This window comes from Microbacterium sp. GW823-FHT02G05 (assembly GCF_058797175.1).
On the sequence record NZ_JBXAJK010000001.1, the window covers coordinates 1 to 114,329 of the forward strand.

105 protein-coding genes and 1 tRNA gene (1 of these 106 running past the window's edge) are annotated in these 114,329 nt (G+C 67.4%); 32 read left to right on the forward strand and 74 right to left on the reverse strand.

Annotation, left to right across the window (positions count from 1 at the left end; translation table 11 throughout):
• Positions 1-158: 158 nt before the first annotated feature.
• The gene (locus tag AC1REM_RS00005; protein WP_492512721.1) at positions 159-1,991 is read right to left on the reverse strand and encodes a glycerophosphoryl diester phosphodiesterase membrane domain-containing protein; all 1,833 of its coding nucleotides are present in this window, start codon (positions 1,989-1,991) and stop codon (positions 159-161) included.
• Positions 1,992-2,068: 77 nt separating this feature from the next.
• On the opposite strand from AC1REM_RS00005, the gene AC1REM_RS00010 reads away from it, so the two are divergent.
• Entirely contained in the window at positions 2,069-3,463 is a 1,395-nt protein-coding gene (locus tag AC1REM_RS00010; protein WP_492512722.1) for a CoA transferase, read from the forward strand.
• On the opposite strand, the gene AC1REM_RS00015 is transcribed toward AC1REM_RS00010, so the two are convergent.
• The 13 genes from AC1REM_RS00015 to AC1REM_RS00075 form a co-directional block, all read right to left on the reverse strand.
• Positions 3,369-4,190 carry a DUF4184 family protein gene (locus AC1REM_RS00015; protein WP_492512723.1) on the reverse strand — a complete coding sequence of 274 codons (822 nt, stop codon included), beginning with the start codon at positions 4,188-4,190 and terminating at the stop codon, positions 3,369-3,371. The genes AC1REM_RS00010 and AC1REM_RS00015 overlap by 95 nt on opposite strands.
• Before the next feature lie 39 nt (positions 4,191-4,229).
• Positions 4,230-5,534: a tyrosine--tRNA ligase gene (gene tyrS / locus AC1REM_RS00020; protein ID WP_492512724.1), complete on the reverse strand. Its 1,305-nt coding sequence runs from the start codon at positions 5,532-5,534 to the stop codon at positions 4,230-4,232.
• Positions 5,535-5,547: 13 nt separating this feature from the next.
• On the reverse strand, positions 5,548-6,357 hold the full coding sequence (locus AC1REM_RS00025) for a hypothetical protein (protein ID WP_492512725.1): 810 nt from the start codon (positions 6,355-6,357) through the stop codon (positions 5,548-5,550).
• Positions 6,354-7,001: a SatD family protein gene (locus AC1REM_RS00030; RefSeq protein WP_492512726.1), complete on the reverse strand. Its 648-nt coding sequence runs from the start codon at positions 6,999-7,001 to the stop codon at positions 6,354-6,356. Before AC1REM_RS00030 ends, AC1REM_RS00025 begins: the two co-directional genes overlap by 4 nt.
• Before the next feature lie 60 nt (positions 7,002-7,061).
• Positions 7,062-7,964: a bile acid:sodium symporter family protein gene (locus tag AC1REM_RS00035; RefSeq protein WP_492512727.1), complete on the reverse strand. Its 903-nt coding sequence runs from the start codon at positions 7,962-7,964 to the stop codon at positions 7,062-7,064.
• A 68-nt stretch (positions 7,965-8,032) separates the two neighbouring features.
• Positions 8,033-8,809, reverse strand: a complete 777-nt coding sequence (locus tag AC1REM_RS00040; protein WP_492512728.1) for a hypothetical protein — start codon at positions 8,807-8,809, stop codon at positions 8,033-8,035.
• Positions 8,806-10,689, reverse strand: a complete 1,884-nt coding sequence (locus AC1REM_RS00045) for a glycoside hydrolase family 13 protein (RefSeq protein WP_492512729.1) — start codon at positions 10,687-10,689, stop codon at positions 8,806-8,808. The genes AC1REM_RS00040 and AC1REM_RS00045 overlap by 4 nt, the downstream gene beginning before the upstream one ends.
• Positions 10,690-10,812: 123 nt before the next feature.
• Complete coding sequence (locus AC1REM_RS00050) at positions 10,813-12,270, reverse strand: alpha-amylase (protein ID WP_492512730.1); 1,458 nt, start codon at positions 12,268-12,270, stop codon at positions 10,813-10,815.
• Positions 12,271-12,273: 3 nt separating this feature from the next.
• The gene (locus AC1REM_RS00055) at positions 12,274-13,212 is read right to left on the reverse strand and encodes a sugar ABC transporter permease (protein ID WP_492512731.1); all 939 of its coding nucleotides are present in this window, start codon (positions 13,210-13,212) and stop codon (positions 12,274-12,276) included.
• A 1-nt stretch (position 13,213) separates the two neighbouring features.
• On the reverse strand, positions 13,214-14,827 hold the full coding sequence (locus tag AC1REM_RS00060; RefSeq protein ID WP_492512732.1) for an ABC transporter permease subunit: 1,614 nt from the start codon (positions 14,825-14,827) through the stop codon (positions 13,214-13,216).
• A gap of 86 nt (positions 14,828-14,913) precedes the next feature.
• Positions 14,914-16,152 carry a sugar ABC transporter substrate-binding protein gene (locus tag AC1REM_RS00065; protein ID WP_492512733.1) on the reverse strand — a complete coding sequence of 413 codons (1,239 nt, stop codon included), beginning with the start codon at positions 16,150-16,152 and terminating at the stop codon, positions 14,914-14,916.
• 207 nt (positions 16,153-16,359) lie between these two features.
• A tRNA-Tyr gene (locus AC1REM_RS00070) sits at positions 16,360-16,443 on the reverse strand.
• 109 nt (positions 16,444-16,552) lie between these two features.
• Positions 16,553-17,476 carry a carbohydrate kinase family protein gene (locus tag AC1REM_RS00075; RefSeq protein WP_492512734.1) on the reverse strand — a complete coding sequence of 308 codons (924 nt, stop codon included), beginning with the start codon at positions 17,474-17,476 and terminating at the stop codon, positions 16,553-16,555.
• Between the two features lie 302 nt (positions 17,477-17,778).
• Here AC1REM_RS00075 and AC1REM_RS00080 point away from each other — a divergent pair, with 302 nt between their 5' ends.
• Positions 17,779-18,186, forward strand: coding sequence for a hypothetical protein (locus AC1REM_RS00080; RefSeq protein WP_492512735.1), 408 nt, complete (start codon positions 17,779-17,781; stop codon positions 18,184-18,186).
• 99 nt (positions 18,187-18,285) lie between these two features.
• Here AC1REM_RS00080 and rpoC read toward each other — a convergent pair whose 3' ends face one another.
• The 7 genes from rpoC to AC1REM_RS00115 form a co-directional block, all read right to left on the reverse strand.
• Complete coding sequence (gene rpoC / locus AC1REM_RS00085) at positions 18,286-22,161, reverse strand: DNA-directed RNA polymerase subunit beta' (protein WP_492512736.1); 3,876 nt, start codon at positions 22,159-22,161, stop codon at positions 18,286-18,288.
• Positions 22,162-22,227: 66 nt separating this feature from the next.
• Complete coding sequence (gene rpoB / locus AC1REM_RS00090) at positions 22,228-25,722, reverse strand: DNA-directed RNA polymerase subunit beta (protein WP_492512737.1); 3,495 nt, start codon at positions 25,720-25,722, stop codon at positions 22,228-22,230.
• Positions 25,723-25,990: 268 nt separating this feature from the next.
• Complete coding sequence (locus AC1REM_RS00095) at positions 25,991-26,557, reverse strand: hypothetical protein (protein ID WP_492512738.1); 567 nt, start codon at positions 26,555-26,557, stop codon at positions 25,991-25,993.
• 65 nt (positions 26,558-26,622) lie between these two features.
• A complete protein-coding gene (locus AC1REM_RS00100; protein WP_492512739.1) occupies positions 26,623-28,290 on the reverse strand; it encodes a dipeptide ABC transporter ATP-binding protein in 1,668 nt (555 codons plus the stop codon).
• A 23-nt stretch (positions 28,291-28,313) separates the two neighbouring features.
• Complete coding sequence (locus AC1REM_RS00105; protein ID WP_204938018.1) at positions 28,314-29,264, reverse strand: ABC transporter permease; 951 nt, start codon at positions 29,262-29,264, stop codon at positions 28,314-28,316.
• 46 nt (positions 29,265-29,310) lie between these two features.
• On the reverse strand, positions 29,311-30,315 hold the full coding sequence (locus AC1REM_RS00110; protein ID WP_492512740.1) for an ABC transporter permease: 1,005 nt from the start codon (positions 30,313-30,315) through the stop codon (positions 29,311-29,313).
• Between the two features lie 76 nt (positions 30,316-30,391).
• Complete coding sequence (locus tag AC1REM_RS00115; protein ID WP_492512741.1) at positions 30,392-32,068, reverse strand: ABC transporter substrate-binding protein; 1,677 nt, start codon at positions 32,066-32,068, stop codon at positions 30,392-30,394.
• 144 nt (positions 32,069-32,212) lie between these two features.
• Between AC1REM_RS00115 and AC1REM_RS00120 the strand changes: the two genes are divergently transcribed.
• Entirely contained in the window at positions 32,213-33,130 is a 918-nt protein-coding gene (locus AC1REM_RS00120; RefSeq protein ID WP_492512742.1) for a sugar kinase, read from the forward strand.
• Positions 33,131-33,144: 14 nt separating this feature from the next.
• On the opposite strand, the gene AC1REM_RS00125 is transcribed toward AC1REM_RS00120, so the two are convergent.
• Genes AC1REM_RS00125 through AC1REM_RS00145 form a run of 5 tightly spaced genes read right to left on the reverse strand, consistent with a single transcriptional unit; the run spans position 33,145 to position 38,654 of the window.
• Positions 33,145-34,008 carry a MurR/RpiR family transcriptional regulator gene (locus AC1REM_RS00125; RefSeq protein WP_492512743.1) on the reverse strand — a complete coding sequence of 288 codons (864 nt, stop codon included), beginning with the start codon at positions 34,006-34,008 and terminating at the stop codon, positions 33,145-33,147.
• Positions 34,009-34,035: 27 nt separating this feature from the next.
• Positions 34,036-35,526, reverse strand: coding sequence for a glycoside hydrolase family 3 protein (locus tag AC1REM_RS00130; protein WP_492512744.1), 1,491 nt, complete (start codon positions 35,524-35,526; stop codon positions 34,036-34,038).
• On the reverse strand, positions 35,523-36,356 hold the full coding sequence (locus tag AC1REM_RS00135) for a carbohydrate ABC transporter permease (protein ID WP_492512745.1): 834 nt from the start codon (positions 36,354-36,356) through the stop codon (positions 35,523-35,525). Before AC1REM_RS00135 ends, AC1REM_RS00130 begins: the two co-directional genes overlap by 4 nt.
• Positions 36,353-37,333, reverse strand: a complete 981-nt coding sequence (locus tag AC1REM_RS00140) for a carbohydrate ABC transporter permease (RefSeq protein WP_492512746.1) — start codon at positions 37,331-37,333, stop codon at positions 36,353-36,355. The genes AC1REM_RS00135 and AC1REM_RS00140 overlap by 4 nt, the downstream gene beginning before the upstream one ends.
• Before the next feature lie 19 nt (positions 37,334-37,352).
• Entirely contained in the window at positions 37,353-38,654 is a 1,302-nt protein-coding gene (locus AC1REM_RS00145; RefSeq protein ID WP_492512747.1) for a sugar ABC transporter substrate-binding protein, read from the reverse strand.
• Between the two features lie 128 nt (positions 38,655-38,782).
• On the opposite strand from AC1REM_RS00145, the gene AC1REM_RS00150 reads away from it, so the two are divergent.
• Complete coding sequence (locus tag AC1REM_RS00150; RefSeq protein WP_492512748.1) at positions 38,783-39,649, forward strand: spermidine synthase; 867 nt, start codon at positions 38,783-38,785, stop codon at positions 39,647-39,649.
• A 94-nt stretch (positions 39,650-39,743) separates the two neighbouring features.
• Here AC1REM_RS00150 and AC1REM_RS00155 read toward each other — a convergent pair whose 3' ends face one another.
• Complete coding sequence (locus AC1REM_RS00155) at positions 39,744-41,549, reverse strand: glycosyl hydrolase family 18 protein (protein WP_492512749.1); 1,806 nt, start codon at positions 41,547-41,549, stop codon at positions 39,744-39,746.
• A gap of 248 nt (positions 41,550-41,797) precedes the next feature.
• Between AC1REM_RS00155 and AC1REM_RS00160 the strand changes: the two genes are divergently transcribed.
• The 3 genes from AC1REM_RS00160 to AC1REM_RS00170 are packed head-to-tail and all read left to right on the forward strand — an operon-like array spanning position 41,798 to position 43,389.
• Positions 41,798-42,325, forward strand: a complete 528-nt coding sequence (locus AC1REM_RS00160; protein ID WP_492512750.1) for a hypothetical protein — start codon at positions 41,798-41,800, stop codon at positions 42,323-42,325.
• A gap of 46 nt (positions 42,326-42,371) precedes the next feature.
• Positions 42,372-42,860: a SprT-like domain-containing protein gene (locus AC1REM_RS00165; protein WP_492512751.1), complete on the forward strand. Its 489-nt coding sequence runs from the start codon at positions 42,372-42,374 to the stop codon at positions 42,858-42,860.
• A gap of 46 nt (positions 42,861-42,906) precedes the next feature.
• Positions 42,907-43,389 carry a hypothetical protein gene (locus tag AC1REM_RS00170; RefSeq protein WP_492512752.1) on the forward strand — a complete coding sequence of 161 codons (483 nt, stop codon included), beginning with the start codon at positions 42,907-42,909 and terminating at the stop codon, positions 43,387-43,389.
• Between the two features lie 6 nt (positions 43,390-43,395).
• Here the strand turns inward: AC1REM_RS00170 and AC1REM_RS00175 are convergent, their stop codons facing one another.
• The 6 genes from AC1REM_RS00175 to AC1REM_RS00200 all read right to left on the reverse strand — a co-directional run bounded on the left by AC1REM_RS00175 (position 43,396) and on the right by AC1REM_RS00200 (position 49,577).
• A complete protein-coding gene (locus tag AC1REM_RS00175; RefSeq protein ID WP_492512753.1) occupies positions 43,396-44,847 on the reverse strand; it encodes an ABC transporter permease in 1,452 nt (483 codons plus the stop codon).
• Complete coding sequence (locus AC1REM_RS00180) at positions 44,844-45,605, reverse strand: ABC transporter ATP-binding protein (protein ID WP_492512754.1); 762 nt, start codon at positions 45,603-45,605, stop codon at positions 44,844-44,846. The genes AC1REM_RS00175 and AC1REM_RS00180 overlap by 4 nt, the downstream gene beginning before the upstream one ends.
• Before the next feature lie 124 nt (positions 45,606-45,729).
• Positions 45,730-46,368 carry a response regulator gene (locus tag AC1REM_RS00185; RefSeq protein ID WP_492512755.1) on the reverse strand — a complete coding sequence of 213 codons (639 nt, stop codon included), beginning with the start codon at positions 46,366-46,368 and terminating at the stop codon, positions 45,730-45,732.
• A complete protein-coding gene (locus AC1REM_RS00190; RefSeq protein WP_492512756.1) occupies positions 46,365-47,552 on the reverse strand; it encodes a sensor histidine kinase in 1,188 nt (395 codons plus the stop codon). The genes AC1REM_RS00185 and AC1REM_RS00190 overlap by 4 nt, the downstream gene beginning before the upstream one ends.
• 79 nt (positions 47,553-47,631) lie before the next feature.
• Entirely contained in the window at positions 47,632-48,660 is a 1,029-nt protein-coding gene (locus AC1REM_RS00195; protein ID WP_492512757.1) for an AMP-binding protein, read from the reverse strand.
• Positions 48,661-48,665: 5 nt separating this feature from the next.
• Complete coding sequence (locus AC1REM_RS00200) at positions 48,666-49,577, reverse strand: 1,4-dihydroxy-2-naphthoyl-CoA synthase (RefSeq protein ID WP_492512758.1); 912 nt, start codon at positions 49,575-49,577, stop codon at positions 48,666-48,668.
• A gap of 68 nt (positions 49,578-49,645) precedes the next feature.
• On the opposite strand from AC1REM_RS00200, the gene AC1REM_RS00205 reads away from it, so the two are divergent.
• A complete protein-coding gene (locus tag AC1REM_RS00205) occupies positions 49,646-50,341 on the forward strand; it encodes a peptidylprolyl isomerase (RefSeq protein ID WP_492512759.1) in 696 nt (231 codons plus the stop codon).
• On the opposite strand, the gene AC1REM_RS00210 is transcribed toward AC1REM_RS00205, so the two are convergent.
• Positions 50,328-51,281, reverse strand: coding sequence for a permease prefix domain 1-containing protein (locus AC1REM_RS00210; protein ID WP_492512760.1), 954 nt, complete (start codon positions 51,279-51,281; stop codon positions 50,328-50,330). The two genes, AC1REM_RS00205 and AC1REM_RS00210, sit on opposite strands and share 14 nt — an antisense overlap.
• A gap of 2 nt (positions 51,282-51,283) precedes the next feature.
• Complete coding sequence (locus AC1REM_RS00215) at positions 51,284-51,628, reverse strand: PadR family transcriptional regulator (RefSeq protein WP_492512761.1); 345 nt, start codon at positions 51,626-51,628, stop codon at positions 51,284-51,286.
• Between the two features lie 130 nt (positions 51,629-51,758).
• On the opposite strand from AC1REM_RS00215, the gene AC1REM_RS00220 reads away from it, so the two are divergent.
• Positions 51,759-52,742 carry an o-succinylbenzoate synthase gene (locus AC1REM_RS00220; RefSeq protein ID WP_492512762.1) on the forward strand — a complete coding sequence of 328 codons (984 nt, stop codon included), beginning with the start codon at positions 51,759-51,761 and terminating at the stop codon, positions 52,740-52,742.
• Here the strand turns inward: AC1REM_RS00220 and AC1REM_RS00225 are convergent.
• Complete coding sequence (locus AC1REM_RS00225) at positions 52,712-53,365, reverse strand: TetR/AcrR family transcriptional regulator (RefSeq protein ID WP_492512763.1); 654 nt, start codon at positions 53,363-53,365, stop codon at positions 52,712-52,714. The two genes, AC1REM_RS00220 and AC1REM_RS00225, sit on opposite strands and share 31 nt — an antisense overlap.
• Before the next feature lie 140 nt (positions 53,366-53,505).
• Between AC1REM_RS00225 and AC1REM_RS00230 the strand changes: the two genes are divergently transcribed.
• The 3 genes from AC1REM_RS00230 to AC1REM_RS00240 all read left to right on the forward strand — a co-directional run bounded on the left by AC1REM_RS00230 (position 53,506) and on the right by AC1REM_RS00240 (position 58,876).
• Positions 53,506-56,316 (forward strand): MMPL family transporter, encoded by a 2,811-nt coding sequence (locus tag AC1REM_RS00230; RefSeq protein ID WP_492512764.1) that lies wholly within the window; start codon positions 53,506-53,508, stop codon positions 56,314-56,316.
• Complete coding sequence (locus AC1REM_RS00235) at positions 56,313-58,283, forward strand: YhgE/Pip domain-containing protein (RefSeq protein WP_492512765.1); 1,971 nt, start codon at positions 56,313-56,315, stop codon at positions 58,281-58,283. Before AC1REM_RS00230 ends, AC1REM_RS00235 begins: the two co-directional genes overlap by 4 nt.
• A gap of 185 nt (positions 58,284-58,468) precedes the next feature.
• On the forward strand, positions 58,469-58,876 hold the full coding sequence (locus AC1REM_RS00240; RefSeq protein ID WP_492512766.1) for a RidA family protein: 408 nt from the start codon (positions 58,469-58,471) through the stop codon (positions 58,874-58,876).
• A gap of 61 nt (positions 58,877-58,937) precedes the next feature.
• Here AC1REM_RS00240 and AC1REM_RS00245 read toward each other — a convergent pair whose 3' ends face one another.
• From AC1REM_RS00245 to AC1REM_RS00255, 3 genes are read right to left on the reverse strand one after another with little or no spacing between them, the layout of a single operon-like run.
• Positions 58,938-59,336: an SHOCT domain-containing protein gene (locus AC1REM_RS00245; RefSeq protein WP_378786865.1), complete on the reverse strand. Its 399-nt coding sequence runs from the start codon at positions 59,334-59,336 to the stop codon at positions 58,938-58,940.
• 58 nt (positions 59,337-59,394) lie between these two features.
• Positions 59,395-60,906, reverse strand: a complete 1,512-nt coding sequence (locus AC1REM_RS00250) for a leucyl aminopeptidase (RefSeq protein ID WP_492512767.1) — start codon at positions 60,904-60,906, stop codon at positions 59,395-59,397.
• Positions 60,906-62,618 carry an MFS transporter gene (locus tag AC1REM_RS00255; protein WP_492512768.1) on the reverse strand — a complete coding sequence of 571 codons (1,713 nt, stop codon included), beginning with the start codon at positions 62,616-62,618 and terminating at the stop codon, positions 60,906-60,908. Before AC1REM_RS00255 ends, AC1REM_RS00250 begins: the two co-directional genes overlap by 1 nt.
• A 168-nt stretch (positions 62,619-62,786) precedes the next feature.
• Here AC1REM_RS00255 and AC1REM_RS00260 point away from each other — a divergent pair, with 168 nt between their 5' ends.
• Positions 62,787-64,337 (forward strand): SLC13 family permease, encoded by a 1,551-nt coding sequence (locus AC1REM_RS00260; RefSeq protein ID WP_492512769.1) that lies wholly within the window; start codon positions 62,787-62,789, stop codon positions 64,335-64,337.
• 16 nt (positions 64,338-64,353) lie between these two features.
• Here the strand turns inward: AC1REM_RS00260 and ccsB are convergent, their stop codons facing one another.
• From ccsB to AC1REM_RS00295, 7 genes are all read right to left on the reverse strand, one after another.
• On the reverse strand, positions 64,354-65,340 hold the full coding sequence (gene ccsB, locus AC1REM_RS00265) for a c-type cytochrome biogenesis protein CcsB (RefSeq protein ID WP_492512770.1): 987 nt from the start codon (positions 65,338-65,340) through the stop codon (positions 64,354-64,356).
• A gap of 4 nt (positions 65,341-65,344) precedes the next feature.
• The gene (resB, locus tag AC1REM_RS00270; protein WP_492512771.1) at positions 65,345-67,132 is read right to left on the reverse strand and encodes a cytochrome c biogenesis protein ResB; all 1,788 of its coding nucleotides are present in this window, start codon (positions 67,130-67,132) and stop codon (positions 65,345-65,347) included.
• Positions 67,113-67,868: a cytochrome c biogenesis CcdA family protein gene (locus AC1REM_RS00275; protein ID WP_492512772.1), complete on the reverse strand. Its 756-nt coding sequence runs from the start codon at positions 67,866-67,868 to the stop codon at positions 67,113-67,115. Before AC1REM_RS00275 ends, resB begins: the two co-directional genes overlap by 20 nt.
• Positions 67,865-68,503: a TlpA family protein disulfide reductase gene (locus tag AC1REM_RS00280; RefSeq protein WP_492512773.1), complete on the reverse strand. Its 639-nt coding sequence runs from the start codon at positions 68,501-68,503 to the stop codon at positions 67,865-67,867. Before AC1REM_RS00280 ends, AC1REM_RS00275 begins: the two co-directional genes overlap by 4 nt.
• 64 nt (positions 68,504-68,567) lie before the next feature.
• Positions 68,568-69,197 (reverse strand): histidine phosphatase family protein, encoded by a 630-nt coding sequence (locus AC1REM_RS00285; RefSeq protein ID WP_492512774.1) that lies wholly within the window; start codon positions 69,195-69,197, stop codon positions 68,568-68,570.
• 49 nt (positions 69,198-69,246) lie between these two features.
• The gene (locus AC1REM_RS00290; protein WP_204938063.1) at positions 69,247-69,612 is read right to left on the reverse strand and encodes a DUF5684 domain-containing protein; all 366 of its coding nucleotides are present in this window, start codon (positions 69,610-69,612) and stop codon (positions 69,247-69,249) included.
• Positions 69,613-69,664: 52 nt separating this feature from the next.
• Positions 69,665-70,084 (reverse strand): MerR family transcriptional regulator, encoded by a 420-nt coding sequence (locus tag AC1REM_RS00295; RefSeq protein ID WP_492512775.1) that lies wholly within the window; start codon positions 70,082-70,084, stop codon positions 69,665-69,667.
• A 70-nt stretch (positions 70,085-70,154) separates the two neighbouring features.
• Between AC1REM_RS00295 and AC1REM_RS00300 the strand changes: the two genes are divergently transcribed.
• Positions 70,155-71,063 (forward strand): NAD(P)/FAD-dependent oxidoreductase, encoded by a 909-nt coding sequence (locus tag AC1REM_RS00300; RefSeq protein ID WP_492512776.1) that lies wholly within the window; start codon positions 70,155-70,157, stop codon positions 71,061-71,063.
• 42 nt (positions 71,064-71,105) lie between these two features.
• Positions 71,106-72,887 (forward strand): aspartate--tRNA ligase, encoded by a 1,782-nt coding sequence (gene aspS, locus AC1REM_RS00305; RefSeq protein ID WP_492512777.1) that lies wholly within the window; start codon positions 71,106-71,108, stop codon positions 72,885-72,887.
• Between the two features lie 54 nt (positions 72,888-72,941).
• Here aspS and AC1REM_RS00310 read toward each other — a convergent pair whose 3' ends face one another.
• Positions 72,942-73,769 (reverse strand): sulfite exporter TauE/SafE family protein, encoded by an 828-nt coding sequence (locus AC1REM_RS00310; protein ID WP_492512778.1) that lies wholly within the window; start codon positions 73,767-73,769, stop codon positions 72,942-72,944.
• A gap of 26 nt (positions 73,770-73,795) precedes the next feature.
• Between AC1REM_RS00310 and AC1REM_RS00315 the strand changes: the two genes are divergently transcribed.
• Together AC1REM_RS00315 and AC1REM_RS00320 are read left to right on the forward strand one after the other, a co-directional pair.
• A complete protein-coding gene (locus AC1REM_RS00315; protein ID WP_492512779.1) occupies positions 73,796-74,323 on the forward strand; it encodes a GNAT family N-acetyltransferase in 528 nt (175 codons plus the stop codon).
• A gap of 37 nt (positions 74,324-74,360) precedes the next feature.
• Positions 74,361-74,543, forward strand: coding sequence for a YegP family protein (locus tag AC1REM_RS00320; RefSeq protein WP_204938069.1), 183 nt, complete (start codon positions 74,361-74,363; stop codon positions 74,541-74,543).
• Positions 74,544-74,598: 55 nt separating this feature from the next.
• On the opposite strand, the gene AC1REM_RS00325 is transcribed toward AC1REM_RS00320, so the two are convergent.
• From AC1REM_RS00325 to AC1REM_RS00350, 6 genes are all read right to left on the reverse strand, one after another.
• Positions 74,599-77,100, reverse strand: a complete 2,502-nt coding sequence (locus tag AC1REM_RS00325) for a phosphatidylglycerol lysyltransferase domain-containing protein (protein ID WP_492512780.1) — start codon at positions 77,098-77,100, stop codon at positions 74,599-74,601.
• A gap of 14 nt (positions 77,101-77,114) precedes the next feature.
• The gene (locus tag AC1REM_RS00330) at positions 77,115-78,419 is read right to left on the reverse strand and encodes an alpha/beta hydrolase (protein ID WP_492512781.1); all 1,305 of its coding nucleotides are present in this window, start codon (positions 78,417-78,419) and stop codon (positions 77,115-77,117) included.
• 87 nt (positions 78,420-78,506) lie between these two features.
• Positions 78,507-79,262 carry an amino acid ABC transporter ATP-binding protein gene (locus AC1REM_RS00335; protein ID WP_492512782.1) on the reverse strand — a complete coding sequence of 252 codons (756 nt, stop codon included), beginning with the start codon at positions 79,260-79,262 and terminating at the stop codon, positions 78,507-78,509.
• Positions 79,259-80,056: an amino acid ABC transporter permease gene (locus tag AC1REM_RS00340; RefSeq protein ID WP_492512783.1), complete on the reverse strand. Its 798-nt coding sequence runs from the start codon at positions 80,054-80,056 to the stop codon at positions 79,259-79,261. The genes AC1REM_RS00335 and AC1REM_RS00340 overlap by 4 nt, the downstream gene beginning before the upstream one ends.
• Positions 80,057-80,090: 34 nt before the next feature.
• On the reverse strand, positions 80,091-80,909 hold the full coding sequence (locus AC1REM_RS00345) for a basic amino acid ABC transporter substrate-binding protein (protein WP_492512784.1): 819 nt from the start codon (positions 80,907-80,909) through the stop codon (positions 80,091-80,093).
• 131 nt (positions 80,910-81,040) lie between these two features.
• Positions 81,041-82,372, reverse strand: a complete 1,332-nt coding sequence (locus tag AC1REM_RS00350) for an MFS transporter (RefSeq protein WP_492512785.1) — start codon at positions 82,370-82,372, stop codon at positions 81,041-81,043.
• Positions 82,373-82,435: 63 nt separating this feature from the next.
• Between AC1REM_RS00350 and AC1REM_RS00355 the strand changes: the two genes are divergently transcribed.
• Positions 82,436-82,942 carry a MarR family winged helix-turn-helix transcriptional regulator gene (locus AC1REM_RS00355; protein ID WP_492512786.1) on the forward strand — a complete coding sequence of 169 codons (507 nt, stop codon included), beginning with the start codon at positions 82,436-82,438 and terminating at the stop codon, positions 82,940-82,942.
• A gap of 12 nt (positions 82,943-82,954) precedes the next feature.
• On the opposite strand, the gene AC1REM_RS00360 is transcribed toward AC1REM_RS00355, so the two are convergent.
• The 6 genes from AC1REM_RS00360 to AC1REM_RS00385 all read right to left on the reverse strand — a co-directional run bounded on the left by AC1REM_RS00360 (position 82,955) and on the right by AC1REM_RS00385 (position 85,344).
• Positions 82,955-83,257 (reverse strand): Dabb family protein, encoded by a 303-nt coding sequence (locus AC1REM_RS00360; RefSeq protein ID WP_492512787.1) that lies wholly within the window; start codon positions 83,255-83,257, stop codon positions 82,955-82,957.
• Positions 83,254-83,517, reverse strand: a complete 264-nt coding sequence (locus AC1REM_RS00365) for a glutaredoxin family protein (protein WP_378787160.1) — start codon at positions 83,515-83,517, stop codon at positions 83,254-83,256. The genes AC1REM_RS00360 and AC1REM_RS00365 overlap by 4 nt, the downstream gene beginning before the upstream one ends.
• Positions 83,514-83,816 (reverse strand): rhodanese-like domain-containing protein, encoded by a 303-nt coding sequence (locus AC1REM_RS00370; RefSeq protein ID WP_492512788.1) that lies wholly within the window; start codon positions 83,814-83,816, stop codon positions 83,514-83,516. The genes AC1REM_RS00365 and AC1REM_RS00370 overlap by 4 nt, the downstream gene beginning before the upstream one ends.
• 86 nt (positions 83,817-83,902) lie before the next feature.
• Positions 83,903-84,001 (reverse strand): 30S ribosomal protein bS22, encoded by a 99-nt coding sequence (locus tag AC1REM_RS00375; protein WP_003792170.1) that lies wholly within the window; start codon positions 83,999-84,001, stop codon positions 83,903-83,905.
• Positions 84,002-84,104: 103 nt separating this feature from the next.
• On the reverse strand, positions 84,105-84,296 hold the full coding sequence (locus tag AC1REM_RS00380) for a helix-turn-helix domain-containing protein (protein ID WP_204938080.1): 192 nt from the start codon (positions 84,294-84,296) through the stop codon (positions 84,105-84,107).
• Between the two features lie 103 nt (positions 84,297-84,399).
• On the reverse strand, positions 84,400-85,344 hold the full coding sequence (locus AC1REM_RS00385; protein ID WP_492512789.1) for a TetR/AcrR family transcriptional regulator: 945 nt from the start codon (positions 85,342-85,344) through the stop codon (positions 84,400-84,402).
• A gap of 83 nt (positions 85,345-85,427) precedes the next feature.
• Between AC1REM_RS00385 and AC1REM_RS00390 the strand changes: the two genes are divergently transcribed.
• Entirely contained in the window at positions 85,428-86,336 is a 909-nt protein-coding gene (locus AC1REM_RS00390; protein WP_492512790.1) for an ATP-binding cassette domain-containing protein, read from the forward strand.
• A complete protein-coding gene (locus AC1REM_RS00395) occupies positions 86,333-87,151 on the forward strand; it encodes an ABC transporter permease (RefSeq protein WP_492512791.1) in 819 nt (272 codons plus the stop codon). The genes AC1REM_RS00390 and AC1REM_RS00395 overlap by 4 nt, the downstream gene beginning before the upstream one ends.
• Positions 87,152-87,169: 18 nt before the next feature.
• On the opposite strand, the gene AC1REM_RS00400 is transcribed toward AC1REM_RS00395, so the two are convergent.
• Entirely contained in the window at positions 87,170-87,586 is a 417-nt protein-coding gene (locus tag AC1REM_RS00400; protein ID WP_204938084.1) for an ArsR/SmtB family transcription factor, read from the reverse strand.
• 78 nt (positions 87,587-87,664) lie between these two features.
• Here AC1REM_RS00400 and AC1REM_RS00405 point away from each other — a divergent pair, with 78 nt between their 5' ends.
• Both AC1REM_RS00405 and AC1REM_RS00410 read left to right on the forward strand, forming a co-directional pair.
• Positions 87,665-89,095 (forward strand): TrkH family potassium uptake protein, encoded by a 1,431-nt coding sequence (locus AC1REM_RS00405; protein WP_492512792.1) that lies wholly within the window; start codon positions 87,665-87,667, stop codon positions 89,093-89,095.
• Positions 89,088-89,759: a potassium channel family protein gene (locus AC1REM_RS00410; protein WP_204938086.1), complete on the forward strand. Its 672-nt coding sequence runs from the start codon at positions 89,088-89,090 to the stop codon at positions 89,757-89,759. Before AC1REM_RS00405 ends, AC1REM_RS00410 begins: the two co-directional genes overlap by 8 nt.
• A gap of 21 nt (positions 89,760-89,780) precedes the next feature.
• Here AC1REM_RS00410 and proC read toward each other — a convergent pair whose 3' ends face one another.
• A complete protein-coding gene (gene proC / locus AC1REM_RS00415) occupies positions 89,781-90,620 on the reverse strand; it encodes a pyrroline-5-carboxylate reductase (protein WP_492512793.1) in 840 nt (279 codons plus the stop codon).
• A gap of 109 nt (positions 90,621-90,729) precedes the next feature.
• Between proC and AC1REM_RS00420 the strand changes: the two genes are divergently transcribed.
• Together AC1REM_RS00420 and AC1REM_RS00425 are read left to right on the forward strand one after the other, a co-directional pair.
• Complete coding sequence (locus AC1REM_RS00420) at positions 90,730-91,701, forward strand: cation diffusion facilitator family transporter (RefSeq protein ID WP_492512794.1); 972 nt, start codon at positions 90,730-90,732, stop codon at positions 91,699-91,701.
• Between the two features lie 15 nt (positions 91,702-91,716).
• Positions 91,717-92,601, forward strand: a complete 885-nt coding sequence (locus tag AC1REM_RS00425; RefSeq protein ID WP_492512795.1) for an alpha/beta hydrolase — start codon at positions 91,717-91,719, stop codon at positions 92,599-92,601.
• Positions 92,602-92,609: 8 nt separating this feature from the next.
• Here the strand turns inward: AC1REM_RS00425 and AC1REM_RS00430 are convergent, their stop codons facing one another.
• The gene (locus AC1REM_RS00430; RefSeq protein ID WP_492512796.1) at positions 92,610-93,065 is read right to left on the reverse strand and encodes a nucleoside deaminase; all 456 of its coding nucleotides are present in this window, start codon (positions 93,063-93,065) and stop codon (positions 92,610-92,612) included.
• Positions 93,066-93,161: 96 nt separating this feature from the next.
• On the opposite strand from AC1REM_RS00430, the gene upp reads away from it, so the two are divergent.
• Positions 93,162-93,794, forward strand: coding sequence for a uracil phosphoribosyltransferase (gene upp / locus AC1REM_RS00435; protein WP_492512797.1), 633 nt, complete (start codon positions 93,162-93,164; stop codon positions 93,792-93,794).
• A gap of 28 nt (positions 93,795-93,822) precedes the next feature.
• Here upp and AC1REM_RS00440 read toward each other — a convergent pair whose 3' ends face one another.
• From AC1REM_RS00440 to nadE, 3 genes are all read right to left on the reverse strand, one after another.
• Complete coding sequence (locus AC1REM_RS00440; protein ID WP_492512798.1) at positions 93,823-94,602, reverse strand: hypothetical protein; 780 nt, start codon at positions 94,600-94,602, stop codon at positions 93,823-93,825.
• Entirely contained in the window at positions 94,599-98,093 is a 3,495-nt protein-coding gene (locus AC1REM_RS00445) for a TM0106 family RecB-like putative nuclease (RefSeq protein ID WP_492512799.1), read from the reverse strand. The genes AC1REM_RS00440 and AC1REM_RS00445 overlap by 4 nt, the downstream gene beginning before the upstream one ends.
• A 107-nt stretch (positions 98,094-98,200) precedes the next feature.
• Positions 98,201-99,031: an NAD(+) synthase gene (gene nadE / locus AC1REM_RS00450; protein WP_492512800.1), complete on the reverse strand. Its 831-nt coding sequence runs from the start codon at positions 99,029-99,031 to the stop codon at positions 98,201-98,203.
• Positions 99,032-99,120: 89 nt separating this feature from the next.
• On the opposite strand from nadE, the gene AC1REM_RS00455 reads away from it, so the two are divergent.
• A complete protein-coding gene (locus AC1REM_RS00455) occupies positions 99,121-99,678 on the forward strand; it encodes a phosphorylase family protein (RefSeq protein ID WP_492512801.1) in 558 nt (185 codons plus the stop codon).
• Positions 99,679-99,689: 11 nt separating this feature from the next.
• Here AC1REM_RS00455 and AC1REM_RS00460 read toward each other — a convergent pair whose 3' ends face one another.
• The 3 genes from AC1REM_RS00460 to AC1REM_RS00470 form a co-directional block, all read right to left on the reverse strand.
• Positions 99,690-102,695 (reverse strand): AAA family ATPase, encoded by a 3,006-nt coding sequence (locus tag AC1REM_RS00460; RefSeq protein ID WP_492512802.1) that lies wholly within the window; start codon positions 102,693-102,695, stop codon positions 99,690-99,692.
• On the reverse strand, positions 102,695-103,849 hold the full coding sequence (locus tag AC1REM_RS00465) for an exonuclease SbcCD subunit D (RefSeq protein ID WP_492512803.1): 1,155 nt from the start codon (positions 103,847-103,849) through the stop codon (positions 102,695-102,697). The genes AC1REM_RS00460 and AC1REM_RS00465 overlap by 1 nt, the downstream gene beginning before the upstream one ends.
• A gap of 82 nt (positions 103,850-103,931) precedes the next feature.
• On the reverse strand, positions 103,932-104,486 hold the full coding sequence (locus AC1REM_RS00470; RefSeq protein ID WP_492512804.1) for a flavin reductase family protein: 555 nt from the start codon (positions 104,484-104,486) through the stop codon (positions 103,932-103,934).
• Positions 104,487-104,603: 117 nt separating this feature from the next.
• On the opposite strand from AC1REM_RS00470, the gene AC1REM_RS00475 reads away from it, so the two are divergent.
• Positions 104,604-105,293 carry an ArsR/SmtB family transcription factor gene (locus AC1REM_RS00475; protein ID WP_492512805.1) on the forward strand — a complete coding sequence of 230 codons (690 nt, stop codon included), beginning with the start codon at positions 104,604-104,606 and terminating at the stop codon, positions 105,291-105,293.
• A 9-nt stretch (positions 105,294-105,302) separates the two neighbouring features.
• Here AC1REM_RS00475 and AC1REM_RS00480 read toward each other — a convergent pair whose 3' ends face one another.
• Both AC1REM_RS00480 and AC1REM_RS00485 read right to left on the reverse strand, forming a co-directional pair.
• The gene (locus AC1REM_RS00480) at positions 105,303-106,034 is read right to left on the reverse strand and encodes an IclR family transcriptional regulator (RefSeq protein ID WP_492512806.1); all 732 of its coding nucleotides are present in this window, start codon (positions 106,032-106,034) and stop codon (positions 105,303-105,305) included.
• 192 nt (positions 106,035-106,226) lie between these two features.
• On the reverse strand, positions 106,227-106,541 hold the full coding sequence (locus AC1REM_RS00485; protein WP_492512807.1) for a GNAT family N-acetyltransferase: 315 nt from the start codon (positions 106,539-106,541) through the stop codon (positions 106,227-106,229).
• 328 nt (positions 106,542-106,869) lie between these two features.
• Here AC1REM_RS00485 and AC1REM_RS00490 point away from each other — a divergent pair, with 328 nt between their 5' ends.
• Genes AC1REM_RS00490 through AC1REM_RS00500 form a run of 3 tightly spaced genes read left to right on the forward strand, consistent with a single transcriptional unit; the run spans position 106,870 to position 108,788 of the window.
• Complete coding sequence (locus tag AC1REM_RS00490; RefSeq protein ID WP_204938100.1) at positions 106,870-107,550, forward strand: winged helix-turn-helix domain-containing protein; 681 nt, start codon at positions 106,870-106,872, stop codon at positions 107,548-107,550.
• 44 nt (positions 107,551-107,594) lie between these two features.
• Complete coding sequence (locus AC1REM_RS00495; RefSeq protein ID WP_492512808.1) at positions 107,595-108,542, forward strand: DNA-3-methyladenine glycosylase family protein; 948 nt, start codon at positions 107,595-107,597, stop codon at positions 108,540-108,542.
• Positions 108,543-108,581: 39 nt separating this feature from the next.
• The gene (locus AC1REM_RS00500; RefSeq protein ID WP_492512809.1) at positions 108,582-108,788 is read left to right on the forward strand and encodes a hypothetical protein; all 207 of its coding nucleotides are present in this window, start codon (positions 108,582-108,584) and stop codon (positions 108,786-108,788) included.
• Positions 108,789-108,826: 38 nt separating this feature from the next.
• On the opposite strand, the gene AC1REM_RS00505 is transcribed toward AC1REM_RS00500, so the two are convergent.
• The 4 genes from AC1REM_RS00505 to AC1REM_RS00520 form a co-directional block, all read right to left on the reverse strand.
• A complete protein-coding gene (locus tag AC1REM_RS00505) occupies positions 108,827-109,585 on the reverse strand; it encodes an iron ABC transporter ATP-binding protein (protein ID WP_492512810.1) in 759 nt (252 codons plus the stop codon).
• Complete coding sequence (locus AC1REM_RS00510; protein ID WP_492512811.1) at positions 109,582-110,634, reverse strand: iron chelate uptake ABC transporter family permease subunit; 1,053 nt, start codon at positions 110,632-110,634, stop codon at positions 109,582-109,584. Before AC1REM_RS00510 ends, AC1REM_RS00505 begins: the two co-directional genes overlap by 4 nt.
• The gene (locus AC1REM_RS00515) at positions 110,624-111,664 is read right to left on the reverse strand and encodes an iron chelate uptake ABC transporter family permease subunit (RefSeq protein ID WP_492512812.1); all 1,041 of its coding nucleotides are present in this window, start codon (positions 111,662-111,664) and stop codon (positions 110,624-110,626) included. Before AC1REM_RS00515 ends, AC1REM_RS00510 begins: the two co-directional genes overlap by 11 nt.
• Before the next feature lie 82 nt (positions 111,665-111,746).
• Positions 111,747-112,733 (reverse strand): ABC transporter substrate-binding protein, encoded by a 987-nt coding sequence (locus AC1REM_RS00520; protein ID WP_492512813.1) that lies wholly within the window; start codon positions 112,731-112,733, stop codon positions 111,747-111,749.
• A 96-nt stretch (positions 112,734-112,829) separates the two neighbouring features.
• Here AC1REM_RS00520 and AC1REM_RS00525 point away from each other — a divergent pair, with 96 nt between their 5' ends.
• Both AC1REM_RS00525 and AC1REM_RS00530 read left to right on the forward strand, forming a co-directional pair.
• The gene (locus tag AC1REM_RS00525) at positions 112,830-113,597 is read left to right on the forward strand and encodes a siderophore-interacting protein (RefSeq protein WP_492512814.1); all 768 of its coding nucleotides are present in this window, start codon (positions 112,830-112,832) and stop codon (positions 113,595-113,597) included.
• A 3-nt stretch (positions 113,598-113,600) separates the two neighbouring features.
• On the forward strand, positions 113,601-114,329 hold the 5' portion of the coding sequence (locus AC1REM_RS00530) for an acyl-CoA thioester hydrolase/BAAT C-terminal domain-containing protein (RefSeq protein ID WP_492512815.1). It continues 105 nt past the right edge of the window; 729 of the gene's 834 nt are visible here — the first part of the coding sequence; it begins with the start codon at positions 113,601-113,603; its stop codon lies beyond the right edge, outside the window.

Sequence of the window (114,329 nt, forward strand, 5' to 3'; positions counted from 1 at the left end):
GGCTTCGAAGTGTGGTGGGCTGTCCGCCAGCATGAGGGGGGTGAGGCCTTCCGGCCCTTCCGCTTCCCTGTGGGGCGAACAAGTAATAACTTACGCGCAACCCCACCAACCCACAAATCAACCCACCCCGCCGGGCGTGTCGCCACGGTCTTCCCTCGTCAGGGATTCACGAGCAGACGATCCACCGCATCCTGCAGCCGGGCGGCGACACCGATGTCGTCACGGATACCGTCCCTCTCCGTCAGCGCCACGTCGGGGTGATCCGTGATGATTCCGTCGACGTTGTCTCGCATGTACTCCCGCATGGCGGCAGCATCCTGCACCGTCCAGACGAACACACCCTGGCCTCGGTCCCAAAGCATGTCCCGCTTCTCCCTGTCGTACGCGCTCTGCTCGAGAACGAGGAAGTCGGCCGGCGACTCCGGGACTCCGGTGAACGAGAGAGCCAGGATGTATCCGATGGTGAGATCGGGGCGCAGCGTCGAGAACTCCTCGACCACATGGGAGACGAGCGAGTGGTAGATGTGCGTATCCGCATCGTCCACCTCGTCGATGAAGGCGATGAGCTCCGCGACATAGTCCGGCGTCTCCTTCCCGTGCGTCTTGATCTCGATGAGCAGCTGCTGGTCGAGCTCCTTCGCGCGACGGAGGTAGGCCTCCAGCGAGGGGATCGTGTCGACGTGCCCGGCAGCGTCGCGCACCTCGATCCGGGTGATCTCATCGAGCGTCAGATCGGATACGGCGACATCCTGACCCGCGAGACGCGACAACTTCGTGTCGTGCATGACGACCCAGCCGCCGTCCTTCGTCTGCAGCACGTCCATCTCGACGAGATCAGCGCCTGCACGGTTGGCCGCCTCCAGGGCACTCAGAGTGTTCTCGACACCTCCATCGCTGAAGCCGCGGTGACCGAGCACCTCCGTGCTGCCGTCTGCAACCTCCGAGAGCGGACCGATCGCGGCCACCGTCAACGCCACGACTGCGGCAAGGGCGCCCGCTGCGACGATGCGCGCGGCGGTGCGGGACGTCCGCACCGCCGAGGCATCCGATACGTCCGTTGCCTCGACGATCTCCGGGGCATCCGCCGTCAGCGCGCCACCGGCGCCCGCCGCGTGCACGAGTGCCTGCATCTGGACCATGACCGACACGCCCACGAGGAAGAAGACCAGCACCTGCAGCAGTGCCAGCCCGATGGCGGCGACCACGACTGAGCCTTCCGGCGCGACAGCATCGCTGAGCACCGTCGGCAGGACGGCGATGATCCCCAGCACGGTCAGCGCCAGGGTGAGCGGGACGGCAACGCCGAGCAGGAGACCCACAACGCGGATGCTGCGCCAGCGTGTGAGGCGCCAACTCGCCGCGAGAGCCGCGGGCGCGCTCCCCTCCCCCAAGAAGAGAAGCGGCAACGCGAACACGAACCGCAGGTTGAGCCACCAGACAATGAGGAGAAAGCCGACGTAGATCGCGGTCGTGCTCGGCGACTTCAGGAGCTCATCCGACACGAACGCGGGGATCGAGACCCAGCGGGTCAGGACGGAGCCGAAGCCGACGTGCCCCAGCGGCAGCAACAGGATCAGGTACGGGATGAGCACCAGCGTCGACGGGCGCCGCGCCAGCGCGATCAGGCGTTGACGCAGCTGCGCTGCGATCGTTCGCACGCCCGGTTCACCGCCGCTCTCTCGGTGTCGTGCGACGACCGCGAAGACCGCGAGCTGGGTGAGCGCCGCGGCGACAGTCAGCAGCAGCGAGACGACCACGATCGTCACGCCGAGCGGACTGCCGAACAGTGCGCCCGCTGTCGTGTCCGTCACCGCGATGAGTCCCGATGAGCGCGCGGCGAGTGTGAACATCCCGACGAGCAGGGGCGCCGCGATCAGGGCGACGGCACCCTGCACCACAGCGACGAGGACCAGCGTCGGCCGCAGGTGCGAGAGCGTCCGGCGATATCCGCTCGACAGGGACCCGAGAATCGGCAACGGCGCACGCGACATGAGGAGAGTCAACCATGCATACCCGTATTCCGACGCGCCCGGATGCGCCGCGCGTCCTCCGGCATAGGGTGTGACGCATGACCGGTTCTGTGCGTGATTCGACGCTGCGACGCTTCTGCGATGCGCTCGGGGACTCAGCGCGCAACCTCGACGTCACGGATGCCGATCCTGGCGCGGTGCCACTCTCTGCACGACTTGCGCTCGGAGACCTGGCGTGGGCAAGCGTGACCGCCGCCGCGATCACCGCCGCACGGCTGACGACGGATGTCGTTCACGTGCAGACCGATCCGGCGCGCGTGGCGGTCGCGTTCCAGAGCGACCGGCACCTGCGTATCAACGGCGTGACTCCCGACGTGTGGTCGCCCTTCTCGGGATTCTGGCGCACGGCCGACGGGTGGGTGCGCACGCACGGCAACTACCCGCACCATGCGGCCGCCCTGCGGCGCGGACTGGGTCTGACCGCAGATGCTGCGCCGGAAGACATCGCACGCAGGCTACGCGCCCTCACCTCCGTCGACGCGACGACCGCGGTCACTGCGGCAGATGGTCTCTGCGTCTCGGTCGCGCGCGAGAACCCCGAGACGGATGCCACCCTCGGCGCGCACCCCCCGATCACCGTCGCACGGGTGAGTGATGCGTCACCGGCCGTGCGCCGCCTCGACGATCCCGGCGCGCCGCTGCGCGGCATCCGCGTTCTCGACCTCACGCGTGTGATCGCCGGCCCCGTTGCCACCCGCACTCTCGCACTGCTCGGTGCAGAGGTGCTCCGCATCGATCCGCCGCGCATCCCGGAGCCGGAATGGCAGCACCTCGACACCGGTCATGGCAAGCGCAGTGCGCTGCTCGACATCACTGCCGACACGCTCCGCTGGCGTGAGCTGCTGCGCTCGGCGGATGTCGTCGTCCTCGGCTATCGCGCGGAAGGCCTCGCCCGTCTTGGTCTCACCCCCGAAGCACTGCACGCGCAGCATCCGCATCTGGTGATCGCCCGTCTCACCGCCTGGGGTTCTGACGTCCCCGAGCGGCGCGGCTTCGACAGCCTCGTCCAGGCGGCAAGCGGGATCTCGTGGGTCGAATCCCTCGACGGGGAGCGTCCGGGCGCACTGCCTGCGCAGGGCCTGGACCACAGTGCCGGCTACCTCCTGGCGGCCGGCATCTGCGCGGCGTTGCGTCGGCAGAGTGTCGAGGGCGGTGGGTGGCTCGTCGAGACCTCGCTGCGACGCATGGCCGCCGAACTGCTGCGGATGCCCCGGCAGACGGAGATGACACACGCCACAGCCAGCGACGTGACCGCCCACCTGCAGACGTTCACCGTCGACGGCGACGCCGTCACGACCGCAGCTCCGGCCGTCACCTACCTCGGCGGGCCGACCGGCTTCAGCGCGCCACGTCGGTGGGGCTCAGATACTGCGGAATGGACCGCATCGACCGACGAGCCAGCAGCGGCGCAACGAGGCACACCGCAAGAGTGAACACTCCCCATACCGCGCACGCGGGAGGCAGCACGCGGTAGGCGAGGTGCCGCACCGTGAACGATGCCGTCAGCGGGCCGAACGCGGCCAGACCCCAGATCCAGGCAGCCAGCAGGAACACCGGGAGCGACAGCCACCAGGTGATCTGCAGGGCACGCGGGGCGCACGGGGCTGCGCCGGCGACGGCGGGGCGGCGGACGAACCACACAAGGGCCGCGATCACCAGCACCACGAGGCCGAACGCCGTCGAGCCGTACTGCAACCACTTGTAGCCGTCCAACGGACCCCACGGATGCGACAGTGCCGGCCACAGCGCTGTGCCGACGCGACCTTCATGCGTGAACGCATCCCAGACGATGTGCGATGCAACTCCGATCAGGAGCGACACGACGAGCCAGATCACCCCGACGAGAGACGGAAACGTCTCGCGCACGGCAGCACGCGCTCCCGCATCCCATTCGCGCGGGAGCCGACGCGCGAGCCAACGCGGTGCCAGCGGACGCACCGCCGGACGGAGCAGGCACCGCCAGACCAGCAGAAGCACGAGCGCGATCGTGGCCGTCAACGCGATCGCTCGCAGATCGTGCGTCACCATGTAGTCCGGCACCAGCACACGGACGAAAAGCGGGAGGTCCGGAGTCATCGCACCGATCGCGATCGCCGCAGGAATCAGCGGCGTGCGAAGGAACGGCAACGCCACGATCGCATGACTGGGAGTGAAGGGCACTTCGCCTCCCGCGATCGTGGCGCTGTCGTCGGCCGAGAATCAGGCCTGGATGAAAATGCCGGCGAGGGTCTTCTTGCCGCGACGCAGCACCGAGACCCCACCGGGGAGAGAGCCGGTCACTGTCGCGGACTCATCGTCGACCTTCGCGCCGTCGAGCGAGACGCCGCCCTGGGCGATCGCGCGACGCGCCTCCGAGAGGCTCGACACGAGTCCTGTCTCGACGAGGGCTTCGACCACGGGAGTGCCCGATGCTGCCGTCGTGTGCGGAAGCTCTTCCAGAGCGGTACGCAGCGTCTCGGCATCCAGCGTCGTGAGATCGCCCTGACCGAACAGCGCCTCAGAGGCTGCGATCACGGCCCGGGTGGCCTCGACACCGTGCACCAGTGCGCACACCTCGAAAGCGAGACGCTTCTGCGCGGCACGACGGAACGGCTCTGCCTCGACGAGCGCCGCGTACTCATCGATCTCGGCACGCGTGAGGAACGTGAAGACCTTGAGACGCTCGACGACGTCAGCATCCGCCTGGCCGAGCCAGAACTGGTAGAACGCGTACGGGCTCGTGAGCTCGGCGTCGATCCAGATCGCGTTGCCCTCGCTCTTGCCGAACTTCGTGCCGTCGCTGTTCGTGATCAGCGGCGTGCCGATCGCGTGCACCGACGTGCCCTCGACGCGGTGTATCAGGTCGGTGCCACTCGTGAGGTTGCCCCACTGGTCGCTGCCGCCGGTCTGCAGCACGCAGTCGTACTGACGGTACAGTTCGAGGAAGTCGAGACCCTGAAGAATCTGGTAGCTGAATTCGGTGTAGCTGATGCCGGCGTCCGAGTTCAGACGGGCCGCGACCGCGTCTTTCTTCAGCATGGTGCCGACCCTGTAGTGCTTGCCGATCTCACGCAGGAAGTCGATCGCGCTGAGCGGGGCCGTCCAGTCGAGGTTGTTGACCATGCGCGCGGCATTGTCGCCCTCGAAGCTCAGGTACTTCTCGATCTGACCGCGCAGGCGGTCGACCCACTCGGCCACCGTCTCGCGGGTGTTGAGCGTGCGCTCCGCCGTGGGGCGGGGGTCGCCGATGAGGCCGGTCGATCCGCCGACGAGGCCGAGCGGCTTGTGACCGGCGAGCTGAAGACGGCGAAGAGTCAGCAGCTGCACCAGGTGGCCGAGGTGCAGGCTGGGCGCGGTCGGGTCGAATCCGCAGTAATACGTGACGGGCGGTCCTGCAAGAAGTGCGCGCAGTGCATCCTGATCCGTGGACACGTGGACGAGTCCGCGCCAGACAATCTCGTCCCACACGTTCTCGAACGTGGGGTCGATGGCCGGGGCGGCGGTCGTCAGAGTTGAATTCGACACGCCCACCAGGCTATCAGCGCAGCATTCCCGTCGATGCCGCCCACCACAGCAGGAACGCACCCCCGAGAGCTGTCACCCAGCTGACGAGACTCCCGACGAGGAAGTACTCCGCACCCGCGCCGGATTTGCGATCGCGGGAGATCTCGGGGAAGCGCACGATGCCCTTCGCCGCCAGCATCGCCGCCAGCAGCGGGTATGCCGCGACGAGGGTGAGCATGAGCACGAGGATGCGTTCGAGCGGTCCGATCAGGCGTCCGCCGCGGAAGCCGGAGGCGGGCGCCGTGGGTACCGGGGCCGGGGAGTCCGGTGCGTCGTCGCCTGTCATCGCGTCCTCAGAGAGGGCCTGGACGGTCGGGGGCTCTGTCGACGAGAGCTCCGCGGGAAGTTGCGCGTTCTCGCTGGCGAGGGCTGCCCGCACGATGACGTTGCCGGTCTCCAGGAGCACGACGACGATTCCGGCGGCCAGGAGCGCGAGCCCGAAAGGCACGGGGCCGGTCGGCGCGATGAGGACCCACGAGTCGCCGATCACTCCGAGCGCAGGGCTGCGCGGCGACCACACCACCGCCGCGATGGCGATGGCAGCCAGGATGCCCGCCGGCCAGAGCCCCAGACGCGGGCGACGGCGGAGCGGCATCGCGAAGACCCACCCGACAGCCACCACGATGCCCGCAAGAGCAGGGAGTGCAGATTCGGATGCAGCCCCGAGCAGAAGCAGCACGACGGCAGCCACGCCGAAGGCGATCGGCTGCACCGAACGCCGGACGTGGGTGCGCAGCAGGTCGGCAATGCCGACGGCCAGCAGGATGTTCGCGGCGAGAATCATGCGGCCGCTCGCTCTCTGAGGATCTCGAAGCCCGCGACGACCGCAACGGCCCCCGCATTCTGCAGCGCCTGCGACACCGCCGACTGCGAGATGCCCTCAGCCGCCGCGAGCGCGTTCTGCGTCTGGCCCAGGCAACGCCCATACGTGAGACGGCGCTCTCGCGCGGTCATTCCGGTAACCAGCTGGTCGCGCAGCAGGACGTACGCGTTGGCGGTGTCGATCGCGTCGCTCATCCGCCCATCATGGCCGTCACCGCCGACAATCCAGGTGCGGGTGCTCGGCATGGCGCGCTGTTGCCGGGCGTCCACGAGGTCGATCGCGTCGCGCGCGGCCCACCATCCGGGGCCGTCCTGCAGCGCCGCATCCGCACCGGTGACGGCTCTCACCTCGCCGACACCGACGCCGAAACGCAGGCCGAGCTCGTCGGGCAGGACGAGCTGAATCAACAGGAGAGCGGCGAGCGCCGCATCGAGCGTCGGATAGACCGCCTGGAACTCATCGCCGACGGTGGCGCGCAGGGGCTCGGCGGCGAGCGGCATCGCCTCTTCGACCTCGGCGAAGAGGCGCGCGAACTCGCGTTGCGCGGCCGACCGGTCAGGAAGGGCGCGGGAGCCGATGATGTCGGCGATCACTGCAACAGGCATGGCATAAGCATAGAGCTTATTTTTCCTGAATATAAGTGGATAGCTGATTTTCAAGAAGTATCAGGATGCGGTGGCGGATGCGCTTCGCTCCGGCGCAGCATCCACCCCCTCCTCGCCCTTCCCCCGAATGAGGAAGCCGAAGCCGAACGCGATGAAGAACATCAGCACGCCGTACACCGCCGCAGGCAGACTCAGCTCGACCGAGCCGAGCACCGTCTGCGCGATCACGATGGCCAGCGTCGCATTGTGAATCCCGATCTCGAATGACGACGCGATGGCCTGGCGGCGACCGACGCGCAGCAGCCGCGGCACCAGATAGCCCACCAGGAGACTGATCACGCAGAACGCGACGGTGATGAGCGCGAGACGCGTGAAGTTCTCCACCAGCAGCGACCAGTTCGAGGCCACCGCCCCGGCGATCACCACGATCAGAATGATCACGGAGGCGATCCGCACGGGCTTGTCCATGCCATCCGCGAACCGAGGCCAGAACCGACGCACGATCATGCCCAACGCCACAGGAAGCAGCACGATCGCGAAGACCTCCAGAGCCTTCGACCACTGCAGACCCAGCTGGTCGTCGAACGGCCGGAAGTACGCGATGGCGAGATTCGTGATGATGGGAAGAGTGATGACCGCGATCACCGAGTTCACCGCCGTGAGCGAGATGTTCAGCGCGATGTCCCCCCGGAAGAGGTGGCTGTAGAGGTTCGCGGTGGTGCCGCCCGGAGATGCGGCGAGCATCATCATTCCCACGGCGAGGACGGGCGGAAGCTGGAACAACAGCACAAGACCGAAGCAGATCGCCGGCAGCAGAAGCAGCTGGCACAGAAGCGCCACGATCACCGCTTTCGGCTGCTTGGCGACACGGGCGAAATCGCCCACGGTCAGGCTCAGCCCGAGGCCGAACATGATGATGCCGAGTGCGACGGGCAATCCGATGGTGGTCAACGCTGATCCCATGGCACTCAGTGTGGCCGAGACTGCGACCGCGTATCAAGAGCCGGGCCCGAACGGACCCGGCTCTTGACTCACCAGCCCAGTCGCAGCGCGACGACGTCCGCGGCGCGGGAAGGGAACTGCGCCCACCCGGGCTCAAGCACCTCGCGCGTGAAGAGATACAGCTCCCGGGCGGCTTCCTCCGGCGGACGCGAGAGCGCATCCGCGATCCGCGCACCCCAGACCGGGAAGTCCTGCTCGAAGCGCCGGAACGGATCGCACGGATCGCCGAAGCTCGCACCCAGCTCACCGGCACGCCCGCGCAGCGCGCGAAGCAGATGCTGCACGACCCACTGTCGGATGAACGCACCGCCCGCCAGCACCTCCCCGCGACGGACTCGGCCCACCCCGATCAGGAGCTTGACCAGCACGAGCCGCACATCATTCACCGGATCGAGCGCACCTGTCTGTTCAACCTGCTTCCGCCCACGAGTCACGAGGGCGGCGAGCGCACCATCCGCGTCGTCCTCGACGATCGTCGCATCCGTCACGAGCGCGCCCGAGAGCTCGTCCGCTTCGGCGAGTGCGAACTCACAGACGTGCGCATCGTCATACAGGGCGACGAATCCGACCTCTCCCTCGCGCGCCGTGAGGACGATCCGGTCCTGATCGGGCAGCCACCCCAGATCAGGGCGCACCGCAGGACCGCGACCCGGAGCGATGATGGCGAAGAAGTCGTGATCCGACCATTCATCCCGGCGGGCCGCGGCGTCCTCGGATGCGGAGCCGAGAAGCACAAGCCCACTCAGGTCGGGGTGTGCGCGGACTCCCGTGGTGATCCCTGCGCTGATTTCCTCGAACCGATTCATGGCTGCGCGACTCCCTGCAGCACCCAGGCTGCGAACACGGGTCCCATCGCGGAGAGGCGCGTCATGCCGTCGTCGTCGGTCACGAGCTGCGCATCCCCCACGAGCGCGACGGCACCCGCCGCTCCGGCAACCGCGCCACGCGCGAGGACGACGTCCACGTCGCGTAGCGATGCGACCACGAGGATGCTCTCCTCCTCGGACTCCCTGATGAAGACGATCGCGTCATCATCGACATGCACCCAGCGCATGCCACCCGTGCCGAGAACCGTATGCGCACGGCGCAGCCCGATGAGCGAGCGGTACAGCGCCAGCCGCGCGGCCACCGCCGGCTCTGCCTCCGTACCCCAGGGCATGGGCGTCCGGCTGGCCTCACCGTCCGTGCCGATGAGACCGAACTCGTCGCCGGCGAACACGACGGGAACACCGGGCAGCGTCATCGACAGCCCCACAGCGAGCGGGATCGCCCCCGGTGCGGCATTCGTGGCGAAGCGCGCGGTGTCATGCGTGTCGAGCGGCTGCATATTGCCCAGGCGCACACGCCACGGGATGCTCGCGGTGAAGCGGGTCACCGCGGCCACGAACTCCGATGCCGTGTAGCGCGGGATGCCGCCGATGGGCTGGCCGAAGAACCACGGCTCGGTGAGCTCCTCACCCTCGGCGTTCAGATACGGAGCACCCGTGGGCGCGCTGAGCCAGGCCCACAGCGGGCGAGTGAAGGAGGGGTACGTCATCGCCCCGTGCCATCCGTCGCCCTGCAGGTCGCTCGCCGCGTCGTTGGTCGACTCCCCCAGCAGGACCGTCTCGGGGTTCACCTCGTGCATGGTCCGCTGCAGCAGCTGCCGCACGTCCGCGTTGAGGTCGATGTCGCCGAGGCGCCCCGTCATATTCGCGACGTCGATGCGCCAGCCATCCGTGCTGTACGGCGGCTGCAGCCACTTCGCGACCACAGAGTCCGCGCCGTCGATGAAGCGACGCCGCAGCTCGTGCGACGCCCAGTTGAACTTCGGCAGCGTCGGGGTTCCGAGCCACGAGATGTACTCGGTGTTCGCGTCATCCGTGAAGTAGTAGAACTCCTCCTCCGGCGCACCCGGGTGACCGAGCGCCGCCTGGAACCACTCGTGGCGATCACCGGAGTGGTTGCTGGTGAGGTCGCCGATGATGCGGATGCCTCGGGCGCGCGCCGCCTCGATCAGGCGCAAGTATGCCTCATCACCGCCCAACAGCGGATCGACCGACAGGAAGCTCGAGGCGTCGTAGCGATGGTTGGACGCCGCCGGGAAGATGGGCGTCAGATACAGCAGGTTGACGCCCAGCTTGACGAGGTGGTCGAGGTGCGCCGTGATGCCGTCGAGGTCACCTCCGTAGAACTGCTGCGAGCGGCCGGGCAGCACCGGGTCCACCGGAGTGTCCCAGCTCGCGGCGATGGCCCAGTCCGGTGTGGGGTGGGCATCCGCCTGCGGCGAGCGCGCGAAACGGTCCGGGAACACCTGATACATCACCGCGTCGTGCTTCCAGGCCGGAGGAGGAGGCGAGGTGACCAGCGCGAAGTCCTCGGCATCGAGCGTCTCAAGTGTGTGCAGTCCGGACTGATTGAGCCAGTGCACTGTGCCGTCCTCGTGGACGAAGAGCCAGCGGTATCCATGCCGGGGATTGGCGGCGACGATCTCCGCCTCCCACCATTCCCAGCCATCGACGACGCCCTGACGAACGGCATCCGACCAGGCCGGTTCGTGGTCGGGGTTGGATCGCGTGCGCACGGCAGCGAGCGGCCCGTAGCCACTCGGGATGCGCACGCGCACGCGCACGGTGTCCCCGAGTGCGGGAGCGGAGTTCGACACGTACAGCGGTGAGCCGTCGTGGTGCGGGGTGAGGTGCGTCATGGTGGCACCGGATCCTTTCGTAGAGCGCACGAGTGCGCGGGATGCGACGCGGATGCACGGCAGGACGCCATGACAGAGCCTTCAGATTGTTGTTCAGTTATGAGTCTGGTCGGCGTGGCGTCGCTACGACACCCGTGATCCGAGATGGATCGCGGCGGCCTGCTGCGGAGCAAGGTCAAAGGCGGCAAGGCCATCCCGCACGCGGACGCGCGCGCCCTCCGGACAGGACGACCCCGGTCCGTTCGCCACGACGTCGCAGTACTCGCCGTCAGGCATGGAGGTGGGAACAGAGACGGAGGCATCCGCATCGTTCGGGTTGGCGGCGACGGCCCCGCGCCCTTCGCGCTCGAAACCGTAGGCGTCGTTCTCACTGACACCCGGCATCCGCGCTGCGCCGCCGACGACGGACCGCCAGTCGAGCATCCCGACGATCTCCGCCCAGCGCTGCACGCAGGTGCGGTCGCCGTCGGCATAGTCCGCGTCGGGAGCCGGATGCGGCGCGCAGGCGCCACCGTCGACGCTGCCATCGGCGTTCGTCGGCGCACCCGCATCGCGGTCGCTGAAGGCGTAGCCCGAGTACACCACGGGCGTGCCGTAGTCGTCGGCGAGCATGAGGACGTTGGCGAGGAGATAGTCCGCGCCGTCGCGGTAGGTCAGCGGTGCGTTGCCGCGCTCGGTGTCGTGGTTGTCGATGAACACGACTGCCGACGACGTCGGGACGTGCAACGGCCGCTCGCCCGAGAGATCCGGGTCGTACAGCATCCCCGACTCCAGCTGTGGACCGAGCTCTCGTGCGTACGAGAACTCGAACACCTCACCGAACGCCGTGTACTCCTCCGGCTGGATCGGCTCACGCGCACCGCGGATGACCTCGCTCATCACCCTGGTGCCCTCGGGCAGGGCGGCGACGATCGCCGCCACGTCTTCCGCGGCCATGTGCTTGGCCGCGTCGATGCGGAACCCTGCGACGCCGAGCGAGAGCAGATCATCCAGGTAGGCGCCGATCGTCTTTCGCACGGCGGGTGATCCGGTGTCCAGGTCGGCGAGGTTCACGAGTTCGCAGTTCTGCACCTGCTCGCGCGAGCCGTAGTCCTCGATGTCGTCCTGAGCGGTGAGGCCGCAATGGTGAAACTCCCCCGGCCCGTACAGGCCCGGATATCCCTGATGCGAGTAAGCCGATCCTGCCCAGCCCGTGCCGGGAGCATCCTGACCGCTCATGTGGTTGATGACGCCATCCGCGATGACATCGACACCGACCGCCGCGCACCGCGAGACCATGTCGGCGAACTCCGCCCGCGTCCCCAAGCGGGACTCGATCTGGTAGCTGACCGGCTGGTATGAGACCCACCACTGCTCCCCCACGACGTGCTCCTGCGGCGGAGAGGTGAGCACCCAGGCGAACCCCGCAGGGCCGAGCGTGCTCTCGCACTCCTCTGCGATGGAGGTCCAGGGCAGCTGGAAGAGCTGGACGCCGACGTCTGGGGCCGCACGCTCGACAGCAGCCGGCACCGAGCATCCGGACATCGCCACAGCGGATGCCACGAGGGCACCCCACACGACGACCGAACGCGCACCGCGCATCGCCTACTTGACGCTTCCCGCGGTCAGCCCGCCCACGATGAACCGCTGCAGCGCCAGGAACAACCCCATCGGGATGAGCGCGGCGAGCACCGCACCGGCCGCGAAGACCGACCAGTTGCGCGACGTCTCCTGCGAGATGAACTGGTAGAGGCCGACCGCGAGGGTCTGCTTCTCCGGATCGACGAGGATGACGCTCGCGATCACGAACTCGCTCATCGTGCCGAGGAACGACAGCAGACCGACCACGGCGAGGATCGGAGCGACCAGACGCAGGATGATCGTGAAGAAGATGCGCGCATGGCCCGCACCATCGATCTTCGCTGCCTCGTCGATCGACGCGGGAACAGTGTTGAAGAACCCGTACATCAGGTAGGTGTTCACACCCAGGGCACCGCCGAGATAGACCATGATCAGGCCGATCTGACTGTTCAAGCCGATCGCCGGGAAGATGTCGGCGATCGCGCTCATCAGAAGGAAGATCGCGACCATCGCCAGCAGCTGCGGGAACATCTGCACCAGCAGCAGCGTCATGAGCCCGAACCGGCGCCCTGTGAACCGCATGCGTGAGAAAGCGTAAGCCGCGAGGGCTCCCAGAAGCACGGTGCCTGCTGCGGAACTCAGGCCGATCACGAGCGTGTTGGCGAACCAGGCCGCGTACGGCTGCTGCGGACGGTTGAACAGCTCGACATAACTGCCCAGGTCGACGGTGGAGAACAGCGAGTTCGCTGTGACCAGCGTGCCACCGGGGTTGAGGGACGCCGAGAGCACGTACAGCAGCGGGAACGCCGCGAAGATCAGCATCGCGATGCCGATGATGTGGCGCCAGCCGGTTTCGCGGAACCACTTCGGGAAGGGCCGGCGCGGCAGCGGGATTGTTCCGTCGCTGCCTGTGCGGGCGACGATCGCGGCTCGGGTCGTGGGGTGAACGTCGGTGTTCGTCATGTCAGTTCAGCTCCTCGAGAGCCTTGGTCTGGCGGAAGGCGATGATCGAGATCGTCGCCACCAGGATGAAGATGATGATCGAGAAGGCACTCGCCAGACCGTAATCACGGTTGGCGCCGATGAAGGCGACCTTGTAGACCATCGAGATGAGGATGTCGGTGGCGCCGACGTTCACTCCTGCGGTGATGTCGCGCGGGCCACCCCCGGTCAGCATGTAGATCAGGTTGAAGTTGTTGAAGTTGAAGGCGAAGGACGAGATCAACAGCGGTGCGACAGAGACGAGCAGCAGCGGCAGCTTGATGAGGCGGAATGCCTGGAAGGTGCGCGCGCCGTCCATGTGCGCGGCCTCGGTCAGCTCGTCGGGGATCGACTGCAGCGCCCCGGTCGTGACGAGGAACATGTAGGGGAATCCGAGCCACAGGTTCACGAAGATGATGCTGAACTTCGCCAGCCACTCGTTCGTCAGCCAGGGGATCTCCGCGCCGCCGAACAGGACCGTATTGACGAAGCCGAACTCCTGATTCAGCATTCCCGCCCACACCAGCGCCGACAGGAACCCGGGGAACGCGTACGGCAGGATCATGATGACCCGGTAGAACTTCTTGCTCTTCATCCGCGGATCGTTGAACACGATGGCGAGGAAGAGACCCAGGATGAACGTCGTCGCCACCGAGAGGATCGCGAAGACGAACGTCCAGATCGTGACCGAGATGAGCGGCTCCCGAATGCTCGGTTCGGTGAAGGCGCGGATGAAGTTGTCGAAGCCGACGGTGATCTGCCATCCCGGCAGGATCTCGGTGCCGTCCGGTGCAGTGAACGCGCCCGTGCCGATGTTGGAGAAGACGACACCGCTCTCCGTGTCGGTCATCGTGTCGGCGACCTCGTCGTAGACATAGCGCGACGTGTAGAGGTAGGCCGTGGCGCCGTCGGCGGTGCTCAGCATCCCGTCGTTGACGTCGTCGCTGATCGGCACGCTGATCTGCGTGATCTCCTCGGAATTGGCGATGAGCCCGGCGAAGTCCAACGTCGTGTAGCCGGGGGCTCCGACCGCCTTGCCACCCTCGAACGTCGCATCGTCGACGCTCTCAAGGGGACGGTCCGTTCCGCCGATGAGTGCGTCACCGTCCGGGTCAGTGACCAGGAACAGGAGTTCGCCCGGCCCCTGCAGCACCGAGACCGGGTACGCGTCGGAATCCGGCACACGCTCCTGGTTCTGCAGCATGATGCCGCTGATCGCATCTTCCTTGGTGCTGTTGTGGCCAGTGCCGTAGTTCGTGAAAGCGATGTAGCCCGAGTACAGCACGACGAAGATCTGGAAGATCAGCAGGAAGATGAGTCCCGGGGTGAGGTACTTCGCGGGCAGGCCACCTTTGCGCAGGTAGATGATGTTGACGACGATCGTGCCGACCGCGATGATCGAGCCCACGACCCAGTTGCCCGCGCGGAAGAGCACGAGGCACGAGTACAGTGCCATCGCGTCGATCAGGCCGAGCGCCACGATCTTGAAGAGCACGACCTTCCAGCCGCCGCTCGCCGCTTCCGCCATGCGCGCGGCACGGGCGGAGAGCTTGTCTCTGCGGATCTCGGCGGAAGTCCGCTGGGGAGTCATCGTCATCGTCTGAGCCCTTTGTTGTGGGGATGCTACCGCTGACAGTTCCGGGGCGACACCCTGTGCGAGCGCCGCCCCGGAGACTGAGCGAATTACTTGATCGCGGCCGCGATGTCGCTGGTCATCTTCTGCCACAGCGTGACCGGGTCACCCTGTGCGTTGATGATCGCGACCTCGGTCACGCCCCAGAACTCCCAGACGGATCCCATCTGCGGGATGTTCGGCATCGGCACGGCGTCCGCGCCGACCGTGCCGAAGCCCTCGACGATCTCATCGGATGCGAGTGCTGCGTCGAACGAGGCGGTCAGTGCCGGTGCACGGCCGCCGACCTCGAAGAGCGCGGTCTGCACGTCTTCGCTGCCGATGTAGTTCGTGAGGAAGTTCGTCGCCGCGACGACGTTCTTGCTCTTCGCGCTGAGGAAGAAGCCCTGCACGCCGACGAACGGCTGCGCCGGCTGGCCACCGGCCGAGGGGATCGGGTCGATCGCGATGTCGAGCCCTGCGTCCTGCGCGGCCGGAACGTTCCACGGGCCGGTGAGGAAGAAGGGCGACTTGCCCGCGACGAAGCTCTCACGAGCGAGGTCACCCGAGATGTTCGTGTTCAGGATGCCCGCGGCGCCCTGTGCGGCCAGCCATCCGGCGAAGGCGTCGCCACCGGCGTTGCCGATCTGCAGGTCAGCGGCGTTGTAGGTGCCATCGGCGTTGGTGCCGAAGACCGGAGCTCCGAAGGACGTCTGGAACGGGTACAGGTGGTACGGGTCGCCCTGCTCGGGGTCGAGCCCGACGAGGAACTTGTACTCGGTTCCTGCCGCCGTGCCCGCAGCGATCATCTCGTCGTAGGTCGCGGGTGCCTCCGGCGCCAGCGCGGTGTTGCGCATGAGCGCGATGTTCTCGATCGAGTACGGCACACCGTAGGTCTTGCCCTCGTACGACATCGCGTCGATGGCGACCTTCTGGAAGTCACCCGCTGCGTCGCCGAGCTCGACCGGGGCGACGACTCCGTTGGTCACGAGAGTGCCGAGCCAGTCGTGCGCGCCGACCGCGATGTCCGGGCCCTTGCCGGTGGGGACCTGCGAGATGAACTGGTCGCGGATCTCACCGAAGTCCTTCTGAACGAGGGTAACCTTCACTCCCGTCTCATCCTGGAATGCCTTCGCGGCGTCCTTGAGCACGGTCGCACGGTCGGCGTCGACCCAGACCGTGAGCGATCCGCCGTCAGCGGGGGCCGTGGAGCCGGCGTCGCCGCCACCGCCGGCGCAGCCGGTGAGGATCAGGGCGCTTGTGGCGATCAGGGCGCTGATGCCGAGAACGCCCTTCTTGTTCACCTTCATTGGTGTACCTCTCTGTCGTGGTCCCGCGGAGTCTGGGATCGGCTCGCGCGTGGTCGTCGCTGTCCCGAGGGGATTGTGCAAGCGCTTACATTTATACCCGCGAGAAGGACGGGACGCAATGACCGATACCATCCCGTGATAGTTCGGCGACAGCGCAGGGCAGGAACGACGAAGGGCCCTGCTTACGCAGGGCCCTTCGTGTACTACTGGTGGCAAGTGAGGGATTCGAACCCCCGAAGCTTACGCGGCTGATTTACAGTCAGCTCCCTTTGGCCGCTCGGGCAACTTGCCAGTGCACGCCCGTCCCACTTTTCCAGCAGACCGGGGGCGCGAAGATCAATACTACCTGTCGAACGCGAGCGCGTGAAATCGCCCGATCAGCGCCCAGATTCGCCAGGATCTAGGTCGCGATGCGATCCATCGGCGAAGCGAGCAGCGACTCCGGCGTGCGCAGCAGCCCACCTTCCCCGCGGCACGTCGCCGCAGCGACCTCCATGATGCGGTCGAGGAGATCCCCCGCCGCCGCCTCCGTCTCGGGGACTCCGCTCACGAGCCCCGCGACGAGCGCGGCCAGTGTGGCATCGCCCGCACCTACCGTGTCGACGATCGCCCCGGGCAGGGTCGCGATGGGTCGGCTGATCTCCCAGCCCGGCGCGCGCAGTGCGGCACCCGCCGCGCCTGCTGTCATCAGGATGACCTCTGCGCCGTTGTCGCGCAGGCGCTCCCCCAACGCCGACAGGTCGCCGTCGGCGAGAATCTCTGCGTCATCCGACCCGATCTTGATCGCACGCGCGCCCGCGGCCACGCGCACGAAACCGTCGGCGAGATCCGCACGATCGCGCATCATCCCGGTTCGGGGATTCGGATCGACGATCAGGGGCCGATCTCCCACTGCGTCCAGAAGTGCCTCGACCTCTGCGGCGTTGTCGAAGGGAAAGCAGCTCACGACGACGGCGTCGGCCTGTGCAAGCGCTTCCTTTTCGGCGTCGGAATAGCGGATGCTTCGACCTTGCGCAGCCTCATTGAACCGGTAGCTCGGCTCACCATCCGTCCCCCGCGTGACGATGGCCCGCGACGAGCCGAGCGGCGCCTCACTGGCCAGCAGATCCACTCCGTGATCGTGCAGATAGGTGCGGATGTGGTCGCCCGCAGCATCCGCTCCGACCATCGCGATGAGGGTTGCGGGAACACCCAGTCGCGTGAGCCCGACCGCCACATTCAACGCAGCACCGCCGACGAGTTCACGCACGCCGCCGGCATCCCGAATCTCATCGATCAGGGCATCCCCGATCACGACCACCCGCGTCGGCACCGGCTCCGGCATCTTTGCTCCTCTGCACGATCGACTGCACGGCGCCGCATCCTGGCCACGCCCGCTCTCGTCCACTAGCGTATGCCCATGAGCGCACCGACCAGCCCCACGTCACGCCGGACACCTCTCCGCCACGGAATAGTGCTGCTGGCCGCGCTCAGCCTCGCCGGCGGTCTTGCCGCGTGCGCGCCTCTCGGAAGCGCTTCGGGCCCTGAAGCCTCCTCCAGCGCCCCGTGGACCCCGCGCCCAGCACGAGCGCCCCCTCGACCGCGAAACCGAGCCCTTCGCCCACGTCAACGACGAAGGCCGTGAAGATGCCCACGGACTGCCGAGAGATCCTCTCCGAGGACGTGCTGGCGCAACTCGGAGAGACCCCGCTCAACCCCGAGAACTTCGGCCCCACCGGTGCGCAGCCCGACGGCTCGCTCATCTGTCTCTGGCGCGACCCCCGAGCAGACACGACCTACATCATGACCACGATCTCGGAGATGAGCCGCGGACCCGCACTCGATCTCCTGAACGGACTCGCCGCGAAGGATGGCTTCACGTGCTTCACACCCGACAACGGCACACGCTGCGAGAAGGAATGGGCCAACGGGACCTACCCCGTCACCGACGGGCGCACGCTGTTCTGGCGTGACGACGTGCTCATCGACACCAAGTACTCCAACCTCGCACCCAGCGGCTACACCTCGAGCATCGTCGCGCACCTTTTCGAGTAGGGGACAGCCGCTCGACAGTGGCAACCGCGAACGCGAAAGGCCCCAGATTCCGAAGAACCTGGGGCCTTTGCGATGTGACCTAGATCACACGCGCCTCACTCAGTTGTAAGTGCCGGGCGTGATGTCGTCGGTCGAGAACGCGTCGAAGTCGACGTAACCGAAGTCACTGTCGGCGTACGCACCGTCGGATGCGAAGATCCGGTTCGGGTAGCGCTCGCTCTTCGCCTCTTCCGTGGCCTCGACCGTGATGTCGCGGTAGCGACGCAGACCGGTGCCGGCGGGGATGAGCTTACCGATGATGACGTTCTCCTTGAGACCGATCAGCGGGTCGCTCTTGCCCTCCATGGCGGCCTGCGTGAGCACGCGGGTCGTCTCCTGGAAGGAGGCGGCCGACAGCCACGACTCGGTCGCCAGCGACGCCTTGGTGATACCCATGAGCTCGGGACGACCCGATGCCGGGCGCTTGCCCGCAGCAACCGTCTCGCGGTTGATGTCCTGGTAGCGACGAGCGTCGATCATCTCACCGGGCAGCAGGGTCGTGTCGGCGTGGTCGACGACGGTGACCTTGCGGAGCATCTGGCGGACGATGACCTCGATGTGCTTGTCGTGGATCGGCACACCCTGTGAGCGGTACACGCCCTGGACGCCGTTCACGAGGTAGCGCTGCACCTCGCGGGCACCCATGACACGCATGACCTCCTTGGGGTCGAGCGTGCCGACCTGCAGGGGCTGGCCGACCGTGACGTGCTGGCCGTCTTCGACGAGCAGCGTGGCACGCTTCAGCACCGGGTAGACGACAGGCTCGTCGCCGTTGTCGGGCGTCAGGATGACCTTCTTGGCCTTGTCGGTCTCGTCGATCGTGATGCGGCCATCGGCCTCGGCGATCGGCGATGCACCCTTGGGGGTACGTGCCTCGAAGAGCTCCTGCACGCGGGGAAGACCCTGCGTGATGTCATCGGCCGATGCCGAACCACCGGTGTGGAACGTACGCATCGTCAGCTGCGTACCGGGCTCACCGATCGACTGTGCCGCGATGATGCCGACGGCCTCACCGATGTCGACCGTCTTGCCCGTGGCGAGCGAACGGCCGTAGCACTGGGCGCAGACACCGACAGCGGACTCACACGTGAGAACCGAGCGCACCTTGATGTTCTCGACACCCAGACCGACGAGCTTGTCGATGAGCACGTCACCCACGTCGTCGCCGGCGCTGGCGAGAACCTCGCCCGCCTCGTTGACGACGTCGGATGCCAGCGTACGAGCGAACACCGAGTTCTCGACGTTCGGGTCGCGCACGAGCTCGCCCTGCGAGTTCGGAGCGGCGATCGGGAGCTCGAGGCCCTTCGCAGTGCCACAGTCCTCCTCGCGGATGATGACGTCCTGCGAGACATCCACCAGACGACGGGTCAGGTAACCCGAGTCAGCGGTACGCAGAGCGGTGTCAGCCAGACCCTTACGGGTACCGTGCGTCGCGATGAAGTACTCGGCGACCGACAGCCCCTCGCGGTACGAGGAGATGATCGGGCGAGGGATGATCTCACCCTTCGGGTTGTTCACCAGGCCTCGCATACCCGCGATGTTACGGATCTGCAGCCAGTTACCACGAGCGCCCGAGGTCACCATGCGGTTGATGGTGTTGTCCTCCGGGAAGTGCGCCTTCATCGCAGCCTGGACCTCGTCGGTTGCCTCGGTCCAGATCTTGATGAGTTCCTGACGACGCTCCGTGTCGGTCGTGAGGCCCTTCTCGTACTGCGACTGGACCTTGGCGGCCTGCTTCTCGTAGCCCGCAACGATCTCCGCCTTGTTCGGCGGGGTCAGGATGTCACTCAGCGCCACCGTGACACCCGAACGGGTGGCCCAGTAGAAGCCGGCGTCCTTGATGCGGTCCAGCGTCGCCGCCGTCTCGACCTTGGGGTACTCCTCGGCGAGCTTGTTGACGATCTGCGACAGCTTGCCCTTGTCAGCCTGCTCGCGAACGAACGGGTAGCCCTTGGGCAGCGTGTCGTTGAACAGCGCCTGGCCGAGCGATGCGTCGACGAGACCGTGACGCTCGTAGCCCTCGGGAGCTTCGCCCTCAAGGAACGTCAGACCCGGGATGCGGATGCGGACCTTGGCCTGCAGGTCGAGGGTTCCCTCGTCCTTGGCCAGCGTCGCCTCAGCGACCGAACCGAACGCGCGACCCTCACCGAGGGCGCCCTCCTTGACCGTGGTCAGGTGGTGCAGACCGATGATCATGTCCTGCGAGGGCAGGGTCACCGGGCGGCCGTCCGACGGCTTCAGGATGTTGTTCGATGCGAGCATCAGCACGCGGGCCTCAGCCTGTGCCTCGACCGACAGCGGCAGGTGCACAGCCATCTGGTCACCATCGAAGTCGGCGTTGAACGCGGCACACACGAGCGGGTGCAGCTGGATCGCCTTACCCTCGACGAGCTGCGGCTCGAACGCCTGGATGCCCAGACGGTGCAGCGTAGGTGCACGGTTGAGCAGCACGGGGCGCTCGCGGATGATCTCTTCGAGAACATCCCACACCTCGGCGCGGGTGCGCTCGACGGCGCGCTTCGCGGCCTTGATGTTCTGCGAGTGACCGAGATCGATCAGGCGCTTGATGACGAATGGCTTGAAGAGCTCCAGAGCCATCTGCTTGGGCAGACCACACTGGTGCAGCTTCAGCTGCGGGCCGACGACGATGACCGAACGGCCCGAGTAGTCGACGCGCTTGCCGAGCAGGTTCTGACGGAAACGACCCTGCTTACCCTTCAGCATGTCGCTGAGGGACTTCAGAGCACGGTTGCCGGTACCGGTGACGGGGCGACCACGGCGGCCGTTGTCGAACAGTGCGTCGACGGCCTCCTGCAGCATCCGCTTCTCGTTGTTGACGATGATCTCGGGGGCACCGAGGTCGATCAGACGACGCAGACGGTTGTTGCGGTTGATCACGCGACGGTAAAGGTCGTTCAGGTCGGAGGTCGCGAAGCGGCCACCGTCGAGCTGAACCATCGGGCGCAGCTCCGGCGGGATCACCGGGACGACATCCAGAACCATCGATGCCGGGCTCATGCCGGTCTCGAGGAACGAGTTCACGACCTTGAGGCGCTTGATCGCGCGGATCTTGCGCTGACCCTTGCCCTCGGAGATCTGCAGGTGCAGGCTCTCCGACTCGGCCTTCAGATCGAACGATGCCAGACGGCGCTGGATCGACTCGGCACCCATGTAGGCCTCGAAGTACTGACCGAAGCGGTCCTGCAGTTCGTGGAAGACGTCATCCTCGGGGCGCAGCGCGCCGACCTCGAGCGTACGGAAGTCTTCCCACACGCGCTCGAGCTTGGCGATCGCCTCGTCGGCACCCTTGCGGATGAGCGACATCTCCTTCTCGGCGGCGTCCTTGACCTTCTTCTTCGCGTCGGCCTTGGCGCCCTCTTCCTCCAGAGCAGCGAGCTCCTCTTCGAGGCGGTTCAGACGGTCGGCGATCTTCGAGTCGCGGCGGTCGCCCAGCGTCTTGAGCTCAAGACGGATGTTGTTCTCCTGGGTCGCGAGGTCGCGGTGACGCGCATCCTCGTCGACCGAGATGACCATGTACGCGGCGAAGTAGATGACCTTCTCGAGGTCCTTCGGCGCCATATCCAGCAGGTAGCCCAGGCGCGACGGGACGCCCTTGAAGTACCAGATGTGGGTGACGGGAGCTGCGAGCTCGATGTGGCCCATGCGCTCACGACGGACGGAGCTCTTGGTGACCTCCACGCCGCATCGCTCGCAGACGATGCCCTTGAAGCGGACGCGCTTGTACTTGCCACATGCGCACTCCCAGTCACGGCTCGGTCCGAAGATCTGCTCTCCGAAGAGACCGTCCTTCTCGGGCTTGAGCGTGCGGTAGTTGATGGTTTCAGGCTTCTTGACCTCGCCGAAGGACCAACGACGGATGTCGTCGGCGGTGGCCAGACCGATGCGAAGCTGATCGAACGTTGTTGCGTCGAGCACTAGTTCTCCTGTGTCTCAAATAAAGCTTGTGATGAGCAGGTCAGGGACCTGTCGATCGGTTCTGGCTTAGATCTCGTCGATCGAGGCGGACTCGAAGCGGCTGGAGATGTTGATACCCAGCTCTTCTGCAGCCCGGAAGGCCTCGTCATCGGTGTCACGGAGGTTGACCGCCGTGCCGTCTGCCGAGAGGACCTCGACGTTCAGGCAGAGCGACTGCATCTCCTTCATGAGCACCTTGAACGACTCGGGGATGCCGGGCTCCTGGATGTTCTCGCCCTTGACGATCGCCTCGTAGACCTTGACGCGGCCGAGGATGTCGTCGGACTTGATCGTGAGGAGCTCCTGCAGCGCGTACGCCGCACCGTAGGCCTCGAGGGCCCACACTTCCATCTCACCGAAGCGCTGGCCACCGAACTGCGCCTTACCACCGAGCGGCTGCTGGGTGATCATCGAGTAGGGGCCCGTCGAGCGTGCGTGGATCTTGTCGTCGACCAGGTGGTGGAGCTTCAGGATGTACATGTAGCCCACCGAGACGGGTGCCGGGTACGGCTCGCCCGAACGACCGTCGAAGAGGGTCGTCTTGCCGGACGAGTCGATCAGGCGCACGCCGTCACGCGTCGGCAGCGTCGAGTCGAGAAGACCGGAGATCTCCGCCTCGGACGCGCCATCGAACACAGGCGTCGCAACCTTCGTGCCGGGAGCGACGTCGAACGCCTCCTGCGGCAGCTGCGCTGCCCACTCCGGAGTGCCCTCGATCTTCCAGCCCTGCTTGGCGATCCACCCGAGGTGGGTCTCCAGCACCTGGCCGAAGTTCATTCGACCCGGGATGCCGAGCGGGTTGAGCAGGATGTCGACCGGCGTGCCGTCCTCGAGGAAGGGCATGTCTTCGATCGGGAGGATCTTCGCGATGACACCCTTGTTGCCGTGACGGCCAGCGAGCTTGTCGCCCTCGGTGATCTTGCGCTTCTGGGCGATGAAGACCACGACGCGGCGGTTGACGCCCGAGCCGAGCTCGTCGTCGCCGTCTTCGGCGTTGAACTCCTTGACCGCGATGACCGTGCCCTGCTCACCGTGAGGAACCTTGAGCGAGGTGTCGCGCACCTCACGGCTCTTCTCGTTGAAGATGGCGCGGAGCAGGCGCTCCTCGGCCGAGAGCTCGGTCTCACCCTTCGGCGTGACCTTGCCGACGAGGATGTCGCCGGGGCGAACCTCAGCACCGATGCGGATGATGCCGCGCTCGTCGAGGTCCTTCAGCAGCTCCGGGCTGACGTTGGGGAGGTCACGGGTGATCTCCTCCTTGCCGAGCTTGGTGTCGCGCGCGTCGACCTCGTACTCCTCGATGTGGATCGACGAAAGGGTGTCGTCCTTCACGAGGTCCTGGCTGAGGATGATCGCGTCCTCGAAGTTGTGGCCTTCCCAGGTCATGAAGGCGACGAGGAGGTTCTTTCCGAGTGCGAGCTCGCCGTTCTCGGTCGCGGGGCCATCGGCGATGACCTCGTTGACCTCGACGCGCTCACCGGCGGTCACGACGACGCGCTGGTTGTAGGAGGTGCCGTGGTTCGAGCGGTCGAACTTGCGCAGGTAGTACTCCTGCGTTCCGCCCTCATCGAGCATGACGACGACGCGGTCTGCGGAGACCTCGCTGACCACACCGGCCTTCTCTGCGGTGATCACGTCACCGGCGTCGATGGCTGCGTAGCCCTCCATACCGGTGCCGACGAGCGGCGACTCGGAACGGAGCAGCGGAACAGCCTGACGCTGCATGTTGGCGCCCATGAGCGCGCGCTGTGCGTCATCGTGCTCGAGGAACGGCACGAGCGAGGTCGCGACCGACACCATCTGGCGCGGCGAGACGTCCATGTAGCCGATCTCGGTGGGCTCGAACAGGTCGACCTCGCCACCCTTCTGACGGGCGAGGACGCGGTCTTCGCGGAAGTTGCCGTCAGCGAGCAGCGGAGCGTTGGCCTGGGCGACGATGAAGTCGTCCTCTTCGCTCGCGGTGAGGTAGTCGATCTGGTCGGTCACGACACCGTCGACGACCTTGCGGTACGGCGTCTCGATGAAACCGAAGGAGTTGATGCGCGCGAAGGTCGCGAGCGAGCCGATCAGACCGATGTTCGGGCCTTCAGGCGTCTCGATCGGGCACATGCGGCCGTAGTGCGACGGGTGAACGTCACGAACCTCGACACCGGCGCGGTCACGCGACAGACCACCCGGGCCGAGCGCCGAGAGGCGACGCTTGTGCGTCAGACCGGCGAGCGGGTTGTTCTGGTCCATGAACTGCGACAGCTGCGAGGTTCCGAAGAACTCCTTGATCGCGGCGACGACGGGGCGCACGTTGATCAGGGTCTGCGGCGTGATCGCCTCGATGTCCTGCGTGGTCATGCGCTCGCGGACGACGCGCTCCATGCGCGAGAGACCCGTGCGGACCTGGTTCTGGATGAGCTCGCCGACGGCGCGAATGCGACGGTTGCCGAAGTTGTCGATGTCGTCGGTCGCGAGACGGATCTCGGCCTTCTTGCCCGCACGGATGCCCGTGAAGGTCTCGACGTTGGCGTGCAGACGCACCAGGTACTTGATCGTGGCGACGATGTCGTCGACCGTGAGCACCGACTCCGTGAGCGCGGCATCGAGACCGAGCTTCTGGTTGATCTTGTAGCGGCCGACCTTGGCGAGGTCGTAGCGCTTCGGGTTGAAGTAGAAGTTGTCGAGGAGCGCACGTGCCGCCTCGGCAGCGACCTGCTCGCCCGGACGGAGCTTGCGGTAGATGTCGCGGAGCGCATCTTCCTTCGTGACGATGGTGTCCTTGGCCAGGGTCTCCTCGATGGAGGGGAAGCCGGCGAACTCGGCGAGGATCTGCTCGCTCGTGAGGCCGAGGGCCTTGAGGAAGACGGTGACGGACTGCTTGCGCTTGCGGTCGATGCGCACGCCGACCTGGTCGCGCTTGTCGATCTCGAACTCGAGCCATGCACCGCGGCTGGGGATGACGCGTGCCGAGACGATGTCCTTGTCACTGGTCTTGTCGGGCGTCTTGTCGAAGTAGACACCCGGCGAGCGCACGAGCTGCGAGACGACGACACGCTCGGTGCCGTTGATGATGAACGTGCCCTTTGCGGTCTGCAGCGGGAAGTCGCCCATGAAGACGGTCTGAGTCTTGATCTCACCCGTGAGGTGGTTCATGAACTCGGCCTCGACGTAGAGCGGGGCAGCGTACGTCTTGCCGCGCTCCTTGCACTCGTCGATCGAGTACTTCTCGGGCTCGAGGTACGGGTTCGTGAACGAGAGCTGCATGGTCTCGCCGAGGTCTTCGATCGGGGAGATCTCTTCAAAGATCTCTTCCAGACCGCTGACCGTCGCGACGTCCTTGCGGCCGGCCTTCTTGGCCTCGGCGACGCGCGCCTTCCAGGCCTCGTTGCCGACGAGCCAGTCGAACGACTCTGTCTGCAGTGCAAGCAGGTCGGGGACCGTCAGCGTGTCGGAGATCTTGGCGAACGAGAGGCGGGATGCGCCGCGTCCGTTCTTGTTGGTGGTGGGAGTGGATGCGTTGCGAGCAGCAGCCAAGGGAATAACCTCCGTGAGCCCCGCGGGGCTTCTCGATTCCTCTGTCGTCAGGTGGTTTTGCGCTCGATCTTTTTCCCGTGTCTGCGGGCACGCGCCGCTGGTGAGCGGGGCGCGCAGACAGTGCCGACCACCATATGAGGGCAGGGAGAATCGAGCGCAACTACCAACTATACGACCAATTTCACGACATGTCCAGCGCGATTCTTGACCTTCTTCCCCGGGTGGGGTATGTGCGCGCGGCGAGCGGGAGGTTCTGCCCCCAGATTCCTCAGCGGAGGGCGGAGCTGCGCGCCCCGAACCAGGCACGGCGCTTCGTCGGGGGCTGGCCCGCAGCGCGGATTGAGGCCACGAGCTTCTGCAGCTCCTCGCGATGACGTGCTTCTCGCTCCTCCTCGTCGCGCGCTGCGTACTGCGAGCGAAGCGAGCCCGCCACGAGCGTCATCGCCATCGCGAGGCCCGCGTTGAGCAGCAGGTACACGCCGATGAGACCGAACGCCTGGACCAGCTCCTGCCGTGCCATGGCACTGACGGTGAAGGCGATCACCGCTCCACTCGCGACCTGCCATTGGAGCACGGCGAGCACTCTGTCGAGCCACTGACGCACGCGTGCCGCAGGCCACGACAGCAGAATGAGGAAGACGACCGCAAGGATCGCCCCACCGCCGTAGACCGGCCGCGCGATCTCCACCCCGATTCCTGGGGAGCCGAAAACCGCGATCACGCCGAACGTCAGAGCGGTGAAGCCCGTCCAGGCGATCGCCACCCCGCGAAACCACCGCGCCGTCAACTCCGCTCGCGCGATCCTGTCTGTCGTCCCTCGCTCTGACGATGCCACTCGTGCCTCTCCCCTCGACGACTGGTCGTGCCGCCTTCCGCGAGCCTATGAGAAGCGCCGTCGGGTTACGAGGCGATGCCGAGCTCGTTTCCCGGGATCGAAGCCAGCAGCCGTCGCGTGTACGGGTCGCGGGGGTTCGTGAAGATCTCCTCGCTCGACGCCGCCTCCACGAGCGCCCCGTCCTTCATGACGCAGACGTAGTCGCTGATCAGCCGCACGACGGCGAGGTCGTGCGAGATGAAGAGGTAGCTGAGCCCGTACTCGCGCTGCAGGTCACCGAGCAGCCGAAGGATCTGGTCCTGCACGAGCACATCGAGTGCGGACACCGGCTCGTCGCAGACGATGAGCTCCGGCGAGAGCGCGAGCGCGCGGGCGATCGCGACACGCTGACGCTGACCTCCTGAGAGCTCTGACGGGTAGCGGCGCAGCATCGACTGCGGCAGCGCCACGTCGTCGAGCAGCTGCCGCACACGCCTGCGGCGGTCGGCCGAGCTGCCTCGCTTGTAGAAGTCGAGCGGCTCTGCGATCAGACGCTCGATCGTGAACATCGGGTTGAGGCTCGCGTACGGGTCCTGGAAGATCGGCTGCACCTTCTGTCGGAACTCCCGCGTCTGCACGCGGTTCATGCGAGCGATGTCGGTGCCCTCATAGGTGATGGTGCCCGACGTCGGCTCGATGAGCTTCAGCAGCATCCGCGCTGTCGTGGTCTTGCCCGATCCCGACTCCCCCACAATCGCCACCGTCTCCCCTCGCGGAATCGCGAGCGAGACGTCCTTGACGGCGACGAAGTCCTCCCCTCGTCCGCGCACCGGGTACACCTTGGTGAGGTTGGCGATCTCGACGATGTGGTCGGGTCGCATGGCAGCGTCTGCGGCGGCCTCTTCCTGTCGCTCCTTCGCGACGAAGGCATCGGGCTGCAGTCGCGCCACCGCGACGGAGGGCGCCGCGGCGACGAGCGCCTGCGTGTAGGGGTGCTGCGGGTTCTCGAGGATCTGACGCGCCGGCCCCTGCTCGACGACCCGTCCGCGGTGCATGACGATCACGCGCTCCGCGCGTTCTGCAGCGAGTCCGAGGTCGTGCGTGATGAGGAGCACGGCCGTGCCGAGCTCGCGCGTCATCTGACCCAGCTGGTCCAGGATCGTCTGCTGCACCGTGACATCCAGTGCGCTCGTCGGCTCATCCGCGATGAGCAGGCGCGGTTTGCAGGCGAGACCGATCGCGATGAGCGCCCGCTGCCGCATACCGCCGGAGAACTCATGCGGGTACTGCTTCGCACGCTGCGCCGGATCGGGCAGCCCCGCGGCCTGCAGCGCCTCGACGACCTTCGTGTCCACGTCGCGCCTGTTGGCGAGTCCGTGGGCCAGAAGCGTCTCGGCGACCTGCGTGCCGATCTTGGCGACGGGGTTCAGGTTCGACATCGGGTCCTGCGGCACGAGGCCGATGGAGCGTCCGCGGATCATCCGCATCTCGCTCTCGCTCGCGTGGGCGATCTCTCGCCCGTCGAGGCGGATGCTGCCTGCCGCCACGCGTCCGCCGGAGGCGAGGAGCCCGATGATGGCCATCGCGGTCGTCGACTTGCCCGAACCGGACTCGCCGACGATAGCGACGGTCTCCCCTGCGGAGATCTCCAGGTCGACACCCTCGACGGCGTGCACGACGCCGTCCATGGTCGTGAAGTCGACGGCGAGGCCCTGCACGGAGAGGAGCGGGGCGGATGCCTCGGTGAATGTCATGCTCTCGTTTTCTCTCGACATGGTCATCGTGCCCTCGTCCGTGGATCCATCGCCTCGCGCAGCGCCTCACCGAACAGGGTGAAGCCGAGCGCGGTGACCGCGATGCAGATACCCGGGAAGAACGCCAGCCAGGGGGCGATCGCGAGCTCGTTCTGGGCGTAGGTCAGCATCCGCCCCCATTCGGCGGTCTCGGGGCGCCCGCCGCCGAGACCGAGGAAGGAGAGCGCCGCCGCGTCGATCACGGCCGTCGCGAGCGTCAGCGTGCCCTGGACGATCACCGGTCCGATCGCATTCGGCAGCACGTGGGTCATCGTGATCGTGCCGCGACCGAGACCCAGCGTCTGCGCCGACAGCACGTAGTCCGCAGAGCGCTGCTGCAGCATCGACGCCCGGAGCAGGCGCGCGAAGATCGGCACCTGCGACGCACCGATGGCGATCATGACGGCGAACGGTGTCTGGCCGAGGATCGCAGCGATCGAGACAGCGAGCAGCAGGTTCGGTACCGAGAGGATGATGTCGACGACGCGCATGATGACGGTGTCGACCCACCCGCCGAAGGTTCCGGCGATGAGACCGAGGAGCATTCCGCCCGCAAGTCCGAGCGCCGTGGAGACCACACCGACCATCAGGGACGCCTGCGCACCCCAGATGAGTTTGGAGAGCACGTCACCGCCGAAGCGGTCCAGGCCCAGCGGGAACTCGGGCAGCTCGCCCGGTCCGGGAATGTGGGTCGGGGTGATGAACTTCGCCCCCGGCAACGCGGTCTCCGGGTAGGGCGCGAGCACCGGCGCGAGCGCCGCGATCAGCAGGAACAGCAGCACGATGGCCGCGCCGATCCACGCCGTCGGGTTGTGGCGCAGGCGGCGGAACACATCACGCCAGAAGCCGCCGGGGCCGTCTTTCAGATCGGCCTGAGCGATGGCGACCGTGTCGATCATGCCTCCGCCCTGGGCCGGGGGAAGTGCGACGCTCATGACGTCTCCTCCTCTCGTGCGGGCTGTCGATGCACTGTGTTTCGCATCACTGCACCCGCACTCTCGGGTCGATCAGGCTGTACGACACATCCACGGCGAGGTTGATGAGTGCGTAGGCGATCGCGATGAAGATGATGAATCCCTGCAATACCGGGAAGTCGCGGGTGAAGATCGCGCGGGCCAGGAAAGAGCCGATGCCCGGGAAGGCGAACACGGTCTCGGTGAGGACCGCCCCCGAGATCAGCAGCCCCGTCTGCAGACCGATCGTCGTGATGACCGGCAGCATGGCATTGCGAAGGATGAATCGATTGCGCAGCGTGGGACGCGCCACACCCTTCGCGCGCCCGGTGCGCACGTAGTCGGCGTTCTGCACCTCCAGCACACTGGCCCGGGTGATGCGCACGATGATCGCGAGCGGAATCGTGCCGAGCGCGAGCGCGGGCAGGATGAGATGAAGGAACGCATCCCAGGCGGCGTCGAACTCACCGGTGATGATGCCGTCCCAGACGTAGAAGCCAGTGGGATGGGTCGCATCTATTCGCGGGTTCTGGCGACCGTCCGACGGCAGCCATCCGAGTTGCACTGCGAAGACGTACTTCAGGATGAACGCCAGGAAGAACACCGGGATCGTGATGCCGACGAGGCTGAACACGACCGAGGCGTGGTCGCTGAACTTGCCGTGACGGCGCGCCGCCCAGTAGCCCAGCGGAACACCGACGCCGACGGCGAAGATGAGGGCCGCCACCGAGAGTTCGATCGTCGCAGGGAAGCGTCGGAAGAACTCCTCCAGCACCGGCCTGTTGGTCTGGATGGACGTTCCGAAGTCGCCCTGCAGGAGGCGTCCGACCCAGATGAAGTACTGCTCGATGAGCGGCTTGCTGAAGCCGTACAGCTCATTGATGCGAGCGACCGCTTCGGGAGTGGCCTTCTCACCGAGAAGGGCGACAGCGGGTCCGCCGGGAAGGGCACGGACCCAGGCGAAGAGCAGGATGCTCAAGCCGAAGAGAGTAGGGATGAGGAACAGCAGTCTCCTGCCGATGGTGCGCAGCACAGGATCTCCGTCGATCAGGTGCGGGTCGCCCCGCGCTCACGTCATGAGCGCGGGGCGACGCCGAACTCGGTCAGAACTACTCGGTCAGGACGATCTCAGAGAAGACCTCGTCATTGACCGGGCTGGCCGGGTAGCTCTTCACGCGCGGCGCGAACGCCAGCGTGGGAGCGGGGTGTGCGAGCGGAACACCGGGGATGAACTTCGCGACATCCTCGTTGATCTCCTGGTACAGCGCGCTCTGCTCCTCGAGATTCGCGATGCCGCGCGCCTCGCTGAGCTTGCGGAACAGGTCGGGGTTGTCGAAGCCCCACTCCGAGCTCTGCTGTCCGAAGAAGACGCCGACGAAGTTGTCGGTGTCGTTGTAGTCGCCGGTCCATCCGAGCAGGTGGATGCCGTGGTCCGACGTGCCGGTCGTGCGGTCGAGGTACTCGCCCCACTCCTCAGAGACCGGGTTCGTCTTCACGCCGGCCGCCGCAAGCTGCGTCGAGAGAACCGTGAAGATCTGCTCGGGGTCCGGCATGTACGGCCGCGAGACGTTGACCGGGTAGTTGAACGTGAGTGTCAGCGGGTTGGCCTCCGTGTAGCCCGCCTCGGCGAGCAGCGACTTGGCCTTCTCGACATCGAAGTCGTACGTCGTGACGTTCTCGTTGTAGCCGTTGACGACCGGCGGCATGAACTCGATCGCCTTCTGAGTGCCCTCCGGGAGCACCTGGCTGATCAGCGCATCCTTGTCGACGGCGTAGGAGAGCGCTTCACGCACCTTCGGGTCCTGCAACTCCGGCACCGCCTGGTTGAAGGCGAGGTACAGGATCGTGAACGGCGGGCGCGAGACCATCGTGAAGCCCTTGTCTTCAAGAGCCTTGGTGTCGGCGGGTCCGACGAGGTCGTAGCCGTCGATGGCTCCGGATTCGAGCGCCTGACGACGCGCGGTCGGGTCGTCGATCGTGCGGAAGATGATCTCGTCGATCTGGCCCGTGTCGCCCCAGTAGTCGCCGAATGCGTTCAGGGTGACCTGCTCCCCCGGCGCCCACTCGCTGAACTGGAAGGGACCGGTTCCGACAGGGTGCCCCATCGCATACTCGGACATCTGCGGCGCTTCCGCCGAACCGCCCACGGCATCCGCGTCGAACTCCTGCAGCGCCGTCGGGCTCTGCATCGAGAACGCCGGCAGCGACAGCGCCGGGATGAAGCCGGCGAACGGCTTGTTGAGCTCGATCGTCACCGAGAGCTCGCCGTCCGGCGTGCAGGACTTGTAGACAGCATCCGCTGCATTGCTCGCAAAGCCCTGGAAGAGCTTGTAGTAATAGTACCCGAACGCCTCAGAGGCGGCCAGGCCCGTCCAGTTGAACCAGCGGTCGAAGTTGAAGCACACGGCCTCCGCGTTGAAGTCGGAGCCATCGTGGAACTTCACGCCCTCTTTCAGGGCGAACGTGTGAGACATGCCGTCCTCGGATGATTCCCAGCTCTCCGCGAGCAGCGGGGCCGGGTCTGCCGTGCCGGGCTCGGTGCCGACGAGTCCCTCGAAGATCTGCCGCGAGACGCGGAAGCTCTCGCCATCCTGGGCGAACGCGGGGTCGAGGCTGACGGGATCAGAGGAGGCTGCGAACACGAATGTCCCGTCGACACCGCCTTCCCCCTCTTCGGCCGATCCGCCGCCACGTTCACTGGCGACGCATCCGGACAGCACGAGGGCGGCGATTGCGGCACCCGTCACTGCTGTGAGGCCCCGGCGATTCATGCGCGTGTGGTGCATGCTGTGAGTCCTTCCCTGATCTTGCGCATCTTTGCGCGATCGGAGCGCAACGTTGCGCTTCACACGGTGAGTGTTGTTCGACCGTATCTGCGTCGACGCAATTCGGAAACCCCCGACGTGTCTCGATCCGGTATCGTCACGAACGTGCCCGAACACACTCCGCTCGTCGCCTGCTTCGGCGAAGGCCTCATCGCGCTCGTTCCCACATCGACCGGCCCACTCGAGGAGGTGCGTACGTTCGAACGCTCTCTCGCGGGTGCCGAATGGAACGTGGCGATCGCCCTCGCATCCGCGCACACGCCCTCCGCGGTGATCTCGCGACTGGGTGACGACGGCTTCGGGCGCTTCCTGCTGTCCGCGCTCGATGAGCACGGCGTCGACACCTCAGCCATCGAGATCGACACGACCGCGCCGACGGGACTGTACGTGAAAGAGCTCGGCCCCGCGACGCAGGGCGTGCTGGCCAGCTCCATGCATTACTACCGTGCGATGTCCGCGGCCACACGGATCACCCCCGCTCTGCTGGAGAACCCGGCGGTGCAGCGTGTCCTCGCGAAGGCGCGCCTCGTGCACACGACCGGCATCACCCCCGCGATCTCGGACGGCGCCCGTGCCGCGCAGGATGCCCTGTTCGCCGATCGCGGTGACCGCCTCATCAGCTTCGACCTCAACTGGCGGCCGATGCTCTGGGAGGGCCGCGAGGACGAGGCGCGCGAAGTGCTCGGGGGGTACATGGCCCGCGCCGACATCGTGCAGTGCAGCTCCTCGGATGCGGCAGCTCTCTTCGGCACGAGTGACGCGGCCGCGCTGCGCGCCACCTTCCCCGCACCGCGCTACCTCGTCGTCACCCGCGAAGACGGCTCGGTCGCCTTCGACGGCACGGAGCGCGTGGATGCTCCCGCCCTCGACGCGACCGTCGTGGAGACGATCGGCGCCGGTGACGCATTCGCCGCAGGATTCCTTGCGGGAGTCCTCGCGGGGCTCTCCCTCGCCGGCTGCGTGGCACGCGCGCACCGACTGGCGACGCGAGTGCTCGGCACCACGCGCGACCACGTCGCCTGAACGGCGCTCAGCGCTCAGCCGCGCTTCGGCGCCACCGCGTCGCGGGTGAGTCTGAGCGGCTCTGCCGCGGCACCGCCGCGCATCTGCACGACGCGCACGAACAGCACGTCCAGCAGCGCCAGCTGCGCGATGCGGCTGGACATGGCGGCGATCCGAAGCGGCGATTCTCGCGCGCGCGTGTAGAGCACGACGTCCGCGAGGCGTGTGATCGACGACTCCGGCGCATTCGTCAGCGCGACCGTGGTGGCCCCCGTCGCGCGCGCGATCTCCAGACCTCGCAGTGTCTCGGCAGTCTCGCCGCTGTGTGAGATGCCGATCGCGACCGCGCCAGGGCTCAGCAGCGCGGCCGCGGCGAAGGCGACATGTGGGTCGGACGACTGTCCGGCGGAGCATCCGATTCGGGCGAGCTTGAAGCGGAAGTCCTGCGCCGTCAACGCAGAAGCCCCCTGTCCGAGCAGCTCCGTGTGCCGGGCAGCGGCGACCGCGGATGCGACACGGTCGATGCCGGCGAAATCGACCGCGAGCGCGGTCTGTTCGATCGCACTGACCTCCTGCGCAGCGATCTTCGCGACCACCGCCTCAGCGGTGTCCTCGAGATCGATCACCGCGTCGTCGAAGCCGAAGCGCTCCTGCTGCGCCTGTGCGCGCGTCACCGCACGGGCGCACTCGACGCGCAGTTCGCGATAGCCCGAGTATCCGAGACTCTGCGCGAAACGCGCGACCGTGGACAGGGATGTGCGGCACACGCGCGCGAGGTCGGTGATCGCGAGGTCGACGACGAGCGTCGGATCTCCGAGGATCACCTCGGCGACACGCGCCTCCGCCGCACTCAGCCGGGGAAGCGACGCACGCACGAGGGCGAGGGCGTCACCGTCCACGGCGAGCTCCCCCGCCCCCGACAGCGTTCACGACGCCCCGATCAGCCGTTCCCGCGCGACCGCGGCTCCGATGCGGCTTGCGGCACGCACATCCACCAACGGCAGCGGCAGGTCGGTCTGCGCCGAGGCGAGCCCGACGTTGACGACCACGGCGTCGGCGGCCGCCAGCGCGACCTGCGCGACGAGCTCACGCTGTGCCGCAGAGCTGTGCAGTCGGTCCACCAGGGCGATGACCTGCAGGCCGCGCTCGGATGCCACGCGGACGGCCTCTGCGATCGCCGCCGACCTCTCCTCCAGGGAGACATCCGTCGTGTCCACACGGACACGGAATCCGCCTTCGGCCAGCGTCTCCCCCACATAGGCGGCCGCGCTGTCGACGGCGAGCGTCGAGCGGGTGCGGGCGTCGATCACGGAGAGGGCGGACGCGGATGCTGCGGGCAGCGCACCCTGCACACCGAGGGCACGGGCGACGATCTCCGCCGCATCCAGCACCTCCGGCTGCGCGACCTCAGCGGCCGCGAGCTTCTCGCCGAGGCGCGCCACGCGGGCGACCGCCTCCTCCAGCCGCTCTCGCGACAGCGAGCCGTCACGGAGGGCCGCGAGGATCCCGTCACGCGCAGCATGGAAGTCGCGCTCATCCTGGTCGGGCAGCATGGCGGGACCAGGGTTAGTGGGGTTGCCGATGCAGATCAGATCAGCACCTGCGATCAGCGCCTGCGCGGCGCCACCGCCGATGCCGACAGACTCGCGGATCGCGGCCATGTCGAGAGCGTCGGTGATGATGACGCCCTCGAAGCCATCGCTGCGGAGCATCCCGAGCACGTCCGCGTTGAGCGTCGCGGGCTGCTCGCCCCACGCCGGAACAACGATGTGGGCCGTCATGATCGAGTCCACGCCCGCGGCGATCGCCGCCCGGAACGGCGGAAGGTGGTCACGCTCGATCTCTGCCGGTGTGAGGTCGATCGAGGGCAGCGCGTGGTGCGAGTCCAGGTGCGTGTCGCCGTGACCCGGGAAGTGCTTGACGCACGCGGCGATACCGCCGCCCTGGATCCCTTCGACCGCGGCCACGACGTGCGCCGAGACCTGTTCCGTGTCCGAGCCGAACGCACGCACCCCGATGACGGGGTTGCGCGGATCCGTGTTGACGTCGGCGACCGGTGCGAGCACGACGTTTGCGCCCGCGACCGCAACGCGGCGTGCGAGCTCCACTCCGGTCGCGCGCGTCGCCGCCAGATCGTTCAGGACGCCGAGCTGCGCGGCACCGGGAAGAGTGGAACCGCTACCGGCTTCCAGCCGGGTGACGCTCCCGCCCTCCTCATCGACGCCGATCAGCACTCGCGGATTGGCCGCGCGCAGTTCTGCGCTCAGCCCCGCGACATCCGGTCCCATGTTCTGGGCGAAGTACACGACGCCCGCGAGACCGTTCTGCAGTTCTTCCGTCAGCCACGACGGCGCCTGCGTGCCGAGGAACCCCGGCCACAGGACGCCGTTCGCGAGCCGGGTCAGCTCATCCGTCATCCCTTGACCGCTCCTGCGACGAGGCCACTCGAAAGGCGGCGCTGCACGATCACGAAGAAGATCATGACGGGGACCGTGATGATCGTCGACGCGGCCATGATGCTGCCCCAGTCGTTCGAGTGCAGACCGAAGAACGACTTCAGACCGATCGCGACGGTGTACTGATCGGTCGCGCCGCCCAGCATCGTCATCGCGAAGATGAACTCGTTCCAGGCGGTGATGAAGGCGAAGACGCTCGTGGCGACCAGACCCGGCATGACCAGCGGCAGCAGCACCGAGCGGAACATCCGCCACCAGCTCGCGCCGTCGATGTATGCCGCCTCTTCGAGCTCGACCGGAACTGCCTGCACGAAACCGCGCAGCATCCAGATGCCGAACGCGAGCGACAGCGCGACGTACACGACCATCAGACCGAGGATGCTGTTGAGCATGCCGAGGCTCTTGACCTGCAGGAAGAGCGGGATCACCAGCGCCTCGAGCGGAACCATCTGCACGATGAGGATCATCATCAGCACCATGGTGCGGAACTTGAACTTGAACCGAGCCACGGCGACGGCCGCGAGAAGGCAGACGAACCCGCTCACCAGCACGGTGACGAGCGCGACGATGAGCGAGTTGCGGAGGAAGACCCCGAAGCCGCCGTCGTTGAGCACGAAGATGAAGTTGTCGAAGGTGAACTCCTGTGGGAGGAGCGACTGCCCACCACTGGAGGCCTTCTTGTCGAATGCACTGGAGAGCATCCAGTACACCGGGAACAGCGTGAACAGCAGGACGGCCGTGATCGCTACACCGAGCCCGACCTTGGAGAGGATGCGCTTCGACGAATTCACAGCTCGTCCTCCTTCATGAGCGAGCGGATGTACACGATCGTGATGCCGATCAGCACGAGGGTCAGCAGCACGGCAAGGGCAGAACCGAAGCCGTAGCGGTTCTGACCGAAGGACTCCACGTACGACCAGACGCCGAGGTTCAGGACGGAACGGTTGCCGCCGTTACCACCTGGCATCAGATAGACCTGCGCGAAGACCTTGAAGTCCCAGATCGTGGAAAGGATGATGACGACGGAGAAGACCGGACGCAGCGTCGGGAAGACGATCTTCCAGAAGCGACGCCAGGCGCCCGCACCGTCGAGCGCGGCCGCCTCGAGCATCTCCTTGGAGACGCCGAGCAGGCCGGCGAGGATCGTCACGGCGACGAACGGGAAACCGTGGTGCACGACATTCAGCAGCACGATCGCGTAGAACGACCACTGGTTGGTGAACCAGTTGACCGGCTCGTCGATCAGGCCCCAGTCCAGGAGCATCCGGTTGAAGATTCCGCGATCGGCGTCGAAGATCCAGATCCAGACGTAGGTGCCGGTGACCGCGGGCATCGCCCAGGCGATCATGATGCAGCTGGAGACGATCGTGCGCCATACGGTGCCGAGGCGAGCGAGAAGCAGCGCGACGAGCGTGCCGACGGCGACCGTGACGAACACGGCGACGGCCGCGAATCCGACGGTGTTCGGGAGAACTGTCGTCCACAGCGTCGGCTTGGTGAGCGCCTCGATGTAGTTCTGGAGGCCGATGAAGTTGGTCTCACCGGTGTTGATCTCACGCAGACCGTAGTCCTGCAGCGAGAAGATGACGACCTGGATGAGGGGCCAGAGCATGAGACCCGCGAGAATCGCGAGCCCCGGCGCAAGCAGGAGCCACGGGCGTGCCTTCGCCCAGGTGAAGAGACGGCGGCCACGCGTGGGGCCGCCGGCCACGGACGCGGGGGTTTCCCGCGCGTCCGTGGCCGGCAGTGGTGCTTGCACCATTGACATATGTTGTCGTTCCTACTTGTTACTGGTTGAGCAGCTCGGTCATCTCAGCAGCGGCGTCCTTCGTCGCGGTCGCGACGTCCTTCTGTCCGCTGAGGATGGCCTGGATCATGGCGTTGGTGGTCTTCTTGGCCTGGACAGCACCGAAGTTCGGGGTCACCGGCACGGAAGCGCCACCCTCCACCATCTGCTTCGCGAACGGAGCGACGAGCGGGTCGGTCGAGGCGAGGGCCTCTTCCATCGCCGACTGCACGCCGGGGAAGTAGCCGGTCTCGGTGGCCCACTTCTCAGCGAACTCGCCGACGGTCATCATCTTGACGAACTCCCAGGCGAGCTCTGGGTTCTTCGTGGTGTTGAACACCGAGAGGTGCGAGCCACCGAGAACCGACGGGGAGATGGTGCCGGGCTTCTGGCCGGGGATCACGGCTGCGCCGATCTTGCCCTCAAGCTCCGGGTTCGCCTCGATGAGCGACTTGGGGGTCCACGATCCGGAGATCATCATGGCGACGTTGCCCTGCGTGAACGCGTCGCGCTGGTCCGTCTCCTTCCAGGTCGTCGCACCGGCCGACGAGAAACCGTGCTTCACGGCGAGGTCGGTGTAGAACTGGATGCCCTCCTGCGACTCCTTGCTGTCCAGCTCGCTGGTCCAGGTGTCGCCCTTCTGGGTTGCGACCTCGCCACCGGCACCCCAAACCCAGGGGTAGACCAGGAACTCGGCGTCACCGGGAACGGCGTAGGCGATCATCTCGGGGTGCGCGGCCTTGATGGCCTCGCCCGCGGCGACGATGTCGTCCCACGACTCGGGAGCCGAGAGGCCGAGCTCTTCGAAGATGTCGGCGCGGTACATGATCGAGCGCACGCCGGCGTACCAGGGCATGCCGTAGAGCTCTTCGCCGTAGGTGCCGGCGACCTCGAGACCCTCGACGAGGTCATCGCGCAGGCCCTTCTCAGCGTCGACGTACTCGTCGAGCGCAAGCAGTGCGCCAGCGTCGGCGAACTCGGCGGTCCAGGTGGTGCCGGTCTCTGCGATGTCGGGGGTCGTGCCACCGGCGATCGAGGTCACGAAACGGTCGTGCGCGTCAGCCCACTGCACCTCTTCGATCTTGACCTTGGCGCCGGTCTTCTCCTCGAACTCGGCCGAGACGGCGTCGTAGAAGGCGGTGGCGTCGGGGTTGGTGCCCTTCATGATCCAGACGCTGAGCGTCTGGCCCTTGCCGTCGACGGGGCCTTCGCTGGCCGCCGGCGTGCTGCCACCGGAGCAGGCTGCAAGTCCAAGGGTTGCTACCGCACCGAGTGCGATAACGGGAAGAATACGATTCTTCATTCGGCAATCTCCTCTTTGAAAACATCCGAGCGGCCGGGTGTCCACCGCTGGAAAAAGTATCCGGGATTGTTAGGCGTCCTGCAAGTTGCTTCCAATGTCGTTACCCGAACGACACGTAGGGTCGACGTATGGGACGAAATCGCGCCAAGGACACGGAGCATCCGAGCACGCGTCTGGACTCCGGATCGCGCGCGTGGATCGCGCCCTCCGAGTTCACCTCCGGCTTCGAACTCCTCGTCGACGACACCCCTCAGTCCCACGTCGATCTGGACGACCCGACGCACCTGCACTTCGAGTACATCGTCCGCATGGGCGCGGTGATCGACCAGCTCGCCGAGCCCGGAGCCGCACTCACCGCAGTGCACCTTGGCGCGGGGGCCATGACGATCCCCCGCTACATCGAGGCCACGCGGCCCGGTTCGCGCCAGCAGGTCGTCGAGCTGGAGGGCCCGCTCATCGAGCTCGTCCGCGAACACCTGCCGCTGCCGCGCGGCGCCGCCATCCGCGTGCGGATCGGAGACGCCCGGGAAGGCCTGCGCCGCCTGCCGCCGGCGATCGCGGGCAAGGTCGACCTCCTCGTATCCGATGTCTACTCCGGCGCGCAGACGCCGGCGCACCTCACCAGCATGGAGTTCTACCGCGAGATCGCCGAACTGCTCAGCCCCACCGGCGTGCTGCTCGTGAACGTGGCGGACGGGCCCGGTCTCGCCTTCGCGCGCCGTCAGGTCGCGACGATCATCGCTGCGCTCGGCGAGGTCGCGATCCTCGCCGACACCCAGATCCTGAAGGGCCGCCGCTTCGGAAACCTCGTGATCGCCGCATCCGCCACCGCCCTCCCCACCACCTGGCTGCCCCGCATCCTCGCGGCGGGACCGCACCCCGCGAAGATCGCACAGGGCGCAGAGGTCGCAGCGTTCGCGCAGGGCGCGCCGATCGTCACGGACGCGGATGCCACAGCATCGCCGCGCCCGGACTCTTCGCTGTTCCTGCGCTGAGCTCCCCGCCGCGGCGGGGATCTCACAACACAGCGAAGGGGGACCAGCCGAAGCCGATCCCCCTTCTGGGTGAGTGTGCGCTACGGGCAGCGCGTCACTTCACGACCCACGCCGAGCCTGCAGTGCCGGGCTTCTCGTTGCGGGTCCACCAGCGAGCCACGTACTCCTCGCCGTCGTGCGTCACCACTGCTCCCTTGAGATACACGTGATCCGCGTACCAGGGCTGCACGGCGGTCAGGTCAGCGCCACACTCGGCGATCGTCTGCCAGCCACCGGTCGTGGTCGTGTTCGGGTACTCGCCGCGGGTGTTCCACAGCGCCTCGTGCACAGCGCCGTCGAGAACGACGCGATTGCCGCGGGCGTACATCGTCGAGCCGTTCCACAGCGGGGCTTCCTCGCAGACCGTCTTCTCGGATCCGGCGAGCGGGCCGGGTGCCGCCGCCGAGAGAACTCCCAGGCTCGCGGCAGAGAGGTCGCCGGCGACATCGCCCGGAAGCTGCCAGAAGTCCACGCCGCCCAGACCGTTGGCGATCGCCCATTCGGTCTTGTGCTGCACGGCCACCGGGTCGTCCATCGAGAAGAACTCAGAGGTCGCCGGGTTGTAACCGTACGAGGCGTTGAACTTGCCGTCGGCCGTGTAGGCGTACTCGATCTCGATGCCGGCGGCCTTCAGCTCGTCCCAGGTCCGGGTGCTGCCGGCAACGCCACCACCGGACGGCTGCCCCGGCTCACGCACGGCGTCCTTCCAGCCCTGACCGTAGGCGGCGAGACCGAGGTTGAGCTTCGTCGCCGGGATGCCCGCGTTCTTGTACGTGGCGATGACCGTGTCGAGCCCCAGCCCGCCGTTGAACGCCGGGTCTCCGTAGATATTGCCCTGGTGACCGGTCTGGTTGCCCCACGGACCCCACAGGTCGTAGCCCTGGATGTTGCCGAAGTCGAGGTTCTCCCACAGCGCCGGGTCGTTCCAACCGCCGGCCCGGATGACCGTGGGGCTCGCCGGGGCGAAGGTTGTGATCTCGTACTCGGTGCCGTTCTCTGCTTCGCGCGCGTCGAGCTGCGCACGCAGCTCCTGCGCGAAGGCGAGGAAGTTCGCCTTGTCGTTCACGGGATCGATGACGTTGCCGACCTCCTGCGCCCAGTCGGGTGCGCCGGGCCACTCCCAGTCGAGGTCGAAGCCGTCGAAGATGCCAGCGGCAGCCCCGTCGCCGCCTCGTCCGTCGATCTCGGGCAGGTTGCCGTCGATGTAGAGGTCGATGCACGAGCTCACGAGCTTGGTGCGCGCCTCAGGTGTCGCGACAGCCGTCGAGAAGGACTTCGACCAGGACCAGCCGCCGAGCGACATGAGGACCTTGAGGTCGGGGTAGGCGCGCTTGAGCTGCACGAGCTGGTTGAACGCGCCCGCGAGCTTCTGCTTCTTCGTGTCGGCGACACCCAGGATCGACTCCTCGGCGCTGAACGCGCGCACGAAGTCGATGTCGGCCTCGCCGGCCGCTCCCGTGTCACCGGGTGCAGAGGCGACGCCGTCGGAGATGAAGCAGGTGTACGGCTCGACGCCGTCGAGCCCCTTGACGCCGGCGTCGCGCGCCGCGTCGAGCGTGGCCTGGTCGCCGGCGATGTTGCCGAACGAGTAGTTCAGGTGGGTGATGGAGCGGCCGTGCGCCCCGTCGACGAACAGCGCCTTCAGGCTCTTGGCCGGGTCATCCGCCATCCACTGCCCGTAATAGCCGACGTTGCGATAGCCGTTGATCGTCGTCGTGGGCGTGCTGGTCGAGTCCGTGGCATCCGCTTCGACGGCCTGTGCCGTGGGCGCGATACCCAACGAGAGCGCAAGGGCAGCGCCGAGCGCCAGGGGGATCGCCTTGCCCAGAGGCGAACGACGGGTGGACTGAGCTGGTGTCACGAACGAACTCCTTTGTCGGAACGAGAGATCGCGTCCCAGGACCGGACAGGCCGGTCGGACGCACCGCCATGGTCGCAGAGGCGCTCTGCGGATGTCTCCGGTCAGAGCGACTCTGTGGAAACTACGTATGCCCCGCCGAGGCGCACCGGTATACCGTTGTGGCGGTGGGCGTCGCTGGGCGTGCCTCGACCCGATGCCGGAAGTCGCAGGCAGACTGGATGATGATCGCCAGCGGACAGGAGAGACACGTGGGTTTCATTCGAGGATTCGACGAAGACACCCTCCGCGAGGTCGTCGATACCGCCGAGTGCGACGCACGGCTCGCCGAGATCGAAGGGCAGCGTTCGCTGCCCGCACTGCTCGAGCGCGTCTGGCTGCTGAAGGTGCTCGGGCGCCTCGACGAAGCCCTCTCGCTGGGCGACGAGACGGTGCGGTTCGCGCGGATGGCGGGAACGCGTCAAGACCTGCTGCGCTCGCGTGTCCTGCGCGCCACCGTGCTGCAGTACCGCGGCGCATACGCCGCCGCCGACCTGGAGATGCACACCTGCGCCGCCGAGGCGGAAGGGCAGGGGTGGCCGTCGATCGCCGCGTTCGCTCACCAGCACCGCGGGCGTAATGCATACGAGGTGGGTGATTTCGCCCAGGCACGTGAGAGTTTCAAGCGCACGCTCTTCCTCCGTCGCGAGGCGGGAGCGGATGACGCCGCCTTGGAGAGCGCACTGCGAGCGATCGAGGCCGCAGACCGACGACGCGGACCGGCGCTCGTCCTCAGCTGACGATCCCCCACTGGGCGTTGTCCGCCGCATGGCCTACCCTGACCTCATGGCCGAGTTAGACCGTGTGCGCATCTGGGGTGAGGCGCTGATCCGGGTACACCTCGACGACTCCTGGTCGTTCGCGTTCGACAACGCCAAGCGCCGCGCAGGCCAGTGCAACTTTCGCGATCGCCGCATCACGGTGTCCCGGTATCTGGCCGCCCGGTTCGACGACGACGAGATCCACCAGGTGCTGCTGCATGAGGTGGCGCACGCCCTCGCGGGTTTCCACGCGGCGCACGACAAGACGTGGAAGCGGATCGCCCGCGACCTCGGGTATGTCGGGGGGACGACACACCACGGCGAGACGGCGACCGAGCTCGCCCCGTGGGTGGGCAGCTGTCCGGCCGGACACACGACGTACCGCCATCGTCGGCCGAGCCGGCCGACGTCCTGCGTCAAATGTTCACGTACCTTCGACCCCGCGTACCAGTTCGTCTGGGTGAGGCGCGAGATCACGACAGAGGTCCGGCGCGCAGCGCAGCTGCCGCGCTGATCGCGCCCCGGTTCCCTCCCGCTCCTAGGAGGTGTTGGATGGACGTATGAGGATCATGCTGAAGTTCGTGATCGACGTCGATGCGGATGCCGCATGGCACGCACTGCACTCGCCCGCGGTGCTGGGCGAGATCTACGGCCCCCTCATCACACTCGAGCACCTCTCTCCCGACGACAGCCCGGAAACCGCGCACCCGAGCTACGCCGTGCAGATGCGGCTGTTCGGTATGATCCCGCTCGGCCGGCAGCTGATCGCCCTGAGCGACAGCATCCGCGATGATCGCACAGGAGCCGTGCGCATCGTGCGCGACAGTGGGATCCCCCTCACCGGGCCGCTTTCCACCCTGGACGTCTGGGACCATCAGATGGCGGTGTCCCCGGTGTCCGGAGACCGACGACGCACCCTGTGGCGTGATCGCCTGGTGATCGCCGGCCCCCTCGCCCCTGTTCTCTGGCCGATGCTGTGGGTCGTGTGGCAGTGGCGGCAGCGCCGTATCCGCCGGATCGCCCCCTCCTGGACCGACGGCTGACGCGCGCTACTCCGCGGCGAGCGCCTCGACCGGCGTGACGCGCGTCGCAAGGCGCGTCGGAGTGGCGGCGGCCACCAGCGTCAGCGCCGCGGTCGCGAGGACGATGATCACGACCGGCAGCCACGGTACGTAGGGCGCCACGAAGCCGGCGGGCTCCATGTCGGGGAAAGTCGGCACCGACCCCAGAAGCGACTGCGCGCCGACCCATCCGTAGATGACGCCCAGCACCAGCCCCGTCAGCGTCGCGGCGATCGTGATGTGAGCGGCTTCGAAGAGCACCATGGCGCGCACCTGGCCACCGGTGAGACCGATCGCACGCAGCAGTCCCAGCTCCCGTCGGCGCATCACGACGCCGATCGTGAGCAGGTTGACGAGTCCCACAGCGGCGATCACCGCGCACACCGCCACCAGGACCATCATGATCGCGCCGAAGGCGTCGAAGGGTGCGAAGACCTCCGAGGGAACCTCCCCGTAGAGCTGTCGCATCATCATGTGCTTCGCCGATTCGAGGGCGACGGCGAACATCGTCACCAGCGTGACTCCCATGACGACGCCGATCGCCATCCGGCTCGAGCGCTCCGAGAAGCGCATCGCATTCTCCGCTGCGAGTCGAGCCGTTGCGCTCGAACCGAACAGGCGGCCGACCGCGCGAAGCACCGGCGGCATCACGAGCGACGACCCCAGCGTCAGCCCTGTGAACGAGAAGAGACCGCCGACGAATGCGACGACGACGCCGAGCGGCGACATCAGGCCGAGCACGACGCCGGCGGCGAGCAGCAGCGTGCCCAGGCCCAGCAGCACTCCCGCGACGACATGGCGGCCGCGGCCCGCCGAGACCTCCTCCCGGCTGAGCTCGACCGAGCCGCCCAGCGCCTGAAGCGGAGTGACCGTCAGCACACGCCGGGAGCCCACCCAGGACGCAAGCCAGGTCGTCAGGGCGACACCCACCACCGGGACGACGATGAGAGGCTGCGCGAGCGTGAACCCGACGGGCGGGTTCGCGATGAACGGACCACTGATCGCCACGCCCGCGGCCGACAGCCCCAGTCCGGCGAGCAGACCCGCCGCGGCACCGATCACACCCACGATGAGCCCCTGCTGTCCGACCTGCAGGCGCTGCGAGCGCGCCGTCGCGCCGATCAGTCGCAGGAGAGCGATCTGTCGTGTGCGGCCTGCGACGATCGTCGAGAACGTGTTCGCCGTCACGATCGCGGCGACGTACATCGCGACCGCCGTGAGCAGCACCGACAGGATCGCGACGACCACGGCCAGTGTGCCGCTGTCGCCGATCAGCGGATCCGCCTGCAGTACGGCGCCGATGAACACCGTGGTCTCGACGAGGGTCACACCGAATGCCGCAGACAGCGTCGCCACCAGCACACTCGCGCCCATGCCACGCTCGCGCAACCACGCAAGCCGGGACGCCGGAAGCGGCGTCTCCATCAGGGTGGCGCTCATGCCGCCACCTCCGCAGCGAGCATGTAGGCCGAGATCTGCTCGGCACTCTGGCGAGGGTGGTCCGCAACGAGGCGTCCGTCGCCGAGAAAGAGCACGCGGTCGGCGTGGCTGGCGGCAATCGGGTCGTGCGTCACCATCGCGATGGACTGCCCGTGCTCGCGGCAGGCCGCAGCGAGCAGCGCGAGGACTTCGCGTCCTGTCCGCGAGTCGAGGTTTCCGGTCGGCTCGTCGGCGAAGATCAGGTCGGGGGCACCCGCGAGGGCACGTGCGATCGCGACGCGCTGCTGCTGACCGCCGGAGAGCTCGTGCGGCCGGTGCCGCAGACGCGGACCGAGACCGAGCGACTCGACCAGCCCGTCGATGCGGGCACGCTCCATCGCCGAAGGGCGGCGTCCGTCGAGATCGAACGGCAGCAGGATGTTGCCGAGCACGTCGAGCGTCGGCACGAGGTTGAAGGCCTGGAAGATGAAGCCGACGCGGCGGCGGCGAAGAATCGTCAGGTCGAGGTCGCCGAGGCCCGTGATCTCCGTATCGCCGATCCATGCGCGACCGCCGGTGGGCTGATCGAGCCCGGCCATGATGTGCATCAGGGTCGACTTGCCGGAACCGGAGGGGCCCATGATGGCGGTGAACTGTCCGCGGCGGATCCCGACGCTGACGTCATCGAGGGCGCGCACCGCGTTCTCGCCGGTGCCGTAGGTCTTGGACAGGTGCTGGACGCGGGCGGCGAGGCCGAGGTCTGTGGTCGTGATCTCCATGTCTTCGACGCTACGAAGAGAGCCTGGAACGGCGCATCCGTCCGCCGATTCATCCGGCTACATCCCGGGGATGATCCCGCGTACGCCCTCGCCTGCTTGCGGTTCCGGAAGGACCCGCGAGAGGTCAGACGAGGCCGTGCTCGAACGCGAAGACGACGAGCTGCACCCGGTCGCGCAGCGCGAGCTTGGCGAGGATGCGGCTGATGTGCGTCTTCACCGTGGCCTCGGAAAGATACTCCCGCGCGGCGATCTCGGAGTTCGACAGGCCCCGGGCCGCGAGGGCGAAGATCTCCTTCTCGCGGTCGGTGAGAAGTTCGAACTCCTCGGGCACCGCCGTGGGCTGGGCATCCGCGAAATGCGCGAAGAGGTCACGGGTCGCCGCCGCCGCGAACACCGCCGATCCCTGATGAACGGTGCGGATCGCCGAGAGCAGCGATTCCGGTTCGGCATCCTTCAGGAGGAAACCGCTCGCGCCCTGACGGATGGCGCGCGCCGCGGCCTCATCGAGGTCGAAGGTGGTGAGCATGACGACCTTCGGAGGGTCGGGCTGCGCGAGGATCTCCGCGGTCGCCGCGATGCCGTCCATCACGGGCATCCGGATGTCCATCATGACGACGTCGGGAGCTGTCTCGCGCACGACCTCGACGGCTTCACGCCCGTCGCCGGCCTCCCCGACGACTTCGAGGTCGGGCTGTGAGGCGACGAGCATGCGCACCCCGGCGCGAAACAGGGACTGGTCGTCGACGAGTACGACACGGATCATGCGGCTCCTCCGATCGGGAGCCGCGCGCGCACGTGGAATTCTCCGTGCACCTGCTCCGTGGAAAGGCTACCGCCGACGAGCTGGGCACGCTCGCGCATGCCGATGAGGCCGTGTCCCCCGACCGCGGGCGTGGCAGATTCTGCCGCTGTCGAGTTTCGGACGTGGAGGTCGACGTGGTGGGGCATCCATGAGATCGTCACGTCGACGTCGCCGCTCCCATGTCGCATCGCGTTCGTGAGCGCCTCCTGCAGGATGCGGAAGACGGCGAGCTGGATACTCGCCGGCGGCTCCCCCGGTGGCACCGGATCGATCGTCACCCGGGGTTCCATGCCCGCGTTGCGCACCTGTGCGAGGAGCTGCTCGAGGTCGGCGAGCGTGGGCTGCGGACCCTCCCCCTGCTGGTGGCGCAACTGGGTCAGCAGCATCCGCACATCCGACAGTGCGGCGCGTGACGTCTGCGCGATCGTGGCGAGTGCGGTCGTCGCAGCCTCCGGATCGGCCGCTGCCGCATACCGGGCGCCATCAGCCTGAGCGATCACGACAGCCAGAGAATGCGCGACGACGTCATGCATGTCTCGTGCGATCCGCACGCGCTCCTGCTCTGCGATCGCCACGGCTTCCGCGCGGACCTGAGCCTCGCGGTTGCGACGTGACTGCAGCACCAGGCGCCAGAGCAGACCCGCACCCCAGCACAGCAGCAGTCCGAAGACCCCGGTGATCATGAAGATGCCGCCGACCGTGAACACCCGCACCGTGGTGAAGGCGTCCTGGATCATCGAGCCGCTCGACAGCACCCCGAAGTAGCCTCCGGCGATGATGCCGCCCAGCACCGCGGATGCGCCGCCGATCCACACCAGGCGTCTGCTTCCCCAGGCCGCGGTCGCGAACAGCACGGCGAAGATGGCGATGTTCGCGATGCTCGGCACCTGGGCCGTGCTCAGCTGCACGAATGCCGCCGCCCACGAGATGCTCAGCGCGATGCCCGGACGAAGGCGTGCGATCGCCGCCGCGAACCAGAGCGCGGCACCGACGAGGAGCTGAACGGTGAGCGACGCCCAGGTCGGCAGCACCGCCTCCGTCTGAGCGGACACCATGGCCAGCGAGAGCGGCACCGTGAGCACGAAGCCGATGGCAGCACCCAGGATCTCAAAGACGAACAGGATCGAGATCGGCGTGCGGGTCACGACTCCACGCTACGGGAGCGGACGCTGGGCGGCATCCGTCTGCAGATGTATCCCGCGGGGTGCGCAGCCCGGACGATGTTCAGGTCGTCGCGGCTCTCGCGAGGGCCGTGAGAGCCGCCCTGTCGGGTTTGCCGGATGCGAGGACGGGGATCTCGGCGACGGGGATCAGCACCGAGGGGCGGGCGGGGGCTCCGATCTGCTCCGCGACCGCGATGCGCGCGACGGCGAGCAGTTCGTCGACGACCGGTGCGGTCACGGGAGCGACGATGGCGGATGCTTCCCCCCAGCGCGCGTGCGCGATCGGAACGACCACTGCCTGTTGGAGTCCGGGAATGCCGCGCACCACGCGTTCGACGCGGTCGAGCGATACGTTCACGCCACCCGAGATGATGACGTTGTCGGCGCGACCCGTCACCCTGACGACACCGCTCTCGATCTCCCCGAGGTCGCCGGTGCGATACCAGCGCGTCCCGTCGTGGTCCTCGACGAATGTCCGTGCGGTCAGCACGTCGTCGTCGAGGTATCCGTCGGCGAGCATCGGCCCCGCGAGCTGCAGTTCGCCGTCGACCACGCGCACACGCACGCCGTCGAGGGGGACGCCGTCGTAGATGCAGCCTCCGCTCGTCTCGCTCGATCCGTACGTGCGCACAAGTCGGGCGCCGAGCTCGGCAGCACGGGCCCGCACGGCATCGGGCAGTGCTTGTCCGCCCACGAGCACCGCGTCGAACGCGGCGAGCGCCCGCGCCCCGTCGGGATCGTCGAGGAGCGTGGCGACCTGGGCAGGGACCAGCGAGGTGAGCAGCCGCTGGTTGCGCTCAGAACTTGCCGCCGTGGCCGCCACGAATGCCTGCGCGGTGAATGGCCCCGCCATCGTGACCGGCTCGGTGCCAGCAAGCGCCGAGCGCACGAGCACCTGCAACCCCGCCACGTAGTCGGTCGGCAGGGCCAGCACCCACTGGCCGACACCGATGCGCGCCGCGGTCGCCTCGGCACTCGCACGAAGAGCTGCCGCACTCAACACGACCCGCTTGGGAACTCCCGTTGAGCCTGACGTCTCGATCACGGCGCCCGATGCCAGCGCTGCGCGCCCCCGCTCCGCCCCACTCATGCGCGTCAGTAGTGGTACGGGAACGCCGACCAGTCGGGTGCCCGCTTCTCGAGGAACGAATCACGACCCTCCACGGCCTCGTCCGTACCGTAGGCGAGACGCGTGGCCTCACCGGCGAACACCTGCTGACCGACGATGCCGTCATCCACCGCGTTGAACGCGAACTTCAGCATCCGGATCGCCGTCGGCGACTTGGTGAGGATCGCCCTGGCCATCGCGATCGCCTCGCGTTCGAGGTCTTCGTGGGCGACGACGCGATTGACCGCGCCCATCTCATAGGCGCGCTGGGCCGAGTACTCCTCGGCGAGGAAGAACACCTCGCGGGCGAACTTCTGGCCGATCTGCTTCGCGAAGTACGCCGAGCCGTAGCCGGCGTCGAAGCTGCCCACGTCGGCATCCGTCTGCTTGAAGCGCCCGTGCTCGCGGCTCGCGATCGTCAGGTCGCAGACGACGTGCAGCGAGTGTCCGCCGCCGGCGGCCCACCCCGGAACGACGGCGATGACGACCTTCGGCATGAAGCGGATGAGGCGCTGCACCTCGAGGATGTGCAGGCGCCCGGCGCGCGCCGTGTCGTGCACGGCCGTCTCGTCATCCGAGTACTTGTACCCATCGCGTCCGCGGATGCGCTGGTCGCCTCCGGAGCAGAACGCCCAGCCGCCGTCCTTCGCGCTCGGCCCGTTGCCCGTGATCAGCACGACCCCGATCTTCGGGTCCTGCCGCGCGATGTCCAGCGCCCGGTAGAGCTCGTCGACCGTGTGCGGCCGGAAGGCGTTGCGCACCTCGGGCCGGTCGAACGCGATGCGGGCGATGCCACCATCACGCGAGACGTGGGCCGTGATGTCGGTGTAGGCCTCAGCACCGGGAGCGAGCTCCCACTCGGCGGGGTCGAACAGATCGGAGACGAAGTCGCTGGTCACGCCTCCTACCCTATTCCGGCGTGCGCCGACGGCCGCAGCCGTCCGGCGCACTCGCGTACGATCGGGGCGTGCGTCTGACTTCTTCTCTCCGCCTTCGTCGTTCCCTGCTCGCCCTGGCCGCCGTGTCGGCGCTCACCCTGGCAGGGTGCGCCGCGAGCCCCGCCGCCCCGGAGCCGCTCAGCCAGAGCAGCGAGGCCCCTACGCCGGCAGGAGCGTGCAGCTATCCCGAGGCCAAGGGACGCCCCGCAGCGAAGCCGGTCGACGCCCCGAACGCGGATCCGACGCACTCCGGCCCGGTCGCGGCGACCATCTCGACGAGCGTCGGCGATCTCACCGTCACACTCGATGCAGATGCGACGCCCTGCACCGTCAACAGCTTCCTGTCGCTCGCGGAGCAGGGCTACTTCGACGACACGAGCTGCCACCGCCTCACTGTCCGCGGAATCTACGTTCTGCAGTGCGGGGACCCCACGGCGTCCGGCACCGGCGGTCCCGGCTACTCGTTCCCGGATGAGCTCACCGGCAGCGAGACCTACGGCGCCGGGACACTCGCGATGGCCAACTCCGGCCGCGACACCAACGGATCGCAGTTCTTCGTCGTCTACGCGCCTACGGATCTCCCGCCGGACTACACCGTGTTCGGTCAGCTCGATGAGACCAGCACGCAGATCGTGGCGGAGGTCGCCGAGGCGGGAACCGAGACCGGCAGCCCCGATGGACCTCCCAAGACCCCGGTGACCATCACCGGCATCACACTGAAGTAGCGGCGCGGCGCGCCTTACGCCAACCGTCGATCGCGTCCCAGGTCGAGATTCCGACGATCATGAACCCCGTGAGCACCGCCAGGATGCGCAGCACCTCACCGTCGACCCGCCCTGTGAAGGCCAGCTCGATGAAGACCGGATTGATCAGGTCGCCCCGTACCAGCAGTGTGAGGCCCCAGCTGACGAACAGAACGGCGAGTGCGGTGTTCGCCACCGCGAACGCACGCGTCCATCGACGATTGCCGTAGACGGCGATCGCGAGCGCACCCTCGGCACCCATGAGCAGGAAGAGCGCCGTGATCCACCCCGGCCACAACGCGGGGTCGAGCACCGGTACCGCCACGCCATCGACGACCGCGAACCCGCGGAAGTGATCCCAGATCACCGCGCCCGCGCCGATCATGAGGAACACGAGCGAGGCGATCATCTCGGAGCGCCCCGTACCGTTCTCCTGCGGCTCGGGCAGCATGTCGACGTTCCAGCGCACTCCCGTGTCGGCGCCCGTGCGCTCCAAGAGGAAGAACACGAAAGTCACCCAGAACGCGACGTGCATCGCCACGGTGACGGCAGCGCCGATCGACGTGCCGATGATCTCTCCGATCGGCGCATTCGCGAGGGTCTGCCCGAGAGCCACGGCACCCAGAACGCTCACCGGAACGATGATCAACAGGAGCTTCAGCAGACGCCACCACACGAGGTAGTACCGCGGGCCGATCAGGTGCAGAGGGCGCTCCGCATATCCGGCGGCGAGCGCCGCAGGGTCGCCGAGTTCGGTGAGGACGCCACGCTCGGCCGCATCCGGGCCCTCGCCCTGTTCGAGGCGCGCCTCGACAGCGTCGGCGATGGATGCTTCGAGCTCGATGCGCACGTCTTCCTGCGCATTCGGGCCGAGAGAGCGGGTGACCGCGTCGATGTAGCGCGCGGTGAGGGTTGCAGCCATGATCAGTGCTCCTCTTCCGGGAGGTCGGTGCCGAGATCGGCGATGGAGGCGGTGAGGGCGGCCCACTCTGCGGTCAGCACATCCGCGAGCGCGGCGCCCGCCGCAGAGGTGCGGTAGAACTTTCGGGGCCGGGCCTCGTCGGTGTTCCACTCGCTCGTGAGGTACTCCTGCTTCTCGAGTCGACGCAGGAGCGGGTACAGCGTGTTCGCGTCGGTCGCGAAGCCGCGGCGCGCGAGTTCTTCGAGCAGACCGTAGCCGTAGCCGGGCGTGCGCAGCAGCTGCAGACACGCGAGGACGACCGTGCCGCGGCGCAGCTCCTGGAGATGCGTGTCAAGTACCTCATTCATGATCGAGACATTACTGTGTGGCACACACTAATGTCAACGGGTCACCTCAAAATGTGCTCGCGCTGGCCCTCGCACATCGCCGCGCCGATCCCGTACCGCGGAACCGTGGCGCGCGGAGCAGAATGGGCACATGCGTCCGACCTTCGCTGACATCGCCGCCACCGCCCGTGTCGTGTCCCTGCCGATGCACACCCGGTTCCGCGGCGTCGACACCCGAGAGGCACTGCTCTTCGAAGGCCCCGAAGGCTGGGCGGAGTTCTCCCCCTTCGTGGAGTACGACGACGCCGAGGCATCCGTCTGGCTGGCCGCCGCGATCGACTTCGCCTACGCGCCGCAGCCCGGCGCCCTGCGGGAACGAGTGCTCGTGAATGCGACCGTTCCCGCCGTCGCCGCAGAGCAGGTCGCCGCCGTCATTGCGCGATTCGACGGCACCCGCACCGCGAAGGTCAAGGTCGCCGAGCGCGGACAGACGCTCGCCGACGACATTGCGCGAGTACGCGCTGTGCGCGACATCATGGGACCAGAGGGGCGCATCCGCATCGACGCGAACGGCGGCTGGAACGTCGACGAGGCGGAACACGCGATCCGCGAGCTCGCGGCCTTCGACCTGGAATACGCCGAGCAGCCCTGCGCACGCGTGGAAGAGCTCGCCGAGGTGCGCACGCGCGTGAAGTACATGGGCGTTCCGATCGCCGCCGACGAGAGCGTCCGCAAAGCCGCCGACCCTCTTGCGGTGGCACGCGCGGGCGCCGCGGATCTGCTCGTCGTCAAAGCACAGCCGCTCGGCGGACTGCGCCGCGCGCTCGACATCATCGCGGCGGCAGGACTCCCCGTCGTCGTCTCCAGCGCGCTCGACACGGCCGTCGGGCTTTCGCAGGGCGCCGCCCTGGCAGCCGCGCTTCCGGAGTTGGAATTCGACTGCGGTCTCGGCACGGCGTCGCTGTTCGCCGATGACGTCGCCGACTTCCGCCCTCGGGGCGGAACGGTGCCCGCCGAACGGGTGATTCCGGACGCGGCCGCACTCAGCCGACTCGCGGCGCCCGACGAGCGTCGGGACTGGTGGATGCGGCGACTGGAGCGCTGCTACGGCGTACTCGACGCATCCGCCGACTGACCCGGGGCGAGCAGCAGCCCGACCATGTCGGCGAGAGCCGCGCCACCCGCGCGATGCAGCTTCTCGCCGTCGAAGCCGCTGATGGCGCAGCGCACCATCGTTCCCTCCCAGATCGAGGTGAGCAGATGCGCCGCCGTGGAGACGTCCACCCGCAGCGAGAAGGTGCCGGAGTCGACGATGCTGCGAATGATGCCCTCGATGCTCGCGCTCATCCTCTGCTCCTGCACGAGGTAGGCCTCAGCGAAGAGCGGGCTGCGCAGCGCATGGTTGCGAATCTCGCTCATCAGCATGACGTCGAGCCGGTCATCCATGCCGGTCTCCATGATCTGATGCACGAGTTCGAGGGCGTCGAGGTCGCTGCCGATCAGGCCGCGAGCGACGAAGGCCTCGATGCGCGCGCGGATGGTCTCGAGTCGGGCCGCGGCCACGACCGAGGTGAGCTCGAGGAACAGCGCATCCTTCGATTCGAAGTTGGAGTAGAACGCGCCACGCGTGAAACCCGCACGCTCGCAGATGTTCTCGACGCTAGCGCCCTCGAGGCCGACCTCCGCGAAGACCTGGGCGGCCGCGTCGAGCAGACGGGCGCGCGTGTTCTCACGACTCCGAGTCGTCGATGCGGTCATCAGTGCCTCCCAGGCTCTCCTCCATCATTCACACCCCGTACACAGAATGCGAGAGGCGGACCCCCTTACGATACAGGTGTGTATTGAATACACCTGTGTATCCGCACAATCACCCTCGTTCGGCTTCCCGGAGGAATCGCGTGTCCACTCTTCTGTCTTCCCTCGGCCGCTGGTCCTACCGGCACCCGTGGCGCGTCCTCGTGGCCTGGTTGCTGCTGCTCGGCATCGCCGGCGGCGGTGCGCTCGCGTTCGGCAAGAGCTTCGACAACTCCTTCAGCATCCCCGGAACCGAGTCGCAGGCCGGGCTCGAGCAGCTCGAGCGCACCTTCCCGCAGGTCAGCGGCACCAGCGCGCAGATCCTCGTCGTAGCCGCCGACGGCGATCGCGTGACGAATGCGGACTACCGCGACCCCATCGAGGCCGCGGTCGCGGACCTCGAGGACCTCGACGGCGTCCTCGCGGCGACCTCCCCGTTCAACGAGATGGTCACAGGAATGGTGAGCGACGAGGACACCGCCGCGATCCTGCGTCTGCAGTTCGATGGCCAGTCCACGGATGTCACGGAGGAGACGACCGACGCCCTCACCGCGATCGCCCGCGAACTCGCAGACGAGCTGCCCGAGGGCAGCTCCGCCGTACTCGGCGGCGACCTCTTCGCGATGTCGATCCCCGGCGTCACGCTCACCGAGGCCGTCGGCCTGCTCATCGCGTTGATCGTGCTGGTCGTGACGTTCCGCTCCTTCGTCGTCGCGGGTCTCCCCCTGCTCACGGCGATCCTCGGCGTCGGCATCTCGATGGCCGGCATCTTCGCCGCCACCGCCGTCAGCACGATCTCCTCGACGACGCCGCTTCTCGCCCTCATGCTGGGCCTCGCGGTGGGGATCGACTACGCCCTGTTCATCGTCTCGCGCCATCAGGATCAGGTGCGCGCCGGAGTCGATCCCGAAGAGTCGACGGCCCGCGCGACGGGCACCGCAGGATCAGCCGTCGTGTTCGCCGGAGTCACCGTGCTCATCGCGCTCATCGGCCTGGGCTTCGCCGGCATCCCGTTCCTGACGACCATGGGAATCGCGGCATCCGTCGCCGTCGCCGTCGCCGTCATCATCGCCGTCACCCTGACCCCCGCACTGCTCGGGTTCATGAAGGGTCGCGTCGCCGGCCGCCCCAAGAAGGAACGCCCGAAGAAGACCAAGAAGAGCGCGGAACCCCGCCCGAAGACATCCACCCGCTGGGTGACGCGGGTCACACGGCACCCGATCGTCTCGGCTCTCGCCGTCGTGGTCGGACTCGGCGTCGTCGCCATCCCTGCCCTCGACCTCAACCTCGCGTTGCCGAACGCCGGCGTGCTGCCGAAGGGCTCCGAGGCACGGCAGACCTACGACCTCACCGCCGAGCACTTCGGTCCCGGGTTCAACGGACCGCTGATCCTCACCGGAACGATCGTCACCTCCACCGATCCCCTCGGCCTCATGGAGGATCTCGCCGATGCCGTCGAGCAGATCCCCGGCGTCGCCGAGGTCGCGCTGTCGACGCCCAACGAGACGGCGGACACCGGGATCGTGCAGGTCATCCCGACGACGGCCCCCGATGACCCCGCGACGTCCGACCTCGTGCGGGAACTGCGGGCACACCACGACGAGTGGCTCGAAGAGTTCGGCGTCGACCTCACCGTCACCGGCTTCACCGCCGTCGCCATCGACATCTCGGATCAGCTCGGTGCCGCCCTCCTGCCCTTCGGGATCTTCGTCATCGGCCTGTCGCTCGTGCTGCTGACGATCGTGTTCCGCTCGATCTGGGTGCCGATCACCGCAGCCGCCGGATATCTGCTGTCGATCATCGCCGCCTTCGGAGTGGTCTCAGCGGTGTTCGAGTGGGGATGGTTCGCCGACTTCCTGCACGTGGCCCGCACCGGTCCGATCATCAGCTTCATGCCGATCGTCCTCATGGGCGTGCTCTTCGGTCTCGCCATGGACTATCAGGTGTTCCTGGTGTCGCGGATGCGCGAGGACTATGTGCACGACCCCGAGCTGCGCGGCGCGACGAGCAACAGCCCGGAGCACAGGGCGATTCGTCGCGCCGCAGCGATCCGCGCCGTGCGCACCGGCTTCTCCGGCTCGGCAAAGGTCGTCACCGCAGCAGCGATCATCATGTTCGCGGTGTTCGTCGCGTTCGTGCCCGAAGGCGACTCGTCGCTCAAGCCGATCGCGCTCGGCCTGGCCGCGGGCATCGCCATCGATGCCTTCCTCGTCCGGATGACGCTGATCCCCGCACTCATGGCGATTCTCGGCGATCGCGCCTGGCGCATCCCCGCCTGGTTGGAGCGAGTGCTGCCACACGTCGACATCGAGGGTGAGGCTGTCGAACGCGAGCGCGCCCTCGCGGCGTGGCCGGGAGACGACTCGGTCATCGCCGCCGAGGCACTGTCGGTGCAGGCGGATGCTCCGATCATCGAAGAGCTCGACCTGCGCGTGGCCCCGGGTTCCGCGGCGGTCGTCGTCGGACGTACGGCGGCGGTGCGCACGGCGCTCGCGCTTACGATCGCCGGCCGGATTCCCGCTGCCTGCGGACGCCTGCGCGTGGCAGGACACCTGCTCCCCGGCCGCGCCACCTGGGTTCGTGCGCACGTCGGATGCGTGCTCGTGGCAACCTCCGATGCTCCCCTCGAGGCCCTGCGCGACGCCCTCCGCGGGCGCAGCAGCCTCGTCGTGATCGACGGCATCGACCGACTCAGTGCCACCGAGCGCGACCAGGCATCCGCAATGCTGCGGGATGCGGCCGCACGACGCCCGCTCGCCGTCCTCGCCACGGCAGCCGACGCCGACAGCGCCGGCAGTCTCCTCGTCGATGCGGGCTGGTCACAGGCCGCTCTCGTCGACCTCGCCAGCACGGGCCGCCGGTCCGTCACCGCGCCCGCTCCATCCGCTTCCGACACCGCAGAGGTGAACGCATGACCACTCTGATCGAACGCGCGCGCTCGCGCCGCCCTGTGACCTGGCTCACGCTCCTGGGCGTGCTGCTGCTGCCTGCCGCGCTCGGTGGTGTGCTCGTGGCCGCGCTGCAGAACCCCACCGAGCGCCTGGAGCACATGACCGCGGCGATCGTGAACCTCGACGAGCCGGTCACGCTCGACGGGCAGATGGTTCCGCTCGGACGCCAGCTTGCCTCCGGGCTCGTCGATGGCGGTGACGCGGACTCGAACCTCACGTGGGTCATCTCCAACGAGAAGGATGCCGCCAAGGGGCTGACCGCCGGCACGTACCAGGCGGTCGTGACGATCCCCGAGGAGTTCTCCACCGCGGCGACCTCCGGCGGCCAGGCCGTCGGCGGCGCCCACGTCACCCCCGAGCAGGCGACCATCAAGGTCGCCACGGCCCCCGATGGGCGCGTGGCAGACGGGCTCATCACGAACCAGATCGCCTCCGTTGCGGCCGCCACGATGGGCACCACTCTCGCCGAGACGACGCTCGAGAACGTGCTCGTCGGCTTCACCGCGATCGGTGACCAGATCGGCACCGCCGCAGACGGCGCAGGTCAGCTCGCAAGCGGCGCACGGGACGCGGCGACGGGTGCCGCCGCCATCCCCGAGGGGGCCTCGAAGCTCGCCGACGGCGCGGGCCAGCTCGGTTCGGGCGCGGGAGCCCTCGCCTCCGGCCTCGACACGATCGCCAGCGGGACACGCGACGCGCAGAACGGCGCCGCGCAGCTCGGTGCCGGACTCATCGGCGGCGCGGACCAGCTGGTGGCGAACGGGATCGTGCCACAAGAGCTTCTCGGCGGCGCGGCTGTCAGCCAGCAGAATGCGGATCTCGTGGCTGCGTCTGCCCCGGGACTCGCGACAGAACTCGGCGCACTCGCGGCCGAGTGCGCCGCTGACCCCAACATCCCGGCTGCGTTCTGCGAACGTCTCGGCACAGCTGCGGCGACGGCAGGCGAGATGGTCCGCCCCGCACTGACCGCGCAGGGCGCGGCAGCGGGTACCGCCGCCGGGCTCAACCAGCTCGCCGCGGCCGCCCCCGCGCAGATCGCCGGCTCCATGCGCACGGCCGGCGACGCCGCGAACGCCCTCGCGGGTGGCCTCGGACAGCTGGCGGCCGGTGTCGATCAGTCGGCTGCCGGCGCTCGCGAGCTGTCCACCGGGGCGGGGGCACTCAGCAGCGGAGCGTCCGAGCTGAGCACCGGTGCGGCCACGCTCGCGACCGGCCTCGACACCCTCGCCACGGGAACGAGCGACCTTGCCGACGGTCTCGCCACGGCGAGCCGCGAACTTCCGTCGTACGCCGACGGGGAAGCGGCGAACCTCGCGTCCGTCATCGCGTCCCCGGTCGCGGCCGACTCCGACGATGCGGCGATGTTCGGTCCCACCGCGATTCCGTTGCTCGCCACCGTCGTGCTGTGGTTCGGCGGACTGGCCTCGTTCATCGCGATGCGCGCCGTCACCGGCAGCGCCCTCACCTCGCGCCGCCCCTCGGCCGCGCTCGCCTGGCGCGCCCTGCTGCCGGCCGCGGCAATCGGCGCGGGTCAGGGACTGCTCGTCGCGCTGATCGTGCAGATCGTCGCCGGCTACGACGCGACCGCATGGTGGACGTTCGCCGGCGTCGCGATGGTCGCGGGCGTGGCCTTCGCGGCCGTGAACCAGGCACTCGTCGCCGTGTGCGGTGGGGTCGGGCGCTGGATCTCCGCGCTCATCGGCGTCATCGCCGTCGCCACGGGCATCATCTCCACGGTGCCGGGCTGGCTTGCCGGCATCGCCGGGTTCCTGCCGACCGCGCCCGCATCGGTGGCGTTGATCGGCGAGACCGGCACCGGGTCCGCCGTCGTGGGCATGCTCGTCTGGGCGGTGCTGTCGTTCCTCGCGACGACGCTCGCCGTCGTCCGACGGCGCACGACCTCCGCCACTGCGGTTCTCGCCGCAGCATAGCCCGGCGTCCGCCGAAGCCCCCTGCCCTCGTGGCAGGGGGCCCTGTCTTTCGCCATCGGTCCCAAGAACTCCGCGACACAGCGTCGAAGCACCCGAGTTTCTGGGACCGCTCGCGCGTTCGTGGGCCGTACTCGGGCGAGAAGTTCTGGCAGGGTGGAGGTTTCACCACCGCGACAGGAGCCCGCATGCCGAAAGCCGTGACTCTCACCCGCTCGAACTCGCTCTCATCGGTCGCTGAATACGCCTACGCGGCGACAGCTCCGCCGGAAGCCCGATTGATCTTCCTCGCGGGATCCTGCCCCCTCAACGACGACGGGTCGACCGCGGCGGTCGGCGACTATGCGGCGCAGGCGGCGAAATGCCTGGAGAACATGCGCATCGCCCTCGCCGAAGCCGGAGCCGACATCGATGACGTCATCAGCACGCGCGTGCTCGTGGCATCGGCCCGCCAGACCGACCTCGTCGCCGCCTGGGAGGTCGTCCGCGACGCTTTCGGCGCGCACGACGTGCCCAGCACACTGCTGGGCGTCACTGTGCTCGGCTACGACGATCAGCTCGTCGAGATCGAAGCCGTTGCGGCCGTGATCGACTGATCACACACCGACGACAGAACCGCGCATACCCCGCAGGGCGTGCGCGGCTCTGCGCAAAGAGTCAGGCCTTGGCGAGCGCCGACTGCTTGAGCTTGTCGAACTCTTCTGCCGTGATCGCGCCCGAGTCGAGCAGCTGCTTCGCGTGGGCGATCTCCGCAGCGGGGGTGGCAGCGGTGCCCGACACGGAGCGGATGTACTCGTTCGCCGCCTCCTGCGCCTGGGCGGCCTGCTGCTGGGCACGCTCACCCATGCCGCGGCCACGCGCGATGAGGTAGACGAGTGCCGTGACAAAGGGCAGGAACACCAGGAACAGCATCCAGACGGCCTTGGCCCATCCGTTGAGCTTGTGGTCGCGGAACAGGTCGCTGATGATCGAGAACAGCGCCATGAGGTAGGCGACGAAGACGAAGATCGTCAGGAACCACCAGATGGCGTCCCAGATCGTGGTCCAGAAGGACATGATTTCTCCTTAGTGCGGTAGTTGACGGTGTTGCGAGAAGACGTCGATGTCGTCGTGGCTAGTCGACGGCTGAGAAGGCGCGTGCCGCCTCGACCAAGATGCGGGCCCCGAACCCCGTCGCGCCGCTGGTGCGCCAGGCGTCATCCTTCTCGGTCTGCATGGTGCCGGCGATGTCGAGATGCGTCCACGGAGTCTTGCCGACGAAGTGCTCCAAGAACAGCGCCGCCGTCGTCGCGCCGGCGAAGGGACCCCCGAGGTTAGAGATATCGGCGATGTCCGAATCCAATTGCTTGCGATACTTCTGCTGCAGCGGAAGCTGCCACACCGGCTCGTCGACCTCGTCCGCCGCCGCACGCACCCGATCGATCATGCGCTGATCATTCCCGAACACCGGCGCCGTGGCGGGTCCGAGCGCCACGAGCGCCGCACCGGTGAGCGTGGCGATGTCGACGATGGCATCGACGCCCTCTTCGTTCGCCAGCACCAGGGCATCGCTCATCACGAGTCGCCCCTCGGCGTCGGTGTTCTTGACCTCGATCGTCGTGCCGCCGCGTGCGGTCAGCACGTCGCCGAGCTTGTAGGCCGTGCCCGAGGGCATGTTGTCGGTGCACATGAGCCAACCGGTCACCGTCGCCGGCACGCCCGCGTCTCTGAGCGCCGTGAACGCACCCAGCACGGCTGCCGCTCCACCCATGTCCATCTTCATGAGCAGGTGCATCGGGTCGCTCGGCTTGAGGCTGATGCCGCCGGAGTCGTACATGATGCCTTTGCCCACGAGCCCGAGGTGCCCGCTCGACTCCCCCATCGGCGCGTAGGACAGCTTGACCATGCGGGGCTCTTCGACGGAACCCTGATTGACGCCGAGCAGGCCGCCGCACCCCAGCTCGATCAGCGCCTGCTTGTCGAAGAGCTCGACCCCGAAGCCGTAGCGTTCGCCCAACACGACTGCGATGTCTCCCATATCGGTCGCCGTCAGGTGGCCGGGAGGGGTGTTCGCGAGGTCACGGGCGACGATCGCTGCCCGCGCGCGGACGCGCGCCTCGACGATCGCGTCTGCCGCGTTCGCGACGTCTGGCACATCGAGCGTCAGCGCCTCCAGCACCACATGCTTCGAGGAGTTCGACAGCGCCGTGTAGCGGTAGCCCGCGAGCAAAGCGCCCTCGGCCAACGCGCGGATGCCCGTTTCGACGTCGACCGCGGCGAAGTCTGTGACCTGCAGAGCGAGACGCGACCGCCGCGCGGCGGCGCGAACGAGGCCCGCCGCCGCATCACGCAGAACAGCGCTCGTGAGCTCGGCACGCGCCCCGAGACCGATGGCGATCAGGTCAGGGCCTCCGGCCTGCGGCAGGACGAGTGTCGTCCCGGCGGCCGCCTCGAAGCCGGCATTCGCGAGTGCGTCCCGATCGAAGCCCAGCGCAGGCGGAGCATCCTCCTCAGCGAACACTCCGATGCCGATCGCCTCCACCTCAGCGGGCGCGCCGCCGAGGGCGACCTGTGTGGCGTCCAGCGCCTCCAAGCCCGGCACGGTGGTGAAGTCGACGGGGATCAGCTTGTTGGGACTGCGGGACATCACGGCACCTTCTTCTCAGATCGACGAACACCGGCCGGCGTGGGCTTCTCCGCCGCAGGATTGAGCGGCGTGGTCTCGTCGATCGTGTCCGGATCGTTCGGCTCGACCTGCTCGGGGAGCTCCCCATCGATGCGGCCGGGCATCCGGGTCGCCGGCACGATCGCGAGGAGCGCGAGACCCGCGAGCCCCAGCAACGACAGCTGCAGCGACCGGAGGCGAGCCTCGGCATTGATCTCCACGGCGGCGACGATCTCCTCGTCGATCGCAGATGTCGCACCGAGACGCTCGGCGAGCATGTCATTCGTGAGGAAGTCGACGTCGTTGAAGTTCACCTCGGCGACGAGCTCCGCCGAGATCTCCGGATGCTCGTCGGCGGAGGTCTGCAGCGTCGCTGCGAGAAGTCCCACGGCGAAGGCGCTGGCGACGGCGATACCAATCGAACCGCTCAGATTGTGCACGAGACCGCGCCACGCACCCACATCACCCGCGAGCTCCTTCGGCGCCGACGAGAGCAGTGTGTTGAAGACGAGCGCGACGATCGATCCCTGGCCGAGGCCGAGCAGGATGAGGCCGATCACGATGAACGCCTGCCCCCATTCGCCCCGCACCGTGAAGGCGAGGAGCGTGAGCGCTCCCGCCACCACGACGAAGCCCGCGGACGCCAGGACACGCGGAGGGAAGGCGTTGTAGAGGTAGGCGACGAACGTCGATGCGAGGAAGATCGACAGCGTGTAGGGAATGATCGAGAACGACGTCTGGATGCCCGTGAGGCCCTGCACCATCTGCATGTAGAGCGGGATCAGGAAGTTCGCCGCCGTTCCGACGAACAGCATCGTCGCCATGCACGCGGTCACCGCGAGCTCGCTGCTCGTGGCCAGAACGCGCAGGTCGAAGATGCGCGGCTTCTTCGCCTTCTGCCTCGACGACACCCAGGCGAAGAACGCCTGCCCGCCGATGAGGCCGAGGATGATCAGCACAGGTGCGGGAGAGACGCCGAGGATGTCGAACGGAGCCTGATCAGTCGCCTGCCAGAGCCCCCAGGTGTTGAGACCGGAGAAGCCGAAGCTGAGCAGGATGATCGTGATCGCCGCGATGATCGCGCCGGTCCAGTCGATGGACAGGTTCGGCTGCGCAGGAACCTTCTTGACGCCGAAGCTCAGGACGAGATTCAGTGCACCGAGGGCGACCATCAGCGCGAACGACCAGCGCCATCCGATCGTCTCCGCGAACCACCCGGCCAGAAGCAGCGCGAGCACGCCCGCGAGCGGGATGGCCGCCGCCAGGAAGCCAATCGCCTTCGCCTGTGTCGCGCCCTTGTAGTTCGTCGCGATGAACACCGTGAGGGCGGGGGCGATCAACGCGATGACCGCGCCGGAGGACGCCTGCGCGATGAAGAGCATCGCGGGGCTCATGCTGAACGCCACGCCCGCCATGGCTGCGGCATGGATCGCAACTGCTATCTGGAACACTCCTCGTGTGCCAAAGCGCGCGCCGATCTTCGCCCCGAGAAGGATGAAGGCGGCCATCGCGAAGGTTCCTGCGGTGATCGCAGTTCCCACAGAAGTCGCCGGCGTATCGAGGTCTGTCGTGATCCCGGCCATCGAGACCGTCAGGGCATTGACCGCGAACGACGCCTGGATCTGGGTCAGCACGACGACGATCAGGGGAAGCCAGGAGGTGCGGGGTGATGCGGACGTCTCGGTGACAGCCATGCGTTGCCTCTCATTTCCGACGGATTCCGCCGTCGGGCGCGTGGGCGCACGCGCACCTCTCTCTGATATAGCGGATGCGGAGGCCGAGGACAAGAGCGCGGGCCGTGAGAAATCGCCCACCTGCGCACCGCCCACGACGCCCTAATGTGTGTGGTTATGGACCCGATCGTGACCACGCTCGTGATTCTGGTGTGCGCGGTCATCGGATTCATGTCGAACCGAGTACCGCTCGCCGTCGTCGCGATCGGTGTCTCCGTCGCCCTCTACCTGACAGGCGTCCTCGATCTGAACTCCGCCATGGCGGGCTTCGGCGACCCTGTCGTGCTGTTCATCGCCGCGCTCTTCGTCGTGAGCGAAGCTCTCGAATCCACGGGCGTCGTGGCCTGGGCCGGGCAGCAGGTGATCGCTCGATCCGGCACGCGGCGCGTATCGCTGCTGATGACGATCGGCCTGCTGACGGCGATCATGACGGCCGTCATCAGCGTCAACGGCGCAGTGGCCGCGCTTCTCCCCCTCGTCGTGGTCGTCGCCGCGCGGGCGGGCATCGCCCCGTCGCAGATGCTTCTGCCCCTGGCGTTCTCGGCGCACGCCGGGTCGATGCTGGCTCTCACGGGCACCCCGGTCAACATCATCGTGTCCGAGATCGCCGCAGACTCCGGCGGTCGTGCGTTCGGATTCTTCGAGTTCGCGCTTGTCGGGCTTCCACTTCTTGCGGGAACACTCGCGGTCATCGCGCTCCTCGGTCGCCGGCTGCTCCCCCTGCGCGCCGCGCCTTCGGCCCCCGTCGATCTGGAGCGGCTGGCTTCCGCGCTGCGTCACGACTATGCGATCGCCGCGGAGACACCCCTGATGTCCTCAGAACGCGGCGTCGCCGAAGTCGTCGTTCCTCCGCGATCCCCTCTCATCGGGTTGCACGTCTGCGTCGGCATGACGACGCCCAGCGGTGATCTCCTCGTCCTCGGGATTCGACGCGGTGAGGAGCAGCTGACGGGCGCGGATGAGATCGTTCGCGCGGGCGACACTCTTCTGCTCGACGGCACTTGGGACGACCTCGAGCGCCACACCTCGCACCGCGCGGAGGTCCTCGTGGTGGACGAGCCTCAGGTGGTCCGCCGCGCCGTGCCCCTCGGTGCCGGCGCGAAGCGCACGCTCGTCATCCTCGCTCTCATGATCGTCCTGCTCGCGACCGGCATCGTGCCTGCCTCCATCGCCGCGCTCCTCGCCGCCGGAGCACTCATCCTGACGCGGGTGGTCTCGATCACGCGCGCGTACCGCTCGATCTCCTGGACGACGGTGCTCCTGGTCGCCGGCATGATCCCCCTCTCCACGGCATTCCAGGAGACCGGTACGGCCGACCTCATCGCCGCGGGGCTGCGTTCCCTGTTGGGGGCAGCGGGGCCCCACGCGGCGATCGCGGTGATCGTCTTCATCACGCTCATGCTCGGGCAGCTCATCAGCAACACCGCGACCGTGCTGATCATCGCCCCCGTCGCCGTCGCCCTGGCCGCATCGATGGAGGTGTCGGTGCTGCCCTTCATGATGGCGCTGACCGTCGCCGGGGCGGCGTCTTTCCTCACGCCCGTCGCGACACCGGCCAACCTCATGGTGATGGAGCCAGGCGGATACCGCTTCGGCGACTACTCGCGACTCGGGGCGCCACTCATGCTGCTGTACTTCGCGATCGCGGTCTTCTACGTGCCGCTGATCTGGCCCTTCTGACCAGCGGCGTCCGGGCTCAGAGACCCGAGTAGGCGTGCAGTCCCTTGAAGAACATGTTGACGATCGTGAAGTTGAAGATCACGGCGGCGAATCCGATGATCGACAGCCACGCCGATCGTGCACCGCGCCAGCCGCGCGTCGCACGCGCGTGGATGTAACCGGCGTAGACGACCCAGATGATGAACGTCCAGGTCTCCTTGACGTCGAAGCCCCAGTAACGGCCCCATGACTCCTGCGCCCAGATCGAGCCTGCGATGAGCGTGAAGGTCCACAGGATGAATCCGACCGTCACGAAGCGGTAGGCGAGGCTCTCGAGACGATCTGCGACCGGAAGCGTCGCGAGGAAGCCGGGGCCGGTCTTCGCTTCGCCCGCGGCGAGACGACGCTCACGGCGGCCCTGCATGAGCTGCAGCACGCTCAGCGCGAAGGCGAGCCCGAAGAAGGCGGTGCTGAGCGAGGCCACGAAGACGTGGATGATGAGCCACACGCTCTTCAGCGGGTCCATGAGCGGCACGATCTCGACGTAGAAGCTCGTCGCGGCGCCACCGAGAAGCACGACGATCAGGCCCAGGATGAACGTGCCCAGGTAGCGCAGGTCCATCCAGATGTTCACGGCGATGAAGACGGCGATGATCAGCAGCGTGCCCATCATCGCGAACTCGTACATGTTCGCCCACGGAACGCGCTCGGCGGCGATGCCGCGCAGGACCGTGCCGGTGAGGTGGAACAGGAAGCCGAGCACCGTGAGTGCCATGCCGATGCGCGCCATCACGAAACGGCGGCGTGGGGCGGCAGGCGCCGCAGGTGCCGGGACGACCGGAGCGGATGCGGCGCCACCGCCGCCCACCGCGGACCCGACGAGCGCGGGCTTCTGGGCCGCCGTCTGTGCGTCGCCCGCAGCCTGCGAGCGCGCGGCCAGATCGAAGGCGAAGGCCACGAAGGCGCCCGCGTAGATCGCGATGGCGGTCCAGATGAGCAGAATCGACAGCGAGTCGAGGTCCATTGCTTCAGTCTACTTTCGGGGTTGTCGCAGGTGCTTCGGTGTTTTCTGCGGCGTCGGACTCGTCGACCGGTGCCGGGGCATAGTGTCCGCTCTCGTCGAGCGTACGGCCGTGCTTCGCCGCGACGTCGTCGATGGCGAGCGCGAGCGTGGGGTCCTCGCCACGGGCCAGCGCCGCGTACTCGAACGACACCGTGTCGTCCGCGACGGTCGCCTTGACCCAGACGCGGCGGCGCGGCACGAACATCGCGAGCAGGAGTCCGGCGACCGCGAGCACGGCGAAGCCGAGCACCCAGATGGCGGATGCGTCGTGGTGGATCTGCAGCGATGCGAAGCGCTTGACGGACTGGCTGTAGTCGGCGGCGCCGGCCGGAGACTCGTCCTCGAAGGTCACCGAGCCGCGACCGCCCGGGAGCTCTGCCGTGTCACCCGGTGCGAGCTCGATCGAGTCGACGCCGGTCTCGCCGCCGGTGAGCTGCTCCATGCCGCTGGGGTCGAGGACGTACACCGAGCGCGGTGTGCCGTCGTCGATGCCGAGGTCGCCCTCGTAGACGTTGAGGGTCAGCATCGGGTTGATCAGATCGCCGAACGCGGAGGTGAAGGCGCCCGTGTTGAGTTCGACCTGCGTCGGGTAGAAGAACCCGACGAGCCCGATCTGCTCGGGCAGACCGTCGGGGATCTTCACGACGCCGAGCGAGGTCATCGCCGCGTCCTGCGGGAGGAACGGCACCGAGTCACGGAAGATGACGTCGCCGTCGGCGTTGCGCACCGTGATGGTCGGTGCGTAGCCGTTGCCGAGCAGGTAGATCTGGTCGCCCTCGATCGTGATCGGCGAGTTGACGACGACCTTGTCGGTGCGCTGTTCCTGACCGGGAACGTCGATCGTGACGTGGGCGGCGAAGTTTCCGGCCTGTCCTGCGGCGGTCGTGCCGATCGGCTCGTAGGTGACATCGAACTCGTCGAGGGTCATCCGGTACGGGGCCAGCGCCCCCTCGGCGACGAAGCGTCCGCGGTTCATCGACGAGTAGTCGAGCAGCGTGTTCACGAAACTCGTGCCCTCGACGACGACGCGCTGTCCCGTGTAGGCGAAGCTGCCTCCGACGGCGACGGTCACGAGGATGCCCACGAGGGCGAGGTGGAAGAGCAGGTTGCCTGTCTCGCGGGCGTAGCCGCGCTCCGCGGAGACGGAGTAGCCGCGCTTGTCGTCGTAGCGGACGACGCGGTAGCCCGAGGAGCGCAGCTGCGCCTCGGCACCGTCGATGGCGGCGGATGCTGCCGCCGAGGCATCCTGATCCGCGACGACCGTACGCGACGCAGCACGGAAGTCGTCCAGGCGGCTCAGCCGCACCGGCGTGCGCGGCGGCTTCGTGCGCAGCGCCTTGAAGTGGTGCTTGATGCGAGGCAGCACGCACCCGATCAGCGAGAGGAACAGCAGCAGATAGATGGCCGAGAACCACGCCGACAGGTAGACGTCGAACATCTGCATGGCGTCGAGAATCGGGAACAGATCAGGGTTCTCGCTCTGCCATTGCGTGACGCCGTTCGGGTCGGCCATCCGCTGCGGGAAGATCGAGCCGGGAATCGCGGCAATCGCGAGCACGAGCAGCAGCACGAGCGCCGTGCGCATCGACGTCAGCTGCCGCCAGCCCCAGCGCATCCACCCGACGACGCCGAGCGCCGGGGAGGTGATCGTGTCATTGTCGCTGTCGATGTGGTCAGAGGGACGCAGCGGATCGGCGGCCGCGCCGGTCGCCGCAGACTTCTTCGACGCCTTCTCAGAGGGGGAGGATGACACTGCTCATCACCGCCCCGAGTCGCGACATGATGTCGGTCCAGATTCCGCTGACCATGAGCACGCCGAGCAGCACCAGCAGCACACCTCCGATGATGTTGACCGTGCGCACGTGACGGCGCAGGAAGCCGAGCGAACGGGTCGCCCAGCCGAATCCCATCGCCACGAGCAGGAACGGGATGCCGAGTCCGAGCGAGTACGCGAGTCCCAGCAGGCCCGCACGCCACGGGTCACCGACGTTCCAGGCGACGGCAGTGATCGCCGTGAGGGTCGGGCCCATGCAGGGCGTCCAGCCGATGCCGAGCGCGAAGCCGAGAAGCGGGGCGCCGAGCAGGCCGGTGCGCCCGGAGATGTTCATGCGCATCGTGCGCTGGGCGAAGCCGAAGAGCCCGATGAAAACGAGTCCCATGAGGATGATCACGACGCCGAGGATGCGGGTGATCAGATCGCCCCACTCGATGAAGAACATCCCGGCCGTGCCGCCGACGATGGTCAGCGCGATGAAGACGACCGTGAAGCCGGCGATGAAGAGCAGCACCCCGGCGACCAGGCGTCCGCGCGATGGCTTCGTCCCTGCTGATCCGGAGGAGCCGCTGTCGACGCTGCCTCCGAGGAACCCGAGGTAGCCCGGGACGAGCGGCAGCACGCAGGGCGAGAGGAAGGAGATCAGCCCGGCGAGGATCGCGACCGGGACGGCGAGCCACAGCGCCCCGAACCCCACGAGGGAGTCGACGTTCACTGCTTCTCCGCGAGCGCGTCTTTGACGAGCGTCGAGAGCACGGATGCGCCCTCGAGCTGACCGATGATGCGCGCCGCGACGCGCCCCTGCTTGTCGAGGACGAGCGTCGTCGGAGTCGCCTGGATCGGCGTGACCTGCGCGAAGGCCAGCTTGGCCTCGCCGGTGTTGACGTCGATGAGGTTCGGATAGGTGATGCCGTACTCTTCCGCGAACGAGAGTGCAGTGTCGGCCTGGTCGTAGGTGTTCACCCCGATGAACGAGACGCCATCATCTTTGAACTCCTGCCAGACGGCCTCCAGGTCGGGGGCCTCGACGCGGCACGGGCCGCAGGCGGCATACCAGAAGTTCACGACGACCACGTCTCCGGCGACGTCGTCGCTGGAGAACTTCTCGCCGTTCTCGAGGACTCCCCCGTAGACGACGGGCTCGCCACGCTCGGCGATCTTCACCTCTTCGACGCGGAAGCCGTTCGCCGCGATGTAGCCCTTGTTCGACCCGTCGAGGTACTGCTGGGCGACAGGGTCAGGCGCGCACGCGGCGAGGCTGACGGCGAGAGCGGCGACGACCACCGAGGAACCGAGACGCACAGCTCGCGATCGTGCCGCGCTGCGATTCGGGCGCAGAGAGGTGAACACGGCCTTGATTCTACGGAGCATCCCTATGCGTCTCCGGGGAAGGCTCATACCCGTGTGGGGTACCTCACACGGCCCCGACATCGACGGCGCCGCCGGTCACCGCGGGGGCGGCGTAGGCGACCTCACGCCAGACGTCTCCCACGCGTTCGAACGAGGTAACGCTGGAGAGATCGCACCGGCGTGTGCGCGGGTCGTGTCGCAGCGGGAGACCCGCAACCCTCAGGTGCGTGATCCAGATGGGCGCCTGGTGCGAGACGAACACGACGTCACCGGATTCGGCACCGTGCCAGGCTTCATCCATCGCCTCCAGCATGCGCGCCGCGATCGACTCGTACGGCTCCCCCCAGCTCGGCAGCGACGGCTGGCGCAGGTGCCACCAGTTGCGCGGGTCCATGAGGGCGCGCTTCATCTGCCGCCCCTCGAACACGTTCGTCGGCTCGATGATGCGCTCGTCCAGCACCGGTTCGAGGTCGAAGCGCTCGGCGAACGGTGCAGCCGACTCCTGGGTCCGCTCCAGCGGAGAGCAGCGCAGCGCCGTGACCGGTCGCCCGAGGGTCGCGACGTACTCGGCGGCGGCACGGGCCATCTGATGCCCGGCCTCGCTCAGCCGATAGTCGGGGAGGCGCCCGTAGAGAACGCGGGCGGGGTTGTGGACCTCACCGTGGCGAACCAGGTGCAGACGTTCAGCGGGCATGGCTCCAGTCTAGGGAGAGCGGATGCCGCGGCATCCGCTCTCCTCTCGTTCAGACCTTGCGGTACTCGGCGCTGCCGAATCCGATGATCAGGTGCCCGATGTAGGGGAAGAGGAACAGCAGGAAGAACGAGAAGACCCCGCCCTTGCCGAAGTTTCGTCCTTCCTTGATCGCCACGACGATCGCGAAGATCACGTTGACGATGGGGATCAGGTAGAGCAGCGCCGCCCACCCGGTCATACCGGCGATCTTCACGAGGAAGATCCAGTTGACGATCGGGATCAGCGCGAGGATGCCCGGGTAGCCCGCCTTCGAGAACACGCGCCACATGGTGACGGCGTAGACGATGTAGAAGATCACACCCCAGACGACGGATGTGGTCGAGAGCAACTGCTCGCTGATGAGATTCGAATCCATGGTGGCTCCTGAAGAGGTAGTGCGGAGGACGAACGGAAACTTCGGCCAGAGTCTAGCGATCCGCACCCCCGACGCGCGCGAGGACATCGGCGACACTCGCCTGGAACCGTGGGCAAGTGGCGATGTCGTGTGCACGGCAGCCCAGCGCGTGCTCCGTCATCTCGCGCGAGAGGCGGATCTCCTCCGCACGACGGTCGAGCTCGTCCAGGTGCTGCTGCAGGACGGCGTGCCGCCCGGCGCTGCCGTCGTCGAGGAGCACCACGATCTGCTCGAGCGTCATTCCCGCCGCTTTGCTGCGCTGGATCACCGCGATGCGCACGACGTCGTTCTCGCCGTAACGGCGCCGCCCGGCCGAGTCACGCACTGGCCGTAGCAGCCCGACGCTCTCCCAGTGGCGGAGCACGTTCGTCGGCAGCCCGAAGCGCCCCGCGACCTCGCCGACCGACCACAGCTCCTGCGCATTTGACTTCATGTTGACATGAACTCACAGACTGACGGAGACCGCAAGAGGGCGCCTGGTGCGCAGACGAGAGGACGATGAGATGAACGACGTGATCGTGATCGGAGCAGGGCCCGCAGGACTGCAGGCGGCGCTGACGCTCGGCCGGATGCACCGCAGCGTCGTGCTGCTCGATTCCGGTGAGTACCGCAACGCCGGGGTGCGACATATGCACAACATGCTCGGCAATGACGGGCGAGACCCCGGAGACCTGCGCGCCGCGGCACGCCGCGAGCTCGCCGCCTACCCGACCGTGTCGATCCGTGACATCGCCGCGAGCGAGGTGACGGGGAGCGCGGGCGACTTCGCGGTGCGCCTCGCGGATGGCTCCGACCTCCACGCACGGCACGTGCTGCTCGCGACGGGCATCGCGGATGACCTGCCCTCGGTGCCGGGTCTTGCCGAGGCGTGGACCGTCTCAGCGTTCACCTGCCCGTTCTGCGACGGCCATGAGTTCGCGGGCCAGGACATCGCGATCCTCGGCGGCGGCCCGCGCGCTGCCCATCTGATCGGTCTGCTCGCACCGATCGTCGGAGGCATCACCGTGCTGCCCGTGGGCGCATCGCTGTCCGCCGACGATCACGCGGCCCTCGACGCGACCGGTGCGCGCCTCTCCGAGCTGCCGGCGACCGCGATCACGCGCACATCCGGCGGTGTGCGGATCACCACCGAGAACGACGACTTCACCGTCGCGGGCATCTTCGTCGCTGCGACCACCTCGCGGCAGCGCGCACCCTTCGCGGAGGAGCTCGGCCTCACGATCCACGCCTCCGGTGCGATCTCGACGGACGACTTCGGCCGCACATCCGCGCCCGGTGTCTGGGCGGCGGGCGACCTCGCGCATCGCGCGTCGCTGCCCGGGCCCATGGCATCCGTGCTCGCCGCGGCATCTGCGGGGCAGACCGCGGCAGCCATGATCGTCGCCGAACTCGCCGCGCAGCGCCCCGCATAGAATGGCCAGGTTCCCTATTTCCCCGATCAGGAGGAATCTTCCGTGCTTCGCACTCACACGATCGGCTCTCTGCGAGCCGAGCACACCGGCCAGACCGTCACCCTCACGGGTTGGGTCGATCGCCGTCGCGATCACGGAGGAGTCGCTTTCATCGATCTTCGCGATGCATCGGGCATCGCGCAGATCGTCATCCGCGACGAGGAGATCGCGCACCCGCTGCGCAGCGAGTTCGTCCTGAAGGTCACGGGCGAGGTCTCCCGCCGTCCCGCCGGAAACGAGAACCCGAACCTGCCCACGGGTGAGATCGAGGTCATCGCGGCCGAGGTCGAGGTGCTCAACGAGTCCGCTCCCCTGCCGTTCCAGGTGTCGACCGCTCTCGCAGACAGCGAGACGGTGGGTGAAGAGGCACGCCTCAAGCACCGCTACCTCGACCTGCGCCGCCCGACCACCGCGAACGCGATCCGTCTGCGCTCGCAGGTCTACAAGGCCATCCGCGACGTCCTGCACGAGGAGGACTTCGTCGAGGTCGAGACCCCGACGCTGACGCGCTCGACGCCGGAGGGCGCGCGCGACTTCCTGGTGCCCGCACGTCTGCACCCGGGCAGCTGGTACGCTCTGCCGCAGTCGCCGCAGCTGTTCAAGCAGCTGCTCATGGTGGGCGGCGTGGAGAAGTACTTCCAGATCGCTCGCTGCTACCGCGACGAGGACTTCCGCGCCGACCGCCAGCCCGAGTTCACGCAGCTCGACATCGAGATGAGCTTCGTCGAGCAGGAAGACGTCATCACGCTGATGGAGTCGCTCATCCAGGCGATGTGGAAGACGATCGGCGTCGATGTGGCGCTGCCGCTGCCGCGCATGACGTACGCCGAGGCGATGGCGAAGTACGGCTCCGACAAGCCCGACCTGCGCTTCGGTCTCGAGCTCGTCGAGGCGACCGAGTACTTCTCCGAGACGACCTTCCGCGTGTTCCAGGCCGAGTACGTGGGTGCCGTCGTCATGCCCGGTGGCGCGAGCCAGCCGCGCAAGGCGCTCGACGCCTGGCAGGAGTGGGCCAAGCAGCGCGGAGCCCGTGGCCTTGCCTACGTGCTCTTCAACGAGGACGGCACTCTCGGCGGCCCCGTCGCCAAGAACCTGTCTGAGACCGAGCAGGCAGGTCTCGCCGAGCTCGTCGGCGCCTCTGTCGGCGACTGCGTCTTCTTCGCAGCCGGAGCGACCAAGCCCAGCCGTGCACTGCTCGGTGCGGCGCGTGTCGAGATCGGCCGCCGCCTCGGCCTGCTCGACCCCGACACGTTCGCGTTCACCTGGGTCGTGGATGCACCGATGTTCGAGCCCGCCTCCGAAGCCGTCGCCTCGGGCGATGTGGCCGTGGGCGCGGGCGCCTGGACCGCCGTCCACCACGCCTTCACGGGCCCCAAGCCCGAGTTCGCCGATACCTTCGACACCGACCCCGGCTCGGCTCTCGCCTACGCGTACGACATCGTGTGCAACGGCTCGGAGCTGGGTGGCGGCTCGATCCGCATCCACCGGGAAGACGTGCAGAAGCGCGTGTTCAACGTGATGGGAATCACCGACGAGCAGGCCGACGAGAAGTTCGGCTTCCTGCTCGAGGCGTTCAAGTTCGGCGCTCCCCCGCACGGTGGAATCGCGCTCGGCATGGACCGCGTCATGCAGCACCTGACGAAGACCGAGTCGATCCGCGACGTCATCGCGTTCCCGAAGTCGGGCGGCGGCTTCGATCCGCTCACCGAGGCTCCCGGCGTCATCTCGCCCGAGCAGCGCGCCGAAGCGGGCGTCGACTTCGTTCCGGAGGACGCCGACGCCTGAGCGTCCGCTGTCTGAGACCCCCGTTGCGCATCTGCGCGGCGGGGGTCTCGCCGTTTAGAGCCCCGTGGCGAACAGCGGCGCGAGGTTCTCGTTCCACACGTCGAGGCCGAGCTTGGCGATGAGCAGCACGACGACCGAGAGGAACACCCAGCGGATGAATGTCGTGCCGCGTGAGATCGCCATGCGCGAGCCGAGATAGCTGCCGGCGATGTTCGCGACCGCGAGGATCCCGCCGAGGATCCAGAGCACGGCTCCGTGCGGGATGAACAGCAGCAGCGCCCCGGTGTTGGTGGCGAGGTTCACGATCTTCGCCTTCGCGCTCGCCTGCAGGAAGTCGTAGCCGAGCAGGCCGACGAGAGCGATGATGAGGAAGGTGCCTGTGCCCGGGCCGATGAGGCCGTCGTAGAAGCCGATGACGAGTCCCGATGCTCCGGCCGCGATGTGGTGCTTGTGCCCACGGAAGCGGAGCATCGTCGCCGCACCCATCTGCGGTTTCAGCGCCGTGAACAACGCGACGGCGAGGAGCGCCACGACGATGATGGGCTTGAATGCCGATGCCGGAAGTGCGGTGGCGAGACTCGCACCGCCGAAGGATCCGGCGAGCGCGATGAGCGCCATCGGTATCGCCGTGCGGATGTCGGGTTTCGCGCGCCGGTAGTAGGTCGCGCTGCTCGTCGCGGTGCCGAAGACGGAGGCCAGTTTGTTCGTCGCGAGGGCCTGCACGGGCGTGATCCCGGGGATCAGCAGCAGCGCGGGCAGCTGCAGCAGGCCGCCACCGCCCACGACGGCGTCGATCCATCCGGCGCCAAACGCGGCCACGACGATCAGCAGGAGCATGCCCCAGGTGAGCTGCTCGAGGCCGAGGAACGCGCCGATCTCCATTGCTCTCAGGATGCCAGACTGAGAGCATGCTCGATGCCCTGCCCCTGCCGTTTCCGTTCGAATCCCGCGCGGGTGCCGCAACGCTGCGCCGCGCGCAGCGCGACGACGCCGATGCTGTGATCGCGCTCCTCGCGGACGACCCGATCAGCGCGGCACGCGGTGATGTGGCATCCGATGCCGATCGCCCGCTCTACCTCGCCGCCTTCAGCGATGTGCTCGCGAGCCCGGGCAACGATCTGGTCGTGATCGAGCTCGACGGCGCCATCGTCGGCACGCTGCAGCTCACGCTGATTCCCGGGATGGCTCGCCGCGGGGCCCTGCGCCTGCTCGTCGAAGCCGTGCGGGTGAGCAGTGCCCTGCGCTCGTCCGGAATCGGCTCCGCGGCGATGCGCTGGGTGACAGGCGAGGCGGCGCCTGCGCTCGACGCAGCGATGGTGCAGCTGACATCGGATGCTGCGCGCACCGACGCGCACCGGTTCTACGAGAATCTCGGGTTCGCCGGCTCGCACCTCGGCTTCAAGTACGTCATTCCCTCGGAGAGCGCGGCACGATAGCGTCTGAGCAATACCCCACTCCGAGGGAGGAAAACCAATGGCAGGAAAGTTCGAACTCTACGAAGACAAGGCGGGCGACTACCGCTTTCGCCTGAAGGCGGGCAACGGCGAAGTCATCGCGACGGGCCAGGGCTACGCCTCGAAGGCCGGTGCCCTCAACGGCATCGATTCTGTGCGCCGCAATGCCGCGGACGCGGAAGTCATCGAGGTCGAGAGCTGACAACGTGAGAAGGCGTCCTTCCGCACTCGCGGGAGGACGCCTTCTGTGTCGGGTGCTACGGCGTGAGCGTCTTCGCCAGCGCCAGGTACTCCTGCGGTGAGACCTCTGGAAGGTAGGCCTTTCCGATGGCGAGACCGATCGTCGGCAGCTGCGCGGGGTCCGCATAAGCCATGTAGATCGTGTGGTACTCCGGGTTGAACTTGGCTTTGAACCGGAACAGCGACGTGAAGCCGTACGCGGGCTCCAGCACCTTCCCCAGCCAGCCGAGCAGCCGCGTCATGACAGTCGCCTCCGGCGCCTCTTCGCCCGGCACCAGCGGCTTCTCTGCGAGCGGCGCACCGGACAGGCTGATGACTTCGACGCCCTCTTCCTTCATACGGAATGCCGCCGAGGCGATGATGAACTCCATGATGCCGGGCATGGATCCATCTCCGCGGCGCATGAAATCGATCGTCCAGCCGACGACACGTCCGTCACGCCAGCTCGGCAGCCAGCTCGTGATCGCTTCAAGCCCGCCATCCTTGTTGAAGGCGAGGTAGAGCGCGACATCCGGATCCTTGAGCTCTGCCATCCCACCGAGCGTGAAGCCCATCTCGGGCAGTTCCTTCTCGGAGACCCACTGCTCGCTGAGCGCCGTGATCTTCGCGGCGATCGTGGCGGGCAGGTCATCCCAGGTCGACCAGAGGGTCGTGATGCCCTCACGTTCGCCCTTGTTGTACGCCTGCCGCACCTTCGCCCACGGCTTGCCGGTGAGCTCGAACGCCGCGAGCGGGATGACGGTCTCCTCTCCGACCGACAGGTACTGCCACCCGAAGTCCTGGAACGTCGCCAGGTGCTTCTCGTGGAAGCTGTAGAAGACCGGGCTCCATCCCTGCGCGTCGCAGAAGTCGACGAAGCCGCGGATGGTCGCAGCGGATCGCGTCTCGTCGCCCACGGGGTCGGACATCGTGAGGGCGATGCCGTTGATCACCCGGTAGGCGACAGCACCGGAGCCGTCGTCGGCGAACCAGTAGTCGTTGCCCGGCCAGGTGCCCATGAAACCGAGGGTTCCTCCGCCGCCGGTGCGCAGCAGCTGTCGGAAGCGCTTCTCCCCCGCCGCATCCCGATCGCTGGCGGTGGCCCGGTAGAGCACGAGCATGCCGATGATGACGATCACCCAGAACACCACACCGACCCACTGGTGCGCGAACAGCGCCAGACCCTCGGTGGGCGCGACAGCCGCGGGCACCCCCTGCAGGAAGCCCGCGGGCAGGAACCGGCGAAGCGCATCGACGAGCACATCGCCGACTCCGACCGGCACCGCGAACGACGACATCGCGGTGAGCGCGATCAGCACGTACGCCGTCGCCAGGAGCACGAAGGCCCCCAGCACGGTGAGCGCGAAGCGCGCGGATGCCGCCTTCGGCGCCCGCACGGCGAACCGGCGGCGGGTGATCAGGAGCATGACAACGACCGCGATGGGGACGAGCACCGCGGCGACCGCCCAGAGCGCGAACTCCTCGCCGACGATGTCGACGGTGGCGGTGTCAAGCAGCGCGAGCGTTCCGAGGCTCACCGCGGTCAGTACGGCGATCGCGACGTTCACGATCACAGCGAGAATCCACGCGGCACGACGTCCAACTCGCAGCCCCCATGCGGCGAGAAGGCTGAGGGCGAGCGGCAGCAGGCTGAGCAGGAAGGGCCCGGCGCCCGCGCTGAGCGCCAGCGAGACGTCCGCAACGCAGCGCTCGGAGAAGTCGTCGGCGCAGCGCTCCAGCACCTCGCGGGCGTCCACACCACGGAAACCTGCCACGGCGAGTGCGAGCGGACCGTTGCCGATCCCCGAGATGAGCACGATCAGCGGACCGAGGCCGGTGACGGCGACCATCGCGGCGACGAGCGTACGCGTCTCCCCGTATGAGCTGCGGTACAAGGCAGAGCCGGACGCACCTCGGGCGAGCAGCATCCCGACGACGAGACCGATCACGGCGGCCAGCAGCCGGTAGATGCTGTCGGCGTCGCCCGCATACAGGGCGAACATGAGAACCCCGGCGAGGCCGATGAGACGGATGCGCCGTCGGAACAGCGCGGGCGCGAGGGAGCTTCCCGCCATCACCACTCCGAAGACACCCACCGCGGGATCCAGAACCGTTTCCGCTTCAGCGGCGAGCGCCCACATCGCGCCGCCCTGGGCGGCAACCGCCTCGACGCCGATTCCCGCAAGCATGGCCGCCACACCGACTCCGAAGAAGAGCATCAGGGCGCGCAGCGAGCCGAGCAGCCGCTCGGCATAGGCCATCACGGTCAGCACGATCGCGAGGGTGAGCACGAGATCGATCGCCGAGTCGACCAGAAGCAGGGCGGTGATGGGCGTCCACCAGGCCCCGGCGGCGAACGTCGTCAGCGGACTCGCCGCGAGTTCGAGCGGATGGTTGCCCCACAGCGTGCCCCAGGCGAGCGCGGTCGCCACGAGGACGACGGAGAGCGCCACCGAGAAGGGATGCTGCCGCACATACCGGCCGATGTGCCGCGCCATCCGCGTCACGGCCGATTCGCGGCTATCCGTCTGCGTGGTCATGTTCGCCTTTCGGTTCAGTTCTCGGACAGGCCGATACGCGGGTAGAGGGCTTCGAACGCGCGCTGCAGCCCGCCGCGGACCGCCGATACCGTGTGATCGGCACCCGGCAGGATGAAGAGTTCCGTGTCGAAGCCGGCCGCCTCCGCCAGCACCGCGTTCGTCTCCGCGGCGGTCACGAAGTCGGGGTCGTTCTCGCCTGCCGTGAACACGGCGAAGTGCCCGTCGAATGCGCCCTTGTTCTTGCCGAGAATCGCGGCGGGCTTCGCCGCGTCGTAGGCCTTCGCGCTGCCGTCGAAGACCTCATCGCGCACGGTGTCGGGTTCTTCGCTTCCAGGGAAGGCCTCGCCCGAGATGCTGAGGACGTTGCCCCAGGTGCCGGGGTGCTGCGCCGCCCAGGTGATGGCGCACGCGCCACCATTCGAATAGCCGCCGATCGTCCAGTACCGCGGGTCCGCGGGCACATCGAGGTGCTCGCGGATGAACGTCGGAATGTCGCGGTTGAAGTACGAGGCCACGCCCCCGAAGGCGACGGAATCCGCGCACGCCGGGTTGACATTCGGATCTCCCAGCTGGTCGGCGACGATCGCGATCGGCGCGAGCCCCCGATGCTGCGCGGCAAGCGCGTCCAGCGCCTCCTGCACGAACTGGGGGTTCGGGTCGCCCGGCTTTCCCATCATGAACACGACGATCGGCAGCTCCGGCGGATCCTCGACGAGTGCTGCCGGGGGCAGGTAGATGGCGGCGTCCCGGGGAACGAAGCGATCCGTCGACGGAATGGAGAAGGCGCCGCTGAGCTGGAACACCTCGCCCTTCGCCGGCATGACGGCCGGGGGCGTCCACGTGCGGTAGAGAGGTTCGTCGGAGGTGGGATCCGGTGTCGGCTCGGGCAGCTCTGTCACCGGAGGGAGCGTGGAGATGCCGAGCACGTCTCCGACCGTGCGGTTGATGCCGAATGTGGCGTTCACGCCGACCGCAAGCGAGATCAGGACGGAGAAGATCGCGAAGATCGCCACGATCTTGCGCCAGAGCGTACGGTTCCAGAGACTCACCACGGCGAGACCGAGTCCTGCGAAGCATCCGACGGTCCACCACATCACGCCGACCGGCATCGTCGCGCCGAACGCCTCGGAGAACTCGATCACTGCCAGAGTCGCGACGCCGACCATGGCGCCGAGCAGCACGGCGACGACCGCAAGCAGCAGCCGCAGTGCCGTCCACCGACGGCACACCAGCACGATGAGCATGGCCGCGGTCGCTCCCCAGACGACGAACGGCACCGGCCCGTCGACGATGTCGACGTTCAACAACGACTCAACCACGCACGACTCCCCCTGAGCATTTCCCCACTCTCGCGCTCATGATAGCGAGCGCGAGGAATGCGGATGCACGACGCCTACGGCGTGGGCTCACAGCACGCGGGAGAGGAAGTCCTTCGTCCGCGGATGCTGCGGGTTGGCCAGCACCTCGCGCGGGTCGCCCTCCTCCACGATGTGGCCGCCGTCCATGAAGATCAGTCGCGAGCCGACCTCACGGGCGAAGCCCATCTCGTGCGTCACCACGAGCATCGTCATGCCCTCATCGGCCAGCGTGCGCATGACCTGCAGCACCTCGCCGACCAGTTCAGGGTCGAGAGCCGACGTCGGCTCGTCGAAGAGCATCATGTCGGGGTTCATGCACAGTGCGCGCGCGATCGCCACGCGCTGCTGCTGGCCGCCGGAGAGGTGGCCCGGATAGGCGTCCGCCTTCTCCGCCAGACCGACACGATCGAGCATCTCGCGCGCGATCTTCTGCGCCTCTGTCTTCGAGCGCTTCTTCACCCGCTGCTGCGCGATCGTGAGGTTTCCCATCACGCTCAGATGGGGGAACAGGTTGAAGCTCTGAAACACCATGCCGATGCGCGTGCGCACGCGGTCGATGTCGACATCCGGATCCGTGATGTCGATGCCCTCGATGAGGATCTTGCCGCCCGTGGGCTCCTCCAGCAGGTTCACCGAACGCAGGAGCGTCGACTTCCCGGATCCGGAGGGGCCGATCACGCAGACGACCTCGCCCGGACGCACGGTGAGATCGATGCCCTTGAGGACCTCGTTGTCGCCGTAGCTCTTCACGAGCCCCTGCACATCGATCGCGGGGGCGTGGACGTTGATCAGATCGGTGCTCATCGCTCTCTCGCCATTCGTCGCTCCAGCCACGCGGTGAAGCGCGTGAGCGGAATCGTCACGATCAGGTACAGGATCGCCGCCATGATCAGGGGCGTCGCGTTGGAGTTCTGGGTCGTCGCGTCCCGGGCGAACGTCGTGAGTTCCTTCGACCAGATGAAGGTGCCCGCGACGAACAGCAGCGAGGTGTCTTTCAGCAGCAGCACGAACTCATTCGTCAGTGGCGGGATGATGATGCGGAAACCCTGCGGGACGACAATCCAGAACATCGTCTTCATCGGCGACATACCGAGCGACCGTGCCGCCTCCGTCTGCCCCTTCGGCACCGCCTGGATGCCCGCACGGATCGTCTCTGCCATGTAGGCGGAGGCGACGAGCACGAGGCCGATGAGACCCAGCACCACGGGGCCGCCGAGATCCTTGCCCGGAATCCCCGATGCGATCGGGAGGATGAAGGCCACCGCGAAGATCGTGAGAATCGCGGGCAGTCCGCGGAACAACTCGATCCAGATCGTGGCGATCCAGCGGAACGGCCCGATCGCCGACAGCTTCATCAACGCCAGAATCACACCGAGCACGAGGCCGCCGGTGAAGGCCACCGCCGTGAACCACAGTGTGTTGACGAGCGCCGTCGTGACGATGCCGGGAAGCATCTTCAGTGCGACTTCGGGGTTGAAGAAGAGCGTGCCCATCTTCGCCCAGTCGGTGCTTACCGCCGCCCATACCGCGAGGGCGATCAGCACCAAGTACACCGCGTACCGGTAGAGCCGCTGTTTCTGAGTGCGCCTCAACGCCATCGTCAAGGTCCCTCCAGGATTCGTCTGTCGCCGATCACTTCACCGCGAGGTACTCGTCGTAGATCTTCTGGTACGTCCCGTTGTCGCGGAGGTCCTTCAGAGCGGCGTTGACGGCCTTGAGCAGTTCGGTGCGCTCGCCCTTCGCAAAGGCGAAGCCGTACGTCTCGTCGGTGTTGTAGGTCTCGACGATCTTGTAGGCCGGGTCATCCTGCTCGTGCACGTAGTTGACGGGCTGGTCCTGCAGGATCGCGTCGATCTGCCCCGCCTGCATGGCCGGCCACAGCTCGCCGTCCGAGGGGTACGAAACCAGCTCTGCGCCCTTGGCGTTCTCTCCCGCATAGGCTTCGCCCGTGGTGCCCTGCTGGACGCCGACGTTCTTGCCGGCCAGGTCGTCGATGCTCTTGATGCCCGAATCGGTGCGCACGAGCAGCGACTGCAGCGACTCCACGTAGGGGTCTGAGAAGTCGATGTTCGCCTTGCGCTCATCGGTGATCGTCATCGCGGACGCACCCACGTCGCAGGTGCCGGCCGCGAGAGTCGTCCCGGACTGCAGGGCGTCGAAGCCGACATCCTGCACGGAGATCTTGAGGTCGAGCTGCTCCGCGATCGCGGTGAGCAGATCGATGTCGAAGCCCGAGTAGCCGGACTCGGACGAGGGGTCTTCGACCTCGAACGGCGGGTACGGCACGTCGGAGCAGACCGTCAGGGTTCCGGCCTCGACGAGACCGTACTTGTTGTCTGCCGCCGCATCACCGTCGCCGCTGGAACCTGCGCCACTGGCGCAGCCGACGAGAGCGAGGGAGGCGACCGCCGTAAGGGCGATGCCGAGGGCGAGGGGGGTGCGTCGAGTCATATCAGGCTCCTGTGCCGGGTGACGGATGCTATCGCGAAAGATAGGCCTTCATCTTGGCACGCGATTCCACCTTCGCCTATTCGCAGTCCCACCCCGGCGATCACGATTTCGTTGCGGTGAACGCAACTCCGCTAGGCGAGAGTGAGCGGCGCCGTCGGCGGATTCGCACGCTCGTAGCGCTCCTCGAGCGGAGGCGCCGGGGGTCGGACCGCGAGCGCCTTCTTGATGCGCCAGGCTGCGAACACCGCGATCATGCTGATCACCAGGTGCATACCGAGGAAGACATCAGAGAGTCCGGCACCGAGCAGCAGTCCTGCGACGAGCGGGCCGGCGGCGGAGAAGGCCGTCTGCACCGCGCTGATCGTTCCGAGTGTCTGTCCGACCATGCCCCGGGGCGCGAGCTGGGCCGTGAGCGGATTGAGAACCGGGCTGTAGATCGTCTCGCCGACGGCGAAGATGCCGTATGTCATCACGAAGAGCGCCGAGGCGATGCCGGGGGCAAACTGCGCGAACGACAGCACCGTCCACGACACCACCCAGATCATGCCGACAGCCATGAGCAGCGTTGCGGCGTCGCGCTTCGCAGTGAGGCGCACCATCACGACCTGCAGAGCGACGATCACGATGCAGTTCACGGCCGCCGCGATGCCGATCACTGAGGCATCGATGTCGAGGACGGTCAGACCGTAGGCAGGAAGTCCCGCCTCGAACTGGGCGTAGAAGCCGAGCGCGAGAGTGATGGTCACGACGACGGTCCAGCGCAGCGCCGGGGTTGAGAGGATCGCACGCACCACGCCCGTGCCCTCAGCACGCGGAGCATTCGCGTCGAAGGCGATCTCTTCGTGCGCGGATGCGCCGCGTCCGGCGATCGCGATCAGCAGCGACGACACGACGAAGCCCGCGGCGGCGATCGCGAAGCCGATGTCGAGTCCGTTCGGAGCGGACAGGTCGACGATCTGCCCGGCGAAGAAGGCGCCGGCCGCCATGCCGAGCGATTCGCCGGTGAACTTGTAGGCGAAGACCTTGCGCCGGTCGTCGCCCGACGACCATCGCAGGACGAGGACCTGCTTCGCGGGCACGGCCGCCGCGAGTCCGAGGCCGAAGACGAACATGCCCGCGAGGAACGCGAACGGCTCGTCGATAACGATGAGGGATGCGACGCCGGCGGCTCCGAGCAGCTGCGCGACGACGGCGACCGTGACGGGGTTGACGCGGTCGGCCAGGCGCCCCGCGATGGGTGCGGCCACGAGCGCGCCGATGGAGAAGAGCGAGGAGGCCGCCGCGGCGAGGAGCGTGCCCCAGCCGCGGGTCTCTGCCGCGTAGGCGTACTGGTACGGAAGCACGGCTCCCCAGCCGAGCATTCCGATGGCGGAGGCGATGATGAGCAGGCGTGCGCGCACCCGTGTGTTCCCTTCTGCGCTGGCGACGACACCTCCGAGGTGCGTGAGCGGATCCCAAGTCATTCGAACTCGAATTATTCGACTTCGAAATATTAGCAACCGAAAGAGGCGTGCGAGAATTCCGACATGGCGAAACCCCGAGCGAGCACACCCGAGCTGTATCGGCGGGCGGTTGCGACGTACGTCCGCGCCGGCGGAGAGGAGTCCGTGCAGCGCGTGATCACCGCCGTGCAGAGCCTCACGAAGAAACTCGACCAGTGGTACGCGCGTCAGCTCGCCGACCTCGACGTCACCTCCGGCGACTGGGCCGTCGTGACCTCACTCGCGAAGGCCGGAGAGCCACTCACCCCCAGTCAGCTGGCCGACCTCACGATGGTCGCGCCGTCATCGATGACGCACCGACTCGACAAGCTCGCCGGCCGCGGACTCATCGAACGCACGCCGGACTCGGAGAACCGCACCCGCACCTACATCAGCCTCACGGCCGACGGCTGGGAGCTCTTCTCCCTCGCGATCCGCGGCTCATCCGTCGTCGAGACGGATGTTCTGCAGGACCTCAGCGACACCGAACGCGGCGAGCTCGCGCGGATGCTGGAGGTCGTCATCGCCCGCCTCGATGATGTCGAGGCGTAGCGAACGTGCGGGTCAGAGCGTGTAGTCGACCGCCGCGCGGGAACCTACGACAGAGCGGATGTAGGACGCGGCCTCTTCATGGGCCGGGTGGACCTGGTAGGCCTCGAGGGCCGCGATGTCGGCGAAGTCGGCGACGAGCGTGACGTCCCAGTTCACATCCGCGTACTCGGAGTTCGCGCCGACGGCAATCGACTCGATCTGCGGAACGACCCCCTCCAGGGCACGCAACCGTCGCGTGACCTCGGCGGCGTGAGCGGCCCGCTCCGACGCATCCGCAGCGGCCATCTTCCACAGAACCACGTGACGAAGGGTCATCGGGCAGCCTCTTCCAGTGCAGTGCGAAGGCGGTCGGGGGTGACGCGCCAGTGTCCGTGCAGGTCGCCGTTGATCAGGACGACGGGGATCTTCTCCCACCACTGCTCATAGAGCGCGGTGTCATCGAGGATGGACTGCTCCACGATCTCGATGTCTTCGGCCAGCGCGTCAGGCAGCTCGGCGACGACCGCATCGATCACATCGGAGGCGACCTCGCACAGATGGCAGTCCGGCTTCCCGATGACGGTCACCGTGATCATGCCTGCGGAACCTCGACAGCGAAACCCTCGGCGATCCATGCGTCCGTGCCGCCGTCGACGTTCGTCACGTCGTAGCCGCGCGCCTCCAGCGCCTGCCCGACACGCGCCGAACGTCCACCGGCAAGGCAGATCAGGTCGAACGCCTCCGTGGGAAGCTCTGCCATACGGTCGCCGATCTCCGACATCGGGATGTTCACGGCACCGGGCACGTGCCCTGTGGCGAACTCATGGCGCTCGCGCACATCGATGAGCGGAACCTCGGTGCGCGCAGCCAGTTCGGTGACGGTGATCGAGTTCATACACGCCTCCCGGGCGTCAAAAGGGAATACACAGGGCTGAGACACGAAGCGCCCGTCCGAGGACAGGCGCTTGGTGTATCGGCCGCTTACTTCTTGTTGCGGCGCTGGTGGCGAGTCTTGCGAAGCAGCTTGCGGTGCTTCTTCTTCGCCATGCGCTTGCGGCGCTTCTTGATGACAGAACCCACGGAAACCTCACTAAGTCAGGGGGCTGGGCGCCGACCGAAACGACACCCGGGATCGGGCATGGAAAAATGCCTCGGGACAGTCTAGCGCACAGGCAGGAGTGTCCTAGCCGATGTCAGCCACGGGGCGGTGCAGTGCGGCCGTGACCGCCGACTCCGGGACCCGATAGCTGCGCCCGAAGCGCACCGCCGGAAGCTCACCGGCGTGCACGAGGCGGTACACCGTCATCTTCGACACCCGCATGATCTCTGCGACCTCGGCGACGGTGAGAAAGCGCACATCTCCCAGCTCAGGCATCCCCATGCCCCTTTCATCTCTGACGAGACACTCTACGGTTGCGGCGGGACTGATGTAAATCCCTGTGACGGGTGTGACTCGATCACACACGCCCCGCGCGTTCTCAGCCCTTCGCTCGGGCCTTCGCGATCCGCTCGTTCGCCTCACGCAGAGTCTGGCGTTCGACTTTGCGCGCAGCCCGCAGTGCCTTCTCCGCAGCGCGCACCGCCTTCAGCGCGTCGAGGTAGCGCTTGTCTCCTGCACGCTCAGCCTCTTCGAGTGCGATCCACTCGTGATCGGGCACCTCCGGCGCCGCATCCGAACCCCGCGTGGCGATGTAGGCGTCGATGCCGTCGAGAACGCGTTCGAGCCCGAATCGGAACGGATCGAAGGTCGACGTGAAGACACCCGCATCGATCGCGCGACGCAGCTCAGGGAACTCGTCCGCGCCGATCACCGCGTCGAACAGAGCGCTCTCCTGCGCGGCCATCTGCGCGTCGTCGAGCCCGGATGTGCGCGCGCGCTCTCCGTATCCTGCCTGCACGGTGCCGCACCAGCGCGCCTGCCCCATGACGGTCAGCGACGCGGCGATGCGCTCGTCGTAGGTGAGGACGGTCTCGGCGAGCGCCTGGAGTGTCGCATCGAGCCATGCCGAGCTGTTGGGCGTGATCGGCGAGCCCGAGATCGGCAGCGCCAGCAGCCACGGGTGCCGCTGGTAGACCTCGACTGCACCGCGATAGATCTCTGCGAGCCGTGTCCGCCACCCGTTCACCTCGTCCAGACCCTCGGGGGGAAGCCCCAGCGCTTCCTCCTGCATGAGCAGCAGCAGGTCGTCTTTGGCGCTGACATAGCGGTACAGCGACATCGGCGTGAAGCCGAGCTTCGACGCGACCGCCGCCATGGAGACCGCTGCGAGACCGTCGGCATCCGCGAGCTCCACCGCCGCGTCGACGATGCGCTCGACGCTCATCTCCCGCTTCGGTCCGCGCTGCGGCGCTGCGGCGATGCCCCAGGCGAGCGCGATTCCGCGAGGGAGCTCCAGCGGCTCGGTGATCTCCGATTCGGTCATGCCCACATCGTACCGTTGTATATGACGTAAACAGCGTGTTACCCTCATACACAGTTTCTGGCATACACAGAAAGAGTGACCTCATGAACCCCACCATCGACGTGCGCGGACTGCGGAAGCAGTTCGGCGCCAACGTGGTCCTCGACGGACTCGACCTTCAGGTCTTCGCGGGCGAGATCTTCGCCCTCCTCGGCACGAACGGCGCAGGCAAGACGACAACGATCAACATCCTCACGACGCTGGTCCGCCCGGACGGCGGCACCGCGCACGTCGTCGGACACGACGTGGCACGATCGCCACTCGAGGTGAAGCGTCGCATCAGCCTCACCGGCCAGTCAGCGGCAGTCGACAACGGGCTCAGCGGCCTGGAGAACCTCACGATGTTCGCCCGGCTTGCAGGCCTCGGCGCGCGCGAATCGCGCGAACGCGCAGCCGAGCTCCTCACAGACTTCGGACTCAGCGACGCGGGGCGCCGACGCGTCGGGACCTATTCGGGCGGCATGCGCCGGCGGCTCGATCTCGCCCTGAGCTTCGTGGTTCAGCCCGAGGTGCTGTTCCTCGATGAGCCCACGACCGGGCTCGACGCGCGCAGCCGACGAGACCTCTGGGAAGTGATCCGTTCTCTCGCCGCAGGCGGCACAACGGTCTTCCTCACAACACAGTACCTCGAAGAGGCCGACCATCTCGCCGACCGCATCGCGGTGCTCGCGAACGGTCGGGTCGCAGCGCTCGGCACTCCCCCGGAGCTCAAAACCCTCGTCGGCACCGACAGTCTCGAGGTGCGCGACGCCGCAGGCGTCGTCGCGCAGTCGATCCCCGTCGACGGATCTCTTGCGAGCCTGCGCGATGCCCTCCGCCTCGTGGACGGTGACGACACCGCTGCGGTGTCGCTGCGCCACACCACCCTCGATGACGTCTTCCTCGCCCTGACCGCTGACACCGGCGGCTCCTCGCATGGCGCACTCGATCACTCACTCAAGGAGTCCGCATGAGCACCGCATCCACCCTCCAGGCCCGTGGCGACATCGCCCCTCCGCTGCGCCCACTGCTGCGAGGCATCCGCGCGGAGAGCATCTTCCTGAAACGCAGCCTCCTGCTCTCGATGCGTGACGGCGAATCGCTCCTGATGGCGATCATGCTGCCCGTGCTCCTCATGCTGCTGTTCACGTTCGTCTTCGGCGGCGCGATCGATCCGTCCGGCGGCTACGTCAACTACGTCGTTCCCGGAATCATCCTGCTGTGCGCCGGATTCGGAGCCTCATCCACGGCCGTCAACGTCGCGAACGACATGCGCAACGGCATCATCGACCGCTTCCGCACCATGCCGCTGCGGGCCGGTGCCGTGCTCACCGGTCACGTGATCGCGAGCCTCGCGCGCAATCTCGTCGCGACCGCGATCGTGATCGCAGGCGCCTTGCTCGTCGGATTCCGCCCCCAGGCGGATCTGTGGGGGTGGATCGGGGCCACTCTCATGATCGCGCTGTACATCCTCACGATCACATACCTGTTCGCCGCGATCGGGCTCGCTGCGTCCAGCGCAGAGGCGGCGAACGGATTCGGATTCATCATCCTGTTCGTGCCCTACCTGTCGAGCGCGTTCGTCCCTGTCGACACGATGCCCGAGTGGCTGCGCTGGATCGCCGAGAACCAGCCCGTCACGCCGATCATCGAGACCGTGCGCGCACTCCTGTTCGGGACACCGCTGGGCGACAGCGCGCTCTGGGCGGTCGGGTGGTGCCTCGCCATCCTCGCGTTCTCGATCGGGTGGGGAGCGCGGCTGTTCCGACGCAAAGCGGGGCGGCGCTGAACACGCCCCACTCCAGGCTCAGGCGCCGAGGCGCTTGAGGGCAGTCTGCACGACGTGCTTCGCGGATGCCGCGGCGCGACCGACCACCTCGGCCGCGTGCGCGGCGCTGTCGGGCAGCGGCGGCACGCTGAAATCGATGTCGGGCGCCGAATCTCCGTAGGCGTCGACGAGGAACGGCACGAGCCAGTCGTCGACGGCCTCGAGCGGCTCGACCGCAAGGCTGTAGAACCGGCGCTGTCCGTCTTCGCGGACGGTCACGAGCTCGCTGTCGCGCAGCACCTTGAGATGCTTGGACACCGTGGGCTGGCTGATGCCGAGTTCGCTCACGATCTGCGTCACGCTCGTGCCGCCATCGCCATCCGCCGCACGCCGGAGCAGGAGCTGAAGGATGTCTCGCCTGGTACCGTCGGCGATCACATCGAAGATGTCGGTCATGAGATCAGGTTAGTCGGGCTGCCGCCGGAGTACCATGACGGAGGCCAGCGCACGAAAGCTTCGGGAGGATCGCGCACGATGTCGGGCAGTACTACGGCGTTCCGCTCGCGGTTTACCGCACGCTCCGTGGCGCGCAGCATCAAGGAACTGACGACCTCTTCGCCGTCCCGCTTCGCGATCGTCATCTTCGCCGCGCTCATCCTGGTCTTCACGGCCCTCCTGTCGCTTCCGGCGGCATCCGCCGACGGCACCGTGACCCATCTCGCGGATGCCCTCTTCACCGCGGTCTCCACAATCTGCGTCACAGGTCTCGCCACCGTCGACATGGCCACCCACTGGTCTCCGTTCGGCATCGCCGTGATCTTCATCGGCGTGAACATCGGCGGCCTCGGCGTGCTGACCCTCGCCTCGCTCATGGGCATGGTCATCTCGAAGCGGCTCGGGCTGCGTGCAAAGCTCATCGCCGCGGGCGACACGAACCCGCTGCGCGCACACGGCGGCCCCGTCAACGAAGGACAGACCGTCCGACTCGGCGAAGTCGGCCAGCTGCTCACCACCGTCGCGATCTCAGCCCTCGTCATCGAAGTCGGGCTGATGGTGCTGCTGTACCCGGCACTGCTCATGGCCGGCGTCGATCCCCTCACGGCGCTCTGGGAAGCCCCGTTCTACGCGGCGATGTCCTTCACGAACACGGGCTTCACCCCGAATGCCGGAGGGCTCACGCCCTTCGCGGATGACTATTTCCTGCTCACCGTCCTGATGGCCGGCGTTTTCCTGGGAAGCATCGGCTTCCCCGTGATCTACGCGCTCTCGAAGCACGTCTGGCACGTGAAGCGCTGGTCGCTGCACGCGAAGCTCACGCTCATCACGACGGTGCTGCTGTTCATCCTCGGCGCAGCCGTGTTCCTGGTGCTCGAGTACAACAACCCGAAGACCTTCGGCTCGATGGACGCCGTCGACACGACATTCCAGGCGTTCTTCCTGTCCGCGATGACCAGATCCGGCGGCTTCTCGGTCATCGACATCGCTGATCTCAACGGCTCGTCGATGCTCGCCGCATCCATGCTCATGTTCGTCGGAGGCGGCTCCGCCTCGACCGCCGGCGGTATCAAGGTGACCACGCTCGCCGTGCTCGCACTGGCCGTGTGGTCCGAGGCCAAGGGACGCCAGTCGGTCGAGGTGTTCGGCCGCCGCATCCCGAGCGACGTGCAGCGCGTGGCTCTCAGCGTCGTCGCCTGGGGGGCCACGATCGTCGCCGTCTCCACCATCGCGATCGCGCAGATCACGAAGGAACCCGTCGTCGAGGTGCTCTTCGACGTGATCTCCGCCTTCGGCACCGTCGGACTGTCCACCGGGCTCACCGCAGAGCTGCCCGATTCGGCGTCGTACATCATGGCGGCCACGATCTTCATGGGCCGCGTTGGTACAGTGACTCTCGCCGCGGCCGTGGCCGCGACATCCCGTTCGCAGCTGTACTCGCTGCCTGTGGAAAGGCCCATCGTTGGTTGAAGCATTGCGCAACGACGCTCCGGTTCTCGTGATCGGACTCGGCCGCTTCGGCGCCGCATGCGCCGGGGAGCTGGACCGTCTCGATCGCGAAGTGCTCGCGATCGACGACAGCCTGGAACTCGTGCAGAAGTGGTCCGAGCGCGTCACGCACACCGTGCAGGCCGACGCCCGCAACATCGATGCGCTGCGTCAGATCGGCGCGCAGGACTTCCAGGTCGCCGTCGTCGCGGTCGGGTCGCTGATCGAGGCATCCGTCCTCATCACCGCCAACCTCGTCGACCTCAAGGTTCCGCAGATCTGGGCGAAGGCCGTCTCGCAGTCGCACGGAAAGATCCTCGCCCGTGTCGGCGCGAACCACGTCATCTACCCCGAGCGCGAGGCCGGGGAGCGCGTCGCGCACCTCGTGAGCGGGCGGATGCTGGACTTCATCCGCTTCGACGACGACTTCGTGCTCGCGAAGATGTACCCGCCGAAGTTCATCCGGGGCGTGGGCCTGAACCAGTCCGGGGTCCGCACCAAGTACAACGTGACCGTCGTCGGCGTGAAGAGCCCCGGCAAGCCGTTCCGCTACGCGGAGGCCGAGACGATCGTCACGAACCACGACCTCATCATCGTGTCGGGCACGAACAGCGACATCGAGCGCTTCGCGTCACTCGACCGCTGACGGCGAGCCTGCCCGCGCAGGTCACGCGCCCGCGGCGAGCTCCCGCGCGCGTGCGAGAGCCGCGTCCGTCGCCTCGGTGAACACACGGTCGAGGTGTGCGTCCTGCAGCACCGCGATCGCACGCTCGGTCGTCCCCTTCGGGCTCGTCACGCGACGACGCAGCTCCGCCGGATCCTCACCAGACGCAGCGAGAAGCGCTGTCGCGCCGATGAAGGTCTGCTCGGCCATGAGCCGCGCATCCGCCTCGCTGAACCCCTTGTCGATCGCAGCCCGCGTGAACTCCTCGATCAGCAGGAAGACGTAGGCGGGGCCGGATCCTGAGATCGTCGACAGCGCGTCGATCTGGTCCTCCGGCACCTCGATGACGGCGCCGACGAGTCCGAACAGTCGGCGCACGATCGCACGATCCTCCGCAGAGACGTGCGCTGCGGCCGCCAGGCCTGTGACCGCCTTGCCGACGGTCGCCGGAGTGTTCGGCATCGAGCGGATGACGTTCGCCTCCTCGCCCAGCACGCGCGCGAACGTCTGCAGCGTGACGCCCGCAGCCAGGCTCACGACGATCGCGTCCGCGCGCAGGTGCGGGGCGATCTCGGCGAGCAGGTCGGGAACCATGGCCGGCTTCACGCCGATCAGCACGACGCGCGCGGATGCCACGGCCTCGGCGTTGCCGCGCGGGTTGTCGTCCAACGCGATGGCGTGCACGCCATCGAGCCCAGCGAGCGCCTGCGTCTTCTCCTGCGAGCGGTTGGTCGCGACGATGCCTCCGTCGACCGGGATCCCCGAGGCGACAACGCCGTGCAGAATCGCCCCTCCCATGGATCCGGCACCGAGAAAGGCAAGAGAGGGAATCGCGTCGGTCATGTCCTCAGTCTAGAAGCGGAGGTGGTCCCGGCCGAGGGCGATCTCGGCATCCGAACACTCCGGCGCATGCACCCGACACGCGCACCCGCCTCACCCGTAGACTCTCGGCATGAGCGCTTCCGGTGGGCAAAAGGCGATCGTCGCGGCATTCCTCGCGAACATGGGCATCGCCCTGGCCAAGTTCATCGCCTGGTTCCTCTCCGGCTCCGCGTCGATGTTGGCCGAGGCGATCCACTCGGTCGCCGACTCGGGCAACCAGCTGCTTCTGATGCTCGGCGGGCGCAAGGCGCGGCGGACCGCCGATCGCTCCCACCCCTTCGGGTACGGCCGCGAGCGCTACGTCTACGCCTTCGTGGTGTCGATCATCCTGTTCTCGGTGGGTGGCCTGTTCGCGATCTACGAGGCCGTCGACAAGCTGACCCACCCGCACGAGCTCGACCCCGTGTGGTGGTGGCTCCCGCTCGTCGTGCTCGTGATCGCGATCGGACTGGAGTCGTTCTCGCTGCGCACCGCTGTGCGTGAGAGCAACCTGGTGCGCGAGCCTGGGCAGAGCTGGGTCTCTTTTGTCCGTCGTGCGAAGGCGCCGGAGCTGCCGGTCGTCCTGCTCGAAGACATCGGCGCACTCGTCGGCCTCACCTTCGCCCTGCTGGGCGTGGGGCTGACGGTCATCACCGGAAACCCGCTCTTCGACGCGCTCGGCACCCTCGCGATCGGCATCCTGCTCGTGCTCATCGCGATCATTCTGGGCGTCGAGACGAAGAGCCTGCTGGTCGGTGAGGGCGCGACCGAGGCCGACTACGACCGCATCGTCGACGCCATCCAGGCGGGGCACGAGGTCGAGAAGGTGATCCACCTGAAGACGCTCTACCTCGGCCCGGACGAGCTCATGGTGGCGGCGAAGGTCGCGCTCACCGCCGACAAGTCGGTGCGCGAGGCATCCGCCGACATCGACGAGATGGAAGCGCGCATCCGTGCCGCCGTTCCTGCAGCGCGCGTCATCTACATCGAGCCCGACATCTATCGTCCGTCGCTGGACCCTGCACCGTCGACGGATGCGTTCGTACTGAAGTCCTCCGACTGATCACCGTCGCGCGGTATGAACACGGACGACGCGTTCGCGCTGCTGGGTCAGCTGTCTGAGCAGCCGCGGATCTCGGATGCGGCGCGGACGCAACTGCAGGAGGTCGAACGCGTCCTGCGCACGGACTCCCAGGCGCGGCTGCGCAACGCCGTGATCCTCGACGGCGCGCCGTACGCGAGCGTCTCGTTCGGCGATGCGGACGCCGCGGATCTCGTCGTCTATCTGGTGCACGGCGTTGACACCGACCTGACCCGCTTCAGCGTCTGGGCATCCACCGCCCAGCGGCTGTGCGCGGATGTGATCCGTGCCCGCGCGCTGCAGGGTCGATCGACGCGCGTCGCGACGATCGCATGGTTCGGGTACGACTCCGGATCGCACGCGACCGCGCGCGCGACGGCACACGCCACACTGGGTGCCGCGCGGCTGGCCGTGGATCTCGATGCGCTCGTGGCGCGTAACCCCGCCGCGGAGGTCGCTGTCGTCGCGTTCTCCTATGGGGTGACGCTCCTCGGCGAACTCGCATTGCTGGGTGGCGCGGCGCGAATCGATGCGGCCTTCGCGATCGGCGGGGCTGGGATGACCCGGTTCGGTGCCGCGAGCGTAGAGGAGCTCATCGCCAAGGGTTCTCTGGACTTCGCTGCGACCGAAGCACGTGCCGACGTCATCGCGCGGCTCGGTCGTCTCGGCGCTCATCCAGTCGATGCTCGCGACCTCGACGGAGCGGCTGTCTACAGCGCCGACGGCGGTCGGGTGCCCGGCACCGACACGAATGGCGAGCCGACGCAGGGCCATGGAGCGCATACAGCGACCGACGAGTTCGGGGTCACACGGCGCGGGTACTTCGCCCTGGATGCGCAGGCCTACCTCTCGCTCGTCGCGCAGCTGGCCGCCCGCGACTGAGCGGACGGCTACCGACGTTCGGCGAAGAATCCCTGCAACTGGGCGATCGCCGCGTCGGCCTGCATCCCACCGACGACCTCAGCGCGGTACGGGAGCCGACGATCACGCAGCACGTCGTACATCGAGCCCGCTGCTCCCGCCTTGTCATCCCAGGCGCCGAAGACGACCCGGCTCAGGCGCGACTGCAGGATCGCCCCAGCGCACATGACGCAGGGCTCAAGAGTCACGACGAGGGTGCAGCCCTCCAGATTCCAGGAGCCGAGAGCCGCCGCCGCCGCGCGGATCGCGTTGACCTCGGCATGCCCGGTGGGATCGTGCGTCTCCTCACGGGTGTTGCGGCCCTCCCCGATCGTCGCGCCCGTGGCATCCAGCACCACAGCGCCCACGGGAATCTCGCTCGCTGCGGCGGCCTCGGCGGCGAGGGCCAGCGCGCGCTGCATGGCTTCTGCGTCGGGAGCGGTCATGATCTGAGCGTAGGCGACTTCCTGCACGGCGGCGGGTGCGGGGCGTTGTCAGATCTCAGGTCGTGCCGGAGGCATCGGGCGCATTAGCCTAGATGCATGCGCGTTCATGTTGCCGATCACCCGCTGATCACCCACAAGCTCTCGGTCCTGCGCGACGAGCGCACCCCGTCTCCGGTCTTCCGGCAGCTGACCGAAGAGCTCGTGACGCTTCTCGCCTACGAGGCGACGCGGAACGTCAAGGTGACGCCGATCGAGATCAAGACCCCGGTGACAACCACCATGGGCGTCAAGATCTCTGAGCCGCGCCCGATCGTCGTTCCGATCCTGCGCGCGGGACTCGGCATGCTGGAGGGGCTCGTCAAGCTTCTGCCCACCGCGGAAGTCGGATTCCTCGGCATGGTCCGTGACGAAGAGACCTATGAGCCGATGACCTACGCCGAGCGGCTTCCGAGCGACTTGAGCGACCGTCAGTGCTTCGCGATCGACCCGATGCTCGCCACCGGCGGCTCGCTCGCGGCCGCGATCCAGTTCCTCTTCGACCGCGGTGCGCAGGACGTGACGGCGATCTGCCTGCTGGGCACCCCGGAAGGGCTGGAGACGATCGAGAAGCTCGTGGGCGACCGCGACGTCACGATTGTCCTCGGTGCGCTCGATGAGGGACTCGACGAGAACCGCTACATCGTGCCCGGTCTCGGCGACGCCGGCGACCGTCTGTACGGAACGGTCTGATACCGGCTGCTGCGGTGAGTTCGGGCGCTCAGGGTCTATCGAGCCGATAGGCGCGATCCTCGCCGTAGCGGACGAACCCGCAACGCTCGAGGATGGGTGCGGATGTCGCGACGCGCCCCTTCACGATCGCGGTGCGCGCACCGTGTGCGGCGGCGTATCGCAACCGCTCCGCAAGGACAGCACGGTAGGTTCCCCGACCGCGAAACCCCTCCAGGGTCGCGGCACCCCAGAGACGCGCGAAGCCATCGACAAGGGTGACCCCGCCCGTGCTCACCGCCTGGCCGCCGACAGAGGCGAGCACTCGGGCGCCGGCGTTAGCCTCCAGCGCCTCGGTGATCTCGGACAGTTCGGTGTGCAGCCCCTGCGTATCGAGTGCGGTCTGCGCCCATACCGGGACGTTGATGGCGTCGACGGCGCGCACATGGTCGAGCGTGCGCACGATCTCAGCCGACACGTCTGCGGGGACGGGGATGTCGGACCCATCGATCGGGCGCGCGAAGATCGTCACCGTATCTTCATGCACGGCCCCGCGGGTGCGCAGCTCCTCCTCGACATCGGGGGCATCGGCGGGGCCGACCCAGATGGTCAGATGCGGGGCGCCCCACTCGCGAGTGCGCTGCACGGCGAACTCCACGACGTCGTGAGGATCGAGAGCCGAGTCGATGGCGCTCCCCCGCACTCCTCCCCCGAATCGCGGCGGATAGCACACCAGCGCAAGGTGGGCGCTGCTCTGTTCGGCCTCGCGCGGCACCCACACCCACGACGCCGCATTGCGGAGGATCTCCTCCGTCGAGTGCACGGCGCTCATGCAGGCACCTGACTCTGAGCTTCCACACCCACCAGGCGCGCGAAGGCACTGAGTCTCGCGACCCCCTCCGCGGCGAAGGGGAGATCGTCGAGGAGGCCCGGCGAGTACACGAGGTAGGCGACGCACTTGGCGCGGGAGACCGCGACGTTCAGCCGGTTCTGCAGCAGCAGGAACTCGGAGCCGCGCGGTGCGTCGCGCCCGCTGCTCGCGGCGAGGGATGTGATCGACACGACAGCCTCTTTGCCCTGGAAGTTGTCGACCGTTCCCACGGCGACGTCGGGGAAGCCTGCCGTTCGCAGCTCATCGATGATCAGCTGCTTCTGCGCGTTGTACGGGGCGACCACGATGATGTCGGAAGCGGCAAGAGGCCGGGCGACAGGTGCTTCTGCCTCGCTCATGTCGGTGAATGCCCGCCCCACCAGATCACGCACGATCGCGACGACCTGCGCAGCTTCTTCCGGCGACTGGGTCGCATTGCCGCGATGCCGCACGGGAACGGGGTGGAGCCCTGGGTCGATGCCCTCCACGCTGCGCTTCTCGGCACCGGGCGCGGAGGCGAGCTGGCCCGCATACGACAGCGTCGACACGGGTGCGGCGACGGCAGGGTGCATGCGCCACGAACGGGCGAGGAAGTATCCGTGCGACGGTCGGATGACCGGGTCGTCGTGCATGACCCAGCCGAGCGCCGAGGTGTCGACGGGTTCCGGGTGTGTGCCCTGGCTCACCTGGGGAAGCTGCTGGGGATCGCCGAGGAGCAGCACGCGACGGGCGCCCGCCGCGACGGCGATCGTCGAGGCGAGGGAGAACTGTCCGGCCTCGTCGATCACAAGCAGATCGAGCCCGCGGCGGTCGACACGGGTCGTGTTGCTGAAGTCCCACGCGGTGCCCCCGACGACGAATCCCTTGCCGGACTGCTCGGCGATGAACCCCGCCATGCCGTTCTTGCGGATCACGGTGAAGGCATGCTCGGTCGTGGCGTCTTTCGGGGCCTTGGCGACCTGCTGCGCCGGCACGCCCGCCTCGATGACACGATCCAGAACGGTCTCGACGATCGCGTGGGACTGCGCGACGACACCGACGCGGAAGCCGAAGTCATTGACGAGCCGGGCGATCACACGCGAACCGGTGTACGTCTTGCCCGTGCCCGGAGGCCCTTGCACGGCGAGGTAGCTGCTGTCGAGATCGCGAATGCCCCGCACGATCGCCTCGATCGTGTCGTCTCCGGCGGGCGGCAGCAGGTTGTCGGAGCGCGTACGCGGAGCGATGCCGCGCAGAATGTCGGTGGCGGCATCCGTCGGCAGCTCGGGAGCCATGCGCAACAGCCGATCGGCCCATTCTTCGATCGCGCCCTGCTGCGCCGCCGCTGGTGGCGGGGACGCAGGAGCGAGTGCGATCGGAAGAGCATCCCAGGTCTGCCCTCTGATCGCGAACTCGCGGACCAGAAAGCCTCCGTCGAGGATCTCGATGACCTCCACCTCGTGCGGAACGTGGATCACTCGCGACGGCGCGGCGCTGTCAAAGGGGGTCGGCGTCTCGTACAGGGCGAACGGGCGCGCTCCGATGCCGATGGTGCTGCCGGGGGCGAGCTCGCCGCGCAGTTCGACGACGCGGGTCGACGCGCGTCGCCCTTCTTCGACACCCCAGTGCTCGCGCACGACGCTCTCGCTCGGCGCGATACGCAGCACATCGCGGGTCTGATCCCACATCGAGAGCGGCTCGCGCAGACGCTGGTAGTGCGACACCCAGAAGGTCTTCGCCTCACGCGGGTAGTAGTCGAGCGCCGCCGCCGCGACGCGATACACCTGACCGTCACGCCCCTCGTGTGCCGCGTGCTGCGCGGCGGCGAGCAGCGCGAGCGAGAGCGGCGATGGTTCGTAGGGCTTCAGCTCCGCATCGTCCGGAGGAGCAGGCAGCACACCGCTCTCGCGTGCCAGACCGATCATCCAATCACGAAGACGACGCGTCGAAACGCAGTCGTAGCGGTTGTACTCGGCAAGGTCGTCAAGGATTGCCTGGCTGGCGGCGATCTCGCCGGCGCCGGCGAGCTCCCGCGCTTCGACGTACCGGATGATCGACTCATCACCCTTCTGCACGTCGGCTTCGCGCACCTCGGCTCCCATGTACAGGGGTTCGAGCTTCTTGATCGAGTACGACCGCGAACCGACCCGCACCGTGCGCAGCACGAGCGGGTACAGGTCGACGAAGACGCCCTCGCGCAGCAGCCGGTCGACGTCAGCCTCCCCGACCCCGTGCCGCGCCGCCATGGCCGCGAGATGCGCGGTCTCGTAGGGCGCGTAGTGATAGATGTGCATGTCGGGATGCGATGCTCGGCGCAGCTTCACGAATTCGAGGAAGTCGAGCAGCGCCTGCCGTTCTTCGGCGAACGTATGCGCCCACAGGGCCGTGTACTGCTCGGCGTTGTCGATCCATCCGAACAGATAGTCGATACCCCAGTGCTCTTCGTCTCCGGACTCGGTGTAGAGCGGGTCGCCCTCGAAGTCGAAGAAGATGTCGCCCATGCTGGGCCGGGGCATGAGGCTGATCGCCTGTGCGGAGATCAGCTCGAATGGCGGCGCGGTCTGCTCAGACGTCACCCCCGCCTGCAGGCGGGCCTGGTCACGCAGCGCTCGGAAGGTCTCGACGTGCATGCCCTCGGGCGCCGCATCTGCGACGGCCAACTGGTCGATCGTCTCGATGCCCGCCGCGCGCAGTCGCGCACGCTGAGCCGGACGCATCCGCGCGACGAGCAGCAGATCTCGGTGCTGCTCGACCTGCTCGTTGCACGTCGCGCAGCGACCGCACGCGCGGATCTGCAGATCCCCGCGATCATCGCCCCAGGCCAGGGGTTCGCCGTCTGCACCCTCGGCGACGCGACGATCGGCGATCATCGCGCGCAGGCGCGCACGGCGCACGTGGAAAAGCGGAAGCAGATCATCCACCCGATGCGTGCTGATCGTGCCGTCGCCGAGAATGAGGTCGACCTCATCGGAGCGTTCGATGCCGAGGCGATCGAGCTGATCGACATATGCCGCCAGCTGCATGAGAGCAGTCACTCGAGCCTTGCGTGCGAGCTTGGAGTCCTGCACCCGCCATCCTTGCTCGTCACGGAGCAGGAAGTCGGCGAAACCGACGAACTCGTCGGTCGAGAATGCGGCCTGGTAGATGACCGTGGCGTCGGACCGCAGCGCGGCTTCGGTCTCGGCCAGGACCTCGCGCATCGCCTCCGCATCGCCTGCGGACACCTTCGGCAGGGTGACGACGCCCGCACCGAAATCGGCCAGGTAGTCGTCGAGAACACGCAGTTCGTAAGCGTCGCCCATACGCGCAGCACGCTCGAGCGTGACATCTTCAGGCTCTTCGACCGCCGGTACCCGGCCGAGCTTCGCATCCAGCGCTCGCGCCCAGGCGAACTCGCACTCGGCCGCCTGCTTGAGATCGCTCGCGCTCCAGACGACGCTGCGAACACCGCCTTCCGGCTCGACGACGCGCATGCTTCTCCTTCTTTGCGACAGCGGAAGCCGTCGGCGAATGCTTCGACCCTAGCCGCGGCCACAGACACCGGCCGGCGCCCGCACGCCGCGCCGAGACGCAGAACCGCTCAGTCCCCGCGGGTGCGCCACCAGCTGTCGTCCGGGGTGACCGGAAGGTGCCGCTTGTGCGCCGAGCCCAGATACTTCGCCTCGATGAGCGCGGCGGCCTCGGCGTCGATCACGCCGCCCTCGAGGTACGTGTCGATCTGCTCGTACGTGAGTCCCAGCTCGTCCTCATCCGTCCGCTGCGGACGATCATCGAGCAGATCAGCCGTCGGCACCTTGAACGTCAGGAAGTCCGGGGCGCCCAGCGTCTGCAGCAGCATCCGCCCTTGCCGTTTCGTGAGTCCGGCGAGCGGCAGGATGTCCGCCGCGCCGTCTCCGAACTTCGTATAGAAACCGGTCACGGCCTCTGCCGCGTGGTCGGTGCCGATCACCAGCATCCCGTCATGGCCGGCGAGGGCGTACTGCGTGACCATCCGGATCCGGGCTTTGATGTTGCCCCGGTTGAAATCGGTGATGTCGCCGTCGAGTGCCGCCTCGATGTCATGTTCGACACCGTCGACGCCGTGCGCGATGTTGACTTCGACCGCCGTGTCTGCGGCGATGAACTCCAGAGCGGCCGCCGCATCCGCCGCATCCCGCTGCACCCGGTACGGAAGCCGCACGGCAAGGAAACGGGCGGTGAGCCCCTCGGACCGCGCCTGCTCCACCGCCAGCTGTGCGAGCCGCCCGGCGAGAGTGGAATCCTGGCCGCCGGAGATTCCGAGCACATATCCGCGTGCACCCGTGCGGCGCAGATAGTCGACGAGGAACTGCACACGACGCGCCACCTCGGCCTGGGGATCGATCTGGGGCTGCACGCCGAGTGCTTCGGCAATGTCACGCTGCAGTGTCACGATGGACTCCTCGGGTCGGGCTCTTCCCTTAAGTATCCGTGCGCAATCGCCCGGCGGCTCAGGCCGCGCCGACCTGGGACAATTGGACGGTGAAGCTTCTCGTCGCCGCCCTCGCCACTGAACTGTCTGCTTTTCCAGCGGAGATCCCGGGATTCGACCGCCTGGTGACCGGACCCGGCAAGCTGCAGGCGACGTACGCGCTGACACGTGCGCTGGATGCGGCCCGCTACGACGAGATCGTCGTCGTCGGCACCGCGGGAGCGATCGCCCACGACCTGGAGGCCACAGCACACGAGGTCGGCAGCGCCCTGCAGCACGACGTGACGGACTTCGACGGTGTGCTCGGCCAGCACATCTCGTTGCCGGCGCGCGTGCACACCGGACGCGACGGTCTCCTGATCGCGACGGGCGATCACTTCGTGAGCGACGCGGAGGTCACCGCGGTGATCCGCCCGACCGGTGCCGCTCTCGTCGACATGGAGACCTACGCGTACATCTGGGTCGCCGAGAAGTTCGGCCTGCCGATCCGAGTGTTCCGGGCGGTCTCCGACCGGGCAGAGGATGGCGCGCTGAACGACTTCACCGCGGCCCTCGCCCGCTGCAGCGCGCAGCTCTGGGCGCGCGTGCAGGACGAGTACGGCGTCTGAGCTCTCCGCCGTCACGCGGCATCGATCACGCTCGGTCCCTGGCTCGTCGCGCGCACGGTGATCTGTGCGGGGATCGCCTCTTGCATGGCTTCGACATGGCTGATCACCCCGACAGTGCGCCCGCCCTGCCGCAGCTCATCGAGTGTGCGCATGGCGACCTCAAGGGTGTCGGCGTCGAGGGAGCCGAAGCCTTCATCGATGAAGAGGGTGTCGAGCTGGATGCCTCCGGCCCGGGCGGTCACGACCTCCGCGAGCCCCAGTGCGAGGGCGAGAGAGCTGAGGAAGGTCTCGCCGCCGGAGAGCGACTGCGGCGGTCTGCTCTGCCCCGTGAAGGCGTCATAGACGGCGATGCGCAGGCCTGATGCGGCGTTGCGGGAGGCGCGTTCGTCGGAGTGCTGCAGCTGATAGCGCCCCGCGGACATGTCGTGCAGCCGTACGTTGGCGGCGGCGACGATCTCCTCGAGTTCGGCGGCGAGCACGAAGGTCTCGAGATCCATCTTGCGCTGGTTGCCGGTGCCCTTGATCGTGGCTGAGAGTGCGGAGAGCACCTCATGCTGCGCCGTCTGCGTCGCGCTGAGCGCATACTCCCGAGCGGCCGACTCGGTCGTCTCGTGCAGTTGGTCCACTCGCAGCGCGGCCTGCTGGGCGGCGGTGACCGCCTGCATCCAGGCCGTGCGGGCGTCTGCGGCGGCGGTCTCTTCCGCGGTGAGGTCGATCGGCTCTTCGGGGAGCATCCGGAGTTCAAGCTGCAGCAGGATCTCCCGCTCTTTTTCACGCTGCACGCTGTGCGCGGTGATGCGTCGCTCGTGCGCCGCCTGCGTCTCGCGAGGGAGCAGGGCCGCCTCGGCCTGCGTCGCATCGGCGAAGGCGCTGCCGGCGAGTGCGTCGCGCAGCGTCTCCTGCGCTTCCGTGTGGTTCTCGTCGCGGGTGCGATGCTCGTCGAGCGCATCGGCAAGGGCGAGGGCGGCGTCGATCTGAACGGAGACATGGGCCATACGCTCCGCCACGGAGTGGAAGTCGCCGCGGGTATCGGCGATCAGCGCACGCGCCTCAGCGGCGGCCTTCTCGGCGGTCGCGAGAGCTTCGCGCGCCGTCGCGAGAGCCGCGCTGGCTATGGTGTGCTCGGTCGCGATCGCCTCCGCGCGAGCACGGAGCTCATCCGCCCGGAGGTCAAGCGCGACGATCTTCTCCTGCGCATCAACGGCCCGCGCGAGTGCGTCTTCTGCCGCGAGGAGATCGGCGTCCGCCGTCGTCGGCGTGCGCCCCTCAGCGCGCGCCTCCGCAGCCGCGAGCTCAGCACGAACCGCCGACGCGGTCGCTGCCGCATCACGTTCGACAGCCGCTGCGGTGTCGCGCACCGCTTCGGCGTCAGCGACGTCGTCCGCGGTGACGGGATCGGCGTGCGCGGCAGGACGGGGATGCTCGGTCGAGCCGCACACGGCGCAGGGCTCGCCGTCGACGAGGGCCGTGGCCAGCTCTCCGGCGAATCCGTCGAGACGGCGCCGACGCAGCGTCGCGAGCGCGGTCTGTGCCGAGGCGAGCGCGGCGGATGCGTCAGCGACGGCGACCTCGCTCGTTTGCAGCGCCGCGCGATGTGCGTCTGCCTCGACCGCGGCGGTCCGTCGCGCCTTCGCAGCGTCACGCAGTCGCTCGCATTCCTCACGTCGATCGGCGTCGACACGGAGCTGCTCCCGTTCGGCCGCGAGATCCGCCTGCTGCGTGGGGAGAGCCGCGCGCTCCACGTCGATCGATTGCAGTGACTCCGTCGCCGCCTTGACGCGGGCCGCAGCCTCGTGCTGTGTGGCCTCCCGTTCGGCGCTGCGCTCCTCAAGGCCGGCGGCGTGCTGCCATCCGCCGCGCTCGGTCGACCGCTCGCGTGCCCATGTGCGCAGGCCGACGGCGGTGTCATCACCGCACTGACCGTCGGACGCGATCCAGCGCGCACGGGCATCTTCGACCTGCGCGTGCGCCTGCGCGCGCCGATGTTCGGCGGTTCGCGCCGCATCGATCGGTGCGCGCACGGCTTCGGCGGCACGAGCCCGATCGAGAAGATCTCGCACCTGCGAGATCTCGCCTGACTCCTCGTCGAGATCGCGCAGCGCGACTCGCGCGCGATCACGTTCGGTCTGCGCCTGCCGATCTTCACGCAGCACGGTCAGCGCCGCGTCAGCGGCCTGCTGGCGCAGCTCGGCGTCGTCACGTTCGGCAGCCCGGCGCTCGGCGCGGTACCGCAGTCGCGCCACCGCGTGTTGCAGTGCGTCTATGCGCTGCGCTGTGGTCTGCGCGGGGCCGGGTTCGCCCGTCGACGTCGCGCCCGTCGCGTCCGTCTCCGGCCCATCGGGGAACTCCGCCGCGACGACGCGCTCGCCCTCTTCGACGCGGGCGAGAACCGTTGCGTTGCGACCGCTCAGCGCCACCTCGGACGCCCGGCGTCGCTCATCGAGGCGGTTCTGGAAGTCTTCGAAACGCACCGTGCCGAAGAGCCGACGCAGTAGCCGCTGGCGGTCTTTGCTGTCGGCCAGGAGGAAGTCCGCGAAACGGTTCTGCGCGAGCAGGATGACCTGCAGGAACTGCTCCTGCGTGAGCTGAAGAATCGTGTCGAGCTCGTTCGCGACGTCGACCACACGGGATGCGATCCCCTGCCATTCGCCGTCGCAGAGCTGCTCCAGCTCAGCCGCTGCCTTCTCCGTCGTGAGTCCTCCGCCGCGCTTCGCGGGACGAAGGTGCTCGGGTGACCGTGTGACACGGAACCGCCCCGCGGTCGTGCTGAACTCGACGACGACCTGTGAGGGCTCCCCTGGCTCGCTGTGATCGCTGCGCAGGCGCTTCTCGGCTGTGCCGTAACGCGGCACCCCGCCGTACAGACCGAAGCAGACGGCATCGAGGATGCTCGACTTTCCAGCCCCCGTGCGCCCCGCGATGAGGAAGATGCCGTCGGCTGCGAAGGCGTCGAAATCGACGCGCTGACGTTCCCGGAACGGACCGAATCCTTCGACCTCCAGCCGATGCAGCCGCACTAGACGAGCGCCTCGGCGCGCACCCGGTCATCGAGCACCTCGCGGATCAGCGCGCTCTCTTCTGCGGTCGCCCCCTGACCGTCGCGCACGTGCACGAGGAAGGCCTCGATGCGCTCTTCGTCGGTCACGGCCGCGCGCAGCCGCTGCGCATAGCTGCGCTCATCGCTCGTCGCGGATCCCGCCGGCTCATGCTGCACGAGCGCGCAGTGCGGGAAACGCGCCCGCAGTCGCCGCATCGGCTCGGACTGCGGAAGGGCGTCGGTGTAGACCGCGCACACCCAGGCGTCATGGTGGGCCGCGACGTTGTCGTCGGACAGGATCTCATCGAGCGTGCCCGTCAGGGTCACGAGACGCCGTGGCACCGGAAGTTCAAGCCACTCGGCGCCAGAGAGACCCTCGGCGCCGAGCTCGATCAGCCAGGAGCCGCGTGGCTTGTGCTGCTCACCGAAGCTGTAGTGCAACGGCGCCCCTGCGTAGCGCACGGAATCGCTCAGCTGTTGACGGCCGTGGATATGCCCGAGCGCGACATAGTCGGGCCCGTCGAACACCGAGAGCGGCACGACGTCGAGCCCGCCCTGACGCACCTCTCGCTCAAGGCCTGCCGTGGCATCGACTCCCGCGGCGAAGCAATGCGCGATCGCGACGGATCGCCCCGGGTGCGACGCCCGTCCCTGATTCACGAGGGTCATCGCGTGTGCCATCGTCTGCGCCTGCGTGCGCAGAGTGGCCTCGGGCCAGTGATGGCGAACGATCGCCGGTTCGAGATAGGGGATGCCGAAGAAGTGCACCGGCCCGTGGACATCGCTGACCGTGATGGGCGTTGCGATCGCCTGCGGATCGGTGAGGACGTGGATGCCCTCACGCAGCAGCCGCGCCTGAAAGCCGAGCCGGGCCGCCGAATCGTGGTTGCCGCTCGTGACGATCACACGCGCGCCGGTGTCGTGCAGGGCGACGAGCGTGTCGGTGAGCAGCGTGTAGGCGGAAGCGGCCGGCGTCGCCGAATCGAAGACGTCGCCTGCGACCACCACGACATCGACCTCGTGCGCACGCACCTGCGCGACCAGCGCGGTGAGCACCTCGGTCAGCGCCTCGAGCGTCGAGTGCCCGTGGAAGCTGCGACCGATGTGCCAGTCAGACGTGTGCAGGATGCGCATGCTCACACGCTACGGACGGCCTCGGACATTCCGCCCGAGGCGTGCCGATGAGCGCTGGGGAGTGTTGCTGCCCCTCACGCGCTCACTTCTCCGCTCGAAAGTTGACCCCGACACGCTCGCCTTGCGAGAAGTAGTGCCGGAATGTGTAGTACATCGGCTTCCAGACATCCACGTCGACGTGTGAGGTTCCCGGCACGGCCAGCGTCTTGTGCACGTGTGTGCGGAGAACCTTCGCGTGGACCACTGTGGCGTTTCCCTCCTCATCCAGTGGTGTCATCTTCGCGACGCGAGCCTCCATCTGAACCGGGCACTCGGCGATCCGCGGGGGCATCACAATCCCGCTTGGGCGCGGAGTGAACCCGCCGAGCCGCCATTTGTCTGGCTCATACCTGTACTTCTCCTGCTTCTGCGGCGGGACTTCAGCAACCCCCGTCGTATCGGCGATCCTCTCGATCGATTGCCATAGCGTGGCGTCGGGCAGGTTGATGACCAGCTCACCGTTCTCGCGGAGATTGCGCATCGCCTGTCCTGCGTCGCTGAGTCCCAGGACGTAGGTGTCATCCAGAGCCCACGCCGAGGAGATGGGCGTGATGTTCGCCGTTTCGTCGCCGGGCTTCGCCGTGGTGAGCAGGGCCACGGGGGTGCCGAAATAGAACACGGATGGTTCGATCGCAACAGTCGAGTTCATGAGGTCCAGTGTGTGGTGCGAACGGTTCGGTCTGGACCGAACAATGCTGGCGATAAAGTTCTCGACATGGAGGGGACGAGCAGCCCGGAGCTGGCGGCAACGGCCGCCGTCTTCGCCAACGAGGCGCGCGCGTCGATGCTGTTGCTCCTGCTGGATGGAAGGGCATGGACGCTCACTGAGCTGTCCAGGGCCACATGCATCGCCCGATCGTCAGCGAGCGAGCATGCCGACAGACTGCTCGACGCCGGTCTCATCAAAGAAGTGCGGCAAGGACGACATCGCTACCTCCGGCTCGCCGGCACCCACGCCGCTGATCTGATCGAGTCGCTCGCAGCATTCTCCGGCCGCATCCGGCCTGCCACGCAATCGCTCGATGCCCAACATCGCGACCGCGCCATCAGGGAGGCTCGCACCTGCTACCGCCATCTCGCGGGCAAACTCGGCGTTGCACTCACCGACAGCATGCGTGCGAAGGGCTACATCGAGTCCGATTTCTCGCTCACCCCGCCGGGACGAGCCTGGTTGGCGTCGCTCGGGGTCGACCTGCCGAAGCATCCGAAGCGCGCTCTCACTCGTCCGTGCCTCGACTGGACGGAGCGACGTGAGCACATCGCCGGACTGGCCGCAGATCTGCTGCTCGCTACGTTCAGGGAGAAGGCGTGGATCGAACTCGTTCCATCCACCACCCGTGCCGTGCGTCTCACGACGGAGGGACGGGAAGGTCTCGCGAACCTGCTTCCCGCAGACCCCGTCTAGCGATACGACCTAGCCCAGCGCCCGTCCGATACGGTCGGCCGTCTGCTGCATGAGCGGAATGTGGCGTCGCAGCTGCTCGATGTTCTGCACCATGCGCACCGCCGTCACCGACAGCGCTCCGACGATTCCGGCACTGGCTCGGATCGGCACGGCGACACAGTTCACGAAGTCCTCGAACTCGCCGTCATCCACCGCCCACCCCTGCGCGCCCACACGCACGAGCTCATCGTCGAGAGCCTCTCGCGACGTGATCGTCGATTCGGTGTAGCGCACCCACTCGGTGTCCGCGAGGATGGCGTCGCGCTCAGGAACATCGAGATCCGCGAGGATCACTTTGCCGATACCGCTGCAGTAGGCCCGAACAGGCGCCCCCACACGCGAGTACATGCGCATGCCCTGGGCGTCGTCGACCTTGTCGACGTAGACGATCGTCGAATCCATGAGGGCCGCCATGTGCACGGTGTTGCCGACCGACTTGTGCAGCTGGCGCACATAGGACGATCCCGCTTCCCGCAGATCCAGCGTGTTCAGCGCCGTCTGGCCGAGTGCGATCAGGCGCACGCCGAGCGAATAGCGACCGTCTTTGCGGCGGCGCACGAACCCCACGCGCTCCAGCGCCTGCAGTTCGCGGAACATCGTCGAACGATGCAGGTCGAAGCTCACGGCGAGTTCGGGCACGGTCTGAGGGTCGACCGCGAGCACGTCGAGAATTCGCGCGGCGCGGGTCACGCTCTGCGACATGGCTGTACCTCCGAGTATCGGGTTGGTTGCATCTAGCGCAACGCACGTTGCACTCTCCGCCCCAGTATGGAGGAAGACCACTCTTCCTGACTAGGGCCATTCGGGCTCTCCTCAGAGCCCCGCAATCGCTGGTCCTCGGTGCGGCAAAACCGATCCGTGCCGTAACACGACGACACAGGGCGAAGAAGTGCGCTAGGCCGAGCGCTGGCGCAGCAGGTGCGCGCGATCCGGATGCTGCGCGAACCACTCCGCGACGTACCAGCAGACCGCGTCGATCACACGTCCACCCGATTCCGCGATGTCCGCAACGGCACCGCCGACAACCCGCGCGGCATGCCCGTGGCCGCGGAAACTCGGGATTGTAAAGGCTCTGGTGAGGGCGACGGTGTGACCGTCATCGCGGTAGTCGAGAACGCTCACGAGCTGTCCGCGGTGATGCAGCTCGTACCGCGAGGCATCCGCCTTCTTGGTCAGGGTGAACTCGAGATCTGCGTCCTCAACAGCCATCCGACCACGGTAATCGACCCTGACGCAGAGGGGCGCATTTTGACACGCGAGGTCATTCTCAGTCATAATCGCCGCATGACCACCAACGCACGCCCTTTGTCCGCCCAGGAGGCGAACAGGAGTGCCGGCATGATGATGGCCGGCAGCGTTGGCATGTGTTGCCGAATGTGTAGCTGAACGAACAGCCACCCCTTTTGGTTCTCACCGTCGTGATCTTCGACGCGAACCCTCGAGCCGCAACCCTTGTGCTCGCTTTCCCGGCTCGCCGGTCCTTTCGCAACGCATTCTGAGCCCTTCTCGGCTCCTCTCCTTCAAGGAACCCATCATCATGTCGAACTCTGCACTTCTCGAGCGTCCCTCCACCGTCCGCGTCGCTGGCGCCCCCGTCGCCACCGCCGATCTTCCCGCCACACGCTCGCCTCGTGGCTTCGCCCTGTACGTCGGTCTCGACGAGATCAAGGCCGCTGGCGCCGGCGTCAGCCTTCCTCTCCTCGTCGACGCGCTGCGCCGCACGCTCGCTGAACTCGCCCCCGAGGCCGAGACGCACGCCACCGTCGCCCTCGCACCCCTCGGTGCCGGAGGCCGTGACCTCGACGTCGTGCGGCTCGCTCTGCAGGAGCCGGGCGCCATCGCCCGCTCCAAGGCCACTGCCGAAGAGGAGGAGACGGAAGAGAGCGGCGTCGTCGTCGACATCTCCCGCAAGCGCGTCCTCATCGATGGCGACTCGGCCTCCTTCACCTACAAGGAGTTCGAGCTGCTGCAGTACCTCGTGCTGCGCGAGGGGCGCACGATCGAGCGCGCCGAACTCGTGAGCGCCCTGTGGCAGGCGCCCGACGACGAGACGCCCGGCGAGCGCACGATCGACGTGCACGTGCGTCGCCTGCGCGCCAAGCTCGGCCGCTACGAAGACATCGTGCGGACCGTCCGCGGCGTCGGCTACCGCTTCGACCGTCACGCCGACGTCGTCATCCGCTACGGCCACGGCACCCCCTCGCCCGACCGCTTCTGATCCCCGCCGCGGGCACTGTCGGATGCGGCACGTAGGCTGACGACATGTCGTCAGCCGTGCCCGCCGGACCGTCCCTCGGGGCGATGCGAGAGAGCACCTATCGGCCGCGGCATCAACTCGACCTGCTGCACACCGTCGGGATGCTGCGCCGCGGCCCCGGTGACCCCACCACCGTCATCGACGGCGGAGTGATCTGGCGGGCACTGCGCACTCCGCAGGGCGTCGCCACCCTCGCTCTTCGACAGATCGGCGGTGAGGTCCGGGCGAGCGCGTGGGGTGCTGGAGCGGAGTTCGCGCTGGACTCCGCGCCACGGCTGTGCGGCGCCGATGACGATCTCGCAGGGTTCGACGCGTCGTCGCATCCGCTGATCGCGGAGGCGCATCGGCGTAACCCCGGGCTGCGTCTGACGCGCACAGACGCCGTGTTCGACGCCCTCGCCTGCGCGGTGCTCGAGCAGAAGGTCACTGGCCTGCAGGCGTTTCGCGCATGGCGGGTGCTCGTGTCGTCGTTCGGCGCCCCCGCACCAGGACCGGCACCTCGTCCGATGTTCGCCGCCCCGACGCCCTCCGGCTGGCGCGCGATCCCGTCCTGGTCCTGGCATCGCGCCGGGGTGGAGCCGCCGCAGTCCCGCACGATCGTTCGCGTCGCCGAACGTGGCGATCGCATCGCCGCCGCCGCGCTCCGTGCCTCCGATGGCGAAGAGCGCGAGCGCGTCCTCACCAGCCTGCCCGGCATCGGCGCCTGGACGTCCGCGGAGACGCGCATCCGCGCATTGGGCGACCCCGATGCCGTGAGCGTCGGCGACTACCACCTCGCGCACGAGGTCGGCTACGCACTCACGGGTCACCGCACCGACGATGCCGGCATGCTCGAACTGCTCGCGCCCTGGGCAGGACACCGGCAGCGCGTTATCCGCCTCATCGGGCGCAGCAGGGTCAGCGAACCTCGCCGCGGACCGCGATTGGCGCCGGAGGATCACCGCGGACGCTGAGACACAGCGTCCCATGGCGGTGGGACCTAGGCTGAGGGCATGAAGCCTCGCTCACGCACCGGCATCCGTGTCGCCGGCACTGCCGGACTGCTCGTCGTCGCACTCGTCGTGGGATTCATCCTGCAGAACGTGTGGCTCGGTCTGCTGCTCGGCCTGCTCATCTGGCTCGGCTGGTTCTTCGGATTCGAGGCACGCCGAGACCACGCCTCCGGCGTCAACGACGACGATCACGGGATCGAGCTGTAACTCTCCATCGCCCTCGCGGGCGACCCCGGAAGCGGGACTCAGCGGTGGTAGGCCGCGAACTTGCCGTTCGGCCCCTCGATCACCGTGACGGGAGTGCGGAAGACCGCCGACAGGACGTCATCGCGGATGATCTCGTCCGGAGAGCCATGAACTGCGATCCGACCGTTCTCCATCGCAACGATGTAGTCGCTGTACGCGGCGGCGAAGTTGATGTCGTGCAGGACGATCACGATCGTGCGTCCGAGTTCATCCGCCGCCTTGCGCAGCTGCTGCATCATCTGCACGGAGTGCTGTGCGTCGAGGTTGTTGAGCGGCTCGTCGAGCAGCAGGTAATCGGTGTCCTGCGCGAGCACCATCGCGACGTAGGCGCGCTGCCGCTGCCCTCCAGAGAGCTCGTCGAGAAAGCGCTGCTCCAGATCGGTGAGGTTGAGGAAGTCGATCGCCTCAGAGATCTTGTCCTCGTCCAACTGCGTCAACCGGCCCCCGCTGTACGGGTATCGACCGAACCCGACGAGCTGGCGCACCGTGAGGCGGGTGACGAAGTGATTCTCTTGACGCAGGATCGAGACGGTCCTCGCGACCTGATTGCTGGGCGTCTTGTGCACGTCGAGACCGTTCACCTCGACGGTGCCCGCATCGGGGCTGAGGAGGCGCCCGATCATCGTCAGCAGCGTGGACTTGCCGGCGCCGTTCGGCCCGACGAGCGCAACGATCCCCCCAGCAGGGAGATCGAGCGTGACAGGCCCGATCTGCACATCGTTGCTGTAGCGCTTGACGACGTCGGACAGACGAATCACAGTCGGCCTCTCTTCAGAACCACGAACAGGAACACAAGACCGCCGACGAGTTCGACGATCACGGTCACGGTGTCGACCAGCGGCAGCACATGACGCAGAAGGAAGTACGCACCACCCAGAACCACGTACCCCAGAAGCCAGGCCACCGGCAGTACCCGGCGGTGGTCGTAGGTGTCGGTGATGGAGTACGCGATGGTCGCCACCAGGAAGCCCAGGAAGGTCATCGGGCCGACCAGCGACGTGCTCATGGCCATGAGCAGAGTCACGAGTGTCAGCACGAGCATGACCTGGCGCTTGTGGTTCATGCCGAGGTTCGTGCTGATGTCGCTGCCGAGCGCGATCACGTTCAGTCGACCGGCGAGCAGCCAGATGCCGAGTGAGACCAGCACGACGACCGGCACGACAAACCACAGATACTCGGTGTTGGCGTTGCCGACGTTGCCGAACATCCGGGCGCGGAGCACGTCGAACTCGTTCGGATCCAGCATCCGCTGCAGGAAGGTCGCGAGCGTGCCCAACCCGGTGCCGATGATGATGCCGACGAGAAGCATGATGTGAAGGTTGCCGAGGCGTCCGGAGAACAGCCAACTGTAGAGCATCACGGCGAACAGCACCATCGCGGCGACCTGCACGAGGAACTGGACGAAGCCGTTGATCTCGGCCAGGCCGCTCACGCCGAAGAAGAAGACCACGGAGGTCTGGATCAGCACGTACAGCGACTCGAACCCCATGATCGATGGGGTGAGGATGCGGTTGTTCGTAGCGGTCTGGAAGGCCACCGTCGCGAACGACTGGCAGAGCGTCACGACGGCGATCACGATGAGAGTGTCGGCGCGCATCCCCGACACTCGCCACCACTTCTCGCTGAAGGGGACTTGCGAGTTGCCCCAGCTGAGCATGAGCACGGTGAGTGCGAGCGCGCCCACGATGAGCGCGCCGAGGATCAGCAGGTAGCGTCTGCGATGCTGTGGCGAGGTGAAGGCGCCCAGCTGGCGCGAGGACGCTGACCTCACGGCGTTCGTCCGCGGGCTCATGAGGTCAACCGACATTGCTCCTCCTGAGTCGCAAGAGCAGCAGCACGAAGACGACCGAGCCGACGACGCCGAGAACGAGAGAGACCGGGATCTCGAAAGGCATGATGACGACGCGTCCGATGATGTCGCAGACCGTGACGACCCAGATTCCGGTGAGGAACACCCACGGGATGTTCGTGCGCAGGTTGTCGCCTCGGAACATCGAGACGATGTTCGGCACGATCAGTCCCAAGAAGGGAAGCGCCCCGATCACGACGGTCACGACGCCCGTGACGACGGAGACGAGTCCGACACCGAGCAGGACGACACGCTCGTAGTTGAGACCGATGTTCGTCGCGACGTCTTTTCCGAGGCCGGCCACGGTGAACCGGTCAGCGACGATCACGACGACGACCGCGACGACCGCGACGATCCACAACGGCTCGTACCGGCCCACTTCGATGCCGGTGAAGCGCCCAGCGAACCAGGCGCCGAGGGTCTGCAGCAGGTCGTACTGGATCGCGATGAAGGTGGAGATGGCGCTGATCACGGCGCCGAACATGATGCCGACGATCGGCACGATGAGCGAAGACCGCAGCGTCACGCGGCGCAGGAAGGCGAAGAAGATCATGGTGCCGATGAACGCGAAGACGATCGCGATGGCCATGCGCAGCATGATCGGCGGCGTCGGCAGCAGGAGGTAGGTGAGAAGGAGTCCGAGCCCCGCCCACTCGGTCGTACCCACCGTTGTCGGCTCGACGAAGCGGTTCTGGGTCATCAGTTGCATGATGAGCCCGGCCATCGCCATGCTCGCCCCTGCCAGCACGAGCGCGATCGTGCGGGGGATGCGGGTGATCCAGGTGAACTCGGCTCCGGCACCACCTGCGGTGATGTCGGCGACACCCACGAACACCGAAAGGGTGAGGAGCGCGAGGGTGAGGATGATGCCGATCGCAAGAGGGAGGCTGCGGCGCCACCAGGGCCGCGGGGTCGACGAAACCGGTCGACGAGTCGACAGTGCGTCGACATTCGTCACGCGCGGTCTCAGCGGGGCGGGCGAACCCATTGAGCGGAACCCTTCCGTTCAGCGGACAGGCGTGTCGCCACGATCTCGCAGGAGATCGTGGCGACACACGTCTCTGTCGATGTTACGACTGTGCCTTGAAGGACTTGGCCAGACCGTCGAGCACCGTCGTGTACGCGATGATGTCCTCGGTCAGGTAGAAGTCAGCGGGCATCACGTAGATGGCCTTGTTCTGCACGGCGGGGACATTCGCGAGAGCTGCGGAGCTGTTGATGAGCTCGAGCGCCGGGGACGACTCGCTGTCGGCGAAGGCCGCCTCGCGGTCGAGGACGAGGAAGAAGGCGGCGTTCGCCTCGGCGATGGCCTCGATCGAGATGTCGTCACCCTGGTGGTTGGCCGAGCCTTCCGTCTCCAGCGCGGGGGTCAGACCGACGAGCTCGAAGAAGATGCTCGAACCACGGCCGTCGACCGGGCTCGAGTAGCGGATCTCGTTGCCGCTCGTGACAAGGCCCATGACGGTGACCTTGGGGTCGTAGGCGTCCTTGGCGGCCTTGACTGCGGTGTGGAACTCGTCGATGACGGCCTCGGCCTCGGCCTCCTTGTTGAAGACCTCGCCCAGGAGGGTCACGCTCTCGACGAGGTACTCGTCGACGCTCAGCTCATCATTGGTCATGTCGACGAAGGCGGCGTCCGGTGCCGACTTCTGCATGTCCGCTGCGTGGCCCTGGTAGCGGTAGCCGTTCACGATGAGGTCGGGGTCAGCCTCGACGACCTTCTCGAAGTCGGGCTCGCTGTGGGTGCCGAGGTCGAGGATGCTCTCGTCCTCCTTGAGCGGGTTGTTCGCGCTCATGAGGGCACGGGGCGCGGCCGACAGCTCGACGCCCCAGTCGGAGACCAGCTGGAAGAGACGGTTGTCGGTGACGACGACGCTGTCTGCGCTCTCGATCGTGACTTCGTTGCCTGCCATGTCCGTCACGGTGACGGGGTAGTAGTCCGCGGCGGCGGTCGGCGCGACCTCGGCAGGAGCCGCAGTCTGAGCGCTGCAGCCTGCCAGCGCGAGGATGGCGACCGCTCCGACAGCAAGCGTCTTCGCGATTTTGGACGTAGTCATAGAGAGATTTCCGTTCTGCTGTGGGATGGTGCGCGAGTTGCGCGAAGGGAAGGCCCCAGCGCCGCGGCCTTCCGGAAGATAGGTTAGCCTAACTTTATGACTGACGTAACTCTCGGCTTCGCGATCGAACGCCAGGGCCTCGATCTCCGCTTCCGCTCCACGACGCTGACGTCGCGGGAATGGCTCGCCCCGAACTTCGTCCGCGTGCGTCTCTCCGGCGATGAGCTCGAAGGCTTCACCTCCCTCGGCGCCGACGACCACATGCGCCTGTTCTTCGCCGATCACGAGGTCGAGACCGTCGAAGAGATGCGTGGGTTCCCGAGCCGCGAGTACACCCCCCTCGCCTGGGGCGAGAACTGGCTCGACGTCGAGTTCGTGGTGCATGGCGACCTCGGCGTGGCGGGCCCCTGGGCCGCATCCGCTCCCCTCGGATCGATCGTGGGCGTCGGAGGCCCCCGAGGATCCGCCGTGATCACCGGCCAGCCCGGATCCTGGCTCCTGGTCGGTGACGAGACTGCGATCCCGGCGATCCGCCGTTTCGCCGCACAGATCCCCGCCGGCACCCCGGCACGCATCGTGATCGAGACCCGCACCGCTTCCGACGAGGTCGCCATCGATGCGCCTGTCGACGTCGAGTGGCTTCACCGCGGCGATGCCCTGGAGGGTTCGGCGCTGATCGCCTTCCTCGATGGCCTCGGCCCCGACGAGCGCGTCGGGGAAGATCCCTTCTGCTTCATCGCCGCCGAGCAGGCGATCGTGAAGCCGGGCCGCGCGCTGCTGGAGCGCTGGGGCGTCGACGTCAGCAAGGCGGTCGTCAAGGGCTACTGGAAGCGCGACGAAGCCGAGTACCACGCACCGCACTGATCCATGCGCCCCCTCTCGGATGCGGATCGGCACGATGCGATCCCCGCGCAGGCCACCGGAACAGCCGTGCTGCTTCTGGCTGGTTCGAGCGGACGCATCGAGCGCGAGCGCGCCGAGATGCTGGCGGATCGGGGCGCCCGTGTCGCCGCCATCCGCTGGTTCGGCGGAGACGGGCAACGCCCAGCCCCGCATGAGGTGCCGATCGAGCTGTTCATCGCTGAGCTCGACGGGCTGCGCGCGGATGCGGATCATCTCGCCATCGTCGGCACCTCCTTCGGCGGCGAGGCCGCGCTCGTCACCGCGACACTGACACCAGTCGATGCGGTCATCGCGATCGCACCGAGCAGCGTCGTCTGGGGCGGCCTGCACGATGAGGAGTGGTCCTCGCATTGGACGTTCCGTGGTGCCCCGCTTCCGTGGGTGGCCTTCGACCCGTCCTGGTCTCCGAGCACCGACCCGCCTTCCTTCCGAGGGCTGTACGAACAGAGCCTGCGCCTCGCGCCCTCCGCGACCGCTGCGGCACGGATCCGCGCCGAGGAGATCACCGGAGAGGTCCTCCTCATCGCCGGCGGCGACGATCACGTCTGGCCCAGCGAGCGATTCGCGTGGGAGATCGAACAGGCCCGCGCCGCCGCTGGTCACCGCACCACGGTGATCGCGCATCCGCACGCCGGGCACCGGCTGCTGCTTCCCGGAGAGGCACCCACCGAGGGCGGCATCCGCATGGCACGC

Bases quoted from the DNA above. Each gene is read 5' to 3' on its own strand.
- AC1REM_RS00005 (WP_492512721.1), bottom strand. From the start codon at position 1,991: ATGTCGCGTGCGCCGTTGCCGATTCTCGGGTCCCTGTCGAGCGGATAT.
- AC1REM_RS00010 (WP_492512722.1), top strand. From the start codon at position 2,069: ATGACCGGTTCTGTGCGTGATTCGACGCTGCGACGCTTCTGCGATGCG.
- AC1REM_RS00025 (WP_492512725.1), bottom strand. From the start codon at position 6,357: ATGATTCTCGCCGCGAACATCCTGCTGGCCGTCGGCATTGCCGACCTG.
- AC1REM_RS00030 (WP_492512726.1), bottom strand. From the start codon at position 7,001: ATGCCTGTTGCAGTGATCGCCGACATCATCGGCTCCCGCGCCCTTCCT.
- AC1REM_RS00035 (WP_492512727.1), bottom strand. From the start codon at position 7,964: ATGGGATCAGCGTTGACCACCATCGGATTGCCCGTCGCACTCGGCATC.
- AC1REM_RS00040 (WP_492512728.1), bottom strand. From the start codon at position 8,809: ATGAATCGGTTCGAGGAAATCAGCGCAGGGATCACCACGGGAGTCCGC.
- AC1REM_RS00045 (WP_492512729.1), bottom strand. From the start codon at position 10,689: ATGACGCACCTCACCCCGCACCACGACGGCTCACCGCTGTACGTGTCG.
- AC1REM_RS00050 (WP_492512730.1), bottom strand. From the start codon at position 12,270: ATGCGCGGTGCGCGTTCGGTCGTCGTGTGGGGTGCCCTCGTGGCATCC.
- AC1REM_RS00055 (WP_492512731.1), bottom strand. From the start codon at position 13,212: ATGACGAACACCGACGTTCACCCCACGACCCGAGCCGCGATCGTCGCC.
- AC1REM_RS00060 (WP_492512732.1), bottom strand. From the start codon at position 14,827: ATGACGATGACTCCCCAGCGGACTTCCGCCGAGATCCGCAGAGACAAG.
- AC1REM_RS00065 (WP_492512733.1), bottom strand. From the start codon at position 16,152: ATGAAGGTGAACAAGAAGGGCGTTCTCGGCATCAGCGCCCTGATCGCC.
- AC1REM_RS00075 (WP_492512734.1), bottom strand. From the start codon at position 17,476: ATGCCGGAGCCGGTGCCGACGCGGGTGGTCGTGATCGGGGATGCCCTG.
- AC1REM_RS00080 (WP_492512735.1), top strand. From the start codon at position 17,779: ATGCCCACGGACTGCCGAGAGATCCTCTCCGAGGACGTGCTGGCGCAA.
- AC1REM_RS00100 (WP_492512739.1), bottom strand. From the start codon at position 28,290: ATGACATTCACCGAGGCATCCGCCCCGCTCCTCTCCGTGCAGGGCCTC.
- AC1REM_RS00105 (WP_204938018.1), bottom strand. From the start codon at position 29,264: ATGAGCGTCGCACTTCCCCCGGCCCAGGGCGGAGGCATGATCGACACG.
- AC1REM_RS00115 (WP_492512741.1), bottom strand. From the start codon at position 32,068: ATGCACCACACGCGCATGAATCGCCGGGGCCTCACAGCAGTGACGGGT.
- AC1REM_RS00130 (WP_492512744.1), bottom strand. From the start codon at position 35,526: ATGACGGATGAGCTGACCCGGCTCGCGAACGGCGTCCTGTGGCCGGGG.
- AC1REM_RS00140 (WP_492512746.1), bottom strand. From the start codon at position 37,333: ATGTCAATGGTGCAAGCACCACTGCCGGCCACGGACGCGCGGGAAACC.
- AC1REM_RS00145 (WP_492512747.1), bottom strand. From the start codon at position 38,654: ATGAAGAATCGTATTCTTCCCGTTATCGCACTCGGTGCGGTAGCAACC.
- AC1REM_RS00150 (WP_492512748.1), top strand. From the start codon at position 38,783: ATGGGACGAAATCGCGCCAAGGACACGGAGCATCCGAGCACGCGTCTG.
- AC1REM_RS00165 (WP_492512751.1), top strand. From the start codon at position 42,372: ATGGCCGAGTTAGACCGTGTGCGCATCTGGGGTGAGGCGCTGATCCGG.
- AC1REM_RS00170 (WP_492512752.1), top strand. From the start codon at position 42,907: ATGAGGATCATGCTGAAGTTCGTGATCGACGTCGATGCGGATGCCGCA.
- AC1REM_RS00175 (WP_492512753.1), bottom strand. From the start codon at position 44,847: ATGAGCGCCACCCTGATGGAGACGCCGCTTCCGGCGTCCCGGCTTGCG.
- AC1REM_RS00180 (WP_492512754.1), bottom strand. From the start codon at position 45,605: ATGGAGATCACGACCACAGACCTCGGCCTCGCCGCCCGCGTCCAGCAC.
- AC1REM_RS00185 (WP_492512755.1), bottom strand. From the start codon at position 46,368: ATGATCCGTGTCGTACTCGTCGACGACCAGTCCCTGTTTCGCGCCGGG.
- AC1REM_RS00195 (WP_492512757.1), bottom strand. From the start codon at position 48,660: ATGAGTGGGGCGGAGCGGGGGCGCGCAGCGCTGGCATCGGGCGCCGTG.
- AC1REM_RS00210 (WP_492512760.1), bottom strand. From the start codon at position 51,281: ATGGCTGCAACCCTCACCGCGCGCTACATCGACGCGGTCACCCGCTCT.
- AC1REM_RS00215 (WP_492512761.1), bottom strand. From the start codon at position 51,628: ATGAATGAGGTACTTGACACGCATCTCCAGGAGCTGCGCCGCGGCACG.
- AC1REM_RS00220 (WP_492512762.1), top strand. From the start codon at position 51,759: ATGCGTCCGACCTTCGCTGACATCGCCGCCACCGCCCGTGTCGTGTCC.
- AC1REM_RS00225 (WP_492512763.1), bottom strand. From the start codon at position 53,365: ATGACCGCATCGACGACTCGGAGTCGTGAGAACACGCGCGCCCGTCTG.
- AC1REM_RS00235 (WP_492512765.1), top strand. From the start codon at position 56,313: ATGACCACTCTGATCGAACGCGCGCGCTCGCGCCGCCCTGTGACCTGG.
- AC1REM_RS00240 (WP_492512766.1), top strand. From the start codon at position 58,469: ATGCCGAAAGCCGTGACTCTCACCCGCTCGAACTCGCTCTCATCGGTC.
- AC1REM_RS00245 (WP_378786865.1), bottom strand. From the start codon at position 59,336: ATGTCCTTCTGGACCACGATCTGGGACGCCATCTGGTGGTTCCTGACG.
- AC1REM_RS00250 (WP_492512767.1), bottom strand. From the start codon at position 60,906: ATGTCCCGCAGTCCCAACAAGCTGATCCCCGTCGACTTCACCACCGTG.
- AC1REM_RS00255 (WP_492512768.1), bottom strand. From the start codon at position 62,618: ATGGCTGTCACCGAGACGTCCGCATCACCCCGCACCTCCTGGCTTCCC.
- ccsB (WP_492512770.1), bottom strand. From the start codon at position 65,340: ATGGACCTCGACTCGCTGTCGATTCTGCTCATCTGGACCGCCATCGCG.
- AC1REM_RS00285 (WP_492512774.1), bottom strand. From the start codon at position 69,197: ATGCCCGCTGAACGTCTGCACCTGGTTCGCCACGGTGAGGTCCACAAC.
- AC1REM_RS00290 (WP_204938063.1), bottom strand. From the start codon at position 69,612: ATGGATTCGAATCTCATCAGCGAGCAGTTGCTCTCGACCACATCCGTC.
- AC1REM_RS00295 (WP_492512775.1), bottom strand. From the start codon at position 70,084: ATGAAGTCAAATGCGCAGGAGCTGTGGTCGGTCGGCGAGGTCGCGGGG.
- AC1REM_RS00300 (WP_492512776.1), top strand. From the start codon at position 70,155: ATGAACGACGTGATCGTGATCGGAGCAGGGCCCGCAGGACTGCAGGCG.
- AC1REM_RS00310 (WP_492512778.1), bottom strand. From the start codon at position 73,769: ATGGAGATCGGCGCGTTCCTCGGCCTCGAGCAGCTCACCTGGGGCATG.
- AC1REM_RS00315 (WP_492512779.1), top strand. From the start codon at position 73,796: ATGCTCGATGCCCTGCCCCTGCCGTTTCCGTTCGAATCCCGCGCGGGT.
- AC1REM_RS00320 (WP_204938069.1), top strand. From the start codon at position 74,361: ATGGCAGGAAAGTTCGAACTCTACGAAGACAAGGCGGGCGACTACCGC.
- AC1REM_RS00325 (WP_492512780.1), bottom strand. From the start codon at position 77,100: ATGACCACGCAGACGGATAGCCGCGAATCGGCCGTGACGCGGATGGCG.
- AC1REM_RS00335 (WP_492512782.1), bottom strand. From the start codon at position 79,262: ATGAGCACCGATCTGATCAACGTCCACGCCCCCGCGATCGATGTGCAG.
- AC1REM_RS00340 (WP_492512783.1), bottom strand. From the start codon at position 80,056: ATGGCGTTGAGGCGCACTCAGAAACAGCGGCTCTACCGGTACGCGGTG.
- AC1REM_RS00345 (WP_492512784.1), bottom strand. From the start codon at position 80,909: ATGACTCGACGCACCCCCCTCGCCCTCGGCATCGCCCTTACGGCGGTC.
- AC1REM_RS00350 (WP_492512785.1), bottom strand. From the start codon at position 82,372: ATGACTTGGGATCCGCTCACGCACCTCGGAGGTGTCGTCGCCAGCGCA.
- AC1REM_RS00355 (WP_492512786.1), top strand. From the start codon at position 82,436: ATGGCGAAACCCCGAGCGAGCACACCCGAGCTGTATCGGCGGGCGGTT.
- AC1REM_RS00360 (WP_492512787.1), bottom strand. From the start codon at position 83,257: ATGACCCTTCGTCACGTGGTTCTGTGGAAGATGGCCGCTGCGGATGCG.
- AC1REM_RS00365 (WP_378787160.1), bottom strand. From the start codon at position 83,517: ATGATCACGGTGACCGTCATCGGGAAGCCGGACTGCCATCTGTGCGAG.
- AC1REM_RS00370 (WP_492512788.1), bottom strand. From the start codon at position 83,816: ATGAACTCGATCACCGTCACCGAACTGGCTGCGCGCACCGAGGTTCCG.
- AC1REM_RS00380 (WP_204938080.1), bottom strand. From the start codon at position 84,296: ATGCCTGAGCTGGGAGATGTGCGCTTTCTCACCGTCGCCGAGGTCGCA.
- AC1REM_RS00385 (WP_492512789.1), bottom strand. From the start codon at position 85,344: ATGACCGAATCGGAGATCACCGAGCCGCTGGAGCTCCCTCGCGGAATC.
- AC1REM_RS00390 (WP_492512790.1), top strand. From the start codon at position 85,428: ATGAACCCCACCATCGACGTGCGCGGACTGCGGAAGCAGTTCGGCGCC.
- AC1REM_RS00395 (WP_492512791.1), top strand. From the start codon at position 86,333: ATGAGCACCGCATCCACCCTCCAGGCCCGTGGCGACATCGCCCCTCCG.
- AC1REM_RS00400 (WP_204938084.1), bottom strand. From the start codon at position 87,586: ATGACCGACATCTTCGATGTGATCGCCGACGGTACCAGGCGAGACATC.
- AC1REM_RS00405 (WP_492512792.1), top strand. From the start codon at position 87,665: ATGTCGGGCAGTACTACGGCGTTCCGCTCGCGGTTTACCGCACGCTCC.
- proC (WP_492512793.1), bottom strand. From the start codon at position 90,620: ATGACCGACGCGATTCCCTCTCTTGCCTTTCTCGGTGCCGGATCCATG.
- AC1REM_RS00420 (WP_492512794.1), top strand. From the start codon at position 90,730: ATGAGCGCTTCCGGTGGGCAAAAGGCGATCGTCGCGGCATTCCTCGCG.
- AC1REM_RS00425 (WP_492512795.1), top strand. From the start codon at position 91,717: ATGAACACGGACGACGCGTTCGCGCTGCTGGGTCAGCTGTCTGAGCAG.
- AC1REM_RS00430 (WP_492512796.1), bottom strand. From the start codon at position 93,065: ATGACCGCTCCCGACGCAGAAGCCATGCAGCGCGCGCTGGCCCTCGCC.
- upp (WP_492512797.1), top strand. From the start codon at position 93,162: ATGCGCGTTCATGTTGCCGATCACCCGCTGATCACCCACAAGCTCTCG.
- AC1REM_RS00440 (WP_492512798.1), bottom strand. From the start codon at position 94,602: ATGAGCGCCGTGCACTCGACGGAGGAGATCCTCCGCAATGCGGCGTCG.
- AC1REM_RS00445 (WP_492512799.1), bottom strand. From the start codon at position 98,093: ATGCGCGTCGTCGAGCCGGAAGGCGGTGTTCGCAGCGTCGTCTGGAGC.
- AC1REM_RS00465 (WP_492512803.1), bottom strand. From the start codon at position 103,849: ATGCGCATCCTGCACACGTCTGACTGGCACATCGGTCGCAGCTTCCAC.
- AC1REM_RS00475 (WP_492512805.1), top strand. From the start codon at position 104,604: ATGGAGGGGACGAGCAGCCCGGAGCTGGCGGCAACGGCCGCCGTCTTC.
- AC1REM_RS00480 (WP_492512806.1), bottom strand. From the start codon at position 106,034: ATGTCGCAGAGCGTGACCCGCGCCGCGCGAATTCTCGACGTGCTCGCG.
- AC1REM_RS00485 (WP_492512807.1), bottom strand. From the start codon at position 106,541: ATGGCTGTTGAGGACGCAGATCTCGAGTTCACCCTGACCAAGAAGGCG.
- AC1REM_RS00490 (WP_204938100.1), top strand. From the start codon at position 106,870: ATGTCGAACTCTGCACTTCTCGAGCGTCCCTCCACCGTCCGCGTCGCT.
- AC1REM_RS00495 (WP_492512808.1), top strand. From the start codon at position 107,595: ATGTCGTCAGCCGTGCCCGCCGGACCGTCCCTCGGGGCGATGCGAGAG.
- AC1REM_RS00500 (WP_492512809.1), top strand. From the start codon at position 108,582: ATGAAGCCTCGCTCACGCACCGGCATCCGTGTCGCCGGCACTGCCGGA.
- AC1REM_RS00510 (WP_492512811.1), bottom strand. From the start codon at position 110,634: ATGTCGGTTGACCTCATGAGCCCGCGGACGAACGCCGTGAGGTCAGCG.
- AC1REM_RS00515 (WP_492512812.1), bottom strand. From the start codon at position 111,664: ATGGGTTCGCCCGCCCCGCTGAGACCGCGCGTGACGAATGTCGACGCA.
- AC1REM_RS00520 (WP_492512813.1), bottom strand. From the start codon at position 112,733: ATGACTACGTCCAAAATCGCGAAGACGCTTGCTGTCGGAGCGGTCGCC.
- AC1REM_RS00525 (WP_492512814.1), top strand. From the start codon at position 112,830: ATGACTGACGTAACTCTCGGCTTCGCGATCGAACGCCAGGGCCTCGAT.